The following is a 110,570-nucleotide window of genomic DNA, read 5'->3' as shown; positions in this document are numbered from 1 at the left end:
GCGAGTCCGAGGGGGGAACACAATGACCACCAAGTCCATCACGCGCCTCCTGGTCGTCGGCGCCGCGCTGGCTGCGGCGGCGGGGCTGCTCGCCGGGTGCAACGATGAGGAGCGTCCGCTCCACTTCGAGAAGGGCAAGTACGTCGGGCCGCAGGACGCGCCGCTGTCGGCCGAGCAGCTCGATTCCCTGAAGCAGCGCGTCAACAACGGGCGGTTCTGAGCGGAGGGCACGACATGACGTCCTGGTGCAAGGCGGCGCTCGCCGCGCTGATGCTGGTGCTGGGTGTGGCCGCTGCCGGGACGCCGGCGCGCGCAGCCGATACGGCGCCAGCGGGAACCCACCAGCTGAACACCGCCGCCGACGCCGACGTCTGGCGGGCGATCCGCCAAGGCGTGCAGGGCACCTCCAGCTTGCCCAACCCGCGCGCCGGCGTGCTGATCCAGTCGGAGGGCGAGAGCTGGCGGGCCTTGCGCAACGGGCCGATCGCCACATACGGCGCCTGGGCGCTGGCCGGCATCCTGGTGGTGCTGGTGCTGTTCTTCCTGTTCCGCGGCCGCATCCGGCTCGACGCGCCGGCCACCGGCCGCACGGTGCAGCGCTTCAACGCGATCGAGCGCGGCACCCACTGGCTGACCGCCGGCAGCTTCATCGTGCTGGCGCTGACCGGGCTCAACGTGCTGTACGGCCGCTGGGTGCTGCTGCCGGTGATCGGGCCGGAGGCGTTCGCCGCGCTGACCGGCTGGGGCAAGCTGGCGCACAACTACCTGGGCTTCGCCTTCATGGCCGGGGTGCTGGTGACCTTCCTGCTGTGGGTGCGCCACAACATTCCGGAACGCGCCGACCTCACGTGGTTTGCCCAGGCCGGCGGCCTGTTCAGCAAGAACGTCCACCCCGCGGCCAAGAAGTTCAACGCCGGGCAGAAGGTGATCTTCTGGGCGACGGTGCTGGGCGGCGCCGGGCTGAGCTTCACCGGGCTCGCGCTGCTGTTCCCGTTCAGCTTCGGCGGGCTGCAGGACATGCAGCTCTACCAGATGATCCACGCGGTGATCGCGCTGGCGCTGGCGGTTGTCATCATCGGCCACATCTACATCGGCTCCATCGGCATGGAAGGCGCCTTCGACGCCATGGGCTCCGGCCAGGTGGAGGAGGAGTGGGCGCGCGAGCACCACGCCCTCTGGCTGGCCGAGGTCAAGGGCGAGCGCACCGACCCGCGCCAGCGCGGCGGCGGCCACGGCCACCACGCGCCCGCCGAATGAGGAGGACACCGCACCGCATGCGCACCGCCGTCGCCTCCCTGCTGATCGCCGCCGCGGCCGCGTGGTCCGCGGCAGCCCAGACCGCCACCCCCGCCGAGCTCGCGCCGCAGGCGCAGGCCGCGCTCCAGGCCGAGCAGCCGGCGCCCGCCGCTGCTCCGGCCGCCGCCGTGCCGACCAAGCCCGCCGACGAGGTGAAGCGGCAGATCGAGAAGGAGTACGGCGTCACCGTGCTCCGCATCCGCGACCTTGTCCGCGAGGACGGCAGCCCGGCCTATGCCGTCACCGTGATGAACCCCGGCGGCGACCGCAACAGCGCCTTCGAGGTCAGCACGCTGGAGGTGGACGCCCGCACCGGCACGCTGGTCCCGCAGTTCCGCCACGCCGCCGACGGCTACACCGCGTCGTCGGCCGGCCAGCATGACCCGAACCGTTCCACCGGCAACCCGGCGGTTCTGCGCGGGCACACGTGGCGGTGACGACCGGGCGGTGACGCCTGTTTGAGGGGGTGAGGGGCTACGCCGCCGGCTTGGTCGGAGGGGAGCAGGCGATGGAAACGGGAAGCCGCGCGTTGACGGCGCTGATCCTCGGTGCCGGCCTGCTCGCGGCCCCGCTGCACGCCGCGGACCTCATCGGCCACGGCGCCATGGTCAACGCGGTCGCCGTATCGCCCGACGGGCAGCGGGCGCTGACCGGCAGCTGGGACTATTCGGCGATCTGCTGGGACCTCGCGGCGGGCAAGGAACTGCGCGCGTTTCAGGAGCACACGGGCGGCGTCAACGCCGTCGCCTTCCTGCCGGACGGCCGGCGCGCCCTGACCGGCAGCCGCGACTCCACCATCAAGCTGTGGGACTTGGAGACCGGTGCCCTGCTGCGCAGCTTCGAGGGGCACACCGGCAACATCGTCGGCCTCGCGGTCGCGCCCGACGGCCGGCGCTTCGCCTCGGCGGGCTGGGATCCGTCGGTCAAGGTGTGGGATGTGGAGAGCGGCGCCCTGTTAACCACGCTGACCGGCCACAGCGCCAACGTCAACGCGGTCGCCTTCACGCCTGATGGGGCGCGGCTGGTCAGCGCCGGCTACGACTTCCAGGTCCGTGTCTGGGACGCCGTGACGTGGCGCGAACTGGCGGTGCTGGAGGGGCACGAGGGCAGTGTCAACGGAGTCGCCGTCTCGCCCGACGGCCGCACCGCCGCCACGGTGTCCAGCGACGAGACGGTGCGGTTGTGGGACCTTGCGACCTTCAAGCAGCTGCGCGCCTGGACCGGACACACCGGCTTTATCACCTCGGTCGCCTTCGCGCCGGACGGGCGAACGCTTCTGACCGGGGGAGGCGGCGACCGCACCGTGCGCCTGTGGGATGTGGCGACCGGCCGCCAGCTGGCTGAGTTCACCGGGCACGCCAAGCCGGTGTGGGCGGTGACCTACACGCCCGACGGCCGGCACGCGCTGTCCGCTGGCTATGACGCGGTGGTCAAGGAGTGGACCCTGCCGGAGCGGCGTTGACAGGAGCCGGGCCGCCGTGGCGTGCTCGGCCGACCACCCTCGGAGTGCCTGTCCATGAACCTGCCCAACGCCGAGCTTCGCCGCGCCATCATCGACACCTGCCTCGCCATGAACCGGTTGGGCGTCAACCAGGGCGCGTCGGGCAACCTGTCGGCGCGCGCCGACGGCGGCTTCCTGATCACGCCGTCGGGCATGCCCTACGACGAGACGAAGCCGGCGGACATCGTCGAGATGGGTTTCGACGGCAGCTACGCCGGCGAGCGGCGGCCGTCGTCGGAGTGGCGCTTCCACCGCGACATCCTGGCGGCGCGGTCCGACGCGCAGGTGGTGCTGCACGCCCACCCGACCTTTGCCACCGTGCTGGCGGTGTACGGCCGGCCGATCCCGAGCTTCCACTACATGGTGGCGCTGGCCGGCGGCGACAGCATCCGCTGCGCCCCCTACGCCACCTTCGGCACGCAGGAGCTGTCCAACCACGCGCTGGCGGCTCTGGAGGGCCGGCGCGCCTGCCTGCTGGCCAACCACGGCATGATCGTGCTGGGCAACGACCTCAAGGGTGCCTTGGCACTGGCGGTGGAGGTGGAGGCGCTGGCGCGGCAGTACGTCTACGCGCTGATGCTCGGCGAGCCGACCATCCTGCCGCCCGAGGAGATCGAGCGCGTCGCGGAGAAGATGCGCAGCATGAAGTACGGGCAGGGCGGCGGCGGCGAGCCCGATCCGGACGCGCCGCGGCGGCGGTGAAGATCACTCCGCCGGCTGCGGCAGGGCGCGCGGCTCGGCGACGGTCAGCAGGGGACGGACGTCGCGCCCTTCCTTGCCGATCAGCGGGCGGTCCCCGGCGGGCGGCTCGTAGACCGCAGGCAGGGTGAGGATGATGCGGGTGCCGTGCCCGGGCTCGCTGGACAGCTCCAGGTCACCGCCGAGCATCGCCGTGTAGTGGCCGACCAGCGTCAGGCCAAGCCCGGCGCCCGGCACCTTGCCGCCGCCCGGCGCGGGGCCCTGCACGAAGGGCTGGAACAGCCTACCGGCCTGCGACGGCGGGAAACCGGCGCCGGTGTCCGACACCGTGAAGCGGATGCAGGCGCGGCCGTCGCGGTCGGCGCGCTCCACCGACAGGGCGATGCTGCCGGCGCGGGTGAACTTGCAGGCGTTGTCCAGCAGGTTCAGCAGGGCTTGCCGCACCTTGCCGAAATCCTGGTGCATGGCGCCGAGCGACGCCGCCCCGATCACCGTCAGCGTGTTGCCGTTGAGGTCGGCCACCGGCAGCAGACGCTCGCGCAGTTCGGCCAGCAGGCGGGCGACGTCGAAGTCCTGCAGCTCGACGTCCACGGTGCCGGCCTCGATCTTGGCGTAGTCGAGAATGGCGTCGACCAGACCGACCAGCTGCTCGCCCGACCATTGGATCATCTCCACGTCGGTGGCGAGCTCGCCGGCGCCGACGCGGTGCAGCTCGCTCATCAGCGACTGGCTGTGGTGGATGATGTCGTTGATCGGGCGGTGCAACTCCTGACCCATGTTGACCAGGAAGTTGGTCTTGGCGAGGTCCTTGGCCTCGGCCTGCTGCTTGGCCTCGAGCAGCGCGGCGTGCGCCTCCGCGGCCTCGCGCTGCAGTTCCTCGACCTCGGCGGCGTTGGCGCGCAGGGTCTCGACGGCGCGGGCCATGGTCGCCAGTTCGTCTCGGCCGGCGCTCAGTCCGGCCGGCGCCGGCAGCAGCACGGCGTCGGTCTTGCCGGCGGCCAGCGCGGCCATGGCGCTCGCCACCGCGTCCACCGGGCGGGCGACGCTGCGCACCACCAGCCAAGCGGCCAGCAGCCCGAGCACCAGCAACGCGCCACCGAGCCACAGGGCGGTCTCCACCCAGCGCTCCGCCCCCTCGGCAAGGCCACGGCGCAGCGTGGAGGCGAAGCCGTCGTTGCGCTTGCGCACCTCGGCGGCGCGGGCGCTGATCAGCCCGGCGTTGGGATCGAGCGCCTGGAAGCGCAGCTGGTCCTCGTCGTTCACCACCTCTTCCAGCCGGTCGAGCACGCCGGCGCTGGCGGTGAGCATGTGGCGGGTGTCGAAGATCAGCTGGCGGGTGCCCTGCACCCAGACGTAGCGGTTGATCTCCTGCAGGCGCCCGCGCACCGTCTCGACCGCGGCGCGCATCGCCTCGGCCTCCTTGGGGTCGCGTCCGGAGGCGTAGCGCGCGGCGTGGTCGGCCATCGCCTGCACCGCGGCGGCGGCGTCCGCCGCCAGCGCCGCCGAATCGACGCCGCCGGCCTCCTTGAGCTGGGCGAGCTTGCCCTGCATCTGCTCGGCCATCGGGTCGAGCACGCCGGTCAGCAGGCGGGCGCGCTCGCCGCGCAGGCTGACCAGCCGCTCGAAGCCGTCGCGGTAGGAGTCGAGCGCGGTGCGCGCCTCGGCGACGGCGGCGGAGTCGGGGGTGCCGGCGGTCGCCTCGGCCAGCACGGCGAGCCGCGCGCGCAGCGATTCGTGCTGCTGGCGCACCGTGCCGAGGCTGGCCTCGTCGTCCATGCCGAAGTGGTCGCGGACCGCGACCTCCAGGTCGCGCATGCCGATGTCGACGTCGGCGGCGATCTGCGCGGCACCCGCCGAGGCGGAGTAGGTGCCGACGTTCTGCGTCACCGCGCGCAGCGACAGCAGCCCGAGCGCCGCGAGCACGAGGACCAGCCCGAAGGCGATCCCGAAGCCGAGGGTGATCCGAGTCGCCACCTTGAGGTCGCGCAGGGCGCGGAACCGAGTCACACCAGCTCTCATACGGGCAGTCAAAAACGCGCCGCGGATTGTAGCGGTACGGGGGCGGTTAAGAAACAGACAAGTACGGGACAATCCGCGACTTGATGCGCCCTGGGCTCAGCCGGCGTGGAAGGCGTAGGCCTGCATGCCGATGCTGCCGTGTTCGAAGCCGTCGTGCAGCCGTTCGGCGCGCGGAGCCGGACCGGCGGCGCCCAGCGCCACCGGCAGCGGCAGGAAATGCTCCTCCGTCGGATGGGCCACGCGGGCTTCCGGGCAGCGCTCGGTCCAGCGGGCGATGCCCTCGACATCGCCGGCCATCAGCGTCTCGTCGAGCCAACGGGCGAACGCGTCCGCCCAAGGTGCGGCGCCGGTCGCGCCGAAGCGGAAGTCGCGCAGGTTGTGCACCGCGCCGCCGCTGGCGAGGATCAGCACGCCTTGCTCGCGCAGCGGCGCCAGCGCGCGGCCGAGCGCCACGTGGTCGGCCGCGCCGCGGCGGGGCATCACCGAGAGCTGCGCGACGGGGATGCCGGCGTCGGGGTACATGAGCTTCAGCGGCACCCAGGCGCCATGGTCCAGGCCCTGCACCGGGTCGGCGCTGCCGGCGATGTCCTGCGCCCGCAGCAGGCCGAGCACGCGCTCCGCCAGTTCCGGCGCGCCCGGGGCGGGGTAGCGCATCTCGTACAGCGCGCGCGGGAAGCCGTGGAAGTCGTGCACCGTCTCCGGCCGGGCGGCGCTGCTGACCGTGGGGGCGGCGGTGGTCCAGTGCGCGGAGACCGCCAGCACCGCCGATGGCCTGCCCAGCCGTTCACCCAAGCCGGCGAGGAAGGCGCGGCCGGGCGAATCCTCGAGGATCAGCGTCGGCGCGCCGTGCGAGACGAAGACGGTGGGGAAGGGGGCGGGCATGCGGTGGTCTCCTGTTTCTGCCCCCTCCCTAGCCCTCCCCTGCTTGCGCGGTGGAGGGAAGGGGAGGGGCAATCCTCAGAAACCAATATGGCCAAAGAAAAACCCCGGCCAAAGGCCGGGGCTTCTCGAAACAGCGTTGCCGGGGCGACAACAATCAGTGCAGGTGCCGGGGCAGGTCGGCGATCGACGCCTCGATCAGCTTGTCGGCCTGGGCGGGCTGGATGCCCTGGCTGAGCAGCTGGCGGCTGGCAGCGATGGCGATGTCCACCGTCAGGTTGCGGACCTCGGCGATCGCCTGGGCCTCGGCCTGGGCGATGCGGTCCATGGCCTGGGCCTCGCGGCGCTTGAGGGCTGCTTCCAAGTCCGCGGTGGACTGGGCGCGGATGCGCGCGGCCTCCTCGCGGGCGTGGGCGACGATGGCCTCCGACTCCTTCAGGGCGTCGGCCTGACGCTTCTGGTAGGAGGCCAGGGTGGCCTGGGCGTCCTCGCGCAGGCGCTGGGCCTCGTCGAGTTCGGCGCGGATCTTCTCGGCACGGGCGTCGAGCATCGAGCCGATGGCGGCCGACGCCTTCTTCCAGATCAGCGCCATGAAGATGACGAAGGCGACCGCAACCCAGAATTCAGGGGCTTTCAGCATCAGCGGCGCTCCTCAAGAACAGAGGCGACGGCGGCTTCGGCCTGGGCCGGGTCGGCGTCGATGCCCGCCAGCTTGGACGCGATCTCGCGGACGATGCCGACGGCCTCGCCACGGACGTTGGCCAGGGCCTGTTCCTTGGCGGCGGCGATGCGGGTTTCGGCCTCGCGCAGGCGGTCGGCGATCTGCGTGTTCAGCGCGGACTGCTTGGCCTGGTTCTCGGCCTCGAAGGCGGCCACGGTCTCGGCGATCACCGCCTGGGCCTGGGCGCGGGCATCGGCCATCGCCTTGTCCACGGTGGCCATCACGGCTTCCGCCTCTTCCTTGAGGCTGGCGGCCTTGGAGAGGTCGCGGGAGATGCGCTCCTGGCGCTCTTCCAGGACCTGTGCCACCACCGGCAGAGCCTTCTTGGACAGCAGGTAGTAGAGGGCGCCGAAGGTGAGCGCCAGCCAGAAGATCTGGGTCGGGAAGGTGGCGGGATTGAGCTGCGGCAGGCCACCGCTGCCGCCATGCTCGCCGCCGTGCTCGGCGGTCGCCGCGAGGACGGGGGCGGCCATCACGGTCAGCGTGGCGAGCGAGGTGCCCGCAACGCCCGACCAGCGGGCCAGCCGTCCCTTGGCCAACAGGTTCGACATGATCGGTCCCCCAAGGCAAAGGTACGGCGCCGAAAGCCCCCCAAAGAACCTTTGGGACCGCCCGGTTTCAACGGAAGCTTCCGTGGGCGGGTGCCCACGGAAGCCCGTCGATCCGGAACTGGAGCCGGCGCCGCTTCAGAAGCGAAAGTCGCGTCTGGACGAGCCTTAGGCGAACAGGATCAGGAACGCGATCAGCAGGGCGAACAGCGCGACGGCTTCCGTCAGCGCGAAGCCCAGAATGCCGATCGGGAACACCTTCGGCTGCACCGCCGGGTTGCGGGCGATCGAGCCGATCAGGGTCGAGAAGATGTTGCCGATGCCCAGGCCGACGCCGGCGAGGGCGATGACGGCCAGACCGGCGCCGATGAACTTTGCGGCTTCAGCTTCCATTGTACTCATTCCTCTTCTGAAGGGTGAACTGGTGATGGGTAATGCGGAACGTCCGGTCGAAACTCGGTGCCGATCTCAGTGCAGCTCGAGAGCGTCGCGGATGTACAGGCAGGTCAGGATCGAGAAGACGTACGCTTGCAGGAACGCGACCAGGAACTCGAAGCCGGTCAGCGCGATGTTGATCGCGATGGGAACCAGACCGACGAGGAAGCCGACCGAACCGAGCCCGCCGATCATCAGGACCGTGAAGCCGGCGAACACCTTCAGCATGGTGTGGCCCGCCATCATGTTGGCGAACAGTCGGATCGAGAGGCTGACCGGGCGCATCACGTAGGAGATCACCTCGATCGGGATCAGGATCGGGGCGAGCGCGATCGGAGCGCCGTGCGGCATGAAGAAGGAGAAGAAGTGCAGGCCGTGCTTGATCAGCGCCAGCACCGTCACGAACACGAACACCGTCAGCGCCATCGCGAAGGTCACGATGATGTGCGAGGTGAAGGTGAAGGTGTAGGGGATCATGCCCAGCATGTTGCCGAACAGGATGAACATGAACAGCGTGAAGACGAACGGGAAGTACGGCTTCGCGTCATGCCCGGCGTTCTCGCGCACCATGCCGGCGACGAACTCGTAGAACATCTCGGCCAGCGACTGCAGGCGGCCGGGGACCAGCGCGCGCGCCTTCATCCCGTGCACCAGCAGGCCGTACACCAGCAGCGCGGCGACGACCATGAACAGCGCCGAGTTCGAGAACGACACGTCGAACCCGGCGATGATGAGTTGCACGATGGGGTTGATCTGGAATTGGTGCAGCGGATCCAAGGTCGTCCTCGCTCAATGTCCGTCGCCGGTGGGGCGCTCTGGGTCTTCTTTTTCGTTCCGGCGGTAGCCGGGAGCCAAGCCGAGCCCGGAGACGGCCCGGTAGACGTTCATAATTCCCGCCGCAGAGCCCAGAAAGAACATGACGATCAGGCCCCACGGTGCTGTACCAAGCCAGCGATCGATCAGCCACCCGCCGCCGACGCCGACGATCATCGCGGCGACCAGCTCCACCCCGATCCGCCAGGCGACCCCGATGGGGCCCTGCGGGGCGCCGGCGAACCGGCTGGGCCCGGAGCGTAACTCCTGACCTTCCCGCGCCTTGCGCAATCGGGCGTCGAGCTCTTCAAGCGATGGAGGACGCTTTGGGTCGGTCATGCCGTTGTCATGCCCCGTTGCGTTTCCCCGTTCGCTCGCCACCACGCGAAAGCGGCGAGACCATACGGACAGGGCACTACCCTGTCAAGAAGCAAAACCCTTGCGGCAAGTGCTTGAAAAGCCGGAGATTCCGGATTATCCGGCTGGTTTCGGACGAGGATTCGGTGCGGTCGAGCCTTCGCTGGTGCGGAATCCGTCGAGCCCGGGTCAACCGCCGATGCGTTTCTTGATGTCGGTGGCCATCTTTTCGGGGCTGGTGCCGCCGGGGAACACGGCGATGAATTTCCCATCCGGCCCCATCAGGTAGACGAAGCTGGAGTGGTCCATCAGGTACCCCTCGCCGCTGCTGCCGGGTGCCTTGGCGGCGTACACACGGTACGCCTTGGCGACCGCGCGGACCTCGTCCGGCGTGCCGGTCAGGCCGACCAGCCGCGGGTGGAACAGCGGCACGTAGTCGGCCATGTGCGCCACCGTGTCGCGCTCCGGATCGATGGTGATGAACAGCGGCTGGATCCGGTCGGCGGTCGGGCCGAGCTTGTCCAGCGAGGCAGCCATGGTGCTCAACTCGGTCGGGCAGACATCGGGGCAGAACGTGTAGCCGAAGTAGATCAGCAGGTATTTGCCGCGGTAATCGGCGTCCGTGACCGTCTTGCCGGTGTGATCGGTCAGCCGGAACGGCCCGCCGACGGCGGCTGCCGAGGTCTCGACCTGCTGGGTGGCATGCCGCACCTGCCACCAGGCGATGCCGGCGGCCAGGGCGAGTCCGACGAGGGAGGCGAGCGCGATGCGCAGGATACGGGCCTTCATGCCGCCCAATGAAGGGTGTCGCACGGCCAAGGTCAAGGGGCAAGGTCAAGGGGCTGTGTCGTTCGGCGTCTCGGCGAGCAGCGCCGTCACCAGGGCGCCGAAGGCCAGGAGGAAGAGAGCGGCGTGGATGGCATGGCCGGTTTCCCACCGGTTGCGCACGCTGACCCAGTCGGCCGGCAGGGTCTCCGGCGTCCACCCGTTCAGCACGGTGTTCATCGGCGCCACCAGCAGGAACCAGACGGTCAGCCCGGCGGTCACGCACACCGCGGCCGTCAGCGTCCAGCCGAAGGCCGGCCGGCGCCTCCGGACGCGGAAGGCCAGCCACCAGGTGAGCGCGATGGCCAACAGCTCGATGCCGGCCCCCAGCGGCACGCCGAAGGCGATGTAGAGGTTGTGCTGGACCGTCAGCCAGTCCGACCCGGCCAGCCGCAGCTTCCCCGGAATCTCCATGACGTGGCAGACGGTCAGCGAGAGGGTCAGGGTGACCAGCAGCAGATCGACGAAGCGAAGGAGCTTGAGGGGCATGGGGCAGACCTCCCGCCCCACCAAGATGACCCGGCCGGAGGCGCCGTCAACGCCCCGCCGGGGAGCCCCTTACGCGGCCTTCGCCGTCCGGCGCTCCAGGTGGTCGGCGAAGCGCTTGTCGTGCTGCTGGATGTGCTCCACCAGCCAGTCGCGCACCAGTCGCAGCAGTTCGTCGCCGGCGGTGGAAGCGCCGGACTTGATGCGCTGGCCGAGGTCGGCGGCGCGGGCCTTCAACGCCTCGTGCTGGGCGTGGTGCTCGGCCAGGGCGGGGTAGGCGGAGTCCCGCATCATCTGCTCCTCGTGGCCGAAATGCAGGGCGGTGTAGGCGATCAACTGCTCCACCACCTCGCCGACCACGGCGGCCGAGCGGCCCTTGCGGACGTTGTCGTGCACGCGGTTGATGAGGCCGACCAGGATCATGTGGTCGTTGTCGATGTCGTCGTTGCCCATGACCAGCTCCTTCGACCAGGGCATGTACAGCTCGTGCCCCGACGCGGCGAACAGGTCGCCGATGCCGGCGGCGTTCACCGCCTCGACGCTGATCAGGAAGCTGTCCACCACCGACTTCAGCGAGTCCGCCTGCGTGGTCAGGCTCTGCGCCGCGGTCAGCACGGTCTTGGCGGCGTTCTCGGTCTCCAGCGCGGAGTCCGAGACGTGGCTGATGTTGGCCGAGACCTGCTCGGTGCCCATCGCCGCCTCGCTGGCGGAGCGGGCGATCTCGCCGGTGGCGGCGCCCTGCTGCTGCACCGCCGTGGCGATGGAGGTGCCGATCTGGTCGCTCTGTCCGATGATCGCGGTGATCTCGCGGATGGCGGTCACCGCGTGGTCGGTGGCCTGCTGCACGCCGGTGATCTGCTGGGCGATCTCCTCGGTGGCGTGCGCCGTCTGGTTGGCGAGGTTCTTCACCTCGCCGGCGACCACCGCGAAGCCCTTGCCCGCTTCGCCCGCGCGGGCGGCTTCGATCGTGGCGTTGAGCGCCAGCAGGTTGGTCTGGCTGGCGATCGAGGTGATGAGGTCGGCCACCTCGCCGATGCGGCGGGCGGCTTCGCCCAGGTTGGCGATCTGTGCGTTGGCGCGTTCCGACGCCTGCACCGCCTGGGCGGAGATCCGCGCGTTGACCGCGACCTGACCGCTGATCTCGGAGATCGAACTGGACAGTTCCTCGGCCGCCGCGGCCACGGTCTGCACGTTGGCGGTCGCCTGCTGCGAGGCACCGGCCACCGACGCGGCCTGCTGCATGTTGCGGTCGGCGGTGCTCGACAGGCTCCCGGCGGTGTTCTCCAGCCCCTCCACCGCCTGGGTGACGGCGGCGATCATGCTGGTGACGGTGGCGTCGAAATGGTCGGTCAGCCGTTCCAGAGCGCGGGCGCGCTGCTCGGTGACGCGGTGCTCCACCTGCTGCCGCTCCCAGTGCTCCTTCAGCGCCACCTGGTGGCCGCGGAACACCTCCACCGCGCGCGCCATGACGCCCAGCTCGTCGCCGCGGCCCTGGCCGGGCACCTCGAAGTCGGTGTCGCCATCGACGAGGCGCTGCATGATGGCGGTGGTGGCGCGCACCGGCTGCACGATGCCCCGGCTGATCAGCAGGCCGACCGACACGCCCAACGCCGTCACCAGCAGCCCCAGCCCGCCCAGGCGCAGCGCCGCCGCCCAGAAAGCCGCCTCGACGTCGTCGACGTAGATGCCCGAGCCGACCACCCAGCCCCAGGGCTGGAAGCCCTTGACGTAGGTCAGCTTGGGCACCGGGGCCGAGGAGCCCGGCTTCGGCCACAGGTAATCGACGAAGCCGGCTCCGTCGCGCCGCACGGTGTCGGCGAAGGCGATGAACAGCTTCTTGCCGTTGGGGTCGGCGTTCTGCGACTGGTCCTGGCCGTCCAGCTCCGGCTTGATGGGGTGCATGACCATGCGCGCGTTGAGGTCGCTGACGAAGAAGTACTCGTCGCCGGCGTAGCGCATGGCGCGCAGCGCGTCCTTGGCGGCCGCCTGCGCCTGTTCGACCGTGACGGCGCCTTTGCGCGCCTGCGCCTCGTGGTGGGCGATCATGGTGTGGGCCGTCTCGACGACGCTGCGCGTCTTGTCTTGGCGGTCCTTCATCATCTCGGCCTTGAGGCTGAACAGGCTCAGCGCCAGCACGAGCACCAGCCCCACCGCCGAGACGGTCAGGATGACGGAAATCTTCGCCTTGATGCTGATGCGCTCGAACATCACCGCGCTCCCCCCAAGATTGCGGATGCCGCCGATAAACGGCAATTCCATTAAAATTTTTGCAATCTTTATGGCAGAGCGCAAACAGTTGGGAAAGCGGCAACCTGTCGCAGCGGTGGAGCGACGCGGGTGGTATGACCACGTTACGGTGGCGTATGGTTCGAAAGTGTCCATGCCCCCTCTCCCTTGCCGAAGAGAGCGGGGAGAGGGGGCTGGGCTCTGCCTACAGCACGGTCAGCATGCTGGCCACCAGCGGGTGGCGGACGATGTCGGTCTCGCTCAGGCGGACCACGGCGATGCCCTCCACCGCCTCAAGGCGCCGCGCGATGTCCGCGAGGCCGGAGAGGTTGTCGAGCAGGTCGGTCTGGTCCGGGTCGCCGGTCAGCACCATGGTCGAGTGCCAGCCCAGGCGCGTCAGCAGCATCTTGATCTGCGCGTAGGTGCAGTTCTGCGCCTCGTCGATCACCACGAAGGCGTTGTTCAGGGTGCGGCCGCGCATGAAGCCGACGGGAGCGATCTCGATAGTGCCGTCCTGCATCAGTTGGCGCAGCCGCTTGCCGCCCAACCGGTCGGACAGCGCGTCGTAGAGCGGGCGCAGGAAGGGCGCCATCTTCTCGTGCATGTCGCCGGGCAGGTAGCCGATGCTCTCCCCCGCCTCGATGGCCGGGCGGGACAGCACGATGCGGTCGACCTTGCCGCCTTCCAGGGCTTCGACGGCGGAGGAGATGGCCAAGTAGGTCTTGCCGGTGCCGGCCGGGCCGAGCGCCACCACGAGGTTGTGCTCCTGGATGGCGTCCAGCAGCGCCTTCTGGTTGGGGCTCTGCGGCTTGACCTTGCGCAGGTAGCTCTGGTCGCGGCGGTCCTCCCCGGTCATCGACCCGGCCAGCGGATCCCAGGCGCCGTTGGGGAACAGCGGGTGGATCTTCGCTTCGGACACCTGCGCGGCGGCGCTGCCTTTGGTCTGTCGCTTGGCCATATCGCTCTCCTCACGTCAGGGGGATGGGCGGTTCGCGCCGGGCACAAAAAAACCTCCCGCAAGGGAGGTCACGGTAACGCGCGCGTTCGTGATGATGCGTGCCCGACGCCGGCTTGCCGCTGCGAGGTTGACGCCCGGACCGCCGAGGCCGCAAGCAGCCGCGAAGATCGGAGGGGGCGTCGAGGGCAAAGATCGCTGCAAGCCAGTTTCCTCGTCCGGAAGTGTGCCTCGCATGACGAACCATACCCCAGGGGAACGGACGTTGTCAGCCGAGGTTGCGGCCTACGTAAAAATTTCATACAAGATGTTGTGGATAGGACTCAGGTGCGGCGTGTTGCCGCTGGGGGTGCCCGGCGGCGCGGACGGCGTGCCCCGGCCGGCGATTCCCGGCCCTTTCCGCGCAAAATCGCGGCGGATCTTGCCGCAGGAAACGCTTTACCCACAATATCGGGTTAAGTTACTATACTTTGTGGTGAGGAGCATCCTCAGCCCAACACATTGGCGCCTCTGACGGATTGCCTGGCCTGGGAAGGCGGGCGGCCCGTCCGATGGGGCCTATGCCGTGTGTGCAGGGCTGATGGTTGTCACTCCTTTCCGGCACGGTGGCACTTGAACCGGGCCGGCGCGCATCGCTAGAAGGGGGCTGGCTCGCCGGCCGCCCGCACGGCGCGCGTGGTTTTGGCGGTTTTTCGGGCGACTTGGAACGGCAGGGCGGTCAGGATGGTGGCGGTGAGCAGCGCCGGTCAGGTGAGCGAACGGGACGCGCCGTTCCAGTTGCGGGGCAACTCCTTCACCATGATGGTGCTGAAGGTGCTCGACCCGGTGTCGGCGAACTTCTTCCCGGCGCTGGCCGGCAAGGTGCGCCAGGCCCCAAACTTCTTCCGCCACGCGCCGATCGTGCTGGACTTCGACGAACTGTCGGACGCGGTGGCGTTCGACGTCGCCGCCTTCATCGCCAGGGTGCGCGAGCAGTACCTGCTGCCCATCGGCTTCCACGGCGGCCCGGCCGCGGTGCAGGAGCAGTCGCTGGCCTGCGGGCTGGTGCCGATGCCGACGGGGCGCGCCGCGAAGCTGGAGCTGGCCCGCCCGGTGGACAGCTCGGGCCAGCCGGTGGCGCCGCCGCCGGAGCCGTTGTTCCGCCCCGCCATGGTGGTCACCGAGCCGGTGCGCTCCGGCACGCAGCTCTACGCGCAGGGCACCGACCTGATCATCACCGCGTCGGTCAGCCACGGCGCCGAGGTGCTGGCGGACGGCAACATCCACGTCTACGGCGCGCTGCGCGGGCGTGCGCTGGCCGGCATCTCGGGCGACAACGGCGCCCGCATCTTCTGCCAGAGCCTGGAGGCCGAGGTGGTGTCCATCGCCGGCCTCTACCGCGTCAGCGAGGACCTGGATCCGTCGCTTCTCAAGAAGGCCGTGCAGATCCGACTGGACGACGGCTTTCTGCACATCGCACTGCTGTGATTTGAAACTCTAGCTTCGTAGGAGAGGCTCGTTGGGCAAGATCATCGTCATGACTTCCGGCAAGGGCGGCGTCGGCAAGACGACGTCGTCAGCCGCTTTCGCGACCGGACTCGCCTTGCGCGGCTTCAAGACGGTCGTCATCGATTTCGACGTCGGCCTGCGCAATCTCGACCTGGTGATGGGCTGCGAACGCCGCGTGGTGTTCGACTTCATCAACGTCATCAACGGCGAGGCGAAGCTCAACCAGGCGCTCATCAAGGACAAGCGGGTCGACAACCTGTTCATCCTCCCCACCTCGCAGACGCGCGACAAGGACGCGCTGACCAAGGAGGGGGTTGAGCGCATCCTGAACGAGCTGTGCAAGGAGTTCGACTACATCGTCTGCGACAGCCCGGCCGGCATCGAGCGCGGCGCGCTGATGTCGCTGTACTTCGCCGACCACGCTGTCATCGTCACCAACCCCGAGGTCTCCTCGGTGCGCGACAGCGACCGCATCCTGGGCGTGCTGAACTCCAAGTCCCGCCGCGCCGAGCAGGGCCAGGAGCCGGTCACCCAGCAGCTCCTCCTCACCCGCTACGATCCGGAGCGCGTCGAGAAGGGCGAGATGCTGAAGGTCGACGACGTGCTGGAGATCCTGGCGATCCCGCTCCTGGGCGTGATCCCCGAGAGCCAGGCGGTGCTGCGCGCCTCCAACATCGGCATGCCGGTGATCCTCGACGAGAACTCCAACGCCGGGCAGGCCTATCTGGACGCCGTCGGCCGTTTCCTGGGCGAGGACGTGGAGCACCGTTTCACCACCGTGCAGAAGAAGGGGCTGTTCAGCCGCCTCCTGCGGAGGACTGCATGAGCATCTTCAGCTTCTTCCGGTCCGCCCCCAAGACCTCGGCCGTCCAGGCCAAGGAGCGCCTGCAGATCGTCATGGCGCACGAGCGGGTCGGGCGGTCCGGGCCGGATTACCTGCCGATGCTCCAGCAGGAGCTGCTGGCGGTGATCGCCAAGTACGTGGACATCGACACCAACAAGGTTGAGGTGAAGCTCGACCGCGGCGGCGACTGCTCGACGCTGGAGGTCAACATCGAGCTGCCGGGCCGCGACCAGATCAAGGCGCCGTCGGCAGCCAAGGACTCCGCCCCGTCCAAGCCGGCCAACGGCCTGGGCAAGGACGAGGACGACGAGAAGGCCACGCCGATCAAGTCGGCGGCCAGCGTGCTCACCAACGGCGGCGTGTCGAAGCGCCGCTGATCCGCTTTCTTCCCCCTGTACCGTCGTGGCCGGGCTCGTCCCGGCCATGACGGTATGAGGGCGTCGCACTTCACCGCTTTCCACCGCCGCCTACGCTTCCGTCCGGGTTTACGCCCGGCCCGTCCGGGGGTATTCCTCAGATAAACACGAGGAGGGGATGGGCCGATGTTCGTGGATTGCTCGGACCAGATCGCCGGCAATGAGCCGCGCCTGTCGAACGGCGTCGCAGTGGCCGACGTGGATGGCGACGGCGCGTTCGAGGTCTTCGTCGCCGGCTACGGCACCGCCAACCTCGTGCTCAAGTGGGACGGGAAGACCCTCTCCGACATCGCCGACCCGGTGCTCGCCGACCCGTCGCGCAAGGCGGTGGGCGTCGCCGCCGCCGACATGGACGGCGACGGGCGCGAGGAGATCTACGTCCTCAACGCCGACTGCGGCGGCCAGCAGGACGAGACCTGCGACCGGCTGTTCGCCTGTTTCGGCAAGCGCTGGCTCGACCTGCTGAGCCAGTCGGAGAACGCGTCCGCCGCCAACCGGTTGCCCGGCCGCTCGGTCGCCGCCATCGACCGCGAGGGGCGCGGGCGCTACGGCTTCGTCATCGCCACCGAGGGGGCGCCGTTGCGCCTCTACGAGCTGAGCCGACGCGGCCGGCTGATCGACACGGCGGAGGAGGCGGGCATCGACCTCATCGGCATCGGTCGCGGCCTGCTCGCCGCCCCGCTGCTCGGTGACCGCATGGACATCGTCGCGGTCAACGAGGCCGGTCCCAACTTCCTGTTCCGCAACCTCGGTGACGGCACCTTTGAAGAAATTGCGGGCGAGCGCGGCATCGCCGACTCGCGCAACGCGGCGCGCGGGGTGGCGGTGCTCGACGCCGGCGGCGGCGGGCTGCTCGACCTGCTGGTCGGCAACTGGGAGGGGCCGCACCGGCTCTACCAGCAACGGGCCGGCGGCGGTTTCGTCGATGCGGCGAACGGCGACCTGTCGCTCCCCTCGCGGGTGCGCACGGTGATCGCCGCCGATTTCGACAACGACGGCTACCAGGAGCTGTTCTTCAACAATTTCGGCGAGCCCAACCGGCTGTTCGCCTGGCGCGACGACGCCTGGACCGAGGTGGACCTGGGCGACGCGGCGGAGCCCAAGGGCTTCGGCACCGGCGCTGCGGTGGCCGACCTGGACGGCGACGGGCGCCTCGAACTCATCATCGCGCATGGCGAGGCGGAGGCGCAACCGCTGTCCTTCTACCGCACGCTGCCCAACGCCAACCACTGGCTGCGCGTGCAACCGCTCACCCCCTACGGCGCGCCGGCGCGCGGCGCGCTGATCACCTGCACCGCGCGCGGCCGGCGGCAGACGCGCGTGGTCTGCGCCGGGTCCGGCTATCTCTGCCAGATGGAGCCGGTGGCGCATTTCGGGCTGGGCAGCGCCGACGCGGTGGAGCGGGTGGAGGTGCGCTGGCCCAGCGGCATGGCGGCCATCATCGAGAACCCGCCGGTCGACCGCGTCCTCACCGTGCCGCACCCGCCCGAGTGATTGTGATATTTCAGTTCGGTCATAAATTTTAATCTTTTTTCGACCGCTGGCCCCACTTATTGTGCCCTAGGCCGTGCATTTCCTTTGGAAAAGGCAGCCTGGAGAGATGTTGATTTTGAAACAATGAGTCCCAGGCAACGACCGCGGGACCATCGAGGCATCGCATGGCACGACGCGACGTCCCCCTGACCGGGGTGGAGCGGTTCTTCGAGCCTGACGAGGTGATCGTCAGCAAGACGGACCTGAAGGGGCGCATCACCTACGCCAACCGCGTGTTCCAGCGCGTGGCCGGTTACGGCGAGGAGGAACTCCTCGGCCAGCCGCACTCCATCGTGCGCCATCCGGACATGCCGCGCTGCGTCTTCAAGCTGCTGTGGGACACGCTGGGCGCCGGGCAGGAGATCTTCGCCTACGTCATCAACCGGGCGCGCAACGGCGACCATTACTGGGTCTTCGCGCACGTCACCCCCAGCTACGACGAGTCCGGGCGTGTCATCGGCTATCACTCCAGCCGCCGGGTTCCGGAGCGTTCCGCCATCGAGAAGGTGGTGCCGCTCTACCGCACGCTGCTGGAGATCGAGGACAGGCAGGCCGACCGCAAGCAGGGGATGGAGGCGGCGTTCGCCGCCGTCGTGGCGCTCCTGACGGAGAAGGGGATCGGGTATGACGAATTCGTCTTCTCTCTCTAGGGCGTCGGGGCTGGCGCTGCTGGCCGGCGCGCTGCTGGCGGCGGGCGTGGCGGCCGATCTGGCCGACCTGGGTGGGGCCAACCTGGGTGGAGCGGGGCTGCGGTTGGCGCTGGGCGGCCTGGCGTTGGCGGCTCTGGCCGGTGTGGTGCTGAGCCTGAACCGCGCTGCGCGCGCGGTGCGTGAGGCCGGTGCGGTGTGCCGCTCCGTCGCCCGCGGCGACTTCGAGGCGCGCGTCGTCCACATCCGCGAGGGCGGCGACCTGGGCGAGCTGTTCCACGAGCTGAACGATCTGATCGATCGCACCGACGCCTTCGTGCGCGAGGCGGCGGCGTCGATGAGCCACGTCTCCGCCAACAAGTACTTCCGCCGCATCGTGCTGAAGGGCATGCAGGGCAGCTTCCTGCGTGCCAGCCGCACCATCAACGGCGCCACCGACGCCATGGCGCAGAAGGTCAAGGGCTTCGCCGGAGTGACCGAGCGCTTCGAGGGCCACATCCGACAGGTCTGCGCCGAGGTGGCGAGCACCGCCCACCAGCTGGAGATGTCGGCCCGCACCATGGAGACCGATGCGCAGACCGCCACCGGCAAGGCGTCCTCGGTGGCCGCGGCGGCGGCGCAGACGGGCTCCAGCGTCGGTGGCGTGGCGGCTGCCACCGAGGAGCTGTCGACCTCCATCGGCGAGATCGCCCGTCAGGTCGGGCAGGTCGCCAGCGTCGCCGCAGCAGCGGCCGGCGAAGCGGAGCGCACCAACGGCTTGGTCGGCAACCTGTCGGGCGCGGCGCGCACGGTGGGCGACGTGGTGACGCTGATCAACGACATCGCGTCGCAGACCAACCTGCTGGCGCTCAACGCCACGATCGAAGCCGCCCGCGCGGGCGAAGCGGGCAAGGGCTTCGCCGTGGTGGCGAACGAGGTCAAGCGGCTGGCCGACCAGACCGGTAAGGCGACCGGTGAGATCGCCCAGCAGATCGCCGGCATCCAGTCCTCCACGGAGCAGGCGGTGGGTGCGATCATGGGCATCGGCCGCACCATCCAGTCGATCAACAGCATCGCCGGCGGCATCGCCGACGCCATTGAGCACCAGGGCGGCGCCATCCGCGAGATCGTCCACAACATGGAGCACGCGGCCGCCGGCACCCGCGCGGTGTCCGACGACATCCGCGAGGTCACCGATGCCGCGACGCGGACCAGCGGCGCCGCGCACGAGGTGTTCTCCGCCTCGGAACAGATGACCGCCCAGGCCGACCGCCTGACCCGCGAGGTGCAGGTCTTCCTGGACGAGATCCACAAGGTGGCGTGAGGGCGCGGACGTCGGGCCGCACTTGAAAGAAAACGGGCCGCCCCCTGCGGGGCGGCCCGTCGTGCATGGTGCGAGCGGTCTTCAGCCGCGGATGCTGCCCGGAGTGGAAACGGGCGGCTTGGCGACCGTGTCGGTGGACGGCGCCTGCGGAAGGCTGACGGTCTTGTGGGACGGCCCGCAGTCGGCAACGGCGATCCCCGCCGTCAGCAGAACCGCAACGCCGAACGCCGCAGCGATGACCGGCTTGGCTCCATGAGACATTGGATCACCTCCTTTCCGTTGGTTGAACCGATGGTTCAAGGGTGGCACATCCGCGCGCCGCATGACACTGCGCTGATGGTATAGCCGCGACGGTGCATCCAGCGTCCGCTGCATGGCTACGGGTCGATGCCCATGATTTGGGCGGCCGGCGGTGTCAGCCGGTAAGTTCAGACACGAAACCACAACCGGCGCGCAATGTGATTGCGCGGTGTGGTGTTGTGGGGGCGGCCGCGGCATCGTTTTGGCTGCGCCGTGCGCCTGCGGTGCGCGACCTGCCAATGTTTATGGCAAACCTCTCCGCGATAACTATCAATTTTATTATGGTTATCTTTGTGGCGAATGTTTCAATCTGATAATTATCAAGTATTTGTGTGACAACGTCTGCCGCCCGCCCGCCCTGGCACGGGATTTGATTTGCACTGCACAAACGGTTCCGGGAGAGGGAAAACTTATGAGCGCTGCAGGCAACCCGCTGTTCGACCTGTCCCGCGACGTGCTCGACGTCGCCTCGCGCAAGGTCACGCTGATCGAGGACATCACCCGGCGCACCAAGATGCTGGCCATGAACGCACTGATCGAGGCCGCGCGGGCCGGCGAGGCGGGCCGCGGCTTCGCCGTCGTCGCCAACGAGGTGTCGGAGATCTCCAAGCAGGTCAACGTCGTCACCCGCGACCTGCGCTCGGAGATCGTGGCGCGCGTCGATCACCTGATGAACGCCGGCACCGACATGGTGCGCGAAATGAAGGGCAAGCGGCTCGCCGACCTGTCGCTCAACATGATCGAGATCATCGACCGCAACCTGTACGAACGTTCGTGCGACGTGCGCTGGTGGGCGACCGACAGCGCGGTGGTCAGCTGCGCCGCCGACCCGACCGAAGCGGCGAGGCGGCACGCCTCGCACCGGCTCGGCGTCATCCTGGAATCCTACACCGTCTATCTCGACCTCTGGATCTGCAACAAGGCGGGCGAGGTGATCGCCACCGGCCGGCCGAACATGTACCCCGGCGCCATCGGCGCGCTGGTGACCGACGAGCCGTGGTTCCGCCAGGCGCTGGCCACCCGCGACGGCGGCGAGTTCACGGTGGGCGACGTCGGCCGCAACCGCCGGCTCGACGACCGCGTGGTCGCCACCTACGCCACCGCCATCCGCCGCGGCGGCGAGGCGGGCGGCGAACCGATCGGCGTGCTGGGCATCTTCTTCGACTGGGAGCCGCAGGCCCGCGCCGTCGTCGAGGGTGTGCGGCTTGAGGAGGGCGAGCGCGAGCACAGCCGCTGCCTGCTGGTGGACGCCCGGCACCGGGTGATCGCATCGTCCGACGGACGGGGGCTGCTGTCCGAGGTGGTGCCGCTGCGCACCGAGGGGGGCACCATGGGCCACTACCTGGAGCCCGACGGCCGCCACGTCGCCTTCGCGCTCACTCCCGGCTACGAGACCTACCGCGGGCTGGGCTGGTACGGGGTGATCGTGCAGGGCAAGGGCGCCGGCCTCTCCTGACACGGCGATCTTGATCCGGGGGGTGGGGCGGGTATCTTTCGCTGAACCGTACCGCCGCGAAGGCCCGCCATGCCCCCGACCCGCCGCCTGCTCGTCCGCCGCGAGAGCTTCCCGATCCGCGGTGCCTTCCGGATCTCCCGGGGCTCGAAGACCGCCGCCGAGGTGGTGGTCGCCGAGGTCCGGGACGAGGACGGCTTCGCCGGTCGCGGCGAATGCGTGCCCTACGCCCGCTACGGCGAGAGCGTGGACGCCGTGGTCGGCGAGCTGGAGGCCATGGCCGACCGTGTCGCCGACGGGCTTGGCCGGCTGTCGCTGCGCACCGCCATGAAGCCCGGGGCGGCGCGCAACGCGCTGGACTGTGCGCTGTGGGACCTGGAGGCCAAGCGGACCCGCGTTCCCGCTTGGATCCTCGCCGAGTTGCCGGCCGAGCCCAGGGCGCTCACAACCTGCTTCACGCTGAGCCTGGAGGAGCCGGAGATCATGGCCGCCGCCGCCCGGCAGGCCGCCGCACGGCACGAGTTGCTGAAGATGAAGCTGACCGGCGACGGTGACCTGGAGCGCGTGCACGCGGTGCGCGAGGCGGCGCCCGGGGCGCGGCTGATCGTCGATGCCAACGAGGGCTGGACGCTCGACCACCTTGTCCGCTACGCGCCGGCCTTCGCGACCCTGGGCGTCGAGTTGATCGAGCAGCCGCTGCCGGCCGGCGACGACGAGGCGCTGCGCGGCTATCGCTGCCCGGTGCCGCTGGGCGCCGACGAGTCCTGCCACGGGCTGGCGTCGCTGGAGCGGCTGCGAGGGCTGTACCAGGTCGTCAACATCAAGCTGGACAAGACCGGCGGCCTGACCGAGGCGCTGCTGCTGAAGTCGGCGGCCGAGGCGGCGGGCTTCAAGGTGATGGTCGGCTGCATGGTGGCAACCTCGCTGGCGATGGCGCCGGCGGTGCTGGCCGGGCAGGGGGCGGCGTTCGTCGACCTGGATGGCCCGCTGCTGCTCGCCGAGGACCGCACGCCGGGCCTGCGCTACGACGGTGCCCTGGTCCACCCGCCGGAACCGGAGCTGTGGGGATGAGCGGCAACCTGCTCGACGCGCTGCCAGTCGATTTGCCGGAGGAGCTCTTCACCGTGCTGGCCGAGGCGGACGGCGTGCGGGTGGAGCGGATCGTCTCCAACGGGCAGGCCTCGCCCGAGGGCTTCTGGTACGATCAGGAGTGGGCGGAGCTCGTCCTGCTGGTCGCCGGGGCAGCCGGGCTGGAGATGGAGGGCGAGGCGGTGGGCGTTCTCGTCCCCGGCGACTGGCTGGTCATCCCGGCGCACGCCCGCCACCGGGTCGCCTGGACCGACCCGGACCGGCCGACCGTGTGGCTGGCGGTGCATTACCGGGGGTGACGCTCACCGCCCTTTCCTGCGATAAATCCGCATCCACCCGTTCTCCGACACGTGCAGCAGCTCGTAGCCTTCGGCCAGTTGGTCGAGCGTCAGGTTGGCGCGCTCGGCGGCGGCGCGCTCGGGCGTCAGGCCCCACACCAGCGCGTAGTCCACCTGGATGTCGCTGCGCGTGCCGGCCATCAGGAATTCGTCGGACGGTGGCGCCTCGGGAAAGGCGCCATTGCCGCGCACGTGCAGGTACGGGTCGTTCCAATAGCGGTACTTGACCGGGAAGTTGGGCGTCGACGCCTGGTAGAGGTTCAGGTCCACCACCGGCCGGTCGGCCACGAAACGCGACTGCGGATGGCCGATGAAGTTCATGCGGAAGCTCTCGTGCCGCCCGTCCGGGCTGTGGTTCCAGCCGGTGAAGTCGAGCAGCAGCATGGTGCTGCCCGGCTCCAGGTAGTTTGCCGCCGTCTCGAACTCCGCCACGTAGCGGCTGTGCAGGTGGTTGTAGACCAGGTTGATCGCCAGCAGCCCGGCCGCCGCCACCCCGGCCACAGCGACCGTCGCCCGGCGCAGCGCCGGCCAGTCGGTGGTCGCGGCCAGCCACAGCATGACCAGCAGGTACGGATAGATCTGGATGCGCTGCACCGCCAGCCCGCCGCCGGACGTGTTGTTCGGGATGACGTAGCTGAACAGCGTCACGCCCACGGCGCCCAGCAGCAGCCCGTCTGCCGCCGTCCAACCGCCGCCGCGCCGCCGCCACAACAGCAGCCCCGCCGCGACGAAGGGCAGCAGCGCCAGCGGCGTGGTGAACAGCCCCTCCCACCGCGTGTGCGACAGCAGCGGGTTGCCGTACAGCAGCATCTTGGTGCGGTACCACGGGTCGGGGCCGTAGCCGACCTCCTGCCCGGCGTTGCGCAGCACGAACGCCGCGGTCAGCGCCAGCACCGGCAACAGCGCTGCGGCGCTCGCCAGCACCGGCGGCCACGCCCGCGCCCCCTCGCGCCACAGCCGCCAGACGCCCATCGCGCCCAGCACCAGCACCAGCACGATCACCGACGTGATGTGCGCGAAGTAGGTGCCCACCGCCAGCAGCGCCAGGACGGCGGTGTGCTTCGGCGTCAGGTTGTCGCGGTGGCGCAGCGTGTAGCCCAAGGCCACGAACAGCCACGGCAGGCTGAAGACGAAGTTGTAGAGCCCCAGGTTGAGCGGCCAGGAGAACACGAAGGGCAGGGCGAACCACGACAGCGGCGCGTTCTCCGGCCGCAGCGCGGTGATCGCGTAGCGGAAGGCGAAGGGCAGACCGATGACGTAGCCGGTCAGCAGCGCCTTCTCGGCCGTGTGCGGCTCGAACACCTGAAGCAGGAGCGCCAGGATCGGGTAGATGAACCAGTTCGGCTCGGTCTGCAGGTTCAGCTCGAAATAGCGGGCCAGCACCGGGTGGGCCGTGCCGTCCATCAGCGCGGTCAGCAGGTGCGCCATGGCGATGTGCACGCCGCCGTCGGCGAAGCTGAGGCGCGGGATGCTCCACAGCGCCAGCACCAGCGCCAGGACGGAGCCGTTGAACAGCATCCGCTCACGCGAGCGTGCGATGGCAAGGCCGAGCGCCAACCCGGTCTCCGATGGCAACGAGGCTTCGTTCTGCTGCGCCAATGCCTCTCTCCTCGCTCGGGTGATCCCTGGACGCGCTGCACAACAGCGTTCGGGATCGGCGAGTCTCCTTCGCTCTCCCTCAGGAGGGCGGGAGTCCACGTTCGGAATGCGTCGGGGCGCTTTCGGGGATGCCCGGGGAAACGGTCCGTACCCCCGTCGGGGGATGGGCGCCCCGCGGAAAGGGCGCATGTTGCTGCGTCGCAGCGACGGGGAGCCTTGCCGCATGGCGCACGGGCGCGAACGGGTGTTGACGGAGATCGTGCTGATTGCGGCGTGCGGGCTTCTGCTCGGCTTGCCGGCGCTGTTGCTCAACGGGTTTCCGCTGCTGTTCGACGACAGCCCCGGCTATTTCGAGCCGGCCTTCCACCTGCTGCACCCGCACGCCTCGCCGGCGTGGCTGAGCCCGCCGGAACCGGCCGCGGGCGTGCCGTTCTCGGACAACGTCTTCTTCCTGCGGCCGTTCCCCTACGCGGTCTTCCTGCTGCCGTTCGCCGGTGACTGGGGGATCTGGCTGATCCCGGTGGCGCAGGGCACGCTGGCGGCGCTGGTGATCCGCCGGGCGCTGGAGGCCGCCGGGTTGGCGCCGCGGCCGCTCGCCTTCGCCGGGGTGATCCTGGCGCTGGCGCTGCTGACCAGCCTGCCGGTGCACGCCGGCCATGTCATGCCGGACGTGTTCACCGGCCTGCTGATCCTCGCCGCCGGAGCCACCGTGCTCGGCTGGGCGGAGCGAGGATGGCCCGGGCGGCTGTGGGACGGCGCGCTGCTGGCTTTCCTGACGGCGGTGCACCTCAGCCATGTCGCCATCCTCGCCGGGCTGATCGTGGTGCTGGGCGGGGTGGCGCTGGTGCGGCGGCGGGGTGTCGCGGCGGTGGCGCTCGGGCTTGGGGCGCCGCTGGCGCTGGCGGTGGCGGCGCTGATGACCGCCAATCTGGTGCTGGCCGGGCGGGCGGTGCTGTCGGAAAGCTCACCGGTGTTCCTGCTGGCGCGGCTGATCGGCGACGGGCCGGCGCGCGATTACCTCGCCGAAGCCTGCCCGGAGCGCGGCTACCTGCTGTGCGGCAGGCTCGACGACCTGGGACGCGCGGCGCCGGGCTACCCGGTGTCGGACTATTTCCTCTGGCACCGGCAAGGCGCCCGGCACGCCTTCGGCGATACGCCGCGCTTCCTGGCCGAGGCGTCGGAGATCGTTCGGGAGACGGTGCGGACCCGGCCGCTGGACGTCCTCGGCCATGTCGTCGCAAACGGCGCGCGGCAACTCGCCCGCGCCGGTCTCGATCCGACGCTGAACGCGCCGGTGAAGCCGTGGACGCGGCAGTTCGTCAGCCGCTTCGGTGCTCCGGTGTACCAGGCGTTCCTGGGCTCCCGGCAGTTCCGGCAGGCCCTGCCGCTGGACGCGCTGAACGCGGTGCAGGCGGCGGTGCTGGGCGTCGCCGGGGCGGCGCTGGTCGGGCTGGGGTTGGCGCGCGGCCGGCGGCTCGGCGGGCGGTTGCGCGGGCTGTTCGGCGTGGTGCTGCTGGGGCTCGTGCTGAACGCGGGCGTCGCCGGGGGGCTGTCGGCGGTGCACGACCGCTACCAGAACCGGGTGGTGTGGCTGCTGCCGCTGGCGGCGATGGCGGCGGGCATCGCGATCGCGCGGCGCCTGGACGCCGCGCCGGCCCTCACTCCGGCGGCACGCTGCGCGGAAAGCGGATGACGAAGGTGGTGCCGCGGCCCGGCTCGCTCTCCAGGGCGATGCGGCCTTTCAGGCGCTGGGTCACCAGGTTGAACACGATGTGCAGGCCGAGGCCGGTGCTGCCCCGGCCGCGGGCGGTGGTGAAGAACGGCTCGAACACGCGGTCGCGCAGCCCGGGCGGGACTCCCTTGCCGTCGTCGGCGAAGCGCAGTTCCACCCGATCACCCTCCGCCCGCACCCTCACCGACAGCCGGCCGCCCTGGCCCGGCTCGTAGGCGTGCAGGATCGAGTTCATGGCAAGGTTGGTGAGCAACTGCCCGAAGGCGCCGGGGTAGCCCTCGACCACGACGTCGTCCGGGCAATCGACGGCGACCTCCAGCCTCGCCTTGCGCAGGCTGACCGACAGGCTCTGCATCACCTCGCCGATGTAGGCGGCCAGAGGGAAGGCGCGGTGGTCCTCGCTGGTCTGGTCCACGGCGACCTGCTTGAAGCTGCTGATCAGCCGGGCGGCGCGGTCCAGGTTGGCCTGCACGCTGGCTGTCACCTCGGTGGCGGTGTGCAGGTAGTCGTCGAAATCGGCGCGGCGGATCGGGCCGGCGGCGACGCGCTCCGCCATCGCCTGCGTGCGGTCGGCGAGCAGCGACGACGCCGTCACTGCGACCCCGAGCGGAGAGTTGATCTCGTGCGCCACGCCCGCAACCAGCGAGCCCAGCGCCACCATCTTCTCGGTCTGCACCAGATGGCTCTGCGCGGTGCGCAGGTCGGTGATGGTGCGGTCCAGGCTCTCGACGGCGCGGAAGATGGTGTCCATCTCCACAGTGCCGCCGGGCGGCAGGCGCACGCCGCGCTCGCCGTCGTTGATGGCCGTCAGCGCCCGCGCGGCGCGCTGCACCGGGCGCACGATGTGCCGGCGCGCCAGCCACACCGCCAGCGCCAGCAGCGCGAACACCGCCACGAAGCCGGCCGACAGCACCGCCGACACGCCCTGAGCGGTATCGCGAATCTCGGCGAAGCGGCCGGCGGTGAGCAGCGAGACGTCCACGGACAGCCGGTCGGCGGTGACGTCCAGCACCGCGATGGTCTCCTGCCAGGTCGCCTCCGCCCGCTCGTCGAGCGCCTCCGCCTCATGTCGCAGCGCCGCGGCGGCCTCGGTGCCGATGTCGGCGTGCGCCGCCGCGGCGTCGGCGCGCAAGCGGCCGGCCTCGTCCTGCAACGCGCTGACCCGCCGCAGCACGCCGTAGGCCTCGGTCACCTGCCGGCTGAGCGCCGCATCGACCAGGAAGGACGGGTGGTAGGCCAGCGCCTGCGCCGACAGCAGCGCCTCGCGCCGTTGGCGCGGCTGCTCGGCGTTGACGGTGACGGCGCCGTAGCGCTTGAAGCGCTCCAGGTTCACCGCGGCGCGCTGGCGTTCCAGGATCATCGGGGCGACGCGGTCGTGCGCGTCCTGCGCCGCCGTCTGCATGGCGCGCTGCTGGTGCGCGATGACCAGGAACAGCGCCCCCACCACGGCCAGCATCAGAACGCTGGCCGCCAGGATCAGCGGGCCCAGGCGAATCGGGCGGCGCGTCGGGATCCGGATGGCGGGGAGGGCGTCGGTGGGCGCGTCGGCCAAGGGTCGGGTGCCTCAGTAGACGTCGAAGGGGAAGTAGCGCCGGTTGACCTCCTGGTAGGAGCCGTCGGCGCGGATGGCGGCGATGGCGTTGTCCACCGCGGTCTTCAGGTCGGGTCGGCCCTTGGTCACGACGATGTGCACCGTGCCACCGAGCCCGTCGCCCACCAGCGGCGTGCCGATGGTGGAGAAGGGCTTGCCCTCCTCCGACATCAGGAAGCCGAGGGCGGCCAGCGTCGGCACCAGGGCCAGATCGGCCCGGCGGTCGCGCAGGGCGTCCCAGACGCCGCTCAGGTTCGGCGCCTCGACCAGCGCCGCCAGCGTGCCGGCGATGCGCGCGGCGTAGGCATGCTGGCGCGAGCCGCCGTTCACCGCGACGCGGCGCCCGGCCAGCGCCTGCGGCACCGCCCGGTCAGTTTCCGCCGCCGGGCCGACGAGGCTGGAACTGGAGCGCCAGTAGGGAGCGGAGAACGCCACCCGCGCCTCGCGCTCCGGCGAGCGCAGGAAGTTGCTGAGGCCGACGTCGTACCGGCCGGACGCCACCGCCTCCAGCACGTCCTGGAACGGCACCTCGTCGAACCGGCAGGCGGCGGCCATGGCGCGGCACAGCGCCCGCATGATGTCGACGTTGAAGCCGGTGAGCGCGCCGTCCGGCCCGCGGTGGCTGAAGGGCGGCGCCCCCTCCGCGACCGCGACGCGGATCGTCGGGCCGGCCTGGACCGGCGCCGCCGCGAGCACGACGGCGAGCAGCGCGGCCCACAGGCGCCGCCCCATAGGTCCCAGGCCGATCCGCCCGAGAGTCCGCCGCATGCCCTGGTTTCCTCCAATCGAACCACCAGCTAAGGAAAGCAATCGAGCTTCGTCAATGCGGCGTTCATCGGGATGCGGCCGTTACCGATGGTTGGGGCAGGGAATGGCTTTGCTCTTCCACCGCGTCTCCGCCAAGGGAAGATCGGTACGTTCTGTAAAATCACGCGCAAGCGGATCCCGGCCCTTTGCCTGCATTGTCTTGACGGCACCAAGGACGTGTCGCTAGCACACTGTTAACACAGCTGCGGCTATACTTCGCGGGAGCCGCGCTGTTCGCGGCGAGGAACGATCGGGCGTGTCGGACATGGTGGATGCGGCGGCGGATTCGGTGGGCGACGCGGCGGGCGGGATGCCCGGCCGCAGCGTCGGCGACATCGCGTCGCGCGAGCTGCTGTCGTGCGCGCCGGACACGCCGGTCGGCGACGCCGCGCAACGCATGGCCGAGGCGCACCTCAGCTCCATCCTCGTCGTCGAGGACGGCCGCGCCGTCGGCATCTGGACCGAGCGCGACGCGCTGTCCATCGACTTCTCCAGCCCCGCCGGATTCGAGCGGCCGATCCGCGAGGCGATGGCCAGTCCGGTGCGCACCATCGCGGCGTCGGCCAGCGTGGGCGAGGCCGGCCTGAGCTTCAAGAACGAGCGGGTGCGCCACCTGCTGGTGACAGACGACGCTGGGCGGCCGCTCGGCATGCTCAGCCAGACCGACATCGTGCTGAACCACGGGGTCGAGCAGTACCTGACGCTGCGCGACGTGCGCTCGGTGATGACGCGGGAGGCGACGCTGCTGCCGCCGGGGATCCCTCTGGCCGAGGCGGCGCGGCGGATGCACGCGGCCGGCACCGACGCCGCCATCGTGCTGGAGGACGCCGACCAGGGCGCCGGCATGCTGACCGAGCGCGACCTCGTCCGCCTCGCCGCGGCACGCTGGCACGCTGGCACGGTCGGAGCCGTGGCGAGCCGGCCGTTGGTCTCGGTGAAGGCCAACGCGCCGCTGCTGACCGCGCGCAACCTGTTCGCCAAGCACGGGATCCGCCATCTGGCGGTGCGCGACGAGGGCGGCGGCTTCGTCGGCCTGCTGTCCTTCGCCGACATCCTGACGACGCTGCAATACGAGTACATCGCCCAACTCAACGCCACGCTGCGCGAGCGGGACGAGGCGCTGATGCGCTCGCATCAGGACCTGTTCCTGGCCCGGCAGGTGATCGAGGCGTCGCTGGAGGGCGTCATCATCGTCGAGGCCGGCGGCGTGATCGAGTACGTCAACCCTGCCTTCACCCGCCTGACCGGCTGGTCGGCGGAGGAGGCGCTGGGCCGGAGCCCGAGCATCCTGAAGTCCGGCCTGCACGACGAGGCCTTCTACGACCGGATGTGGCAGGAGCTGACCGACCGCGGCCACTGGCAGGGCGAGATCTGGAACCGCCGCAAGAACGGCGAGCTGTACGCCGAGTGGCTGAGCATCAACACCATCCGCGACGCCGCGGGACGCATCACCAAGTACGCCGCCATCTTCTCGGATATCACCAAGCGCAAGCGCTACGAGGAGGAGGTGAAGAACCTCGCCTACTTCGACAGCCTGACCGGGCTGCCGAACCGCCGGCTGCTGATGGACCGGCTGGGGCAGGCGATCGCCAACGCGCACCGGCACGGCACGCCGCTGGCGGTGATGTTCCTCGACCTCGACCTGTTCAAGCGCATCAACGACACGCTGGGCCACGACGCCGGCGACCGCGTGCTGGCGGAGATGGCCCGCCGCCTGTCCGCCTGCGTCCGCGAGGGCGACACGGTGGCCCGCATCGCCGGCGACGAGTTCGTGCTGGTGCTCTCCGAGCTGGCCGACCCGGCCGAGGCCGCCAAGGTGGCGGAGCGCGCGATCGAGGCCATACAGCGCCCGGTGGAGATCGGCACGCGGCGGGTCAACGTCACCACCAGCGTCGGCATCGCCGTCTACCCGGAGGACGGCGACAGCCCCGAGACGCTGCTCAAGTGCGCCGACCTCGCCATGTACCAGGCCAAGCAGGGCGGGCGGAATGGCTTCCAGGTCTACTCGCCGCAGCTCAACGCGCGCAGCCACGAACTGCTGGTCGCCGAAAGCCGGCTGCGCGCCGCGCTGGAGAACCGGGAGTTCGCGCTGGCCTATCAGGTCAAGGTGGACATGACGTCCGGCCGGATGATCGGCGCCGAGGCGCTGATCCGCTGGAACCACCCGGAGATGGGCGTGCTGCTGCCGGGGGCCTTCCTGCCGACGGCCGAGCGCATGGGCCTGATGCCGGCCATCGGAGAATGGGTGCTGAGCGAGGCGTGCCGGCAGAACCGGGGCTGGCAGGACCGCGGCCTGCCGCCGATCCGCATGTCGGTCAACGTCTCCCCGTGGCAGTTCGCCACCGCCGAGCTGGTGGACGTGGTTGGCCGCGTGCTGGCCGACACCGGGCTGGCGCCGCAGCACCTGGAGATCGAGCTGACCGAGGCGGCGCTGCTCGACCACCCGGCCGAGGTGGCGGACGACGTCGAGCGGCTGCACCGGCTGGGTGTGGCGGTGTCGATCGACGATTTCGGCACCCGCCATTCCTGCATCAGCGCGCTGCGCCGGTTGCCGATCCACGCGCTGAAGATCGACCGCAGCTTCATCGCCGGCCTGCGCGGCACCGCCCAGGACGGCGAGCTGGTGCGCGCCATCATCGGCCTGTGCCACGCGCTGGGCATGCGCGCGGTGGCCGAGGGCGTGGAGACGGTGGAGCAGGTGAAGGTGCTGCAGCAGGCCAATTGCGACGAGATCCAGGGCCATCTGGTCAGCCGCGCCGTGTCGCCCGCGGATTTGGAGACCCTGTTCAACCAGGACCTGCTGCCGGCGGAGTAATCAGTCCTCCGCCTCCCCCTCGCGCTCCGCCGCCGCGGTCTCCTTCTCCACCAGATCCAGGATCCGCCGCAGCGCCGGGCCGCTGAGCGGGCTGTCCATGCTCAGGTCATGCGCCCACTTGCGCAGGTGGCCGATGGTGCGGCGCTTGGCGATGTGGTCGGCGTCGCCGGGGGCCTCGCGCTCGACCCAGGGGCCCTTGTAGAAGCCGCCCTTGAAGTGCCACTGCCGCTTGCCGTCGGCGCGCCACAGCGAGCCGTCGGACAGCTCCATGCAGCGGCCCTCGCTCTTGAAGCCCTCGACGCGGGCGAGGCTCTGCGGGCCCTTCTCGCCGGTGTGGATGGTGACGCGGTCGCCGCGCTTGAACGGGGTTTCCAGGGGTCGGCGTTTGCTGTCGTCGTTCATGGTGTCTTCTCGGATGGAACGGGCCGCAGTGTGGCGCGAAGCGGCGCAAGAAGAAACCCTTGCGCGGACTCGTGCCCGCCGACTACCAAGCCCCGGTCCTTTACACCAGCCCTTTTCAGGAGAAGTCCATGTCGATCCAGCGCTTCCACGGCGGCCCGCGCATGAGCCAGATGGTCGTCCACAACGACACCGTCTATCTCGCCGGCCAGGTCGCCAACACCCCGAGCCCCGACGTCGAGGCGCAGACTCGCGAGATCCTGGGCCAGATCGATGCCCTCCTGGCCGAGGCCGGCACCTCCAAGAGCAAGATCCTCTCGGCCACCATCTATCTGGTCGACATCGCCACCTTCGGCGCCATGAACAAGGCTTGGGAGGCCTGGGTCGAGCCCGGCAACACCCCGGCCCGCGCGACCGTCGAGGCCCGGCTGGCGGCCCCGGAATACCTCGTCGAGATCCAGGTGATTGCCGCCAAGTGAGAGCTCCAGGCAAGCGTTCTATGACCTTGGTCTAATCTCTGCGGCGGGGCGCCGCAGGCGGATGTGCACAGGTTGCCAGGACGTTCGCTTGACTCTTCCCGCCGGCCCCGGCAACCGCGATCCTGCTGCCCTCGCGACGGGCGGCGCTAGGAAAATCAAGGTTTCCGGGGCCGAATGAGGGTGCCTAATTTGTGGGCAGGGGCGTCACGGGCCTGTCATCTCCGGGGTGCCGCGGCGTTGCCCTCAGATTCGCCCACAAGCTTATCCACATTTTCTGGGGATATCCGAAAGAACAGGGTGTCTTCTACCACCTCGGCCCTACGCCGTTGAGACGGCGCACCAGCCCCTCCAACCGCATCCGCTGGACTCCGCGCCACAGCGTGGTGCGCACCGTCCCCGGCAGGAAGTCGAGGCGGCGTCCCAGCCCGGCGCCACGCGTCCGCGCCGCGACCGCCGCCGCGTCGTAGGGGGCGCGGCCCACCTCGATGACGCGCCGCCCGGTGTCCAGCAGCAGGAAGGTGGCGCGCGTCTCCTCGTTGCGCGGCTCGCCGATGGTGCCGGGATTGACAAGGTAGCGGCAGCCGTCGCGCAACGGGAGCTCGTCGCCTTCGCCGGTCAACTCGCGCTCCGTGCCGTCCGCGCCGATCTCATAGACGCCCAGCCGGTGCGTGTGGCCGAAGGCGCAGACCCGCGCGCCGGAGGGGTGCGCCGCCAGCGCGTCGGCGCTCATCCGCCGCCGCTCGGGCGTGTTGAGGCGCAGCAACTCGCAGCCTTCGTCCACGTGCAGGGCGCCGTGCACCGCCACCAGATGGCCGCCGACCGCCGCCTTGAGCGGCAGGGCGCGCAGGAAGGCCAGCGACTCGGCCTCGATCCGCCGCCGGGTCCAGGCGATGGCGCGGATGGCGGTGTTGCTGAAGCCCTCCACCGGGATCTGCCCGGTGACCGCGCGGTCGTGGTTGCCGGCGACGCACAGCGCGCCCGCGTCGCGCAGCAGGGCGATGCACTCCGCCACGTCGGTGTTGTAGCCGACGATGTCGCCCAGGCAGACGACGCGGTCGGCGCCGCGCGCGCGGATCGCGTCCAGCGCGGCGCGCAGCGCCGGGCCGTTGGCGTGGATGTCCGACAGGATCCCGATCTTCATGGTGCCCCACTATCGTCCGGCGGCCGGCGGTCGGCACGGGTGGATCGGGGTTAGCCGCGCGCTCCGTCGGGGAGCACCGGATGGAGGTGCTCGACCGCGAAGCCGAAACGCTCGGCCAGCAGCTGCGCCACGCGCAGGCGGTGGCAGACGTGCGGGTCGGCCTCGACGCACAGCAGGCAGGCGGGCTCCTCGCGGGCGATGGCCGCGGCGCGTTGCAGGTCGGCCTCAGCCTCCGGGGTCTCCATGCGGCGCTCGACGATGGCCCAGAAGCGCTCGTGGTCGTGCATCCGCCCGGCCATGCGGCCCTCGGCCGGGGTGCCCAGGCCCTTGAGGTGGACGTAGCCGATCCCCGCCTCGGCCAGTCCCGCGCGCAGCGGGCTCTTGGAAAAGCCGGCGCGGCGGGACAGCGGCAGCTCGCGCACGTCCAGCAGGGTCCGCACGCCCGCCGCGCGCAGGGCGGCGATCACGGAGTCCTGCGACGCCTTCTCGTATCCGATGGTCCAGATGGTGGGCGTGTCGGTCATGACCCAGAGCTTGGCGCGCGACCCGGCGGTGTCAACGTGTCCCGACACCTGTCCTGCGGCGCAGACACCCTGCGCCCCGGCATCCGGGCGGCCTCGCCGGGATTCCGCGGGTTTGAGGCGAATACCCGAGTGTGGCACATGGTTTGCTCTCCCAACCAAGCAATGAAGAACGCAAAGGGAGGAAGTCACCCATGGACGGTTCGTCGAGCCTCGCCTTGGACCATGTCGGCCGCATCGCCGACGCCGCGGGCGGCGTGTCGGTGGAGATCGCCGAGATCACCGGGCGCATCGAGGACATCTCCGCGCGCATGGACCGCAGCGCCGCGACGCTGGGCGACCTGCACGCGGCGTCCATCGCCATGGCGGCGGCCGGCGGGCGCATCGCCGGCTCGGCCGGCGTGACCGTGCAGGAGGTGCGGCAGGGCCGCGCCGAGGTCGACCGCTCGCAGGGCACGCTGGCGCAGGCGCTGGGCGAGATCCAGGCGCTGGTCGGCACCGTCGGCGACATCGAGAGCGGCCTGGGCGACCTGCGCGAGGCGTTGCAGGCGGTCGGCAAAGTGGCCAAGGCGATCGCCGCCATCGCCAAGCAGACCAACCTGCTGGCGCTCAACGCCACCATCGAGGCCGCGCGGGCGGGGGAGGCCGGGCGCGGCTTCGCCGTGGTGGCCGGCGAGGTGAAGGCGCTGTCGCGCAAGACCGCCGAGGCGACCACCGAGATCGAGGGCACGCTGCGCGTCCTCGACAGCCGGGTGAACGCGCTGCTCGACCACGGGGCGGCGGGAGCGCGCCGCGCCGCCGGCGTGCGCGACGGCGCCGACCGTATCGCCGGGGTGTTCGCCGCGGTCGGCGGCGCCATGGCCCGGATCGACGGCGAGGCGGGGCGAATCGACGCGGACGCCGTGGGCATCCACGACCACTGCCGCGATATGGAAGGCCGGCTGGCGCAGATCGCCGCCGACGTCGCCTCCTCCAGCGAGGACCTCGCCCGCGCCAAGGGGCAGGCGGCGTCGCTGCTGACGCTCGGCGAGGGGTTGATCGAGGCGACCGCGGCCATGGGCATCAAGACGGCGGACACCCTTTTCGTCTGCCGCGCGCAGGACGCCGCCGCCCGCCTGTCCTCCGCGTTCGAGGCGGCGCTGGAGCGCGGCGAGCTGAGCGAGGCCGACCTGTTCGACGAGGATTACCGGCCGATCCCCGGCACCAATCCGGTGCAGTACCGCACGCGCTTCACCGACTTCACCGACCGCGTGGTGCCGCCCATCGCCGAGCCGGCCTTCGCCGCCGACCCGCGCACCGTGTCCTGCGCGCCGGTGGACCGCAACGGCTACCTGCCGACGCACAACGCCAGGTACGCGGCGCCGCAGCGTCCGGGCGACGTCGCCTGGAACACGGCGAACTGCCGCAACCGGCGCCTGTTCAACGACCGCACCGGGCTGGCCTCGGCGCGCACGACGAAGCCGTTCCTGCTGCAGACCTACCGCCGCGACATGGGCGGCGGGCAGTTCGTCACCATCAAGGAGGTCGCCGCGCCGATCCGCGTCCGCGGCCGGCATTGGGGCGCGGTAAGGTTGAACTACCGGCATGCGTGAGGAGGAGGGGGGTGCTCGCATCGGGCCCCCACCCAACCCTCCCCCACTTCGTGGGGGAGCGCCTCATCTCCTTCCCCCGCGAAGTGGGGGAAGGCCGGGATGGGAGCCCGACGCGAGCGCTTTGACGATCACTCCACCAACCGCTTGCGAGTTTTCGGCACGCCCTGGTCAGGCCCGAACAGTGGGCATGGCGTCGCCCCGCGCACTTCGAAGCCGGAGTTGCGGGGGTAGCGCGTCATCACGCGCTCCAGCGCCTCGCCTTGGCCGGACGCGGCGACGATTTGCGTCCGCTCGCCGGTCCAGGGCGCCGGGCCGCCGGGAGCGTCGGAACGGCGCACCACCGTCACCGACCACAGCGAACCAGGGCGCGGTTCCAGCCGGTCGAAGACGTGGAAACGCTCGACCGGCGCCTCGCGCGCGATCTCCAGGGCCTGCTGCGCGGCGCGTACCTCGGTCTGCGCCTGCTCCAGCCGGCCGTCGAGGCCGGCGTGGCGCTGCTCGGCGTCGTTGCGGGCGCGCAGCGCCTCCTGGAGCGCCTGGCCGGCGGTGACCAGCACCGCCTCGTCGGCGGCCAGCGCCCTGCGCGCGGTCTCGAACTGCCGGCGCGCCATCCGGCCGACCACGATGCTGATCACCAGAAGCCCCACGGCGGCGTAGGCGAGGAAGACGCTCATGCGGCCACCAGCGAGGGGTCGGCAATGAAGCCGTCCGGCGTCTTCGGGGCGGTCATGGGCTGGATAGGCGCGGCCCGTTCGGTCACCCGCTCGATGGCGCCGGCCAGCACGCCGGAGCGGGCGGGGAAGGCGCGCAGCAACTGGGCGTGTGCCTGCTCCGGCGTGTCGGCCCAGACGTGGGCGACGTTCTTGCGCTGCCAGATGTCGCGGGAAAAGACGACGTGACGCTGGTCGAGGCGGGCGAAGTCCGGCACCGTGCGCAGCACGCAACGGAACGGCGCCGGGCGGCCGTCCGGCGCGCCGAGGTCGTGCACCAACTCCACCCGGTCGGCCTCGACGGTGCGCAGCAGGGAAGCCAGGCGCTGCACCTCGGCGGCGAAATGCGCCAGTTGCGCCTGCCCGCGCTCAATGGCGGCGTCGATCTGGCCAGCGCGTTCCCGTGCCCGCTCGGTTTCCGAGCGTAGAGCCTCGATGCGTTTCTGCACCAGCGCCCGGCGGGCCGACAGCAGGCCCAGGCGCGACACCTCCATCACCACCATGCCGCCCAGCGCGCCGATTCCCAGCAGCACGAGGAGGATGGCTGGGATGGCTTCGGTGCTCATGCGGTTCCCGCCTGACAGTCCGCGTGCAGCGCGCCGCGCACCGAGGCGAGCAGGTGGTCGTGCTCGCGCTCGCGCCAGTTGGCGGCGTACCACGCCGGCATCGCCTCCAGCACCGCCAGCAGCGTGTCGAGGTCGCGCACGTCCAGCGGCCGCAGCCGCTCCGCCGGCACGCCGGCGAGGCGCGCGCGCTCGGCGTTGGCAGCGTCCAGCATCGTCTCCAGAAGTGGCGGGGTACTGCGCGCCGTGCGTAGCGCGATCACCGAACGGCGGCGCAGCGTTTCCGCCCAGCGCTCCGCCTCCTCCGACTCAAGGATGCGGTCGAGCGGGACGCGGCGGGCGCGCTCGGACACCCGCTCCTGCACGTCGGCCACCAGTTCCGCCATGTGCGGGGCCAGCACCGACCACCACGCCGCGGCGTCGGTGGCGTTCACCGTGCCGGGCAGCGGGCGGCCGCTGGCCGGGCCGAGGTGGTCGCGCACCAGCACCGGCTCCAGCCACGAGGTCCACAGCCGGCGGGCATGCTCGCGCCGGCCGCCGTTCAGCAGCTCCAGCACCACGGACATCAGACGGGAGGCCAGTTGGCCGTTGCGCGGCGGCGTGCTGGACATGCGGTCGAAGATGCGCAGGACGGTGGGGCGGTCGAGATGGCGCAGCAGTTCCCGCACCGTTTCGACCCGCATGGCCATCAGACTTTCGATGTTTTCCATGGCGTCCGGCCCCGCCCCCCTTTTCTATGGCTTAGCGTAAGGGGTGCAGTGCACCAGGCTCCACCGATCAAATGCGACCGTATGCGTCACGATGTGTCGATACCTAAGCATTCCCGAAAAATCGCCTTTGACCGGATCGGTGTGCAGTGCTTCCCTGCTGTCACGGACGTGGTGCGCGGAGCGGCGGCGGATGGCCATCGAGGATCCCCTGTTTTTCGACGACGAGGTGGCCGATCTCGCGGTGTCCGGGCGGCCGGCGGCGCCGCCGTGGCCGGTGCTGGTCGTCGATGACGATCCTCAGGTGCACCAGATGACGTCGGTCCTGCTGCGCGACTTCGAGTTCGACGGGCGGCCGTTCGAGATGGTGAAGGCGCTGTCGGCGGCCGACGCCCGCGCCGTGCTGGCCGAGCGGCCGGACATCCCGGTGGCGCTGCTCGACGTGGTGATGGAGACCGACGACGCCGGTCTGCAACTGGTGCGCCACATCCGCGAGGAGCTGGGCAACGCCCGCATGCGCATCATCCTGCGCACCGGCCAGCCCGGACAGGCGCCCGAGCGCGACGTGGTGGTCGCCTACGACGTCAACGACTACAAGGCCAAGAGCGAGCTGACGGCGCAGAAGCTGTTCACCGCGCTGGTCGGCGCGCTGCGCTCCTGGCGCGACATCGTCACCATCGAGCGGCACCGCCAGGGGCTGGAGCGCATCGTCAACGCCACGCCGCCGCTGTTCGAGACGCGTTCGATGCGCACGCTGGTCGAGCGGCTGGTCGAGCAGCTCGGCCGGGTGGTCGACAACGCCGGCGGCTCGGTGGTCGCGTGCCGGCCGGCCGAGCGCGGCGACGGACTGCGGGTGCTGACCGTGGTCGCCGGCAGCGGGCGCGGCGCCGCCGCTATCGGCCAGCCGGCCGAGGTCGCCCTGCCGCCGGACCTCGCCGCCGCGGTGGCCGAGGCCTTCGCGACGGAGCGCAGCGTTTTCGGGGCTGAGCGCTGCGTGCTGATGTTCCGCACGTTGGAGCACGGCGCCACCGCCTTCGTCCTGGAGCGGCCGGAGCCCTACGGCGAGGACGACCACCGGCTGCTGGAGCTGTTCTGCGCCCGCGTCGCCATCGGCTTCGACAACGTCTGCCTCTACGAGGACCTGCTGGCGCTGAACCGCTCGCTGGAGCAGCGCGTGACCGAGCGGACGGCCGAGCTGGCCGCCAACCAGAAGGCGCTGCTCGCCGCCAAGGAGCGGGTGGAGCGCGCGCTGGAACGCGAACTGGAGGCCAAGGCGCAGCAGCGTCAGTTCCTCACCATGGTGTCGCACGAGTTCCGCACGCCGCTGGCGGTGATCGACAGCGCCGCGCAGCTGCTGGCGTTGCGGGTCGAGAGCGGGGAGACGGCGCGGCTGGAGCGGCTGGGCGTCATCCGCACCGCCGTGCAGCGGCTGACCGGGCTGATCGACTCCTATCTGACCGACGAGCGGCTGCAGGCCGGCAACCTGACTCTGGACCGCCGGCCGGTGGACCTCGCCGCCCTCGTCCAGACCACCGCGGCGATGCACCGCGCCGCGCATCCGGAAAGCACCATCACGCTGGACGTGGCGGAGCTGCCGGGATCGGTGTCGGGGGACGCGGACCTTCTCGGCCTCGTGCTGGCCAACCTGATCGGCAACGCGGTCAAGTATTCGGACGGAACGGCGCAGGTGACCATCCGCGGCCGGCGCGACGGCCCGCTGGCGGTGCTGGAGGTCGGCGACCGCGGCTGCGGCATCCCGGCCAACGAGGTCGGGCGCGTCTTCGACCGCTTCTTCCGCGGCAGCAACACCGGCGGACATCCGGGCACCGGCATCGGACTGCACACGGTGCAGCAGATCGTGCAGCTGCATGGCGGCGCCATCACGGTGGAGAGCGCGGTGGGCGAGGGCGCCACCTTCCGCATCCTATTGCCGCTGGAACCGCCGGTGGACGGCCGCCGGTGATGGTGAGATAGTCGGGCGCACACCCGAAAGGGCTATTTGGGAAGAGGTTGTCGGGAATGGCAGCGACGCTCGGTCAGGAATACGCCGCGTTCAAGCGCGAGCTGGATTCCAAGGGCATCATCTTCTCGTTCAGCGGCTATCTGTCGGAGGGGATCCTGTTCTCCCTCGGCGAGGCGCTGCGCGAGAAGATGACGCTGGAGGATGCGGACGGGCCGACGGTGCGCCGTGTCTTCTCGGTGTTCGTCGAGCAGATGCAGAACATCATCCGCTACTCGGCGGAGAAGATCGTCGCCAACGACGGCCGCACCATCGAACTCAGCGCCGGCATGGTCACCATCGGCATGGAGGGCGGGAAGTTCTTCATCGTCTGCGGCAACACCGTGCGCAACGCCGACGTGCCGCGGCTGCGCGAGCGGCTGGACTTCCTGAAGGGCCTCGATAAGGACGGCATCAAGGCGCACTACCGCGAGCAGCTGCGCGAGGCGCCGGACGAGGGCAGCCGCGGCGCCACCATCGGCCTGATCGAGATCGCCCGACGCGCCAGCGAGCCGATCGAGTACGACTTTGCCGCCATCGACACCGACAAGACCTTCTTCTGCCTCAAGGTTCGCATCTGACATGGCCACGGAACGGCTGACCATCCCGGCGACCCCGCGGACGCCCGAGATCGACTTCGACTTTGCCTCCGGCCGGCTGGCGCTGCGCGGCGAATCCTATCCCGACGACGTGGCGACGCTTTTCGGCCCGGTGGTCGCGGCGCTGCGCGAGCATCTGGCCGAGCCGTCGGATGCGCCGCTGCACGTCGCCATCGAGCTGGTCTACTTCAACAGCTCCAGCGCCAAGGTGCTGATGACCATCTTCCAGCTGCTGGAGGAGGCGGCGCGCCAGGGCCGTCCGGTCACCGTCGATTGGTACTGCGACCCCGACGACGAGACGATGCGCGAGTTCGGCGAGGACTTCTCGGAGGACCTCGAGCACGTGACCTTCAGCCTGCGCGAGGCGGCGGACCGCCAGTGACGGGATTCGGGCCATGAGCTTCAATCTGTTCGATGCCGAGGAGCAGGTCATCGAGCGGGCCCAGGCGCTGGAGGCCCGGCTGGCCGCGCTGGCGCCGGAGGTCGGCGCCGAGCTGGCCGAGCTGGTGGACGGCTTCAAGCGCAGCTACCGCGAGCAGCGCCGGCTGGTGCGGGTGAGCGACCGCCTGCAAGGGCAGCTCGCCGCCGCCAACCAGGAGGCGGAACGCCGCCGCCGCGAGGCCGAGGACGCGCTGGCACGCCTGCGCGAGGCGCAGGATGTGCTGGTGCAGCAGGAGAAGCTCGCCTCGCTGGGTGCCCTGGTGGCCGGCGTGGCGCACGAGATCAACACGCCGGTCGGCATCGCCGTCTCCTGCGCCTCGCACCTGTCCGATGCCACGGCGCGCCTCTCCGCGATGGTGGAGAAGGGGGAGCTGGGGCGCGGCGACTTCAACCGCTACCTCGCCACCGCCACCGACACCACGGCGCTGATCCTGGCAAACTGCGAGCGCGCGGCGCAGCTCATCAACAGCTTCAAGCAGGTGGCGGTCGATCGGGCGAGCGCCGAGCGCCGCACCTTCGACCTGCGGGCCTACGTGCAGGAGACGCTGCTCAGCCTGCAGCCCAACCTGAAGCGCGGCAACCACACGGTGACGGTGGACTGCCCGCCGGACCTGATGGTCGAGGGCTATCCGGGCGCCCTGTCGCAGATCCTCACCAATCTGGTGATGAACTCGCTGACGCACGGCTACGGCGACGGGCGGGTTGGCCGGCTGCGCATCGCGGTGGCGCAGCCCGACCCGGACACGGTGTGCCTGACCTACGCCGACGACGGCACCGGCATCCCGCCCGAGAACCTGCCGCACGTCTTCGAGCCGTTCTTCACCACGCGGCGCGGCGAGGGCGGCAGCGGGCTCGGCCTGCACATCGTGCACAACCTGACGGTCGGCCCGCTGAAGGGCTCCATCACGGTGGAAAGCCCGCCGGGGCAGGGGGCGGCGTTCACGCTGACGTTCCCGAGGGTGGTGCCAGAGTAATCCCTACACCGTCCTTACCGGCGCCGAGAACACGTACCCCACGCCATGCTCGGACTTGAGCGGCGGGGTCTCGCCGATGGCCTTTTCCAGCTTGTTGCGCAGGCGGCGGACCACCGTATCGATGGTGCGGTCCTGCGGGTCCCAGCGGCGGTTGTAGAGCGCCAGCGAGATCTGGTCGCGCGACACCGGCTGGCGGGCCTGGGCGGCCAGCAGGGAGGCCAGCTTCATTTCGGTGCTGGTCAGCGACACGCGCACGCCGCCGGGGCTGGTCAGCGACCAGTCGGTGGCATGCAGCGTCCAGTGCTCCTCGTCGGCGGCGGGCGGGGCGGTGGAGACCGGAGCGTGCGCCGGCGCCGATTCCAGGCGGCGCAGCAACGACTTCACCTGGGCCTCCAACTCGCGCATCTCGATCGGTTTCACCATGTAGGCGTCGGCGCCGATCTCCAGCCCGACCACGCGGTCCACCGTCGAGCCGCGCGCCGTCACCATGATGACGCCGATGCCCGGCGTCTCGCGCAGCCGGGCCGCGATGGTGAAGCCGTCCTCACCCGGCAGGTTGACGTCGAGGATGGCGACGGAAACCGGCTTGGCGGCCAGGATGTCGTTCAGCTCGCGGCCTGTCTTGGCGCCGACGGCGTCGAAACCGCAACCGCGCAGGTACTCCACAAGGTCGCGGCGCAGCGAGGCCTCGTCCTCCACCACGGCTATCACCGCCGACGCCATGCTTTCCGTGCTCCTGCCAATACGTCACCGTTTGTAACACGATAGTAGAGGCATCCCAACGTGTGCGCTACGGGATTATGTGGTGCGGCAACTCAGGCGGGCACGGCGGCGGCTTGCTGCGTCTCGGCGGGGGCTTCCGCCGGCCCCAGCCTCGGCACGAAGCCGATGAAGGTCTGGTCGTCGCGCCGCGACTCTTCGCCGCGGTACTCGGCCAGGGCATCCAGCAATTGCTGCACCTGCGCTTGCATCGGCAGGTGCGCGCCGGCGCGCAGCAGATCCTGCACGCGGCGCCGGCCGAACAGCCGGCGCGTTGGGCCGCCGATCTGGTCGGTGATGCCGTCGGTCATCAAGTAAAAGCGCATACCGGGGGCGAGGTCGAGATCGTGGCGCTGGAACTCGAAATCCGGGCGCGACTCGCGGTAACCCAGGCTGTGCCGGTCGCCCTTGATCAGGTGCAGTTCCTGCCCGTCGTCGTAGAACAGCGGCATGTTGGCGCCGGCGAAGGACAGGCGGCGGGCGGCGGGGTCGAGGACGACGATGGCGGCGTCCAGCCCGTCGTTCGAGGTCGCCTCGGGCCGGTCCTGGCGCAGTGCGCCGCGCACCAGCGTGTTGAGCGCGGTCAGGATGACGGCCGGATCGTCGTGCCCGTGGTCATGGTCCTGCCCATGGTCCTGAAGGATGCGCGCCAGCGCCGAGGCGGCGATGGCGGTCATGAAGGCGCCGGGCACGCCGTGGCCGGTGCAGTCCATCACCGCGATGACGCAGCGTCCGCCCTGCGCGCCGATCCAGTAATAATCGCCGCCCACCGCGTCGAGCGGCTGCCACGCCACCGCCAGATCCTCCAGCAGGCCGCCGTGCGCGTCCACATCGGGCAGCAGCGACTGCTGGATGCGCTGGGCGTAGCGCATGCCTTCGCGGATCGAGGCGTTGGCCGAGGCCAGCTGGGCGTAGGCGTGCTCGGCCTCGTCCTTGGCGGCGCGCAGCGCGGTCTCGCGCCGGCCGACCTCGTCGACGAAATAGCCGAAGGCGCGGCCCATGTCGGCGATCTCGTCCTGGCCGTCGGCGGGGATCGGCACCGCCTGCCCCTCGGCGTTCGCCACCATGCAGTGCTGCAGCCCGATCAGGCGGCCGATCACCCGGCGGCGCAGGAACAGGAAGATCACCGCGGCACCGGCCACCGCCGCCGCCGCAATGGCGAACAGGCCGTTGTAGGTGGTGGCGATGAACGCGGTGAACTCGGTCCGCTCGGAGGCGATCTCGGCTTCCAGGGCGGCATACTGGCGGGAGACGCTGGCGATGAAGCGGTCCAGATCATCCTTGCTGGCGCTCAGCACGGCGGCGACCTGATCGGTCACCTCGATCTGGCGCAGGCGTAGCGTGAAGACGCTGGTCGGCCCCTCGGCCCGGCCGCTCAACTGGTCGATCAGCGACACATAGCCGTCGGCGACGGCGCCCGGCAGTTCCTGAGAGTCCTGATGGGCGCGGTCGATCAGGCGCCGCACCTCCTCCAGCATGGGGGCGAGCTGGCCGGGGTAGCGGACGCTGACGACGCGCAGCATGATGTTCACCGCGCGCGCCATATCGTCGGTCATGCGGCGGATGACGTCGCCGTTGCGCACCTGCGCCTCGAGCGCCACGGTGTCGCCCTGGCTGGCGTTGATCTCGGACAGCGCGGTGATGACCTCGGCCAGCCGGCTCTGCATCCGGCGCGAGTCCTGCGCCTGCCGGTCGAGGTCGTCCATGGCGCGGGCCAGCGCGGCGTCGGCATCCTGCCGGTCGGCGACCAGGGTCGCCAGCCGGTTCAGGCTGTCCTGCAGATGCGTGCGCATGGCGGTGAGGCCGGCCACCACGGTGGGATCGGCGCCCGATGCGATGAGGTTCGCCGCCGCGGCGTCGAGGAGGCGGAACTGGTCGCGGGTGTTGGCGACCTGCTGCGCCAGGTCGCGGCGGTCGGCGGCGGCGACCAGGCGTGGGGCGGACGAGGCGACGCTGTGGCTCTGCTGCGTCAGCTTGGCCATGGCGACCAGCTGGCCGAAGCGGTTCAGCGCGATGCGGTCGAAGCCGTCGCGGAACGCCTGCGTGCCGTACAACGCCACCGAGGCCGCCAGGATGGTGAGGACCGTCAGCCCGACCAGACCGGCGGTCAGCCGGGCGGCGACACCAAACCGCAGGCGCGGTGTTCCCGTGCGGGGCATGTCCATCCCTTCCGACAATCCAGGCTCATCAGCATCCCGATCTCTTTTACGCGATGCAAACGGAATTGCGCAGGGACAAACCGAGGAAGGATGCGCCTCAGAGCGCGCCGCAGGGGATGGAGACGGTGACCGAGGTGCCGCCGCGCCCGCCGAAGCGCACCCGCGCGCCGAGCTGCTCGGCCAGCCGGCGGACCAGCGTCAGCCCGGTGCCGCCGGCACCCCGGCGGCCGGGCGCCGGAGCGGAGCCGACGCCATCGTCCTTCACCCGCAGCAGCAGCCGGTCGGCGCGGCGCCGCAGGGTCAGGTCGACGCAGCCCTTGTTGCGCCCGGTGAAGGCGTACTTCAGGGCGTTGGTCAGCAGTTCGTTGACGATGAGGGCGAGGGTGACCGCCGCCCCGGCCTCCACCGGCACCGGCTGCGCGGCGATGCGCACTTCGATGCCACGCTCCCCCGCGCCCATGGAGAAGGCGACGGCGCCGCCAAGGCGCTGCAGCAGCGCGCCGAGGTCGAGCACCGCGTCCTCGCTGCGCCCTTGCAGGGCCTGATGCACCAGCGCCACCGCCGACAGCCGCTCCTGCGTCAGCTGCAGGACTTCGCGCGCCTGCGGGTCGCGGATGTCGGCCAGTTCGATGGCGACCAGCGAGGCGATGGTGGCGAAGGCGTTCTTGGCGCGGTGGTTGGTCTCGCGCAGCAGCAGCTCGGCGCGGCCCAGCTCGGCCTCCAGCGCGGCGACGCGGGCGCGCAGCGCGGCGGCGTCGGACCCGTCGCCGTCGCCGGTGTTCCCGGCGGCGGCGCAGGCCAGCGCCCAGGCCGACCCGGCGGTGCCCGCCGGCGCCGCGGAGGGCAGCGGGAAGGGAGCGACGGCGCGCCGGAGAAGGTCTCGCCACATGGTCGTATTCCTCTCGTGTTTTCGCCCATGGTGCACCCCTATCGAAAGGGGTAGGTGTGAGATGGCTGTGGCCGGGCGGGGGCAGAATTGGGACATCGCCCCGGAGTGGAGCCAGAGAGGCTCACCCGGGTGGACGAAACGTCTCACCCGATCGGTTCGGTTGCGCAAATGCGCGCGGTGGGGCAACGTCGCGCCCCAAACGCTGTTGGGCTAGCCGTCGGCTGGCCCTTGGCCGAACCCCAACCGACAAGAGTGAAAGGCGGAGAACGCATGAGCACGACCACGGCCCCCACCCGGAGCACGCTGAAACCCGGCGTCGTCACCGGCGAGGATTACCGCACCCTCCTGGCGGCCTGCCGCGACGGCGGCTACGCCCTGCCGGCGGTCAACGTGATCGGCACCAGCACCATCAACGCCGTGCTGGAGTCCGCGGCCCGCAACAAGTCCGACGTCATCATCCAGCTGTCCAGCGGCGGCGCGCAGTTCTACGCCGGCCAGGGCATGAAGGACTCCGCGCAGGCGCGCGTCCTGGGCGCCGTCTCGGCCGCCCGCCACGTGGATCTGCTGGCGAAGGAGTACGGCGTGTGCGTCGTCATGCACACCGACCACGCCGCCAAGAAGCTGATTCCCTGGGTCGAGGGCATGATCGCCCACTCGGAGGAGGAGTTCCGCCGCACCGGCAAGCCGCTGTTCAGCTCGCACATGCTGGACCTGTCGGAGGAGCCGCTGGAGGAGAACCTGGCGGAGTGCGCCCGCATCCTCAAGCGCCTCGCCCCGATGGGCATGAGCCTGGAGATCGAGCTGGGCGTCACCGGCGGCGAGGAGGACGGCGTCGGCTCGGAAGACCTGAGCGCCGACAATGCCCACCTCTACACCCAGCCGGAGGACGTGCTGCGCGCCTATGAGGTGCTCTCCTCCATCGGCCACTTCTCGGTGGCGGCGTCGTTCGGCAACGTGCACGGCGTCTACGCGCCGGGCAACGTCAAGCTGCGCCCGGAGATCCTGAAGAACTCGCAGGACCTCGTGGCGAAGACGCACGGCGGCGGCGAGAAGCCGCTGGCCCTGGTGTTCCACGGCGGCTCCGGCTCCGAGAAGGAGAAGATCGAGGAGGCGGTGCGCTACGGCGTGTTCAAGATGAACATCGACACCGACACGCAGTTCGCCTTCGCCTCGGCCATCGGCAACTTCGTCTTCGCCAATGAGAAGGCGTTCAAGCACCAGATCGATCCGGACACCGGCAAGCCCTACAAGAAGGTCTACGACCCGCGCGTCTGGCTGCGCGAGGGCGAGAAGGGCATCGCCACCCGCCTGGACGAGGCCTTCGCCGACCTGGGCGCCACCGGCAAGTCGCTGGCGGCCTCGTAAACGGAGGACGGGGGCCGGGTGATCCACAACACCGACATCCCCCACCGGCTGGACCGGCTCCCCTGGAGCCGGTTCCACTGGCTGGTGGTGGTGGCGCTGGGCATCACCTGGATCCTCGACGGGCTGGAGGTCACGCTCGCCGGCTCGCTGGCCGGGGCGCTGAAGGACAGCCCGACCTTGCGCTTCACCGACGCCGACATCGGCGACATGGGCAGCGCCTACATCCTGGGCGCGGTGATCGGCGCCCTGCTGTTCGGCTGGCTGACCGACCGCTGGGGGCGCAAGAAGCTCTTCTACATCACGCTGGCGGTCTACGCGGTCTCCACGCTGGCCAGCGCCTTCGCCTGGGATTACTGGAGCTTCGCGGCGTTCCGCTTTCTCACCGGGGCGGGCATCGGCGGTGAGTACGCGGCCATCAACTCGGCCATCCAGGAACTGATCCCGGCGCGCTACCGCGGCCGCACCGACCTCGCCATCAACGGCAGCTTCTGGGTTGGTGCGGCGCTGGGTGCGCTCGGCGCCGTGGTGCTGCTGGCGCCCGGGTTCCTCGGGCCCGACGTCGGCTGGCGGATGGCCTTCGGCATCGGCGGGGCGCTGGCGCTGCTCATCATCTTCCTGCGCACCTTCCTGCCGGAGAGCCCGCGCTGGCTGATGGTCAAGGGCCGCATCGGCGAAGCGGAAGCCATCGTCGAGGGCATCGAGGGCCGGGTGCGCGAGTCCACCGGCCGGCCGCTTGCCCCGGTCGAGGGGACGGGTCTCACGCTGGACCTGAGGCGTGACACCTCCATGGTGGCCGTCGCGCGGGTGCTGTTCACCCGGTACAAGCGGCGCTCCTTCCTCGGGCTGTCGCTGATGATCGCGCAGGCGTTCTTCTACAACGCCATCTTCTTCACCAACGTGCTGATCCTGACCAAATTCTACGGCGTGCCGAACAGCGACGTCGGCTGGTACGTGCTGCCCTTCGCGCTGGGCAACTTCACCGGACCGCTGCTGCTTGGGCCGCTGTTCGACACCTGGGGCCGCAAGCCGATGATCGCGGCGACCTACGCGCTGTCGGGGGTGCTGCTGTTCGGCACCGGCTGGCTGTTCCTGCACGGCATGCTGACCGCCACCACGCAGACCGTCGCCTGGAGCGTCATCTTCTTCGTGGCGTCTGCCGCCGCCAGCTCCGCCTACCTGACGGTCAGCGAGAGCTTTCCGCTGGAGGCGCGGGCGACGGCGATCTCGCTGTTCTACGCGCTGGGCACGCTGCTGGGCGGCGTGGCGGCGCCGTGGTTCTTCGGGCGGCTGATCGAGACCGGCGATCGCGGGCAGATCATGATGGGCTACAGCGTCGCCGCGGCGCTGATGGTGATCGCCGCGGGCATCGAGCTGTGGATCGGCGTGCGCGCCGAGCGCCGGCCGCTGGAGAGCGTCGCCACCCCCTTGTGCAGCGTCGCCCCAGCCGAATGAGACGGCGGGCATCGCTTGATGCGCCGTGATCGGCGCCCATATGTCTTTGACAGACCAGCGGATTTCATCCGCCTGACACCGCTCCCACCCCTGTCACCGGCGTTTTGGACCGGGCGCGCCGCCGCGCCGAGGAGGGCGACATGCGACCATCGATGACGTGGCGGTTCGAGACGCCGCGCCGGGTTTTCCTGGAAGGCCGCGGCCGTCGTGTCGAACTGCGCTTCATCGCCAGCGACACGGACGAGGGCTGGGACGTGCTGGTGAACGGCCGCCGCATGGCGCGCTGCCCGGAGCTGTCCGGCGCGCAGGAGCGGGCCATGATGCTGGTGGCCGGCTGCGCCCTCTTCCCCAACGCGGCCGAGCCCGGGACCGAGCTCTGCTACGACGCGCTGCTGCAGCCGATCCTGACCGTGCCGCCGGGTGACGAGGCGGCGCTCGACCGGGCGATCAACGCGGTGGCCGAGGAACTGGCGGTGCTCGGCGCGCTGATGGTGGACCGCGACGAGCGCCCGGCGTACGGCGTGACCGACGAGGAGGCGGTGCTCGGAACGCTCGCCGTCTTCGGCCGGACGCTGCTGCAGCAGGGCGAGTTCGACGACGCCCTGGGCGTGGCCGACCTGATGGAGCGGGTGGAGGAGCACGGGCGGACGAGGCGGGCGCGGCGGGCGGCGTGAATGCCCCCTCCCTAGCCCTCCCCCGCGTTGCGGTGGAGGGAACTCCGCCGTTCTGCCCCCTCTCCCGCGAAGCTCTCGCGCAAGCGAAGCTTGCGCTGACGCGACAGGCGGATCCTCCGGATCCGCCGAGAGCGGGGGAGGGATGGGGTGGGGGCAAGAGTCACCCTGGCAACCGCTGCCGCACCCCGAAGAACCCCTCCCAGGCGTCCCCCCGCGGCGGGTCCGCCAGGGTGCGCCGGTTCACCTGGGGATCCTCGCTCAGCTCGTCCCAGCGCAGGGGCGTCGCCACCGGCGCGCCCGGCCGTGCCCGCGTCGAGTAGGCCGCCACCGCCGTCGCGCCGCGGCTGTTGCGCAGGTGGTCGAGGAAGATCCGCCCCTTGCGCGCCTCCTTCAGCGGGTTGGTGGTGTAGCGGTCCGGTTCCCGCTCGGCCAGCCGCACCGCCACGCCGTGCGCGAAAGCCTTTGCCGTGTCCCAGTCCGCCGCCGGCTCGATGGGCAGCACCACGTGCAGGCCCTTGCCGCCGGTCGTCTTGACGAAGCTGCGCAGGCCCATGCCTTCAAGATCGGTGCGGAGCGCCCGCGCGCCCTCCACCACGCGCGTCCACGGCACGCCCTCGGCCGGGTCGAGGTCGAGGACGATGCGGTCGGGCCGGTCCAGGTCGTCGGCGGTGGCGCCCCAGGGGTGCAGCTCCAGCACGCCGACCTGGACCAGGGCGACGATCCCGGCGAGGTCGTCGACGCCCACCCATTCCTCGTCGCCGCAGCGCAGCCGGCGCACCGCCCTGGGCAGGCCGGGCCAGGGGTGCTTCTGCACGAAGCAGGCGCCCTTGCGGCCGGCCGGGCAGCGCACCAGGGTCAGCGGCCGGTTCGCCACGTGCGGCAGGATGCGGTCGGCCACCGAGACGTAGTAGGCGGCGAGGTCGCGCTTGCTGACGCCCTGCTCCGGCCACAGCACCTTGTCGGGATGGCTGAGGGTGACGCCGGCGATATCGATGGTGTCGGTCTTGGGCACGGGCGGTCTCCAGCTGCTCCAGCGGAAGAACGCCGACGCGCGGCATTCGCTCCCGGTCCGGGTTGAGGGGCGGAACGACGCAACCGCAGCATGGGGCAACGATCTGGCGAAGACGATCTGGTGACCCGGACACGAAGAAGGGCCGCCGGTCAGCCCGGCGGCCCTTCCATTGTCAAACCGCAATCCGCTCGGACCGCGATCGTGCCGAATTCAGAGGAGGTGAACCCCGCCGAAGGCGACAATCCTGGTCGCGGCGACGAACGGCCGCAGATTCGAGCAATGAGACACAGGATCACCTCCTTTCCGTTGTTGAAGCCTGACGCCCTATATGGCCGCTTCGGACGGCCATGCAAGGCGGTGTTTTGCGCGCCGCAGCATTTTTCTTGGCGCGAGCGCGGCTTTACATCGCCCGCTGCGCCGTGGCGGTGACCAGCGCGCGGTGCTGCGCCATCACCGCCTTCTGCACCTTCTCGAACGCGCGGACCTCGAGCTGGCGGACGCGCTCGCGCGACACGTGGAAGCGCTGGCTCAGCTCCTCCAGCGTCACCGGCTCCTCGCTGAGGCGGCGGGCGACGAGGATCTGCCGCTCCCGGTCGTTCAGCGCGTCGAGGCCGAGCTTGAGGAAGCGCACGCGCTGCTGGCGCTCCTCGGACTCGGCCAGCAGCGTCTCCTGGCTGGAGCGCTCGTCCACCAGCATGTCCTGCCACTCGCCGTCGCCGTCCTCGGTCAAGGCGGCGTTGAGCGAGCGGTCGCTGCCCAGGCGGCGGTTCATCTCCACCACCTCGGATTCCGGCACGTCCAGCTCGGTGGCGATGGCGGCGACCGCCTCGGGCGAGAGGTCGCCGCTCTCCAGCTCCTGCATGCGGGCGCGCAGGCGCCGCAGGCTGAAGAACAGCTTCTTCTGCGCCGCAGTGGTGCCGATCTTCACCAGCGACCAGTTGTGCAGCACGTATTCCTGGATCGCCGCGCGCACCCACCACGAGGCGTAGGTGGCGAAGCGGAAGCCCTTGTCGGGGTCGAACTTGCGGGCAGCCGTCATCAACCCCACATTGCCCTCGGCAACGAGGTCGGACAGCGGCAACCCATAGCCCTGGAAACCCTTCGCCATCTTGAACACAAGGCGAAGGTGGCTGCCCACCAGGGCATCCAGCGCCCGCGCGTCCTGATGGTCCCGCCAGCGGGTGGCAAGCTCCTGCTCACGGGCCGGGGTCAGGTACTCGTACTTGCGGGCGTCCTTGAGGTACAGGTTCAGAGGGTCGGCGGATACCAGCGTTTCGGCCAATGCACGTCTCCTGATCCAACATCCGCGGAACGCCCCGTTAAAAATCCGTCCGGGCCGCCATGGCCAGCCGCAGGCCAGAGGGACGAAGCATGGGACTGGAGGGTGGCTCGGGGCCAGCCGTCGTCAATGAAAAAGGGATGTCGGGAAGGACCCTTATGTGGTGTCCGTAGCCCTACAAATCAAGGGGGCGAAAACGCCCTCCTCCGCCTCCGGCGGGGAAGGGTGGGGTGGGGCTACGGTGTCGCCGGGTGGCGGATGGAACACCGTGGAACACTATGGAACAATGTGCGGGGCGTGTTCAGTTCACGGGGGTGCTTTTAAGGTCTCTTGGACTCTTTTCCTAGCATGGATGGCCGGGTCGGGCAAGGATTTCCGGAAGAATGCTCTTCAGCGGATCCCGCCGGCCGCTGTGCCCCCTCTCCCCGAACCCCTCTCCCGCAAGGGGAGAGGGGCTTTCGGGGATAGCCCCTTTCAAGCGATTGCCCTGGGATTTCCGCTGGCCGGGGAGGCCACTTAAACCGGCAGCCCCTTCATGCTGGCCACGGCGGTCATCACGCCGCGGATCTCCGCCAGACCCTTCAGGCGGCCGATGGCGGGGTAGCCGGGGTGGGTCTTCTTGCCGACGTCGTCCAGCAGCTCGTGGCCGTGGTCGGGGCGGAAGGGCAGGCGCCAGCGCGGGTCGCCCGCCTCCTTGCGGCGCTTCTGCTCCTCCAGCATGGTCGTGACCACGGACACCATGTCGACGTCGCCGCCCAGGTGCTCGGCCTCCTGGAAGGAGCCGTCCGGCTCCTTGGCGACGTTGCGCAGGTGGACGAAGTGCACGCGGTCGGCGAAGCGCCTGGCCATCGCCGGCACGTCGTTGTGCACGCCGGCGCCCAGCGAGCCGGTGCAGAAGGTCAGGCCGTTCGCCTCCGACTTCACGGCGTCGAGCAGGTGGGCGAGGTCGTCCTCGGTGCTCACCACGCGCGGCAGGCCGAACAGCGGGCGCGGCGGGTCGTCGGGGTGGATGCCCATGCGGATGCCGACCTCCTCGGCGGTCGGAATCACCTCGCGCAGGAAGTGGGCGAGCCGCTCGCGCAGGCCGGCCGCGTCCATGCCCTTGAAGCGCTCGATCATCCGGCGCAGGCCGGGGATGTCGTAGCGGTCGAAGGCGCCGGGCAGGCCGGCCATGATGTTGGACAGCAGCTGCTTCTTGTCGCTCTCCGACGCCTTGTCGAACCACGCCCTGGCGCGGGCGACCACCTCGGGCCGGTGATCGGCCTCGGCGCCCGGGCGCTCCAGCATGTAGACGTCGAAGGCGGCGTGCTCGAAGGCGTTGAAGCGCAGCGCCGTGCCGCCGCCGGGCAGCGGGGCGCGCAGGTCGGTGCGCGTCCAGTCCAGCACCGGCATGAAGTTGTAGCAGATCATCGTGACGCCGCACTGCGCCAGGTTGCGCATCGACTGGCGGTAGTTGTCGAACAGCGGCGTGAGGTCGCCCTCGCCGATCTTGATGTCCTCGTGGATCGGCAGGCTCTCCACCACGCTCCAGCGCAGGCCGAGGCTCTTGTCGCCCTCGATCATCGCCTTGCGCTTCTCGATCTCCTCCACCGGCCAGACGACGCCGTAGGGGATCTCGTGCAGCGCGTTGACGATGCCGGTGGCGCCCGCCTGCCGGATGTGGTTGAGCTGGATGACGTCGTTCGGGCCGAACCAGCGCCAGGTCTGTTCCATGATGGGGAGTCTCCTTGAAAGGTCAGCCGTTGCTCTCGCCGCACAGCATCACCTCTTCCACCTGGGCGAGGTGGGCGTGCATGGCGTCGCGGGCGGCAACGGGGTCGTGGCGGCGCAGGGCGTCCAGGATGCGGGAGTGGTCGGTGACCATCGAGGGCTCGTAGTCGGTCAGGCCGGTGCGGCGGCGCAGCGTGCCGAACACCGGAGCGGCCATCATGCGCGCCCACAGCTCCTCGATCACCGACACCAGCACCGGGTTGCCGGTGGCCGCGGCGATGCGCACGTGGAACAACCGGTCGGACTGCAAGGTGTCCCGCCCGTCGGCCACCGCCGCCTCGATCATCGCCATGGCCTCGGCGATGCCGGACAGGTCCTCCTCCGTCGCGTTCTCGGCGGCGGCGGCGGCAATCTCGCCCTCGACCATCCGGCGGGCGCGGATCAGGTCGAGGGGGTTCTGCGTCGGGTCGGGCGCCGCCGTGGAATCGTGCGGCGGCTGGACGTAGATGCCGGAGCCGGTGCGCACCTCGACCAGCCCGGCGATCTCCAGCGCCACCATCGCCTCGCGCAGCACCGGGCGGCTGACGCCCAGGCTGCGGGCGAGGTCGCGTTCCGGCGGCAGGCGGTCGCCGGGGGCGAACTCGCCCCGGCGGATCAGGGCGCCGATCTGCTCGGCGACCTGCTGGTAGAGACGCTGGCTCTCGATGGCCTGGAAGGGCATGGGTGGGCTCCCCTCAGGAGGTCTTCTTGACGCGGGTGACGAGCTGCGTCGGATCGACGAAGCGCAGCGCGATGAACAGCCACACCAGCGTGGTCGCCATGTAGATCATCGCCATGGCGTCCACCGACTGCCCGGCGCGCACGCCGGCGGCGAACACCGAGTAGTACAGCGCCACCACCAGCGTCTGGCTGCTGGGACCGGCGGTCAGGAAGGTCAGCTCGAACATCGCCACCGTGCGCACCAGCACCAGCAGGCCGGCCGCCAGCATGCCCGGCGCCAGCAGCGGCACCAGCACGTAGGCGAACACCTTGAAGGTGTTGGCGCCGAACACGCGGGCCGCCGATTCCAGCTTGGGGTCGATCTGCTCGATGAACGGGGTCATGACCAGGATGACGAAGGGCACGGTGGGCACGAGGTTGGCGAGGATCACGCCGGTCATGGTGCCGGCGAGGTGCACCTGGTAGAGCACGGTGGCCAGCGGGATGCCGTAGGTGATCGGCGGCACCAGCAGCGGCAGCACGAACAGCAGGGTCAGCAGCTTCTTGCCCGCGAACTCGCGGCGCGCCAGCGCGTAGGCCGCCGGCACGCCGAGCAGCAGGGAGAGGACGACCACCGCCAGCACCACCTCCATGGTGACCAGCAGCACGTCCCAGAGCTGGAACTCGTCCCACGCCGAGAAGTACCAGCGCGTGGTGTAGCCGGCCGGGAACCACGTGCCGAGCCAGCGCGTGGCGAAGGAGTTCACCCCCACCGCCGAGATCAGGCCGAAGAGGTTCAGCAGGAAGAAGCCGATGACCAGCCAGACCAGGCTGTTCCACAGCTTCGCGGGCAGACTGTCGACGCTGCGCATGGGGATCAGCCTTTCCCGCTGCCCATCGGGCCGCGGTAGAAGAGGGTGCGCGCACCCAGCACCGCGACCACGACGACCAGCTGCACCGCGGCCATGATCATGGCGATGGCGGAGGCCATGGAGTGGTCGTACTGCTCGAACGCGGCCTGGTAGGCGGCGATGGAGATGACGCGGGTCGGCCCGGCCGGGGCGCCCAGCAGCACCGCCGAGGGGAACACCGAGTACGCCTGCACGAAGGCGAGGCAGAAGGCCACCGCCAGCCCGGGGATCAGCAGCGGCAGGAAGATGTGGCGGAACCGCGCCGCCGGCCCGGCGCCCAGCGTCGCCGCCGCCTGCGGCAGCGCCGGGTCGATGCCGGTGACGTAGGACAGCGTCAGCAGGAAGACGAACGGGAAGCCGGTGATCACCAGCGACAGGAACACGCCCCAGTAGTTGTGGATGAGGCGCACCGGCGAGCCGATGATGCCCAGCTCGATCAGCGTGCGGTTCAGCCAGCCCTGCGGCCCCAGGTAGGTCAGCAGGCCTTCCGCCACCAGCACGGTGCCCAGCGTGATCGGGATCACCAGGATGGTGGTCAGGATCCGCTCCCAGCGGAAGTGCCGCACCTGGAAGGCGATGGGCAGCGCCAGCGCCATGTTGACCAGCGTCGCCGGCAGGCCCAGCCACATGGTGGTGCCGATGGTGTCGTACAGGTACGGGTCGCTGAAGAACTTGGCGTAGTTGGCGAACATTCCGCCGACCGCCGGCTCGAACGACAGCACCAGGCCGTAGGCGAACGGGTAGATGAACAGCAGCACGACGAAGGCCGCGGCCGGCAGCACCAGCAGGGTGATGCGGTCCCAGCCCGCCGCGGCGAGGCGGCGGCGCAGGCCCGGCCGGTCGGCGGCGGAGCCCGAAAGGGCGGTCTGGCTGGTCATGCGCCCTCCTCGGCCGCGAACAGCAGCACGCGCTCGGGCGCCGCGCGCAGGTGCACCGGCTCGTCGATGGAGAGGCGCTGGTGCGAGCGGAAGTGCAGCAGCAGCCCGTCGCGGGTCAGCGCGGTGGCGGCGTACTCGCGGCCGACGAACTCGACGCTCTCGACCACGCCGGGGATGGCGCCGGGGCCGTCCTCGCCGGGGATCAGCTCCTCCGGCCGGATGGCGACGGACGCCCGGCCGGAGCCGAGCGCGCCGCGCGGCGTGCCGGCCAGCCGGATGCCGTCGCGCACCACGGTGGCGCGCTCGGCGCCGCCGTCCTCGACGCGCCCCTCGAAGACGTTGCGGTAGCCCATGAAACGCGCCACGTCGAGCACGGCCGGGCGGGCGTACAGTTCCTCCGGCGTGCCGATCTGGCGCACCTTGCCGTCGCGCAGCACGACGATGCGGTCGGCCAGCGACAGCGCCTCGTCCTGGTCGTGCGTGACGTAGACGGTGGAGCGGCCCAGCTCGTTGTGGATGCGGCGGATCTCGTGCCGCATGTCGAGGCGCAGCCGGGCGTCGAGGTTGGACAGCGGCTCGTCCATCAGCACCAGCGGCGGCTGCACGACGATGGCGCGGGCGATGGCGACGCGCTGCTGCTGGCCGCCGGAGAGCTGGCCGGGCAGCTTGCCCACGTGCGCCTCCAGCTGCACCATGCGCACCGCGTCGTCGATGCGCGGGTCGGCCTCGTGCCGGGGCACGCCGCGCATGGCGAGGCCGAAGCCGATGTTGCGGCGCACCGTCATGTGCGGGAACAGCGCGTAGTTCTGGAACACCATGCCGAAGCCGCGGCGCTCCGGCGGCAGCTCGTCGATGCGGCGGTCGTCCAGCCAGATGCTGCCGCCGGTCAGCGGCAGGAGGCCGGCGAGGCAGTTGAGCGCGGTGGACTTGCCGCAGCCCGAGGGGCCGAGCAGCGCGATGAACTCGCCGCGCCGGATCGTCAGGTTGAGGTCCTGCAGCGCCATGACGCCGTCGAACCCGCGGCTGACGCGGTCGAGCCGGATCTCGCCGAAGGTGTGGTCGGCCTTTGCCATGTGAGGCGTCTCCGTCTATTGCCCCCACCCTGACCCTCCCCCGCTATCGCAGGGGAGGGAACTCCGCCGTTCTGCCCCCTCCCCTGCGAAGCGGGGGAGGGATGGGGTGGGGGCAAGGGTTGCCGCTTACTTCGTCTTCGCCGCGCCGACGCGCTCGTCCCAGAGGCGGAAGGCGTCAACCAGGCCCTTGGCGTCGAGCGGCAGCTCGATCGGGTTGTCGGCGATCAGCTGCTCGTACTCGGGCCGGCCGTACTCCTTGATGGCGGCCTGGCTGTCGGCCGGGGCCATGGCGAGCGTCACGTCCTTCACCGCCGGGCCGGGGTAGAAGTAGCCCTCGTCGTAGGCGTAGGCCTGCTGCTCGGGCTTCAGCAGGAAGGCCATGAGGTCGAGCACGACCGCCAGCCGCTCCGGCGCCAGCCCCTTCGGCACGACCATGTAGTGGGCGTCGGCCACCCAGTGGAAGCCCTTCAGCGTCCCCACCTGCGCCGACTTCGGCACGGTGCCGAGCACGCGCGGGTTGATGTCCCAGCCGGTGGTCGTGGCGATCACGTCGCGCGAGCCCTCGCCCAGCTCCTTCATGGTCGCGGTGGTGCCGGACGGGTAGTACTCGATGCAGGAGTTCAGCTCCTTCAGGTACGCCCAGGTCTTCTCCCAGCCGTTGACCGGGTCCTTCGGGTCCTTGTCGCCCAGCAGGTAGGGCAGGCCCATCAGGAAGGTGCGTCCGGGGCCGGAGTTGGCCGGGCGGGCGTACATGAACTTGCCGGGGTTGGCCTTGCAGTACGCCAGCAGCTCCTCGGCGGACTTGGGCGGGGTCTTCACCCGCTCCGGCGCGTACTCCAGCAGCGGGCCGGAGGGGTAGTAGGTGACGACGATGCCCTGGTTGGCCGCCAGCGTCTGCATCTTCGCCGCCGCCGGCAGGTAGCTGGCCTCCAGGTTCGGGAACTTCTCGGCGTAGGTCGGCAGCAGCGGCTGCCACAGACCCTGCTCGATGCCGGCCGCCAACCCGTCGGTGCCGGTCAGCACGAGGTCGATGTCGACCCGGCCGGCGTTCTGCTGCGCCTTGACCTTGCCGGCCAGCTCGGGCGCCGGGGCCTTGGTGAAGGTGAAGCGGGCGACCCGGTTCGGGTTGGCCTTGCGGTAGTTCTCGATGGCCTTCTGCGTCAGCGCCAGATTGCCGGCGACGTCGATGACGTTGATGGTCACCGGGTCCTTGGGAAAGGCGGGGACCTGCGCGCCCGCCGGCATCGCCGCCAGCACGCCCGCCGACATCAGACCCGCCAACACCATACGCCGTCCAGTGCCCGTGAGCATGGCCGCTCCTCCCCATGGTTTCGTTGCGCAGAATGTTAGCGTACCAAACAAAATACTGTCAAGGGGCCAAGTGGCCTGACCAATTCGGCCGGCCGTCCGCTCACGCCAGCCCCTTGGCGATCATGCTGATCCCGACGGCGAACAGCGTCGCCAGCACGAGGTTGCGGAACAGCGCGGGCGAGGCGCGGTGGCGGATGCGCTGCCCGATGGCGAGGCCCAGCGCCATGGTCGGCAGGCCGAGCGCCGAGACCAGCAGGTCGTCGAGCCCGAGGATGCCCAGCGTCGACAGCCCCGCCCCCAGCACCAGCGTGCCGACGAGGAACATCACGCTGGCGGCGAAGACGAAGGCGTGCGCGCTCAGCCCGATGGCCAGGAACGCCTGCAGCGCCGGGAAGCCGTAGAAGGAGGTCATGCCGCCCAGCACGCCGGTCGCCGCCCCGGCGGCCAGCAGCAGCGGCAGCCGCACGCGGCCCTCGACCCGCGGGATGCGGCCCATCAGCTGCATCAGCGCCGCCACCTCGATCAGCACCCCGACCATCAGGTAGAGCGACCGTGGGTCCATGGACGGCACCAGCCGCACGGTGGCGAGCATCACCGGGTAGAGCACCGCCAGCAGCGGCCAGATGGAGCGGACGACCGCGGCGTGCGCCCGCGTCTCGACCATCTGCACGAGGTTGGCGACGAAGGTCGGCACCAGCGCCCAGGCGATGGCCTGCGGCACCGGCATCACCTGCGCCAGCAGCGGCACCGACACCATGGGGAAACCGAAGCCCGCCGCCCCCTTGACCACGCCGGCCAGCGTGAACACCGCCAGCGCCCAGGCGATCAGCGGCCACTCGACGCCCATCATGCCGCGAGCGTCCAGAACGCCTCGGCGGCCGGGCTCATGCGGCTGCGGGGACGGAACAGGTGGACCTCCACGGCGACGGCCCAGTCCTCGCCGCCGGCCGCGGCCAGGGTGCCGCGCTCCAGGTCGTCGCGGACCAGCGTGCGCGGCAGCCACGCCACGCCGCGGCCCTCCTGCGCCATGCCGCGCAGCAGGACCGCCTGGCGGGCCATGAACACCGGGGTCAGCCATGCCGCGCGCGCCGCCAGCGCCACGTCCACGGCGCGGCCGAGCGCCGAGCCCTCGGCGTAGGCGAGATAGGGCAGCGGCGCCTCGGGCCGGCCGGGCAGCCGCAGGCCCGCGTCCGGCGCCGCCACCGGCACCAGCACGTCCTCGCCGACGCGGACCGAGCGGAACTGCCGGGCGTCCAGCCGGCCGGGCGCCGCCGGATGCTGGTGGCAGAGCATGAACTGGCTCTGCCCCGACAGCAGGAGCTGCTCGCACGCCGCCGTGGTGTCGGAATCCAGCCGGACCGCGCCGACCCGCGCCCGCGCCCGCGCCTCCAGCGCGCGCAGCCATTCCGGGAAGAAGGTCAGCGACAGCGAGTGCGTGGCGGCGAAGCGCAGAGTCGTCGCCGCGGCGTCCATGGCGTGGCGCGCCTCCTCGCGGCCCTGGTGCAGGCGGCGCAGCGTCTCGTCGGCGGCGGGGCGGAAGCGGATGCCGGCTTGCGTGAGCGTCACCGGCTGGACGGCGCGGTCGAACAGCGGGGCGCCGACCCAGTCCTCCAGCGCGCGGATGCGGCGGCTGAAGGCCGGCTGCGTCAAATGCCGCGCCTCGGCGGCGCGCGAGAAGCTGCCGCACTCGGCCAGCGCCAGGAAATCGTCGAGCCAGGTGATGTCCACGGGTGCGATGCCGTTCCCACATTGAGCGATGCCAACTTGGCATTCGCGCGCGTGCCCGTCCACCGCCACACTCCATCGCCACACTGCGCCCATCAACGGGAGGGAGCCCCCATGCGCATCGTCGAGATCCGTGAAAAGACCGTGTCCATCGCCTCGGACATCGCCAACGCCTACATCGACTTCTCCAAGATGACCTGCTCGGTGGTGGCGGTCGTGACGGACGTGATCCGCGACGGCAAGCCGGTGGTGGGCTACGGCTTCAACTCCAACGGCCGCTACGGCCAGGGCAGCCTGATGCGCGAGCGCTTCATCCCGCGCCTGATGGAGGCCAGGCCGGACAGCCTGATCGACGAGGCGAACGGCACCCTGGATCCCTTCCGGATCTGGGACCGCATGATGATCAACGAGAAGCCGGGCGGGCACGGCGAACGCTCGGTCGCCGTCGGCACCATCGACATGGCGGTGTGGGACGCGGTGGCGAAGATCGAGGGCAAGCCGCTCTACCGCCTGCTCGCCGACCGCTACCGCGGCGGGCAGGCCGACGACAAGGTGTGGGTCTACGCGGCGGGCGGCTACTACTACCCCGGCAAGGGCGTGGACAAGCTCAAGGACGAGATGAAGAGCTACCGCGACCGCGGCTACAAGGTCGTCAAGATCAAGATCGGCGGCGCCTCGCTGGCCGAGGACCTGGAGCGCATCGAGGCGGTCATCGACGTGGTCGGCGAGGGTCGCAACCTGTGCGTGGACGCCAACGGCCGCTTCGACCTCAACACCGCGCTGGACTACGCCGAGGCGCTGGAGCGCTACGACCTGTTCTGGTACGAGGAGGCCGGCGACCCCCTCGACTACGTCATCCAGAACGAGCTGGCCGAGGCCTACGGCAACCCGCTGGCCACCGGCGAGAACCTGTTCTCGCACCAGGACGCGCGCAACCTCGTGCGCTACGGCGGCATGCGGCAGGACATGGATTTCATGCAGTTCGACTGCGCGCTGAGCTACGGGTTGGTGGAGTACATGCGCACCCTGGCGGTGCTGGAGGAGAACGGCTGGTCGAGCCGGCGCGTGGTGCCGCACGGCGGCCACCAGATGTCGCTGAACATCGCTGCCGGCCTGCACCTGGGCGGCAACGAGTCCTACCCGGACGTCTTCAAGCCGTTCGGCGGCTTCGCCGACGGCATCGCGGTGGAAGACAGTTGGGTCCGCCTGCCGGACGTGCCGGGCATTGGCTTCGAGGCGAAGAGCGAGCTGTACGCGCTGCTGAAGCGCGAGCTGATGGGGTGACCGCTTGCCCCCTCCCTAGCCCTCCCCCGCTTTGCGGGAGAGGGAACTCCGCCGCTCTGCTCCCTCCACCGCAAAGCGGGGGAGGGCCGGGGAGGGGGCAGCGAACCTACCCCTCCCGAACGGGGTGGCCCCGAGTTGCCATGGACCTCGCGACCGCGGCGGGCGTTTCATGGACGGGTCACTAACGGCGCCGAGGCGGTGCGATGCAGGGTCCGGCCGGCACCCATGCGGGTCCATGGGACGACGTCCGCCACGCGGCGGCGACCAGCGGCCAGCGCCAGCTGCGCGAGCGTCTGGCGCGCCTCCAGCGCCGCAGCGCGTACCTCGGCATGGCGGCGACCTGGCTGGTCTTCCTGATGATCGGCCTCGCCGTCGCGTTCGAAGCCATCGTGCCGGTGGACTGGCTGTGGATCCCCATCGGGCTGTCGCAGGGGCTCAAGCTGTTCTGGCACGGCGCCTACCGCCTGTGGCCGCGCAGCCGCGCCAAGGCGCCGGACCGTGCGCTGGCCGCCGCGCGGCGCGAGATCGGCGGCCGGCTGCAACCCGTCGCCGACGCCATCAACGCCGACCTGCGCCGGCGCACGCAGCGGCAGGGCCGCGTCTCGGTGCGCTCGGTCGAGGCGGTGGAGTTCCTGGGCGAGTTGATGCGCGCCGCGCAGGGCTTTCCCTTCACATTGCGCCCGCGCTCCTGGCGGCCGGCGGCGCCGGCCGTCGCCGCCTTCGCGCACGGCGCCGGGGCGGACGCCATCGTCGTCGCGCTGGTGGTCGCGCTGGTCGGGGTGACGGTGCCGCTGCTGACCGGGTCGATCACCATCCTGGTGTTCTGCGCGGTGGCCGCCGACCTGCTGTCGGCGGTCTGGCTGGCCGAGCGGCGGCTGGCCGCCATCGCCGCCCTGGTGGAGTGGCGCCTCGACGAGCCCTGAGTCCGGACGGGGCCATGATCGTTCCGCGACGCAGCATCCCGATGCCGGGGGTTGTTGGGTGGGCGAAGCAACCGGTACGCTGTCCAACTGATATATCGGACGGCGCACGCCGCGGAACATCGGAACAATGGATTCCTTGGAACGAGTGATCCCCCAGGCCGTCGCGGCCGCGGAAGCGCGGCGGTCGGCGCGGGCCGGCATCGCGTGGATGGTGTTCGCCACCCTGCTGTTCGTCACGCAGGACGCGGTGGCCCGCGTGCTGGTGAAGAGCTTTCCGGTGGTCGAGGTGGCCTGGGCGCGCTTCGCCGTGCACTTCGCCATCGCGGCGGTCCTGCTCGGCCTGCGTTCGCCGCGGCTGATGGTGTCGGCGCGGCCGGGGCTGCAGCTGGTGCGCTCGGGCCTGCTGCTGTCGGTCACGATGCTGTCGACGACGGCGCTGGGCATCCTGCCCTTCGTCGATCTGGCGGCCATCGTCAACGTCACGCCGGTTCTGGTGACGCTGCTGTCCATCCCCATGCTGGGCGAGACGGTGGGCTGGCGGCGCGGGCTGGCGGTGCTCGGCGGCTTCGCCGGCGCCATGCTGATCGTCGGGCCGGCGAGCGGCACGTTCCAGTGGGCGGTGCTGCTGCCGCTGGGCTCGGCGACGGCCTACGCCTTCTACCAGATCGTCACGCGCCAGTTGCAGGCCAGCGACCCGACGCTGACGACCTTCTTCTACACCAGCTCGGTCGGCACGCTGGTGTGCACGGCCGCGCTGCCGTTCGTGTGGGTGACGCCGGACCTTTTGTCGGCGGCGCTGATGGCGCTGCTGGGCGCCCTCGGGGCGTTCAGCCACTTCTGCATGATCCGCGCCTTCACCGCCGCGCCCGCGGCGACCGTGGCGCCGTTCAACTACACGACGCTGGTGTGGGCGACGCTGTGCGCCGTTGTCCTATTCGGCGAGGTGCCCGCCGCGACCACCATCGCCGGCGCGCTGATGATCGTCGCCAGCGGGGTGTACATCGTGTACCGGGAGCAGAGAAGGGTGCGGGGCGGCTGATCGATTGCCCCCTCCCTAACCCTCCCCCTCTTCGAGGTGGAGGGAACTCCGCCGTTGCGCCGGCAGCCCCCTCCACCGCAACGCGGGGGAGGGATGGGGCGGGGGCAAACGTCCTACATCACCGCCCCAAGCTGCCAGGGCACGAACTCGTTGTCGCCGAAGCCCAGCGCCTCGCTCTTGGTCTGCTTGCCCGACGCGGTGTCGAGCATCAGCCGGAAGATGCGCCGGCCCATCTCCTCGATGTCCACCTCGCCGGTGACGATCGGGCCGCAGTCGATGTCCATGTCCTCGGACAGGCGGCGGTACATCTCGGTGTTGGTGGACAGCTTCAGGCACGGCGCCGGCTTGAAGCCGGAGACGGAGCCGCGGCCGGTGGTGAAGCACACCAGGTTCGCCCCGCCGGCGATCTGCCCGGTCGCCGACACCGGGTCGTAGCCCGGCGTGTCCATGAACACGAAGCCCTTGGCGTTGACCTGTTCCGCGTACTTGTAGACCTCGACGAGGTTGGTCGTGCCGCCCTTGGCGACGGCGCCTAGCGACTTCTCCAGGATGGTGGTCAGGCCGCCCTTCTTGTTGCCGGGGGAGGGGTTGTTGTTCATCTCGCCGCCTTGGCGCTCGGTGTACTCCTCCCACCAGCGGATGCGGTCGACCAGCTTCTCGCCGACGGCGCGGCTGGCGGCGCGGCGGGTCAGCAGGTGCTCGGCCCCGTAGACCTCGGGCGTCTCGGACAGGATGGCGGTGCCGCCGTTGCGCACCAGCAGGTCGGCGGCGGCGCCCAGCGCCGGGTTGGCGGTGACGCCGGAATAGCCGTCGGAGCCGCCGCACTGCAAGCCGACCACCAGCCCGCTGGCCGGCACCGTGGTGCGGCGCGCCTTGTCGGCGTGCGGCAGCATCTCGCGAATCATCGCCACGCCGGCCTGCGCGGTGGTGCGGGTGCCGCCGCTGTCCTGGATCTTCATCACCTGGAACAGCGGGCCGGGCGTGATGCCGTAGGCGTCCAGCAGGAAATCGATCTGGTTGACCTCGCAGCCCAGGCCCACCATCAGCACGCCGGCGAAGTTCGGGTTGCGGGCGTAGCCCCACAGCGTGCGCTGCAGGATGTCGTAGCCCTCGCCGCTGCCGGCCATGCCGCAGCCGGTGCCGTGCGTCAGCGCCACCACCCCGTCGACGTTGGGGAAGTGCGGCAGCAGCTCGCGCTCCGCCGTCTGGGCGATCATGCGGGCGACGGTGGCCGAGCAGTTCACGCTGGTCAGCACGCCGATGAAGTTGCGCGTGCCGACGCGGCCGTCGGGGCGGACGAAGCCCCGGAAGGTGGCGCGCTCCTCCTCCGGCACGAAGGCCGTGGGGTGGGCGTCGGCGCCGAAGGCGTAGTCGCGCTCGAACGCGTGCAGGCCGAGGTTCTGCACGTGCACGTGCTCGCCCGGGCCGATGTCCTCGGTGGCGAAGCCGATGATCTGGTTGTAGCGGCGCACCGGCTCGCCCGCGCGGATCGCCGCGGTGGAGACCTTGTGACCGGCCGGGATGGCGTCGCGGGTGGTGATGCCCTCGCCGGGCAGCGCGGTGCCGGCCGGCAGCTCGGCGCGGGCGATCACCACGTTGTCGGCGGGGTTGAGGCGGATGACCGGGGAGAGGGCGGCGACGGTGCTCATGGCTTTGCTCCCGATAGGGCCTCCACGGTGCGGCGGGCGCCGTCCGTCAACAGGCGGGCCAGGGCGGCGGTGACAGCGGCGCGGAAGGTTTCGTTCTGCGGCAGGTCGTCGCCGAACACCTCGCGCACCGACAGCAGGGCGGGGGCGAGCGTCGCGGCGTCCATCCCCGCCGACGCGGCGACGGCGGCGAGGCGCTCGGCCAGCGGGTCGCGGACGTCGATGGCCTGCCCCTGCTCGTCGCGGCCGGTGACGTAGCGCATCCAGGCGGCGACGCTCAGCGCCATCCGCTCGATGGGGGCGCCGATGGCCAGCCGCTCGCGGATCGGGGCGAGCAGGCGCGGCGGCAGCTTCTGCGAGCCGTCCATGGCGATCTGCCAGGTGCGGTGCTTCAGCGCCGGGTTGGCGAAGCGTTCCAGCAGCGCCGCCTTGTAGCGCCCGAGGTCGGCGCCGGGCGGCACCGTGAGGGTCGGCGTCACCTCCTCGTCCATCAGGCCGCGGATCAGGCGGGCGTAGGCCGGGTCGGCGATGGCGTCGGACACCGTCTGGTAGCCGGCGAGGTAGCCGAGGTAGGCCAGCGTCGAGTGGCTGCCGTTCAGCAGGCGCAGCTTCATCGTCTCGTAGGGGTGGACGTCGGCGACCAGCTCGGCGCCCTCCAGCTCCCAGGCCGGGCGGCCGGCGGGGAAGCGGTCCTCGATGACCCACTGCGAGAACGGCTCGGTCATCACCGGCCACGCGTCCTCGCGGCCGAGGGCGCGGGTGACGGCGGCGCGGTCGTCCTCGGTGGTGGCCGGGACGATGCGGTCAACCATGCTGTTCGGGCAGGCAACGGTGTCCGCCACCCAGCGGCCCAGCTCCGGGTCGCGCAGCGTGGCGAAGCGGCGCAGGATGCCGGCCAGGGTGTCGCCGTTGCTCGGCAGGTTGTCGCAGGACAGCACGGTGAAGGGCGCGACGCCGGCCTTGCGGCGGCGGTCCAGCGCCTCCACCAGGAAGCCCGCCGCGGTCTCCGGCCGCTGGGGATTGCCGAGGTCGTGGCGGATGCCCGGGTGGTCCTCGTTCAGCGCGCCGGTCGCCGGGTCGTGGCAGTAGCCCTTCTCGGTGACGGTCAGCGTGACGACGCGGACGGTGGGGCGGGTGAGGCGTTCCAGCACCGCCTCGGGATCCTCGGGCGCCACCAGCACCTCGGTGATGGCGCCGACGACGCGCAGGTGGGCGCCCTCGGCGTCGCGCACCGCGACGGTGTAGAGCCCGCCCTGCGGCGCCAGCGCGTCGCGGGTGTCGGGGCTGCGCAGGCTGACGCCGCAGATGCCCCAGGGGCCGACGCTCCGCTTCAGCGCGTCCTCGGTGTAGACCGCCTGGTGCGCGCGGTGGAAGGCGCCGATGCCCAGGTGGACGATGCCGGTGGTGAGCGACGCGCGGTCGTAGCCGGGGCGGGTGATGTCGGCGGGCAGGGCGGACAGCCCCTCGGGATGCAGGCGGTTCACAGCTTGTACGCCTTCTTGGCCAGGGTGTAGGCGAGGTCGACCGCGAGCTCCGCGGCCTCGTCCTCGTCCAGGCGGTGCTCGGCGACGAGGCGCGCCAGGAAGGCGCAGTCGATGCGCCGGGCCACGTCGTGGCGGGCCGGGATCGAGCAGAAGGCGCGGGTGTCGTCGTTGAAGCCGACGGTGTTGTAGAAGCCGGCGGTCTCGGTGACCATCTCGCGGAAGCGGCGCATGCCCTCCGGGCTGTCGTGGAACCACCAGGACGGGCCGAGGCGCAGCGCCGGGTAGTGCCCGGCCAGCGGCGCCAGCTCGCGGCTGTAGCTGGTCTCGTCCAGGGTGAACAGGATGATGGTCAGGTCGCGCTCGTTGCCGAACCGGTCGAGCAGCGGCTTCAGCGCCCGGACGTACTCGGTCTGGCTCGGGATGTCGGCGCCCTTGTCGCGGCCCCAGGCGGTGAAGAGTTGCGGGTTGTGGTTGCGGAAGCTGCCGGGGTGGATCTGCATGACCAGCCCGTCCTCCAGGCTCATGCGGGCCATCTCGGTCAGCATCTGGCCGCGGAACAGCTCGGCCTCCGCCGGGGTGGCGTCGCCGTGCAGCGCCTTGGCGAACAGCGCCTCGGCCTCGGCGCGCGACAGGTCGGCCGTCGTGGCGGTGGGGTGGCCGTGGTCGGTCGAGGTGGCGCCGTACTCCATGAAATACCGGCGGCGGTTGGCGAGCGCGGCGAGGTAGCCGCTCCAGGTCGCGGTGTCCTCGCCGGTGAGGGCGCCCAGCCGCTCGACGTTGGTGCGGAAGCCTTCGAACTCCGGGTCGACGACCGGGTCGGGGCGGAAGGCGGTGACGACGCGGCCGCTCCAGCCGCTCGCGCGGATCGCCTTGTGGTGCTCCAGCGGGTCGAGCGGCGACTCGGTGGTGGCGATGACCTCGATGTTGAACCGCTCGAACAGGGCGCGCGGGCGGTACTCGGGGCGGCGCAGGCGCTCGTCCACCTGGTCGTAGATGCGGTCGGCGGTGGCCGGGCTCAGGCGTTCGGTGACGCCGAAGACGGTCTCCAGCGCGTGTTCCATCCACAGCCGGGTCGGCGTGCCGCGGAACAGGTACCAGTGCGCGGCGAAGCGGCGCCAGATCGTGCGGGAATCGGTCTCCACCGCGGCGCCGTCCTTGCGCGGGATGCCGAGGTCCTCCAGCCGGACGCCCTGGCTGTAGAGCATGCGGTAGATGTAGTGGTCGGGCACCACGAACAGCGTCGCCGGATCGGGGAAGGCGTCGTTCCTCGCGAACCACGCCGGGTCGGTGTGGCCGTGCGGGCTGACGATCGGCAGCGCGCTCACCTCGCCGTACAGGCGGCGCGCGATGGCGCGCTGCGTCGGGTCGCTCGCAAAGAGCCGGTCTTCGTGGAGCATGTCCGTCCCCCTATCGCAATTTTTTGGGTGCGTCGGGTGGCCCTTCCGCCGAGCCATATGGAACCGCGCCGCCGTCGCCGCCACCGACAAATCGGGCCGCCGGTCGGGGGAACCGGCGGCCCAGGTATTCGGGAAAAACGTCAGTCAGCGCAACCATGCACCCCGCGGGACTGCACCAAAACCGCGAGGGCGCTTTTATACTAGAATATTAGTGGAAAAGCGCAAGCCGAATCTGTTGGGGGTGCGCACAAAGGAAAAGGGGGCGGGTTTGGGCCCGCCCCCTCTCATCATGTAGCGCTTGCCCCCACCCCCAACCCCTCCCCCGCCGGAGGCGGGAGAGGGGGGATGGGATCAGCCGCGCGCCTTCGCCTCGATGCGGCGGCGGTGCAGGACGGGCTCGGTGTAGCCGTTGGGCTGCTCGCGGCCCTTGAACACCAGATCGCAGGCGGCCTGGAACGCCACGCTCTTGTCGAAGTCGGGCGCCATCGGGCGGTACAGCGGGTCGCCGGCGTTCTGCTTGTCGACCACCGCGGCCATGCGCTTCATCGTCTCCATCACCTGCGCCTCGGTGGCGATGCCGTGGTGCAGCCAGTTGGCGATGTGCTGGCTGGAGATGCGCAGCGTCGCGCGGTCCTCCATCAGCCCGACGTTGTTGATGTCCGGCACCTTCGAGCAGCCGACGCCCTGGTCGATCCAGCGGACCACGTAGCCCAGGATGCCCTGGGCGTTGTTGTCCAGCTCCTGCTGGATCTCGGTCTCCGACCAGTTCGGGCGGTCGGCCAGCGGGATGGTCAGGATGGCGTCGAGGTCGGCGCGGGCGCGGCTGGCCAGCTCGGCCTGACGCTCGGCGACGTTGACCTGATGGTAGTGCAGGGCGTGCAGCGTCGCCGCGGTGGGCGAGGGGACCCACGCGGTGTTGGCGCCGGCCTGCGGGTGGACGATCTTGATCTTCAGCATGTCGGCCATGAGGTCGGGCATCGCCCACATGCCCTTGCCGATCTGCGCCCGGCCCTTCAGGCCGCACAGCAGGCCGGTGTCGACGTTCCAGTCCTCGTAGGCCTTGATCCACGCGGCGTTCTTGATGTCGCCCTTGCGGATGACCGGGCCGGCCTCCATGGCGGTGTGGATCTCGTCGCCGGTGCGGTCGAGGAAGCCGGTGTTGATGAACACCACCCGCTCGCTTGCTGCGCGGATGCACTCCTTGAGGTTCACCGTGGTGCGGCGCTCCTCGTCCATGATGCCCATCTTGAGGGTGTTGCGGGCCATGCCCAGCGCGTCCTCGACGCGGGCGAACAGCTCGGACGCGAAGGCGACCTCCTCAGGGCCGTGCATCTTCGGCTTGACGATGTACATCGAGCCGGCGCGGCTGTTGCGGTGCGTGCCCAGGCCCTTCAGGTCGTGCAGCGCGATGGCGGCGGTGCACATGGCGTCGAGGATGCCCTCCGGCGCCTCGCTGCCGTCCTTCAGCAGCACGGCGCTGTTGGTCATCAGGTGGCCGACGTTGCGCACCAGCATCAGGCTGCGGCCGTGCAGCGTCAGGGTGCCGCCGTCCGGCGTGGTGTAGGTGCGGTCGGGGTTCAGCTTGCGCTCGACCGTGCCGTTGCCCTTGGGGAAGGTGGCGGTCAGGTCGCCCTTCATCAGGCCCAGCCAGTTGCGGTAGGCGATGGCCTTGTCCTCGGCGTCCACCGCGGCGACCGAGTCCTCGCAGTCCATGATGGTGGTCAGCGCCGACTCGACGACCAGATCGGCCACGCCGGCCGGGTCGGTCTTGCCGATGGCGTGGGCGCGGTCGATGCGGATCTCCAGGTGCAGGCCGTTGTTGGCGAGCAGGATGGCGGTGGGCGCCGCGGCCTCGCCATTGTAGCCGACGAACTTGGCCGGATCCTTCAGGCCGGTGGCGGAGCCGTCGGCGAGCGCCACCTTGAGCGCGCCGCCCTCCACCGTGTAGCCGGTGGCGTCGCGGTGCGAGCCCGCGGCCAGCGGGGCGGCGCCGTCCAGGACGGTGCGGGCGAAGGCGATGACCTTCTCGCCGCGCTTCGGGTTGTAGCCCGCGCCGCGCTCGGCGCCGTCGGCGTCGGGGATCGCGTCGGTGCCGTACAGCGCGTCGTACAGGCTGCCCCAGCGCGCGTTGGCGGCGTTGAGCGCGTAGCGCGCGTTCATCACCGGCACCACCAGCTGCGGGCCGGCGGTGGTGGAGATCTCCGGATCGACGTTGGTCGTCGTGACCTGGAAGTCCGGACCCTCGGGCAGCAGGTAGCCGATCTCCTGCAGGAAGGCCTTGTAGCCGGCGAAGTCGGCCGGCTTGCCGCGGCGGTCGCGGTAGTAGGCGTCGATCTTCGCCTGCAGCTCGTCGCGCTTGGCGAGCAGCGCGCGGTTGCGCGGCGCCAGATCGTGCAGGATGGCGTCGAGCGCCGACCAGAACTGCTGCGGCGACACGCCGGTGCCCGGCAGCGCTTCGTTCTCGATGAACCGGTGAAGTTCAGCCGCGATCTGCAACCCGCCGACCTGAATGCGTTCGGTCACCATATGTCCTTTTCCTCCTAAGTCGATTTCCCTGCGGTGCTTAGGTTTTTTTGAGTGGCTGACGCGTTTCACCGCATGCCCCGGAGGGGCATCCGGCGACACCGTACACGGTCGCGTTCAAGGAATCTCCCCCGAATTAAGGGGGATGCGTCAGCCGGGGAAGAAGCGCTCGCGCCCCATTTCGATGACCGCGCGCGCCGCCCAGGCGCCCGCCGCGATTCCCACGACGTCGCCCATCAGGTCGCTCAGGCTGGCGTCGCGGCCGAACATCCCCTGCACGATTTCGATCATCCCGCCCAGCGCCGCCAGCCCGCCCAGCGCCAGCAGCAGCGACCGGCGGTCGGGGGCGGCGGCGAGCGCCAGCCCGCCCAGCACGGCGAACACCCCGGCGTGCACCAGCTTGTCGATGCCGTGGCCGGGCGGCTCCAGGCTCGGCTGCAGGGCGGCCCAGAAGGCGAAGGCGGCAGCGGCGACCAGCAGCGCCGCGGCCAGACGGCGCAGCGGGGCGGGCAGGGGTGTGTGTTCGGGCATGATCTCAAAGTGGAGGTGTCGGAAGCCCACACCTGTACCGGAAGGTGGGGCGCCGGCGCGACATCCCCGGCGGGGTAACCTGTCCTGATGGGGTACGGCGCGGGTTTCGCGCTAAATTCCATCGAGTTTTACGTGTTGTTAACCTTAACGAGGCATGAATTGCTCATCGACGCGCTGCTCCCCGCGGCGCCTTCCAAACGGTTCGACGGGCCTTCGCGCCCCGGAGGGGATCTCCCCTCCCCCCAGTAAAAAACAGTAGGAAGAGTAGAGCCATGACCGACTTTTACGTCTCGACCAACGGTTCGGACAACAACGCGGGCACCCAGGCCTCGCCGTTCCGGACCATCGAGCGCGCCGCGGATGCGGCCTCGTCGGGCACCACCGTCCACGTCGCCCCCGGCACCTACGAGGGCGGCTTCCAGACGACGACGAGCGGCGTGACCTACGTCTCCGACGTGAAGGGGGCGGCGAAGATCGTCCCGGGTGCCGGCAACGACGCCTATGAGGCGTGGGACAACCGCGGCGCCAACGTCACCATCGACGGCTTCGAGATCGACGGCAGCGTCCACCAGGGCGGCACGCCGTGGCTGTTCGGTGTGTACACCACCGGCTCCAACTCGGTGGTCAAGAACATGAAGGTGCACGACATCGTCCACACCGACGGCGCGCTGGACGCGGCCAAGAGCGGCGGCCAGGGCGGTGCGGGCATCATGGGTGACGGCTACTACGGCGGCACCAACATCAAGATCATCGACAACGACGTCTACCGCATCGGCCCGGACAGCGAGGCGAGCAGCCTGGTGCACGGCATCTACATGGCCACCAACGGCGAGGTGTCCGGCAACGAGGTGTTCTGGGTGATCGGCGACGGCGTCACCTCGTGGCACGACGCCAGCAACCTGACCATCACCGGCAACAAGATCGGCTGGGTGCACGGCGCCGGCGTGATGATCGGCTCGGGCGACAACTACAACAGCAGCGCGCCGAACGATTACTCGAAGGTGACCGGCAACCTCATCACCCACGCCGGCAAGGGCGTCGAGGAGGCGGGCAACGTCGGTTCGCACAACGTCTACAGCGGCAACACGCTGACCGCCAACGGCACCGACTGGCAGCTGAAGTCCGGCGCCAGCGCGTCGGCCGCCATGGAGCTGCTGCCCGAGCACCTGGCGCTGGTCCAGCAGACCGCCGCCCCGGTCGTCGCCGAGACGGCCGCCGTGGCCCACGTCGAGGCCCTGCCGGTGTACGACGCCGTGGCCGGCTTCGAGATGCACACGCTGCACGACGATCTGGCGTCGGCGGTGCACTGACGAAGACGGTTTCCGGACAGGAGCAAGGACCGCTCGCAGGAGCGGCTCCGGCTTACGGAAAAAAGGCAAGGGCCGCTCGCAAGAGCGGCCCTTGTCTGTTGCCGAGGCCGGTCCGCCGCACCTCCCGCCAATGAGGGTCTTGGGTTTCCGGCATTGTCCCGCGGCTGGGGAAATACTGGCAGGCCGGGACGGTTCGGGGAACGAATCTTCGGTGCATAAGGAATGGGCAAAGGGGTGGACGGGTCGGGGTACCCGGCCACCCCTTTGGTCGACATCACACCGCGCACACCTCGGCGCGTTCGAACACGTGCTCGCGATACCAGTCATACGTCTTCTGCACGCCGGTGCGCAGATCGACGCGGGAGCGGAAGCCGGTCGCCTCGACGGCCCTGGTCATGTCCGGGGCGCGGCGGGCGGGCGAGCCCGGATGCTCCGGCAGTGCCTGGATCGGGTTGGCGCGGCCGACCACGTCGAGGATCACCTGCGCCACATCGCCGATGCGCACCTCCGGCGCCTGGGTGCCGACGTTGAAGGTCTGATTGGCGCAGGTCGGCAGCATGCCCATGCGCACCAGATACTCCACCGCGTCGTCCACGTAGCAGAAGGAGCGGCTGTGCTCGACGCTCGCGACCTCCAGCGGCGTGTCGCCGGTCAGGCGGTGCGCCTTCTCCAGCAGCTGCGGCACCACGTGCGACATCCCCATGCGCGGGCCGTAGACGTTGTGGAAGCGCACGATGGTGAAGGGCAGGCCGGAGAAGCGCACCATCGCCTCGCCGTACAGCTTGGACAGCATGTAGGAGGTGCGCGGCTCGGTCAGGTCGCCGCAGGTCAGCGGCGTGTCCTCCGGGGTCGGCACGGGAATGCCGAAGGCCTGGAGCGTGCCGGCGTAGATCTCGCTGGTGGAGGCGAACAGGACGCGCCCCAGCGCCCGCTGCCGCTTGCCCAGCCGGATGATGGTGTCGAGCATCGCGGCGTTCGCCGTCAGCACCTCGTAGGGGCGCGAGCGGACGTGCTGCACGCCGATGATGGCGGCGAGGTGGAAGATGCGGTCGTAGTCGGTGTCGAGCGCCTCCGCCGTGGCGGGGTCGCGCAGGTCGGCCTCGATCATCCGCACGCCGGGCTGGGCGAGCAGGTCCTGCAGCGCGTCGTCGCGCACGCCGCGGGCGTGGTTGTCGAGGATGTCCACCGCGTAGCCGCGCTCGGCGAGCGCGCGGGCGAGATGGTAGCCGATGAAGCCGGCGCCGCCGGTCACGAGTGCCTTGAGCATGTCATCCCCGTCCGATGCTGGTGAAGCCGCAGCCCAGGTCGCGGAGCTGGCGGCGCTGGTCGTCGGTCAGAACGTTGTTGGCGTCGATCACTTCGGGCCGCGCGTCCTTCAGCCACGCCGCGAGGTCGAGGCCGCGGTAGGGCGGCGAGGCCTGGGTGAAGACGACGGCGTCGAAGCCCGCGGGGTCCGGCAGCTCGCGGCACACCGGACGGGCCAGCTCGGCCCAGTAGGCGACCAGCGGGTCGTGCGCGACCACCTTGGCCTCCTCGCGCTCCGCCGCCTCGACGAAGGTCTGGGCCGGCGAGTAGCGGGTGTCGCCGACGTCCTCGCGGTAGGACACGCCGAGCAGCAGGACGCGCTTGTCCTTCAGCGAGCCGCCGAAGCGGGCGCGCAGCTTGTCGAGCGCCACCAGCGGCATGGCGGCGTTGGTGCGCACCGCCTCGCTGGAGAACGGGAAGCCCAGGTCCTCGCGGCCGAACAGCGCGCGCGCCGCCACCGCGCCGAACAGCGGGTCCTTGGTCAGGCAGTAGCCGCCGACGCCGAAGCCGGGCTGGCGCATGTTGGCGTGGGTCGGGCGCTTGCGGACGGCGCCGACGATCTCGAACATGTCGATGCCCACCGCCTCGGCGAAGCGGCCCCACTCCTCCATGAAGGCGATGGTGACGGCGCGGTAGCTGTTCTCCAGCACCTTGGCCGTCTCCGACGCCGTGGTGTTGGCCAGCCGCGTCAGCGGGTAGTCCCTGACGTTGAGCACGGTGGACAGGAAGCGCTCGCAGGCGTCGGCCGCCTCGGGCGTGCGGCCGGAAAAGACGCGCCAGTAGTTGACGATGGAATCGTAGTACTGCGCGCCCGGCATCACCCGCTCGTAGGAATGGGCGAGGTGGATGGCGTCCGCGGGCAGGCCGCGCGCCTCCAGCGCGGCGGCGAGGCGGGGCCAGATCACCCGTTCGCAGGTGCCGGGCGGGACGGTGGTCTCGACGATCACCAGCGCGCCCTGGCGCAGGCGGGCGCCGAGGTCGTCCATGGCGCGCTCCAGCGGGCCGAAGCGGACCTCCGGCTGCGGGGCCGACCAGTCGATGTCGAGGTTGATGTCCACCAGCACCACGTCGGCGATGCCGAACACCTCCGGGTCGTCGGTGGCGGTCAGGTTGCCGGCCTCGTGGGCGCGGGCCAGCGCCGCGTCGAGCGCCGGGTCGCCGCCGGGGAACGGCATCTCGCCGCGGGCGATGCTGGAGACGCGGTGCCGGCCGGCCTCGTTGGGCAGGTCGACGCCGACCACGGAATAGAGCGGTTGCCCGTCCGGCCCGCGCGCGTTGGCAATGGCGATGGCCATGGCGGAGCCGACGAAGCCGAGGCCCTGCACGCAGACCACCGGCCGGCGCCGGTCGACCGCGAGGTCGAGACCGTCCGCCGGTGAAGCGATGTAATTCATTCCAATTCCCCCTAGACTCATTCAGCCGTGCGCGTCGGCCACCGCCGTGCGCCCGGCGAGGGCCCGCGCGGGGTCCGCGAGGACCGGCGGAGCCGTCACGGCGGCGAAGCGGGCCGCCAGGACGCGGTAATCGTGGTTCTCCAGAACGAAGCGCCGGCCGTTCCCGCCGAGGTCGGCGCGTTCCTCCGGCGTCATCTCGGACAGGCGCAGCAGCGCGTCGGCGAAGGCCTGCGCGTCCTCGGGCGGCACGGTGAAGCCGCACCGCCCCTCGGCGACCAGATCGTTGCTGGCGCCGCAGGACTGCACGATCGGCCGGCCGGCCAGCATGTAGTCGAACATCTTGTTGGGCGAGACGCCGTACTTGTAGATCGGGTTGCGTTTCCACGGCATGGTCAGCACGTCCATCTCGGCCAGGAAGCTCTGGACGAGCGCCTTGGGGATCACGCCCATGTGGTGGAAGTTCGGCAGCGCCGCCGCGGCGATGCGCTCCCTGAACGCCGCCTCGGCCGCACCGCCGCCGACGAAGATGAAGGAGATCGGCTTGTCCTTCAGGCGGATCGCCGCCTCCAGGATCGTCTCCACCGGGTTCGACGGGTTGATGCCGCCGGCGTAGCCGACCAGGAAGTGGCCGCGCGCCCGCTCCGCGGCGATGCGGGCGGCCAGCGGTTCCGGCAGCGGGCCGGGCTCGGCGTTGAGGAAGGCGGCGACCGGGATGCCGTTGGGGACGTGCACGAACTTCGCCGGGTCGAGGCCGCGCCCGACCAGGTAGTCGCGGGCGTGCGGCAGGATCGAGACCAGCGTGTCGACGTTGCGGCAGGCGTAGTCCTCGGCCGCCTGCATCGCCCGGATGAACGGGTGCTTCGGCGAATAGCCGCCCAGCATCATCGGCGTCAGCGGCCACAGGTCGTGCAGCTCGAACACCAGCCGCGCCCCGGCCCGGCGCGCGATGCGGGCGCCGGGGTAGATGTCGAGCGGGTAGGTGGAGGAGCAGATCACCACGTCCGGCCGCTCCTCCCGCGCCAAGCGGGGAGCGTAGGCCCACAGCTTGGAGACGAAGGTCGCCATGTTGGCGACCCGGCCCATGCCGTTGCCGGCGTAGGGGGCGGTGCGCAGCCAGCGGTAGCGCACCCCCTCCTCCACGTCGGTGGCGAGGTCGTGGGTGACCTCGGGCTGGCGGGCGCGCAGGTGCGAGTGGCTCGCCCCCACGATGGTCACCCGATGGCCGGCCGCCACCCACTCGCGGGCGAGGTAGAACGGCCGGTACTCCATGCCCAGCCGGTCCGACCCCGCGTAGTGGTTGATGAGGAGGATGTTCATGCGGGGCGCCCCCAGAATTTGAAAGGCGCTTTGCCCCCTCCCCATCCCTCCCCCGCTCTCGGCGGATCCAAAGGATCCGCCTGCCGCGTCAGCGCAAGCGAAGCTTGCGCGAGAGCTTCGCGGTGGAGGGGGCAGTGCGGCGGAGTTCCCTCCACCTCGAAGAGGGGGAGGGTTAGGGAGGGGGCAAGCGTCGGCATCCGCATCATTCCGCCGCTGCTTGCGTCGCCACGATGCCGGCCCCGAACGCACCGGCGATATACTGCTGGTCCTCGGCCGTCAGGTACGGGTGCATCGGCAGGCTGAACACCGTCTCCATCAGCCGGTCGGTCACCGGCAGCGCGCCGCCGGCCACCGGGTAGTGCTGGTAGGCCTTCTGCCGGTGCAGCGGCTTGGCGTAGTAGATGGCGCTGGGGACGCCGTTCTCCTTCAGCCGCTTCATCAGCGCGTCGCGCGACCCGCTGCGCAGCGTGTACTGCGCCCACGCCGACGTGCAGCCGGGCAGCAGCGCTGGGCGGGCGAGGCCGGGCGGCAGCAGCGCGTCGTAGCGGTCGGCGACCTGGGCGCGCGCCTCCAGCTCCTCGGCGAAGATCGCCAGCTTCTCGATCAGGATGGCGGCCTGCACCGTGTCGAGGCGGCCGTTCATGCCGATGCGGACGTTGTCGTACTTGTCCGAGCCCTGGCCGTGCACGCGCAGCGACTTCAGGACCGCCATGGTCTCGTCGTCGTCGGTGAACACCGCGCCGCCGTCGCCGTAGCAGCCCAGCGGCTTGGCCGGGAAGAAGCTGGTGGTGGTGAGGTCGCCCAGCGTGCCGACGGGGCGGCCGCGGTAGACCGCGCCGAACGCCTGCGCCGCGTCGCAGACCAGCCACAGGCCGTTCTCACGCACGATCGGCTCGATGGCGTCGTAGTCGCAGGGCTGGCCGAAGATATCGACGGTGATGACGCCGACCAGCGGCAGTCCCTGCTCGCGCGCCGTCAGGACCGCCGCCTTCAGGCTCTCGGCGTCCATGTTGTAGGTGTCCTCCAGCACGTCGGCGAAGACGGGCACGCCGCCGAGCATGGCGACGGCCTCCGCCGTGGCGCAGAAGGTGAAGGAGGGGACGATCACCGCCTCGCCGGGCTTCAGCCCCTTGGCCATCAGCGCCAGCACCAGCGCGTCGGTGCCGTTGGCGCAGGACAGCGTGTGCTTCGCCCCGCAGAAGGCGGAGAGCCGGCGCTCCAGCTCGCCCACCTCCGGGCCCATGATGTAGGCGCCGTGGTCGAGGACGCGGGCGACCGCCGCGTCGAGCCGGTCGCGGATGCGCCGCTGCTGCCGGCCGAGGTCGATGAACTCGATGGTGCGGCGCATGGGGATCGGATCGGTCATTGGGGCTTTCCCTTCTCTTGGGGCTTCTGTCAGGCGATCTTGGTTTCGGCGTCCTCGACGATCTCGACCAGCTGGCCGTTGTCGTCGATGCGGTAGCGCTGGCCGGTGCGCGGGCAGGTCAGGTCGTCGCCCAGCTTCTCGCCGGCGTGGCTGACCCAGCCGATCTGGCGGGCCGGGTTGCCGACCATCAGCGCGTGCGCCGGCACGTCCTTGGTGACCACCGCGCCGGCGCCGATGAAGCAGTAGGCGCCGAGGTTGTGGCCGCAGACGACCGTGGCGTTGGCGCCGATGGAGGCGCCGCGGCCGACGTGCGTGACGCGGAACTCGTCCTTGCGCTCGATCTCGGCGCGCGGGTTGTTGACGTTGGTGAAGACGCAGCTGGGGCCGCAGAACACCCCGTCCTCCAGGATTACGCCGGGGTAGACGCTGACGTTGTTCTGGATCTTGCAGCGGTCGCCGACCGTCACGTCGGGGCCGATCATGACGTTCTGGCCGATGTTGCAGCCGCGCCCGACCACCGTGTTCTTCAGCACGTGGGTGAAGTGCCAGATCCGCGTGCCCTCGCCGACCACCGCGCCGTCGTCCACGCAGGCGGTCTCGTGCACGAAGAAGGGCGGCTTCTCGACCGCCGCGGCGACCGGCTGCGCGCGCTTCAGATCGACCCACTCGCCGGTCTTCATGGAGCGCTGGGCGGCCTCCAGCACCGACAGCACGCCGATGCCCTCGTTGACGTCGGTGCGCGCCTGCCTGCCGTCGCGGATGCACTCCAGGAAGTGCAGGCACTCCAGGCGCAGCGGCTCGGCCGGCAGCACCTCGATGGGGGTGGCGTCGGCCTTGGCGGGCTCGGCCGCGCCGTCGCGCCAGGCGACGCGGTGCGGGTAGAGCACCAGCTTGTGCGTCCACGCCTGCCCGTCGTCGAAGACGGCCATGCCGGCCTCGCCGACCACGACCAGCTTCTGCTCCTTGTTCGGGTGCAGCCAGGAGACGTGGATGTGGCCGTTGATGCCGTTGGCGAACTTGAGGTGCGTCGTGGTGACGTCGGCGATGCCGTTGTAGAGGTAGCTGTGGCCGACCGCCTGCACGCTTTCCGGCGCCTCGCCGGCCAGCGCCAGGATCATCGAGATGTCGTGCGGGGCGAAGCTCCAGAACACGTTCTCGGTGCGGCGGAATTTGCCGAGGTTCAGCCGGTTCGAATAGATGTAGCGCAGCCGCCCCAGCCGCCCCTCGGCCACCAGCTGCTTCAGGCGCAGGAAGGCGGGGTGGTACTGCAGCAGGTGGCCGACCATGACGACGCGCCCGCGCGCCTCGGCGGCCGTGCGCACCTTGGCGGCGTCCTCCTCGGCCAGCGCCAGCGGCTTCTCCACGAAGACGTGCTTGCCGGCGTCGATGGCGCGCAGCGCCAGCGCGGCGTGCGTCTCCGCCGGGGTGGCGAGAACCACCGCGTCGATCTCCGGGTCGGCCAGCACCTCGTCCAGCGTGCGGTTCGGCACGCCGAACTGCGCCGACAGCTCGGCCGCGCGCGCCGGGTTGGCCTCGCAGATCGCCGCCAGCGCCTCCGTCAGGTGGAAGTTGCGCACCAGGTTGATGCCCCAGTAGCCGCACCCCACCACCGCGACGCGCGGGACGGCCGCCTCGTTCCGTTCGTTGCTCATGCCTTGGCCACCGTGTCGGGAGTTTCGGGGAGCCCCAGCGCGCCGACCGCGTTGCGCGTATCGACGACCAGCTTCGAGAAGCGCAGGAGCTTGGCGTAATCCACGTCGTCGTGGTCGGTGACGATCACCGCCGCGTCGTAGCGGGCGAGCGCGTAGTCCTCGAACGGCACGCAGGCCTTGCCGGCGAGGTCCGCATGCTGCCGGGTCGGCGGGATCGTCGCGAAGTAGGGGTCGTAGTAGTCGACCTTGGCGCCGGCGCGGTCGAACAGCTCCATGATGGTCAGCGCCGGGCTCTCGCGCATGTCCGACACGTTCTTCTTGTAGGCGATGCCGACCACCAGGATGCGCGAGTTCGACAGCCCCTTGTGGAAGCGGCGGTCCAGCTCGTCGCGGGTGCGGTTCACCACGTAGCGCGGCATGCTGTTGTTGACCTCGCCCGCCAGCTCGATGAAGCGGGTGGCGATGCCCAGCTCGCGCGCCTTCCAGGTCAGGTAGAAGGGATCGATGGGGATGCAGTGCCCGCCGAGGCCCGGCCCGGGGTAGAAGGGCATGTAGCCGAACGGCTTGGACTTCGCGGCCTCGATCACCTCCCAGATGTCGATGCCCATGCGGTCGTAGACGATCTTCAGCTCGTTCACGAGCGCGATGTTGACCGAGCGGAAGATGTTCTCCGTCAGCTTCACCGCCTCCGCCGTCTCGGGCGAGGAGACCGGCACCGTCTTGACGAACTGCTCGTACAGCGCGTTGCACAGCGCCAGCGCGGCGTCGCCGTCGCCGGAGACGACCTTGGGGATGCGCGCCGTCTCGAAGTGAGCGTTGCCGGGGTCCTCGCGCTCCGGCGAGTAGGCGAGGAAGAAGTCCTCGCCGGACTTCAGGCCGGAGGCCTCCAGGATCGGCTTCATCACCTCGGTGGTGGTGCCGGGGTAGGTGGTGGACTCCAGCACCACGAGATGGCCGGGGCGCAGGTGCTTCGCGATGGTGTGCGCCGTCGCCTCGACGAAGGACAGGTCGGGCTCGTGGTGCGGGCCCAGCGGGGTGGGCACGCAGATCAGGATGGCGTCGGCCTCCTTGAAGCGGGAGGCGTCGGTGGTGGCGCCGAACCGCTCGGCCGAGACGATCTTCCCGATGCGCTCGTCGGCGATGTGCTGCAGCGGGCTCTTGCCGCCGTTCAGGTGCTCCACCGTGCGCGCGTCGATGTCGTAGCCGATGACCTTGAAGCCCGCCTCGCAGGCCGCCAGCGACAGCGGCAGCCCGACATAGCCGAGGCCGACCACCGCCACCGTCGCCGTGCGCTCGCGGTAGCGGTCGAGCAGGCGCTCCAGGTCGGACAATTGGGCGGGGGCACGCGCGAGGTCCGGCTTGGGCCCCAGTTGCAGCAGGGGCGCGTGCTCGGTCAGCCGGCGCCGCCGCAGCAGATCCTCAAGAGCTTCGGTGGTCGTGTTGTCGAGTTGGTCCATCGTTTCCCCCTGCACGGACGCGCGCGGGGACGATCCGCGGGCGCCGTGGTGTGGCCGGTGTGTGGTCGGTTTCGCTGTGGGTCGCCGACGGCGTCCCCCGCACCCGGAGCCGCCAGTATTGTCTTTTGCGGCGCACCTTCTTATGGAAAAGAAGGAGCGGGCGGGCCGTGCGTCGGGCTAGTCCGGAAGCACAGCGCGGTTCTCCAGATTCCGGAAGCGGCGCAAGGTCTCTTCGGAGGGCAGGCCGATGCCGAAGACGGCGAGCACGCCGCGCACCAGCCACACCACGTCCAGCGGCAGGCTGCGGCGCGGGAAGTACTCCAGGTCGATGCGCGCCTTCGCGGGAAAGAGGACCGCGCGGTAGAAGTCGTGCGGATCGACGCCGTCCGGGAACAGGGCGCCCTCGTTGCGGAAATACACCTGGTTCGGGCCGAAGATGCCCGGCCGGTGGTCGAGCACGCCCCGGTAGATGCCCTCGAACCCGTCGGCGAAGTCCAGCGTCTCGGGGCGCGGGCCGACGATCGACATGTCGCCCCTCAGCACGTTCCACAGCTGCGGCACCTCGTCGATCTTGGTGCGCTCGAGGAAGCGGCCGACGCGGGTCATGCGGCGGTCGTTCTTCACCGTCACCGCCTTGCCGGTGGCGCCGTCGTGGAACTTGCGGAACTTGTACAGGCGGAAGATCCGCCCGTGCAGGCCCAGCCGGTTCTGCGCGTAGAGGATCGGGCCCGGCGAATCCAGCCGGATGGCCAGCACCACCGGGATCAGGATCGGCAGGAAGCAGACGATCCCGGCCAGCGCCACCACCACGTCGAAGACCCGCCGCAGCGTGGCGTCGGCCCGGCCGACGGCGCCGATGCGGGCCGGTGCCCGGTCGCGGACGTCGGACTCGCTGGTCATGCGGCGATCCCCTCGCGCTGGCTGGACAGGGCACGGGCCAGCGCCCGCACCACCGTATCGACGTCCGCGGCGTCCATCTTCGGGTGCAGCGGCAGCGTCAGCTCGCGGCGGGCGAACTCCTCGGTGCGGGGCAGGCTGACGCCGGGGAAGCGCTCGCGGTAGTAGGTGAAGTGGTGCAGCGGCGCGTAGTGCACGCTGGTCTGCACCCCGTCGGCGCGCAGCGAGTCCGCGACGCGCTGGCGATCCACGCCGTCCGGCAGCAGCACCGGCATGATGTGGTGGGCGGACGCCCGCGGCTCGGCGAACGGCACGGTGATGTCCGGGCAGTCGCGGGCCAGCCGGGCGCGGTACAGCCCGGTCAGCGTTGCGCGCGTGGCGTTCCACCCGGGCAGCTTGGCCAGCTGCACCAGCCCGATGGCGGCGCGCAGCTCGTCCATGCGGTAGTTGAAGCCGAGGTCCACCACGTCGTAGCCGCTGGCGTGGCCGCTCAGGCGCTGCTGCACGCTGGTGGTCATGCCGTGGCCGCGCAGGGTGCGCACGCGGTCCAGAACCGCCGGGTCGCGGGCGACGACGGCGCCGCCCTCGGCGGTGGTCATGTTCTTGTTGCCGTAGAAGCTGAAAACGCCGGCATCCCCGATGGTGCCGGCGCCCTCCACCCCCGCCGCATGGGCGGCGTCCTCGACGATCATGAGGCCGTGCGCCTGCGCGAAGGCGCGCCATCGCCCGGCGTCGGGCAGGTAGCCGGCGTAGTCCACCAGCATCGCCGCGCGGGTGCGCTCCGTCACCTTGGCCGCGGCGTCGTCCAGCGACATCAGCGGCAGGGCGGGGTCCTCGACGTCGACGAACACCGGCGTGGCGCCGACGTGCAGCACGACGTTGGCGGTCGCCACGAAGGTGGCGGACGGCACCAGCACCTCGTCCCCCGGCCCGATGCCCAGCGCGGCCAGCGCCAGGTGCAGGCCGGCGGTGGCGGAGCTGACGGCGACCGAGTCCGGCACGCCCTGGGTCTCGGCGAAGGCCTTCTCGAACGCGCGCACCCGGTCGCCCATGGTGATCCAGCCGGCGTCGATGACGGCGGCCAGGGCGGCCTTTTCCTCCTCGCCCAGCGAGGGCTCGGCTACCAGAAGCATGACGTCTTCCCCCCCAAGGGACTCACATGGATCGACTCACATGGATGGGGGACGGCGGGCCGACGCTCCACCGCCCCCGGACGGCGTCAGGCGACGGCCCTCGTCTCGAAGGTGGGCCACTGCTCGTCCCAGGCCATTTCCTGGACTTTCTGGAAGTCGTCGACGCGCCCGATGTCGAGCCACAGGCCGCCGTGCTGGAAGATGCTGACCGGCTCGCGCGCGGCCATCATGCAGGCCATCAGGTTGTCGAAGCCGAACGGCACCCCGTCGGGGATGTAGGGCAGGATCTCCGGCTCCATGCAGTACACGCCCATGCTGACCAGGTGGGTGAGCGTGGGTTTCTCCTGGAAGCGGGTGACCCGGTTGTTGTGCTCCTCGATGATGCCGAAGTCGGTCTCGATGGTGCGCCGCGCCGTGGCGATGGTCAGCTTGCCGCCCTGGCGGTGGTGGAAGTCGGCGAAGGCCCCGAGGTTCAGGTCGGTCAGCACGTCGCCGTTGATGACCAGGAAGGTCTCGTCCAGCTGCTCGCGCAGCAGGCGCAGCGCGCCGACCGTGCCCAGCGGCTCGTTCTCCTCCGTGTAATGGATGTTGACGCCCCACTGGCGCCCGTCGCCGCACACGGCGCGGATCAGGTGGCCGAGGTAGCCGGTGGTGATGTAGACGTCCTGCACGCCGTTGCGCCGCAGCCATTTCAGCAGAAGCTCGAGCACCGGCTTCGATCCCACGGGCATCAAGGGCTTCGGCAACACCGTCGTGTAGGGCCGGAGCCGCATCCCCTTGCCCCCGCACTGGATAACGCCTTTCATTCCTTTCCTCCTCTAGTGCCTCGACCAGCGACTTCTCGCACCCCCTGCCGGGAAAACCGTTCTGGCGGGGCACGGGCAAGCCGGCACCCCCACGAGGCGTCGGCGGGCATGTTATGTTATGCTTCGCAGGGGTGTAAACACGTTCCCTGGGTGTAAGCATAAGGCGCGTGGTGCGGGATTCAGCGACCTTCCGCGCCCGGATTTGCCGAAATAAAGAGGTAGCGAAAGGCTTGGCGCGCAGGCTTTCTGCCCCGATTTGCGCAGCGGGCGCGTCCGTGTATAGCCTCTTTTTACGTTTACACCGCGTTTTCAGCGGTCTTATGCTCATGGCGCTGGCAGGAGTGGAGGGCTTTCCGGGAATCGGCATCCGGAAGCGGCGCTCGGGCTGCGCGTGGCGGCCCGGGCGAATAAGAAAAAACGAAGCCGATGCGCGGCGTGCGCGGCCGCATGGCCTGCCGGCCAGTGCTGCGCCTTTCATGAATGGTGAAAGGGAATGGGTATGGATCAATATGAGATCGTGCACGCCGGCGTTCGGGAGACGGTGCCGCACGTCAAGGAAGGAAGCGCCCCCACCGGCGAGACGGACGCCGTCGCGGCCTTGAAGCGCCGCAAAGTGCTGATCGCGGTGCTGGTCGTCGTCGCCACGGTGGCGGCGCTGGCGGTGACCCGGCTGATGACCCCGCTGTACGAGGCGGAGGCCGGCATCATGTTCAACCCGCGCGAGCTGACGCTGATCGGGGCGACGACCCAGCAGGGCACCATGCTCCCGTCCGAGGAGACGGCGCGCAAGAACTACATCGCCATCGTCCGCTCGCGCGGCGTGGCCGAGGCGGTGGTCGACCGTCTCCAGCTCGACAAGCTGCCGGAGTTCAACCCGACCCTGCGCCCGCCGTCGCGCACCCAGGTGATCGTCGACGAGGTCCGCACCACGATCTCGGGCTGGCTCGGGCCGGTGCTGGACTACCTGCCGGACTCGATGCGCAAGACCGACACCAGCTGGCGCGACGGGGAGCTGACCGAGGAGCGCCTGCGCGACGAGATCATCAACCGCTTCCTGCGCCGGCTTGAGACGTCGTCCAGCGACGCCTCGCGCGTGATCGGCATCCGCTTCCTGTCCGAGGACAAGCAGCGCGCGGCGCTGGTCGCCAACACGGTGGCCGAGCAGTTCATCATCCGCAAGCGCGACCAGGAGCTGGCGGGCGCCGAGGTGCTGTCCCGCAACCTGACGCAGGAGGTCGCCGACCTCAACAAGGATATCCAGGACGCCGAGCGCAAGGTCGATGAGCGGCGCCTGGCGCTGGGCATCCATTCCGACGCCAGCATGAAGGCGCTCAACGACCGCATGGCCGAGCTGGGCCGCCAGCTCACCGCCGCCGCCGGCGAGCGCGTGCGCGCCGAGGCGGAGTTCGCCCAGGCGCAGTCGGTGCGCGGCGGCGGCGACGCCGGCTCGGCGGCGCAGGTGCTGGGCTCGCCGCTGATCCAGCGGCTGCAGGAGGCGGCGGCCGGGGCGTCCAGCCGCGTCGCCCAGCTGCAGCTGCGCTACAACGACCAGCACCCGCAGCTGATCGCCGCGCGCTCCGAGCTGCGCGACATCCGCGGCAAGATCGCCGAGGAGGTCGGCAAGATCCAGAACGCCCGCCACAACGCCGTCGCCATCGCCAAGGCCAACGAGGCGGGCCTGCGCCAGCAGATGGACCAGCTGAAGGCGCAGATGGCCCGCGCCAGCGAGTCCGAGGTGGACATCGCCGTGCTGGAGCGCGAGGTCGAGGCCAAGCGCACGCTGATGCCGCAGCTCACCCAGCGGCTCAACAACGCCAACGCGCAGATCGACTACCTGCGCAACCAGGGCGCCGACACCCAGGTGATCTCGCAGGCGGTGGTGCCGCGCTTCCCCAGCCACCCGCCGGTGCTCGCCATCATGGCGACCGCGGTGGTGCTGGCGGCCGGCGGCGGCGGCGTGCTGGCGGTGATGCTGGAGCGCGCCGACCACACCATCCAGAGCACCTCGCAGCTGCGCTCCATCACGCCGCTGCGCGTGCTGGGCACGCTGCCGGTGGCGCGCCGCCGCCGCCGCTCGCCCGCCCATTCGGTGGTGGAGGGCAGCGATTCGGCCTATCTGGAGCACCTGCGCACCATCGCGCTGAGGGCGGGGGCGGCCGGGCCGGCGCCGGTGAAGGTGCTGCTGGTCACCTCCTCGGTCTCCGGCGAGGGCAAGAGTACCGCGGCGTCCTCGCTGGCCCGCATGCTGGCGCTGTCCGGCCGGCGGGTGATGCTGATCGACGCCGACCTGCGGGCGCCGACCATGCACAAGGTGCTGGGCCTGCGCCGCAACCGCGGCCTGGCCGAGTTCATCCAGGAGGGGCTGGGGCTGGACGAGGTGGTGCAGCGCGACGAGGCGTCGGGCTGCGACGTCATCGCCGCCGGCCACTGCCGCGGCGCCTCGGCCGACGTGGTGTCGTCGCTGCGCATGCAGGAGCTGATCGGCCATCTGGCGATCACCTACGACACGGTGATCATCGACTCGCCGCCGGTACTGGCGGTGTGCGACGCGCACATCCTGGCCCGCATGGCCGACCGCACGATCATGATGGTGCGCTGGAAATCCACCCAGGTATCGACGCTGGTCAGCGCCCTGCAGCGCCTGTCCGACGACAACGTGCCGGTGGACGGCCTCGTGCTGTCGCAGGTGGACGGCAAGAAGTACAGCGTCTACGGCTACTCGGACTCGGAGATCTTCTCCTCGGGGTTCCGGAAGTACTACACGCACTGACGGCGGCACGGCCGGACGGAATGGGGAGCGGCGCCGGGCGCCGCTCCCTTTTTTCGTGGGTGTTCCTGCATTGGTTTTTCGTGGGGGGCCTGCGTCGGACCCCCCTCCTGACCTCCCCCCACTTCGCGGGGGGAGGAATATTGCTCCCTCCCCGCGAAATGGGGGAGGGATGGGGTGGGGGGGGTCGCCGCGAGCACGTCACACGCACAAAAAAAGCCCCCCTCCGCGAAGGAGGGGGGCTTTTTGGAAAGAGCGAAGCTTACGGCCGCCCGTCCATCCCGCTGCGCACCATGCCCGGCTGCAGCACGCCGTACGCCGGCGCCACGCGGTCGTAGAGCTGCATCAGCCGGGCCTCTTCATTGGCCCAGTTGAAGTGCGCCTTCACCGCCTCGCGGCCGCGGCGGCCCATGGCCTCGGCCTCCTCCGGGTGGTCGAACATCCACTGGATCGCCTGGGCGATGGCGTCGGGGTCGGTGCAGTTCACGCACAGGCCGCAGCGGTGCGTCTCGATCAGGCCGCGGTGGTAGGGGAAGTCGGCGGTGATCACCGGGATCCCGGCCGCCATGTACTCGTAGAGCTTGACCGGCTGGGTGTCGATGTAGTTCTGCGTCGGGTAGTACAGCGCCAGCCCGACCCGCGATTCGCCGAGCAGCGTCTGCACGCCCGCGCGGTCCACCCGGCCGCGGAACTCGACCCGCGGCCAGCCGGGCGAGGCCTCCATGTCCCGCTTCAGCGCCGACGTCTCGATGCCGCCGGCCAGCAGCATCTTCGCCCGCGGGTCGGCGACCCGGGCCATGGCGTCCACCATCTCCACCGCGCAACGGTCGGCGCATATGGTGCCGGCGAAGGCGACGCCGCGGCGCTCGGCGAAGGGCGGGGCGCCGTCGCCCTTGAACTCGGTGAACAGCGCGAAGTTCTGCACCAGCGCCGTCTTGTCCCTGGGGAAGCGCTTGGCGATGGTCGGCGTCGCCGCCACCACGCCGGACATGGTGCGTCCGGCCAGCCACTCCACCGCTTCCGCCAGCGCGGCGATCGGCGGGCGCAACGCCTTGGGGATCCAGGTGCGGGTCAGGATGTCGCGCGGCAGGTCCTCGTGCACGTCGTAGATCACCCGCTTGCCGAGCAGGCGCAGCACCAGCCCGCCGGGGATCAGCTCCGGGTCGTGGAAGTGGTAGACGTCGCCCCTCTGCCGCAGCCCGGCGGCGACCACCGCCGACGTCGTCTGGAGCAGGCGCCCGACGAGGCCGGAGCGGCGCTTCAGCGCCACGATGTCCACCTCCTGCCGGCGCACCGGGCGGCCGTCGTCGGTGAGATAGCGGTTGTCGGGGATCACCAGCGACACGTCGTAGCCGGCCCGCGCGAGGCCCGAACATTCCTTGGCGAAGATGCGGGCGTCGTCGGCCAGGTGCGTCGAGGTCAGGTGGACGACCTTGACGCGCTCCGGCGGCGAATGGCTGTCAGGCATGAGATCGTTTCCCCCATCATGGCGGAGCCGGGGCGCCCCCGGACACGGCTGTGTTATCTTACCGTACAACCGGGAAATCCCCGCAGGGAACCGCGCAAAAAGAGCAAACGCGCGCGCAGGCGCGCCGGATTTGCCCTCTTTGGAGGCACGGCGGCGGCGCCGCGCGGACACCCCTTCTTCTCTCTTATGGCGCGTTTACCGGCCGTCTTCGATAAGATAACATCGGCCGCTGTGCCCAACCGGCGACGAGGCGGGAGCGGATATGACGATGCACGTGCAGCTCGATCGGACCTATGGCATCCAGCGCCGCGCCGGCCCGCTGCCCGCCTTTCTCGACGACCTGCTGTCGATCGAGATGTGCTTCATGCTGTACCTGACCGCCGGGCGCTACAAGGCGCTGCCGGAGTTCGAGTTCCTGCCCGTCGATCCGACGATGTTCTTCTTCGTGCTGACGGTGGCCCTGATCATCCACAAGGTGGGCGCGCGCGAGATGCGGCTGCTGCCGCTGGACGCCCCCGACCTGCTGATGATGGGCTTCGTGGCGCTGGGCGTCGTCAGCGTCTTCTGGTCCAGCCTGGACCCGAAGAACATCGACAAGGCGTGGCGCTTCGTGCTGGCCAGCACCAGCGCCTACTTCATCGCCAGGATCCTGGTGCAGGACCCGGAGCGGCGCGACCGGCTGGTGCGGCTGCTGATCGGCTTCAGCGTGGCGCTGATGGCCTATTATTCCTTCCACCGCTGGGTCGTCGGCATCAGCATGTGGGAGCTGGAGAACACCGGCCGCATCCGCGGCAACAACTACCTGGAATACGGCGCGCACGCCGGCTGGATGTTCTTCGGCGCGCTGGCGATGGTGGTGTTCGGGCCGCGGAAATTGCTCATCCCGGCGCTGATCGGAGCGGTGGCGGGGCTGTTCCTGCTGACGCTGATCGGCGCGCGCGGCTCGCTGGTGTTCTCGGCGCTCGCCATACCGCTGGCCGGCGCCATGCTGGTGATCGGCCGGCGGCGGGAAGGCGGCGGCGTCCAGCGGCTCGTCGTGCTGCTGGTGGTGCTCGCCGTGATGGCCTGGGTCGGCTACGCCGCGCTGGTCGCCATCAAGGGCTTTAGCGAGGCGTCGGAGCAGCTCTACACGCTGGAGCGCCTGTCCGGGCAGATCTCCAACGAGGCGACCTATTCGATGGACATCCGCGCCGAAGGGCGCGACCTGGCGTTCCGGCGCTGGCTCGAGCTGCCGCTGTTCGGCTGGGGCCTCGGCGAGTTCCGTCTCCAGCTCCCCACGCTCGACTACCCGCACAACCTGATGCTCGAGACCCTGATGGAGCTGGGGCTGGCCGGGGCGGTGCCGTTCGCCGCGCTGCAGATCATCGCGCTGTTCGCCTGCCTGCGCGCGATCCGGAACCCGGACTCCTCCTGGATCGAGATGATGATCGCGTTGAAGTTCCTCACCGAGATCGTCTCGCACGCGAGCATCGAGGGTTACCTCGGCGACAACCGCATGTACTTCACGCTGATCGCCCTGGCGCTCAGCATCGGGCGGACCAAGCCCCAGGCGCCGAAATCCCAGACCCCCAAGCCCCAGCCTCCGGAGCCCCGCACTCCGAAGCCGGTGTACGTCCGATGATCGCCGAGCTGGCCTTCCACCTCTACGTCTCCGCCGCCGGGGTGGACGTCAACCCGGGCACCGCCGACCGGCCGGTGCGCAGCATCGCCCGCGCCGCCGAACTGGCCAAGCCCGGCACCGTCGTGCACGTGGCGCCCGGCACCTACGAGGGCGGCTTCCAGACCGCCGCCAGCGGCACCGCGGAGGCGCCGATCGTCTACCTCTCCGAGGTGCCCGGCGCGGCGCGCATCGTGCCGCCGGCCGACAGCCGCAAGCAGGAGGCCTGGGACAACCGCGGCGCCGACGTGGTCATCGACGGGTTCGAGATCGACGGCAGCGCGTACCGGGGCGGCAAACCCTGGCTGTTCGGCGTGTACACCACCGGCTCGCGCTCGGTGGTGCGCAACACGAAGGTGCACGACATCGCCCGCGACGCCGCGGCCATGCGCGCCGCCAACACGGGCAACCAGGGCGGCGCCGGCATCATGGGCGACAGCTACTACGGCGGCCTGGACATCACGATCTCCGGCAACACCGTCTACAACATCGGCCCGGCCGAGGTGAGCAGCAACTTGGTGCACGGCGTCTACATGGCGACGCGCGGGACGGTGCTGAACAACCTGATCTACCAGGTGGTCGGCGACGGCATCAGCACGTGGCACGACGCCACCGAGGTGAAGATCCTCAACAACACGGTGTTCCAGGCGCGCGGCGCCGGGATCCTGGTCGGCGCCGGTGATTTCTACAAGCGCAGCGGGCCGCACGACGGCTCGCGAATCGCCAACAACCTCGTCTACGACAACACCAAGGGCATCGAGGAGGGCGGCGCGGTCGGTACGCGGAACGCCTACACGCACAACCTCATCTACGGCAACCGCACCGACTGGCGGCTGCGCGTCGGCCGGGCGGAAGCGACGGTGGCCGCCGACCCGCGGTTCGTCCGCTACGACCGGCTGGGCGGCGGCGACTACCGGCTCGCCCCCGGCTCGCCGGCCATCGACGCCGGCACGCCGGCCGCGGCGCCCGCCACCGACCTGGACGGCGTGGCGCGGCCGCAGAACCGGGGCGTCGACATCGGCGCCTACGAGCGCGCCGGGCCCACCAAGACCTCCGCCGCCGTGCCCTGAGCAGCCCCCATCCACCACTGGCCCATTCACTATTGGAGGGACCATGAACGACATCCGTCCGCTCATCGAAGACTGCTGCGGCTGGAACCGGCGGACCTGGGCCGACGCCGTCTCCTTCGCGCTGTCGGCGCTGCCGAGCGACCTGAGCGGCAAGCGGGTCCTGGAGATCGGGGCCGGCAAGTACTCCTGCCTCGCCCCGGTGTTCGCCGCGCTGGGGGCGGAGGTGACCTGCTCCTATTACGGGCAGGCGCGCCACGCCATCGAGACCGGCCGCCTGCGCGAGGTGTCGCGGAAGTACGGCATCACCGGAATCACGCTGCGCGAGGTGGACATTCACGACTTCGTCGGCACCTACGACATCATCGTGCTGAAGTCGGTGCTGGGCGGCATCTGCCGCGGCGGCGACGTGGCGAAGATGCGGTCCATCGTCCGCGGCCTCGTCGGGCACCTCAGCGAGGACGGCGTGGTGCTGACCTTCGACAACGGCCATGTCGGCCCGTTCGCCAAGCTGAACAGCCTGCTGGGCGCCGGCCGCAACCGCTGGACCTACTTCCGGCGGGCGGAGCTGGACGACGTGCTGGCCGGCTACGAGCATGAGACGCGCGGCTTCGGCTTCCTGAACGTTGGTGCCGCCCGCTTCGCGCTGCGCCGCGACGTGGAGGCGCTGGAGGCGGTCAACGACGCCATCCACGCGGTGGATTCGGCGCTGCTGCGCCTGTTCGGCTTCCGCGAGCGCGCGGTGTACGGCACCGTCATCCGCAACCGCGCCGCCCGCGCGCCCGCCGCGGCGGCGGTGTCGTCAGGCAAGCCGCTCCTGTCGGGCGGGGTGTAGGGTGTTGGCGACGGGCTGCCCGTCCAGCAGCCCGGCGACCGCCCGGGCGACGGTGCGGTCGAGGTCGGGGATGAACGCTCCGTCCAGGTCGAACAGGGTGCGGAAGCGGTCGGCCTCGTAGCCGCCCGCGCGCACCGCCGCGTCGGTCGGCACGTACAGGCACGGGCCGGCGAGGTAGCCGGTGGCGATCCGCCCCGGCGGGAGGTGCGGCGCCAGGATCGGTCCCCACTCGCCGATCACCTCGCCGGTCATGGCGACGATTCCGCAGGCCGGGCCGAAGTCGAGGTCCACCAGATCGAGCGCGATCTCCGGCGTGCCGTGGAAGACCGAGGCGGAGCGGGCGTGGCGGTGCGTCAGCTCCGCATCCGCCGGGCGCGCCGCCTCGGCGCAGGCGACGGCGGTCGCGGCGAGCCGGTCGCCCCAGGCGCGGAAGGTTTCCGGCGTGAACCAGGGCACGTAGGGGTTGAAGGGCAGGGCGATGCGCAGGAACTCGTTCACCGTGCGCGGGATCGGGAACGGAATGTCGGCGATGGCCGACCCGGCGAAACCCGGCAGGTAGAGCACCGCGCAGCCGGCGCCGAACCGCCTGCGCAGATGGTCGCGCACGAGGCCGGGGAAGTCCGGCGACACCCGGTCCATGCGCGGGTAGCGGTTGGCGTGGCAGGCGAAGGACCAGACGACCGCGCGCACCGTTCCGCCGCCGTCGCGCAGCACGATGCAGCGCAGCGTCTGGTCGACGATGCCCTTTCGGTAGGGGGCCAGCGCGATCTCCCGCCCGAAGCGCAGGCGCCGCTCGCGGCGCAGCGCCGGATAGTCCAGCACCCAGGCCGGCTTGCGGCGGTTGACGTTGTAGGGGGCGTGGCGCTCGGCGGTGCCGGCGGCGACCGGCGCGGCCGGCAGCCGGCGGATGGCCTCGGCGACGCGCTGAACCACCATGTCGCGGTAGTCCGGGTCGAGCGCGCCGAGCTGCGGCACCTCCGCCGCCAGGGAAGGCGCGTTGTGGGTGTGGGTGGCGACCAGCACCAGCCGCTCCGGCGCCATGTCCGCCGCGGCGGCGATGGCGGCGTGCGTGGCGGCGCCGACGAACAGCGTGTCGAGGCTGCCCAGCACCACGCGCTGGCCGTCGTCGCCGATGAAGCCGGCGAGGTTCGCCTCCAGCGGCGCGTCGATCCCGGCGAAGGCGCGCGTGCGCGCCGCGAAGCCGGCCAGCGGGGCGGGGCGGGCCGGGGTGATATCGACGGTCAGGAAGCCGGCGCGCATCGGGCCTTGTCCTTCATCTCGTCGTGCCCGTGCTGGGCGCGCAGCCGCAGGATGGCCAGGGCGTTGAGGGCGAGCAGCGACAGGTTGGCGAGCACGCCGCCGGCGGTCAGCGCGGCGATGCAGGCGAGCGGCGACAGGTCCAGCCACCAGGACAGCGCCAGCGACCCGGCGATGAAGGTCAGCCGCGTCACCTCCCACGCCGCCATCCAGTGGTTGCGGCCGTAGATGTGCAGGCTCTCGGTGCCGTGCGCGGCGAGGCCGACGAAGCTGCCCAGCACCAGCACCCCGGCGTACTCCCCGGCCGTCGCCCAGGCCGGGCCGAAGATCCAGCCGAACAGCTCCGGCCCCCACCACACTAGCACCAGCGCCGGCGCCATGGCGGCGAGCAGCCCGGCGTTGAGGATCAGGAACAGCAGCCACAGCCGGCGCGGGTCCTCGTGCTGCAGGCGGGCGGCGTTGCCCCAGAAGACCTGGTTGACCGCCTGCCCGACGAAGGCCGTGGGCTGCCACAGCACGCGCGCCGCCAGCGATAGCTGCCCGTTCACCGCCAGACCGTACAGCGACGGCATGACGAGGCTGGGCACCTGCGCGCTGACCGCGCTGACCATGCTGGAGGGCGTGGCGACCAGCGGGAAGCGGCGGTACTCCACCGCGACGCCGCGCAGCCGGGCGGGGGCCAGGGCGCGCAGGCTGGCCGCGACGTCGGAGCGCGCGTGCCACGCGCCGCGCAGCATGCCCAGCGAGTAGCCGCCGATGTAGCCCAGGAGCAGGCTGGTGGCGTCCGTATGCCGCGCCGCCAGCAGGATCTGGCAGCCGACCACGCCGACCAGCGTGACGAAGCGCGCCTGCGCGACCACCGCGAACGCCTTGTGGCGGACCAGCCAGCTCATGGCGATCTCGTGCAGCGCGGTGACCGCCAGCGCGACCACCACCAGCACGACGTCCAGCACCGACATCGACAGCCAGCCGGCCAGCCACGGCTGCGCCAGCACGCCGATCACCGCGAACAGCGGCGCCGCGGCGAGGACGATCAGCAGGCACAGCGCCAGCAGGTCGCGGGCCTCCGCGTCCTCCTGCGGCAGCGGCAGCGCCCAGTTGAAGCGCAGCAGCGCCCAGGGCAGCAGCAGGTTGACCAGCGCGCCGAGGATGGCGAAGTGGCCGAACGCCTCCGGCCCGTACAGGCGGGTGAGCAGGGGCGCCGCCAGGAAGGCCAGCGCCTGCCCCAGGCCCACCGCGCCGGAGATCCGCATCACGTCGCCGGTGACGCGGCCGATGAACGACCCGTTGCGCCGGACGGCGCCGAACAGCCGCGCCGTCCCGTTCGCCAGCGTGTTCACCTGCGGCATCCTTTTCGTTGTCTTACCCAGAGCCAGAAGCGGTGCGCAGGATGCCACGCCGAAATCGGACGGCGGAAGGCGCCACGAGGGGCTACCCCGACCAGCCCCGTTCCCCGACGGCCATTCGTGCCTCTCCCTCCGTCGGGCCGGGGCACCCCTTCTGCGCGGTCTCTTACTCCAGCTTCTTTTGTTTCTGGCGATAAAAAACATAATAGCATCGGCCGCTATCACGCACTGGGAGGGAATGCGGATGACGGCATTTGCTTTGGTCGGCTGCGGGCGCATCGCCAAGCGGCACGCCGATCTGCTGTTGCAAGGGCAGATCAACGGGGCGACCCTGGCCGCCGTGGCGGAGATCGACGAATCCCGCCGCCAGCTCTTCGCCAAGGAATACGGCGTCCCGGCCTTCGCCGACTACCATCAGATGATGCAGGAGATGGGCGGCAAGATCGACGTGGTCAGCGTGCTCACCGAGAGCGGCAACCACGCCCGCCACACCATCGACCTCGCCCGATACGGCAAGCACATCGTGGTCGAGAAGCCGATGGCGCTGACGCTGGCCGACGCCGAGGCGATGATCCGCGCCTGCGACGCCGCCAACGTCAAGCTGTTCGTCGTCAAGCAGAACCGCTTCAACCTCCCGGTCGTCCGCCTGCGCCAGGCGCTGGAGCAGGGCCGCTTCGGCAAGATCGTCATGGGCACGGTGCGGGTGCGCTGGTGCCGGCCCCAGTCGTACTACGACCAAGCGAAGTGGCGCGGCACCTGGGCGCTCGACGGCGGCGTCTTCGCCAACCAGGCGAGCCACCACGTGGACCTGCTGGAATGGCTGCTGGGCGAGCCGGAGACGGTGTTCGCCAAGGCGCGCACCGCGCTGGTCGACATCGAGGCGGAGGACACCGGCGTCGCGCTGATCAAGTTCGCCAGCGGGGCGCTCGGCGTCGTCGAGGCGACCACGGCGACCCGGCCGAAGGACCTGGAGGGCTCCATCTCCATCCTCGGCGAGCGCGGCACGGTCGAGATCGGCGGCTTCGCGGTCAACGAGATGAAGACGTGGCAGTTCGTGGACCAGGGCCCCGAGGACGAGGCCATCGTGCGCGAGTGCCGCGAGACGCCGCCGGACGTCTACGGCTTCGGCCACAAGCACTACCTGAACAACGTGGTGGACAGCATCCACAACGGCGGCCGCGCGCTGGTGGACGGGCTGGAGGGCTACAAGTCGCTCTACCTGCTGTCGGCCATCTACGAATCCATCGCCACCAACCAGGAGGTCCGGATGCGCTTCCGGCCCCAGGTCTCTCCCCTCGGACTGATGCCCCAGCTCGGAGTGCACCCGTGAGCCTGACCACGCTCCAGAAGATCCCCTTCGTCAACCTCGCCCGCCAGATCGAACGGCTGCGCCCCGACCTCGTGGCCGCGTTCGAGGCGGTGCTGGACTCGCGCGGCTTCATCAAGGGGCCGCACGTGACCGCGTTCGAGGCGGCGTTCGCGGACGCGATCCAGGCGCCGCACGTCGTCGGCTGCGCCAACGGCACCGCCGCGGTGGCGCTGGCGCTGGAGGCGGCGGGCGTCGGGCCGGGCGACGAGGTGATCGTCCCCTCCCACACCTTCATCGCCACCGGCGAGGCGGTGTGCCACGTCGGCGCCACGCCGGTGTTCTGCGACATCGACCCGGACACCTACACCCTCGACCCCAAGGACGCCGAACGGCGCATCACGCCGCGCACGCGGGCGATCATCCCCGTGCACATCTACGGCACGCCGGCGGACATGGACGCGATCCTGGACCTTGCCAGGGCTCACGGCCTCGCGGTGATCGAGGACTGCGCGCAGGCGCACCTCGCCACCTACAAGGGGCGCATGGTGGGCAGCATCGGCACCGCCGGCAGCTTCAGCTTCTTCCCCGGCAAGAACCTGGGCGCGCTCGGCGACGCCGGGGCGGTGGCGACGAGCGACGCTCAGCTCGCCGAGCGCATCCGCAAGCTCGCCGACCACGGCCGCCTGTCGAAGTACGAGCACGACATCGTCGGCTACAACCAGCGTTTGGACGGCTTGCAGGCGGCGCTGCTGTCGGTGAAGCTGCCGCACCTGCGGGAATGGACCGAACGGCGCCGGCGCATCGCCGCCTATTACGACAGCCGCCTGAAGCCGGCCGGCGTCAAGGTGATCGAGGCGCCGGAGGGCGCGGAGTCCGTCTACCACCTCTACGTCATCGAGGTGGACGACCAGCAGAAGACCGCCGCGGCGCTGGCGGCGCTGGGCGTCGAGACCGGCGTGCACTACCCGTGCCCGCTGCACCAGCAGCCGGCCTTCCGTTACCTCGGCGGCGAGGCGCTGCCGAACGCGGAGCGGGCCGCCACGCGCATCCTCAGCCTGCCGATCTGCGGCGAGATCACCGACGAGGAGGCCGAATACGCCTGCGACCAGGTGCTGGCCGTCCTGCGGGGATAAGGCTCCATCCCGGACTGAAGCCCCTCTCCCGCGGGAGGGGGGCTTTTCTCTTCAGGTGGGGGCGTTGGAATAGATGAAGAACCGTGAGCTGCCGTAGGCGTATTCGTCGATCTTCCGCAGGAGGGCGTCCTCCGCCAGCACCGGGGCCAGCGCGTCGGGGTTGGAGACGATCAGCAGGACGACGCGGTGGTGCGCGCGCAGGGAGCGGTGCAGGTTGCCGAGCACCGCCGCCATCACCGCCGGAAGGAACGGGTTGAACAGGAAGATCATGTCCTCGTCGCCGGCGAAGCGGTACTCGGCGGCGTCGCCTTCGATGACGACGATCTCGGCCCCCGACTTGACGGAGCGGCGGTAGACGGCGACGTTGGTCCGGCAGATGGCGGCGAGTTCCGGCGCGAATTCGACGCCGACGATGCGGCGGAACGGGTAGGCGGCGGCGGCGCACAGAACGCGGCCCTTGCCGCAGCCGAAATCGACGAACACGCCGCCCACCGGCGGCTTGAGGTGTGCCATCAGCTTGTGGAACGCGCGCACCCGCGTCGGCGTGTACTCGACGCCCAGGTGCTTGTTGCGGCCGCGGACCACCAGCGCGTCGAGCGGTACGCCTTGCGCCGTCTCGGTGCCGTGGATGCGGTCGAAGCGCAGGTCATCGATCAGGGCCGCGGCGTTCTCGAACGTGCCGCGCAGCCCGTTCGCCCGCACGCTGTTGGCGTAACGGGCGAGCGCCTTCAGGGCAAATTTCATGGTGTCGCCTCCCCATCTTTTGTTATGCGCCCGGCAAACGCCGAAACCCCCACGCCGCTGGCGTGGAGGGGCTTGATGGGTCTGCCGTCACAGCCGTTTCGCTGTGTTGTGAGGCCCTCCCCGCGATGGGGAGGGCGTTGCCGTGTCAGCCCCGCGCCGGGGTCGCCGTCGTGTCGCGCGTCGCCGTCCGGCGCGCCGCGAAACGGCGCCAGGCGCCGCGCAGCAGGGGCATCGGGTCGTCCCAGGCCATCGCCGACTTGCCGTCGCAGCGCAGCGCCCACAGCGCCCAGGCGGCCAGCGGCGTGCCGGAGGCGCGGGCGGCGGCGAAGTCGTTCACCATGTGGCACCACTCCACGCCGGCCCGTGCGCGCCGCACCGCCGGGCGCGGCAGGCCGAGCAGGTCCGCGTAGACCAGCGCCGGCAGGTTGACCCCGGCCAGCGCGCCGGCCAGATGCCAGAGGTTGAAGCGCGGGTTGACCTCCAGCAGATGCAGCGAGCCGTCCGGCGCGCGCTTGAAGTCGAACTTGGCCACCCCGCGCAGGTCGAGCCGGCGCGTCAGGTCGCGGCCGAGCGCCGCCACGTCCGCCTCGTCGGTGATGATAAGCGCCGTGGTGTGCCCGTAGGCCTCGGGATAGGTGCGGATCTTGCGGCCGGTGAACTCGCCGGCGATCGCGCCCTCGTGGTCGACGAACACGTGGTAGCTCTCGATGCGGGATTCCGGGCCGGGGATCATCTCCTGCGCCAGCAGGTCCTGCCCGCCGGCGGCGAGCTGCGGCCACAGCGCGCGCAGCCCGGCCGGGCTGTCGACCTGGTGCGCCTTGCCGGCCTCGCCCATCGCCAGCCACGCCCGGGTGCGGCGGGTCGGCTTGATGATGACGGGAAAGCGCAGGTCGAGGTCCGGCGCCTCGTCCATGGCGGCGGGGCGCAGCAGGCGCGTCTTCGGCACCGGCAGGTCCAGGCGCTCGGCCAGCAGGCGGAAGCGCGACTTGTCCACCAGATCCTCGACCAGCCCGGCATCCGCGATCACGAAGCGGAACGCCCGCGCCAGATGGCTTCGGTAGCGGGAGATCATGAGGAGCTGCGAGTCCTCCTCGTAGAACAGCACCGGCGGCTGGTCCTGCTGCAGGCCGAACGCCACCAGCTTCTCGACCAGGGCCTCGGGCTCGGTGGCGGCGTCGTCCCAGGACAGCGTGGTCCGCGCGTACCGGGACGCGAGCGTCGGGTTGTCGGGGCGGCCCAGCGCCGCGCAGGGGTAGCCCGCCAGGGCGAGCGGCCGCAGGAGGTCCATGCTGCCCATGACGCACGCCAGCGGCAGACCGTTCGGTAAAGTCCCGGTGTGGTGGTTCATGCAGGTTCCCCTGGTTCGTGACGGTGCCGGCGTGTGGGCCAAAGTCCGGGCAAACCTCAGCGCCCCCGCAGGCGCCGGACGGCGGCGAGGGTGGTGAAGACGGCGCGCGTGACCCGGCTGTCCGGGTTGGCCAGCATCCACACCTTCGCCCGGCGCACCCGACCGGCGGCGGCGGTGCGGACCACCAGCGGCGCGTTCAGCGCCATGTGCGCGGCCGAGCGGTGGATGACCAGCCGGTCCATGTCCTGCCGCACGCCGAGCATCCGCGCCTTGTACTCCTCGCGCCCGCCGCCCAGGTGGAAGCGCCGCGCGCCGCGCGCGATGCTCTCGCAGATGGTGGTGTGGTAGCAGAGCTGGCCGAGGCTGTAGTCGTTGTAGGCCGGGTCGTGCGCGATCACCTCGGTCAGGAAGTCCTCGCCGATGTGATAGGTGATCATGCCGGCGCACAGCCGCCCGTCCACGCGGGTCAGGTTCATCACGCCGCAGCGACGCGCCATGCGCAGGATGCGCTGGGTCTCCGCTTCGTCGATGCCGAACAGCTTTCCCTTCGAGGTGATGCGCGCCTGGCTCAGCCGGATCAGGTCGCGGACGTCCTCCTCGCGGATGGTCTCGCGCTCGCGGAACTCGTAGCCGTAGGTGGGCAGGTCGCGGGCGACCTTCTTGGCGCACCGCTTGATCTTCTCGCGCGTCGCCTTGCCCAGGCCCGCCGTGTACTCGGCGGCGCTGGCCGGCAGCGTGATGATCCAGTTCTCCTTGGAATTGTGGACCTGGACCGGGTAGGGCAGCGCCGACGCGTCGGTCTGCACGGCCTGGAAGCGGATCGCCCGCGCCGTGGGAAAGTTGGCGAAGATGCAGTCGGCGAACCGGCGCACCTCCTGCGTGTCGATGACGATGAACTCGTTCAGCACGTCCGCCACGCCGCCCGCGAGGCGGAAGACGAGGACCGCGGAGATCTCGCCGTCGGCGCGCGCGACGTAGGTGCTGACGTTGTCCATCGGCCGCGACGTCTCGAAGAACGCCGGGGAGGAATGGATGTGGCCGTACAGGCGCGCCAGTTCCGGGCCGGCGAAGGACGGAATCTCGTTGGGGTAGCAGGACACACCCGTCCCACCGGGCTTGGCCCCCGATGCGTGCTGAGTGAGGGACACGCTGAACGACACGTCATGACCTCCTTTGGCGTCCGACCACAGTGACCCAGGCCGCGCGCTGTCGTACCGGTCCGGCGTTCGGGGCGATCCTCGCCGGCCAGCTGCGTCTGGTGTTATGCTTTCTTAATTTGGGGCGATCTTCTCAACATTTCCGCAGCGAAGGAAGGTGATGGACGTGGTACTCTGCTTTGGCAAAGCGTCATTACCCCGGTTCCGCCGACGCTGCGATGGACCGGAAGTCCAGGAAAAATCATTACATTACAAAGATGTATACGTATTCACCGGGGTTCGTGCGGGTGACCCGCCCGGCCGCGGGCGCGCCGCGTCATCCTCCTTCGCCGGCGCTGCCCTTTTTGCGGTGTGATGCTCGTCTTTTGGTATCCGTCTTTTTCTCTTCTTGTCCGAGCCTGCCGTGGGTAATAGGTTCAGCCGAACGCGCTGCCGCCATCCGTGCGGCCCGCGTTCTCGATAAGACGGGGGTGCGATGAAGGACATGAACGAGAGCCACGCGCTGTCGCCCGCCGCCGGACTGGTGGGCGGACTGGCGGATGCCGGCGAGCGTCCGCGGTTCGGGGAAGCGACCTTCCGCGCCATTCTGACCCGGGCGCAGGAGCGTGGCTATGGCTTCGCCCGCATCGACGAACCGTTCGGTGCGGCCGGCGAGCGGGCGTTCTACCTTCGGCACGACGTCGATATCTCCACGCCGATGGCGCTGCGCCTGGGCGAGATCGAGCACGAGCACGGCGTGCGCGGGAACTTCTTCTTCCAGCTCAACGCCGAGACCTATTCCTTCTTCGTCCCGGAAACGCTGGACATCGTCGCCCGGCTGCGGGCCATGGGGCACTGCGTCGGCCTGCACATCGACGAGCTGCTGATCGGCGCCGACGAGCGCGCGATCGCCGACACCTTCGACTGGGTGACCGGCCGCATCGCGCCGATGGACCGCGCCGTCAGCTTCCACCGGCCCTCGCCCGAGGTGCTGGGGCGCCGGTACGACGCCTTCGTCAACGCCTACGACGACCGCATCTTCGACGCCGATTCCTACCTGTCGGACTCGCGCCGCAGCCTCGCCTTCCACGACACCCTGACGGGATGGCTGGACGAGGGGCGGCCGCGCCTGCAGCTCCTCCTGCACCCCGAATGGTGGTGCGAGGTGGAGACCATCACCGAGTTCTGGCAGCACCTCAGCGACCGCCGCACCGACCAGCTGCGCCGCTACATGACCCGGAACTTTCCCAAGGTGTTCGCCGCTCTGCTCGGGGGGGAGGAGCGGCGATTCCGCATCTGACACAGACGATCCACAGGGGAGCATCGTCCTGCCATGAAAGTTGCTGCGCATCAGCCGAACTACATCCCGTGGCTCGGCTATTTCGCGAAGCTGGCCAGCGCGGACGTCTTCATCTTCCTCGACGATGTGCAACTGCCGCAGGGGCGCAGCTACGTCCACCGCAGCCGGGTCCACGCGCAGCCCGACGGCGTCTGGCTGTCGGCGCCGATCCGGCGTGAGGAGCGGCAGCTCATCAAGGACGTCCGCTTCGCCGACGAGGACTGGCGCCGCAAACACCAGGCGACGCTGTTCCACACCTACCGCAAGGCGCCGTTCTTCGCCGCGGTGATGGCGCTGGTGGAGGCGATCTACGGCTTTCCGACCGAGAGCCTGGCGCAGTTCAACATGAACGCGGTGACGCTGATCGCCGGCTATCTCGGGCTGGCCTGCCGGTTCGAGCTGTCCAGCGCCTACGGCGTGTCGCAGTCCAGCGACGACCGGCTGATCGAGCTGGTCAAGGCGGTGGGCGGCGACACCTACGTCTCCGGCGCCGGCGGGCAGAACTACCAGCATCCGGAGAAATTCGCCGCGGCCGGACTCGATCTCTGCGTGCGTGAGTACAAGCCGCGCCCCTACCTGCAGCACCAGGGCGGCTTCGTGTCCGGCCTGAGCATCCTCGACGCGCTGTTCAACCTCGGGCCCGACACCGTGCAGCAGCTGACCTACGAGACCCTTCCCGAAACGGCCACCGCCGGCTAAGCCGAAGCGGGGCAAAAAGACGTGGAATAATAAAAGGCTCCATGTTATTTGAGAAAAAGGGCGCGCGCGGATCCGGGGCGACCGTCGCCCCGGCGATGACTGCACCCGCGCTGGGCTCGCGAACATGGCAAACCGACGGGAAAAAGGGAAAATTCCCCACCAGGAATGGCCGGCGATCCGCGCCCGCCACGCGGGTGGGGAATCGCTGGCGAGCATCGCCCGCGACTACGGCTGCACCGGCCCGGCCATCCGCTACATCGTGAACCGCCCGGCGACCGCGGGCGACGACGACCGGCCGGTGCCCGCCGCCGCGCGACCGCGCCGCACGCCGCCGCCGGACAGCCGCCCAGCCGAGACGCCGGCCCGCGCCGAACCGCCCGCCGCGGATGCGCCCGCCAGGGAAGCGCCGGCCACGGCCGGCATCGACCCGGACCTGCGCCGGCGGGTCAGCAGCGAGATCGCGTCTTTTCTCGCGGTGTTCGATTCCTTTCTTACGGAAAGCTCGCCGGACAGCTACGACCAGCTGCTCGACGCCACCGACCGCCTGATGCGCGTCGCCGCGCGCACTCGCATCGAGCTGGAGCGCGCCCGCACCGCCGAGCACGCGCGCCTGCGCCAGGGCCGCTCCGCCGCGCGCACCCGCGTTCCCGCCACCTGACCGTCTTCTGACCGCCGCCATAGGCCTTTGGGCCAGATGAGTGTGGCGCGGCAGCAACGTGCGGCGCGATTGCGACAATTTCCCTAAAATGTCTCTCTAATTTGTCTGACTTTCGCCCCATGCCCTCGGACTATGGTGGTAACACGAATGGAGCCGCGCAAACGAACGGCGGCTTCTGTGGGACCAACACCATGGAGATGCCGGCCATGCGCACCGGACCTGAGCTCGCCTGAACATGCTGTCCCCGCCGCCCGTCGGCCGGTTGCCCTGACGCAGCCCTGACGTGCCGGCCGGGGATCCCGGAGCGAAGCAGCCGGGACCGGGGCGCATGCCCCTCCATACCCACACCGGATGCGCCCGAAAGGGCGCTCATCGGGATGCCGCCGCGCTCCCGATCGGGGGGCTTGCGTCCGACGCACGCCCCCCTTCAGCAAAGGAACACTTGAGCTATGGCTGATTTCTACGTCTCGACGACCGGTTCCGACTCCAACACCGGCACCAAGGATTCGCCCTTCCGCACCATCCTGAAGGCCTCGCAGGCGGCTTCGTCCGGCTCCACCGTGCACGTGGCGTCCGGCACCTACCAGGGTGGCTTCCAGACGACGAAGAGCGACATCACCTACGTCTCCGACGTGAAGTGGGGCGCCAAGATCGTCCCCGGCTCCAGCAACGGCCGCATCGAGGCCTGGGACAACCGCGGCTCCAACGTCACCATCGACGGCTTCGAGATCGACGGCTCCGGCCAGAGCGCCGGCACCCGCTGGCTGTTCGGCGTCTACACCACCGGCTCCAACTCGGTGGTGCAGAACATGAAGGTGCACGACATCGTGCGCGACAGCACCGCCTGGAGCGCGGCCAACACCGGCCAGGGCGGCGCCGGCATCATGGGCGACGGCTACTACGGCGGCTCGAACATCAAGATGCTGAACAACACCGTCTACAACATCGGCATGGCCAACCAGAGCAGCAGCCTGATCCACGGCGTCTACATGGCGACCAGCGGCGAGGTGAAGGGCAACCTGATCTACCAGATCGTCGGCGACGGCGTGACCACCTGGCACGACGCGACCAACCTGAAGATCGTCAACAACACGATCTTCGAGGCGAACGGCGCCGGCATCATGATCGGCGCGGGCGACCACTACAAGAGCAGCGGGCCGAACGACTACACGCAGGTGTCGAACAACATCCTGTACGCCAACTCCAAGGGCCTGGAGACCTACGGCGAGGTCGGCACGCACAACACCTATTCCAACAACCTGGTGTACGGCAACGGCACCAACTGGATCCTGAAGAACGGCACGGCGACCGGCACCATCAGCGCCGATCCGAAGTTCGTGAACTACGTCGCCACCGGCGGCGGCGACTACCACCTGGCGGCCGGCTCGCCGGCGATCAACGCCGGCACCTCGACCAGCGCGCCGACCTACGACCTGAGCGGCCTCGCCCGCGAGGGTGCGGTGGACATCGGTGCCTACGAGTACCGGACGACCACCACGACCACGCCGACGTCGCCCACTCCCACGACGCCGACCACGCCCACGTCGCCGACTCCCACGACGCCGACCGCCGGGACGTCCACCATCGTCATCAACGCGAACGGCACCACCTACGCCGGCGTGAACGCACACTTCAAGGTGCTGGTCGATGGCGTGAAGATCGGCGAGGCCATGGCCACCACCACGGCCAAGGACTACGCCTTCACCACCACCGCCGCGCTGGGCGCCGGCCACAAGGTGCAGGTGCAGTACGACAACGACGTCGGTTCCCGCGACCTGTACGTCAACAAGTTCACGGTGAACGGCCAGTCCTTCGGCCCGACCAGCAGCATGGTCACCTACGACAAGGGCGCGCTGGACGGCCGGGACGTGGTTGCCGGCCAGCAGGGCATGTGGTGGAACGGCACGCTGGTGGCCAGCCTGCCGGCCAGCTACTTCCCGACGGGCAGCGCTTCGTCCAGCTCGACCACGACCACCGCCGGCTCGACCATCACGGTGAACGCGCAGGGCAACGCGGCGGGCGGCGTCGATGCCCACTTCAACCTGCTGATCGACGGCAAGAAGGTGGGCGAGGGCACCGCCGGCAGCACGGCCAAGGACTTCACCTTCAACTCCAGCGTGACCGCCGACCAGGCGCACAAGGTGCAGGTGCAGTTCGACAACGACGCCCTGATCAACGGCCAGGACCGCAACCTGATCGTCAACAAGATCACCATCAACGGCAAGGCGGTGGCGCCGACGGCGTCGATCGTCACCTACGACAAGTACGCGCTGGACGGGCAGGACGTGATCGCCGGCCAGTCGGGCATGTGGTGGGACGGCACGCTGGTGGTGAACGCCGACAAGTCCTACTTCCCGGCGGCGACGGCCGCCGCGGCCCAGCTCGACGTCTACGACCATCTGGTCGCGCAGTCCGCCCCGACCCTCGCGGCGGCGACCACGGCGACCGCCTCGGCCGCGTCGTTCGAGCTGGCGACGGTGGACGCCACGCACACGCTGGTCATGGACCAGCCGCACGTGGACGCCGTCTACATCCACTGACGACGGGTCTCCGCCGGGGCGGCGAAAAGCGCCGTCCCGCGGGCACCGCCCCTCAGCCCCGGTGGCCTCGTGCCGCCGGGGCTTTCGGCGTCCGGGCGTCGAGGCCGTTGAGCACCAGATGGGCGGCCGCCGGATCGGAGAAGGAGAAGCGGATGGTGACGCTGCCGTCGCGGCGGAAGCCGAAGCGCAGCCGCGGCGCGTCCACGCCGTATTCCTCGACACGGCACCAGACGCTGGCGAGGGCTCGTTCCGCTTCGGGCAGGGACACTCCGCGCAGGCTCGCGTTCACCATGGGGTGGCTCCAGCGTTCGTGACGGGATGCCCAGTCATATCATGCGGGTTTTCGCCGTCGGCAGCGCTCATCGGGAGAGCGCGCCGGTCGCTTCCGTGGCAAGGCGCGGCATCGGTACAGACGGCGGCGTCGATCTGTCTAGGCTTGCCGAGTAGAGCGTCCCTAAGCCCATCGCGCCGCGAAGCAGAGGAGGGCCCCCAGCCGTAGGATGCGCGGCGCGATCTACCCCGCAATAGCGGCTCAAGGCTGGGGCCGCCGGAGTCAGCCCAGCGCCGCCGCGTGGTGGCGCAGGTGGTCGTCGATGAAGCTGGAGATGAAGAAGTAGCTGTGGTCGTAGCCCGGCTGCATCCGCAGCGTCAGCGGATGCCCGGCCGCCTCGGCGGCCCGGCGCAGGGTGTCGGGTTTCAGCTGCGTCTCCAGGAAGCTGTCGGCGTCGCCCTGGTCGATCAGCAGCGGCAGGCGTTCCTGCGCGCCGGCGATCAGGGCGCAGCTGTCCCACTCCAGCCACCGCGAACGGTCCGGCCCGAAGAAGCGGCCGAACGCCTTCTCGCCCCAGGGCACGGCCGCCGGGTTGACGATCGGCGCGAAGGCCGAGACCGAGCGGTAGCGGCCGGGGTTGCGCAGCGCGCAGACCAGCGCGCCGTGTCCGCCCATGGAGTGGCCGGAGACCGCCCGCCGGCCGGTGGTGGGCAGCATGGTCTCCACCAGCTCCGGCAGTTCCCACACCACGTAGTCGTGCATGCGGTAGTGCCGCGCCCACGGCTCCTGCACGGCGTTGACGTAGAAGCCGGCGCCCAGCCCGAAGTCCCACGCGCCGTCGGGGTCGCCGGGCACGTCGGGGCCGCGCGGGCTGGTGTCGGGGGCCACGATGGCGATGCCGAGTTCGGCGGCCGTGCGCATGGCGCCGGCCTTCTGCATGAAGTTCTCGTCGGTGCAGGTGAGGCCCGACAGCCAGTAGAGCACCGGCACCCGCTTGCCCGCCTCCACCTGCGGCGGCAGGTAGGCGGCGAACACCATGTCGCAGCCGAGCGCCGCCGAGTGGTGGCGGAACCGCTTGTGCCAGCCGCCGAAGCACTTGTTCGCCGCCAGTTGGGTGGGCCGGCCGTCGGTCGCGGAGTCCATGGGTACCTCTTCGGATGGTCGAGGATGAAGAAGGTGTCCGGTTCGCGTGCGCCCTTCAAGGGGCAGCCGACGCAATCCAGCGCTTCCCGCCGCCCGGTTGGCGAAGCGGGCGGGCCGGCCTAAGTGATGGCGGGCGCCAGCCCTGATTCCCCTGGTGGTGAGGACCCCGCATGCCGCCGATCTCCATTCTCGACCTCGCCCCGGTGCCGCTCGGCGCGACGCCGGCCGACGCCCTGCGCAACACGCTCGACCTGGCGCAGCACGCCGAGCGCTGGGGCTATCACCGCTACTGGCTGGCCGAGCACCACAACATGGTCGGCATCGCCAGCGCCGCCACGTCCGTGGTCATCGGCCACGTGGCGGCCGGCACGCGCCGCATCCGCGTGGGCGCCGGCGGCATCATGCTGCCGAACCACGCGCCGCTGGTCATCGCGGAGCAGTTCGGCACGCTGGAATCGCTGTTCCCCGGACGCATCGACCTGGGCCTGGGCCGGGCGCCGGGCACCGACCAGACGACGCTGCGGGCGCTGCGCCGGGATCCGGAGGTCGCCGAGCACTTCCCGCAGGACGTGCTGGAGCTGCAGGCCCTGCTCGGCCCCCTGCAGCCGGGCCAGCGGGTGCAGGCGGTGCCGGGGACCGGGCTGAACGTGCCCTTGTGGATCCTCGGCTCCAGCCTGTTCGGCGCCCAGCTGGCGGCGGCGCTTGGGCTGCCCTACGCGTTCGCGTCGCACTTCGCGCCCGACGCCCTGATGCAGGCGCTGCCGCTCTACCGCTCGTCCTTCACACCGTCGCAGCAGTCGCGGCGCCCCTACGCGATGGCCGGCGTGAACGTCATCGCCGCGGACACCGACGCGGAGGCGCGCCGCCTCTTCACCTCGGCGCAGCAGGCGTTCACCAACATGTTTCGCGGCACGCGCGGCCAGCTGCCGCCGCCGATCGACGACATCGAATCGTACTGGTCGCCGCTGGAGAAGGTGCGCGTGCAGGGCATGCTGGCCTGCTCGTTCGTCGGCGGGCCGGACACGGTGCGGCGCGGGCTGGAGGACTTCCTCGCGCTGACCGGAGTCGATGAGCTGATGGTGGCCGCGGCCATCCACGATCATGGCGCGCGGCTGCGCTCCTACGAGATCCTGGCGGAGATCGCCCCCGGTCTGGGCAATGGAAAGGCGCGGCCCGCGCTGGAGTGAGCGCGATAGCCGCAGAAGGAGAGTGGTGCCCCAGGCCGGACTCGAACCAGCACGCCGTTGCCGGCAACAGATTTTGAGTCTGCCGCGTCTACCATTCCGCCACTGGGGCACGGGATGAATGGTGCGGCGATCATACAGACCCGACCGCCCCGGTCAATCGCAAAGGATGCGCGGATGCTCGCGCGGCAACTGGCGCAACGCGCCGCGCCGCGCTATATCGAAGGCGCCATGCTGCATCGCCTCACCCTCATCGATCCCCGCCTGCCGGCCGCCCTGCTGGCGCTCGCCAGCGCCGGGGTGCTCGGCGCCGCGTTCGTCTTCCAGTACGGGTTCGGCTATCAGCCGTGCATCCTGTGCCTGTACCAGCGCGTGCCCTACGCCGCCGTGCTCGGCTTCGGCCTCATCACGCTGGGCTTCCCGCGCTGGCGCGGCCTGGGCGACGCGCTGCTGGTGGCCAGCGGGCTGGCGCTGCTCGCCAACGCCGGCATCGCGACCTACCACGTCGGCGTCGAGCACCACTGGTGGGCCGGCACCTCGGCCTGCGGCGCGGCGGGCGGCGCGGCGCTGACGCTGGAGGACCTGCGCGCCCAGGTCATGAAGGCGCCCGTCGTGCGCTGCGACGAGATCCAGTGGGAGCTGTTCGGCATCACCATGGCCGGCTACAACGTGGTCGTCTCGCTGGCGCTGTCCGCCTTCGCCTTCCTCGCGGCGCGGGTGGCCTACCGCGGCGCCGGCCGTTCGGAAGTCGCCGCATGACCGCTCCCGCCGCCCCCGTCCCCCGCAAGCCGGCGCGCGGCGCACTGCCCGGCGACCCGCGCCCGCAGGAGCGTCTCGCCCGCATCGTCCGCGTCGACCACGCCGGCGAGTACGGCGCCAAGCGCATCTACGAGGGCCAGCTCGCCGTCATGGGCAAGGGGCCGCACGGCCGCACGTTGCGCCACATGGCCGCCCAGGAGCGCGAGCACCTGCGCTATTTCGAGGGGCAACTGGTCGCCCGCCGCGTCCGCCCGACGGCGCTGCAGCCGCTGTGGCACGTCGGCGGCTGGCTGCTCGGCGCGGCGACGGCGCTGATGGGCGAGCGCGCGGCGATGGCCTGCACGGTGGCGGTGGAGGAGGTCATCGACGGCCACTACGCCGCCCAGCTCGACCACCTCGGCGCCGCGGAGTCGGACCTGGAGGAGAAGATCCTCAAGTTCCAGGCCGAGGAGATGGAGCACCGCGACATCGGCCTCGCCAACGGCGCGGAGCAGGCGCCCGCGTACCCGCTGCTGTCCGGGGCCATCCGGGCGTGCACCCGCGCGGCGATCTGGGTGGCCGAGCGGGTCTGAGCGCGATCACACCGGATCCAGTTCGGTGTCCCAGTAAAGGAAATCCCGCCAACTCTCGTGCAGGAAGTTTGGCGGGAAGGCGCGTCCGTTCTCTTGAAGCTCGTAGGCCGTCGGCTGGAACGGCGGACTGAGCGGGATCATGCCGCAATGGTGCGGCAGCCGGTTGCCCTTCGCCAGATTGCACACCGAACAGGATGTGACGACGTTCTCCCAGGTCGTCCGCCCGCCGCGCGAGCGCGGGACGACGTGGTCGAAGGTCAACTCCTGGGTCGGGAACGGCTTGCCGCAGTACTGGCAGCTGAAGCGGTCGCGCAGGAACACGTTGAAGCGGGTGAACGCCGGCCGGCGGGTCGCCGGGATGTACTCCTTCAGCGAGATGACGCTGGGCAGGCGCATCTCGAAGTTCGGGGAGCGGACGACCCGGTCGTACTGGGAAATGATGTTGACGCGGTCGAGGAAGACCGCCTTCACCGCCTCCTGCCACGACCAGAGCGACAGGGGGAAATAGCTGAGCGGGCGGAAGTCCGCGTTCAGCACCAGAGCCGGACAGTGATCGGGTGGTGGAGCCAATGGCCACTCCCTCGTCTCGTTCCGTCTCGCACGGCCTCTGACCCCGAGCGCACCAGATACATAAGCGATAAGGCGGATAATCTCAACATCTCGTGTCGCGGAACGCCGCCGCACCGCACAATCTTCACGCCCTTGTAACGCTTTCGCCACGCCGTTGGTGCCCGGCCGGCGCCCTAGAAAAAGGGGTGGGGGTGTGACAAATGGGGTGCCCGGAGGCAAGACGGTCAAAAGCGGCGGGCTTGGTTACTGGTCGTTAACCATGGTCGGGCACAGTCGCGGCAACGACCACGGGGGCCACCATGACTGCACAGATCATCAGCCTTGCCGCGAAGCGCCAGGAGCGCGAAGAGAAGGCGCGCCAGCAGCGCATCGAGGCCTTCGATCGCGAACTGCGCCGCCGGCTCGCCCTGTACCTCGAGGGCGAGGACATCCCGGTCGAGCCGATCCGCGACAACCCGTACATCTGAACAGGCGCTCTCTCCCGTTCGTGAGGGGCCCGTTCGTGAGGGGCCCCATTTGTGAGAGGCGGGCCGCATCGGCTATAGAAGCGGCATGACGACCGTCACCCGCTTCGCCCCCAGCCCGACCGGACACCTGCACCTGGGCCACGCGCATTCGGCGCTGTTCGGCTGGCGCGCGGCCACCGCGGTACAGGGCCGCTTCCTCCTGCGCATCGAGGACATCGACCCGGTGCGCTGCCGTCCCGAGTTCGAGCGGGACCTGATGGAGGACCTGGCGTGGCTGGGCCTCGCCTGGGACACGCCGGTGCGCCGGCAATCCGACCATCTCGACGACTACCGCGCGGCGCTCGGGCGCCTGCAGGCGCTGGGCGTCGTCTACCCGTGCTTCTGCACCCGCAAGGACGTCGCCGCGGAGATCGCCCGCGCCGGCCACGCGCCGCACGGGCCGGACGGGCCGCTCTACCCGGGCACCTGCCGCCATCTCGGCGACTCCGAACGCGCCGCCCGCAGGGCGGCGGGGGAAGCGTACGCGTGGCGGCTCGACGTCGCGGCGGCGGCGCGGCGGGTGGGGCCCTTGCGCTGGTTCGACCGCGGCCGCGGCTGGCAGGAGGCGACTCCGGAGATCCTCGGCGACGTGGTGCTGGCCCGCAAGGACACGCCGACCAGCTATCACCTCAGCGTCACCGTGGACGACGACCTGCAGGGCGTCACGCTGGTGACCCGCGGCGAGGACCTGTTCTTCGCCACCCACCTGCACCGGCTGCTGCAGGCGCTGCTCGGGCTGCGCGTGCCGGAGTGGCACCACCACGGCCTGCTGACCAACGAGCGCGGCGAGCGTCTCGCCAAGCGCGACCGGGCGCAGACGCTGCGCTCCCTGCGCGAGGCCGGCCACGCGCCGGCCGAGGTGCGCGCGCTGGCCGGCTTCCCGGATTGACGCGGAAACCCCGGCCGGATCGCTCCGGCCGGGGGGCTGGGGTTCGGGTGGGGATCAGCGCTGGCGGACGAGGGCACCCTGGCCGGCGAAGTTGCCGATGCCGGCGGAGAGGTTCTGGACGTTGGCGGCGTTGGACGGCCCGAACAGGCCCTTGGAGCGCTGCATCACCGTGG

General features: G+C 70.4%; 101 protein-coding genes and 1 tRNA gene. 44 read left to right on the top strand and 58 right to left on the bottom strand.

Annotation, left to right across the window (positions count from 1 at the left end; all coding sequences use genetic code 11):
* From ACRWK7_RS09135 to ACRWK7_RS09115, 5 genes are all read left to right on the top strand, one after another.
* The coding region (locus tag ACRWK7_RS09135) for a hypothetical protein (RefSeq protein WP_431855897.1) at nucleotides 1-220 on the top strand (220 nt) is incomplete at its 5' end.
* Nucleotides 221-234: 14 nt separating this feature from the next.
* Nucleotides 235-1,257, top strand: coding sequence for a formate dehydrogenase subunit gamma (locus ACRWK7_RS09130; protein ID WP_431855896.1), 1,023 nt, complete (start codon nucleotides 235-237; stop codon nucleotides 1,255-1,257).
* A 17-nt stretch (nucleotides 1,258-1,274) separates the two neighbouring features.
* Nucleotides 1,275-1,733 (top strand): PepSY domain-containing protein, encoded by a 459-nt coding sequence (locus tag ACRWK7_RS09125; protein WP_431855895.1) that lies wholly within the window; start codon nucleotides 1,275-1,277, stop codon nucleotides 1,731-1,733.
* A gap of 71 nt (nucleotides 1,734-1,804) precedes the next feature.
* On the top strand, nucleotides 1,805-2,758 hold the full coding sequence (locus ACRWK7_RS09120; RefSeq protein ID WP_431855894.1) for a WD40 repeat domain-containing protein: 954 nt from the start codon (nucleotides 1,805-1,807) through the stop codon (nucleotides 2,756-2,758).
* Nucleotides 2,759-2,812: 54 nt separating this feature from the next.
* On the top strand, nucleotides 2,813-3,499 hold the full coding sequence (locus tag ACRWK7_RS09115) for a class II aldolase/adducin family protein (protein WP_431855893.1): 687 nt from the start codon (nucleotides 2,813-2,815) through the stop codon (nucleotides 3,497-3,499).
* A 3-nt stretch (nucleotides 3,500-3,502) separates the two neighbouring features.
* Here ACRWK7_RS09115 and ACRWK7_RS09110 read toward each other — a convergent pair whose 3' ends face one another.
* The 11 genes from ACRWK7_RS09110 to ACRWK7_RS09060 form a co-directional block, all read right to left on the bottom strand.
* Nucleotides 3,503-5,503 carry a sensor histidine kinase gene (locus ACRWK7_RS09110; RefSeq protein ID WP_431855892.1) on the bottom strand — a complete coding sequence of 667 codons (2,001 nt, stop codon included), beginning with the start codon at nucleotides 5,501-5,503 and terminating at the stop codon, nucleotides 3,503-3,505.
* Between the two features lie 108 nt (nucleotides 5,504-5,611).
* A complete protein-coding gene (locus ACRWK7_RS09105) occupies nucleotides 5,612-6,397 on the bottom strand; it encodes a DODA-type extradiol aromatic ring-opening family dioxygenase (protein ID WP_431855891.1) in 786 nt (261 codons plus the stop codon).
* 154 nt (nucleotides 6,398-6,551) lie between these two features.
* Nucleotides 6,552-7,034, bottom strand: a complete 483-nt coding sequence (locus ACRWK7_RS09100) for a F0F1 ATP synthase subunit B (protein ID WP_431855890.1) — start codon at nucleotides 7,032-7,034, stop codon at nucleotides 6,552-6,554.
* Complete coding sequence (locus tag ACRWK7_RS09095; protein ID WP_431855889.1) at nucleotides 7,034-7,666, bottom strand: ATPase; 633 nt, start codon at nucleotides 7,664-7,666, stop codon at nucleotides 7,034-7,036. The genes ACRWK7_RS09100 and ACRWK7_RS09095 overlap by 1 nt, the downstream gene beginning before the upstream one ends.
* Nucleotides 7,667-7,831: 165 nt before the next feature.
* Nucleotides 7,832-8,056, bottom strand: a complete 225-nt coding sequence (locus tag ACRWK7_RS09090; RefSeq protein WP_045581937.1) for an ATP synthase subunit C family protein — start codon at nucleotides 8,054-8,056, stop codon at nucleotides 7,832-7,834.
* A gap of 75 nt (nucleotides 8,057-8,131) precedes the next feature.
* Nucleotides 8,132-8,875 (bottom strand): F0F1 ATP synthase subunit A, encoded by a 744-nt coding sequence (locus ACRWK7_RS09085; protein WP_431855888.1) that lies wholly within the window; start codon nucleotides 8,873-8,875, stop codon nucleotides 8,132-8,134.
* Nucleotides 8,876-8,887: 12 nt separating this feature from the next.
* Nucleotides 8,888-9,250, bottom strand: coding sequence for an AtpZ/AtpI family protein (locus ACRWK7_RS09080; protein ID WP_431855887.1), 363 nt, complete (start codon nucleotides 9,248-9,250; stop codon nucleotides 8,888-8,890).
* 207 nt (nucleotides 9,251-9,457) lie between these two features.
* The gene (locus ACRWK7_RS09075) at nucleotides 9,458-10,057 is read right to left on the bottom strand and encodes an SCO family protein (RefSeq protein WP_431855886.1); all 600 of its coding nucleotides are present in this window, start codon (nucleotides 10,055-10,057) and stop codon (nucleotides 9,458-9,460) included.
* Nucleotides 10,058-10,102: 45 nt separating this feature from the next.
* Nucleotides 10,103-10,582 carry a hypothetical protein gene (locus ACRWK7_RS09070; RefSeq protein ID WP_431855885.1) on the bottom strand — a complete coding sequence of 160 codons (480 nt, stop codon included), beginning with the start codon at nucleotides 10,580-10,582 and terminating at the stop codon, nucleotides 10,103-10,105.
* Between the two features lie 69 nt (nucleotides 10,583-10,651).
* Nucleotides 10,652-12,787 carry a bacteriohemerythrin gene (locus tag ACRWK7_RS09065; RefSeq protein WP_431855884.1) on the bottom strand — a complete coding sequence of 712 codons (2,136 nt, stop codon included), beginning with the start codon at nucleotides 12,785-12,787 and terminating at the stop codon, nucleotides 10,652-10,654.
* A 223-nt stretch (nucleotides 12,788-13,010) separates the two neighbouring features.
* Nucleotides 13,011-13,763 carry a PhoH family protein gene (locus ACRWK7_RS09060; RefSeq protein WP_431855883.1) on the bottom strand — a complete coding sequence of 251 codons (753 nt, stop codon included), beginning with the start codon at nucleotides 13,761-13,763 and terminating at the stop codon, nucleotides 13,011-13,013.
* 729 nt (nucleotides 13,764-14,492) lie between these two features.
* Here ACRWK7_RS09060 and minC point away from each other — a divergent pair.
* From minC to ACRWK7_RS09030, 6 genes are all read left to right on the top strand, one after another.
* Nucleotides 14,493-15,227, top strand: coding sequence for a septum site-determining protein MinC (gene minC / locus ACRWK7_RS09055; RefSeq protein WP_431855882.1), 735 nt, complete (start codon nucleotides 14,493-14,495; stop codon nucleotides 15,225-15,227).
* Between the two features lie 31 nt (nucleotides 15,228-15,258).
* Nucleotides 15,259-16,074 carry a septum site-determining protein MinD gene (minD, locus tag ACRWK7_RS09050; protein ID WP_431855881.1) on the top strand — a complete coding sequence of 272 codons (816 nt, stop codon included), beginning with the start codon at nucleotides 15,259-15,261 and terminating at the stop codon, nucleotides 16,072-16,074.
* Nucleotides 16,071-16,469, top strand: coding sequence for a cell division topological specificity factor MinE (gene minE / locus ACRWK7_RS09045; protein ID WP_431855880.1), 399 nt, complete (start codon nucleotides 16,071-16,073; stop codon nucleotides 16,467-16,469). Before minD ends, minE begins: the two co-directional genes overlap by 4 nt.
* A gap of 165 nt (nucleotides 16,470-16,634) precedes the next feature.
* Nucleotides 16,635-18,002 carry a CRTAC1 family protein gene (locus ACRWK7_RS09040; protein ID WP_431855879.1) on the top strand — a complete coding sequence of 456 codons (1,368 nt, stop codon included), beginning with the start codon at nucleotides 16,635-16,637 and terminating at the stop codon, nucleotides 18,000-18,002.
* Nucleotides 18,003-18,166: 164 nt separating this feature from the next.
* Nucleotides 18,167-18,691, top strand: a complete 525-nt coding sequence (locus ACRWK7_RS09035) for a PAS domain-containing protein (protein WP_431855878.1) — start codon at nucleotides 18,167-18,169, stop codon at nucleotides 18,689-18,691.
* Nucleotides 18,666-19,991: a methyl-accepting chemotaxis protein gene (locus ACRWK7_RS09030; protein WP_431855877.1), complete on the top strand. Its 1,326-nt coding sequence runs from the start codon at nucleotides 18,666-18,668 to the stop codon at nucleotides 19,989-19,991. The genes ACRWK7_RS09035 and ACRWK7_RS09030 overlap by 26 nt, the downstream gene beginning before the upstream one ends.
* An 81-nt stretch (nucleotides 19,992-20,072) precedes the next feature.
* Here the strand turns inward: ACRWK7_RS09030 and ACRWK7_RS09025 are convergent, their stop codons facing one another.
* The gene (locus ACRWK7_RS09025; RefSeq protein ID WP_431855876.1) at nucleotides 20,073-20,252 is read right to left on the bottom strand and encodes a hypothetical protein; all 180 of its coding nucleotides are present in this window, start codon (nucleotides 20,250-20,252) and stop codon (nucleotides 20,073-20,075) included.
* Between the two features lie 451 nt (nucleotides 20,253-20,703).
* On the opposite strand from ACRWK7_RS09025, the gene ACRWK7_RS09020 reads away from it, so the two are divergent.
* The 3 genes from ACRWK7_RS09020 (at nucleotide 20,704) to ACRWK7_RS09010 (ending at nucleotide 23,132) form a co-directional block, all read left to right on the top strand.
* Nucleotides 20,704-21,747 (top strand): methyl-accepting chemotaxis protein, encoded by a 1,044-nt coding sequence (locus ACRWK7_RS09020; protein ID WP_431855875.1) that lies wholly within the window; start codon nucleotides 20,704-20,706, stop codon nucleotides 21,745-21,747.
* Between the two features lie 69 nt (nucleotides 21,748-21,816).
* Nucleotides 21,817-22,815: an N-acetyl-D-Glu racemase DgcA gene (gene dgcA, locus ACRWK7_RS09015; protein ID WP_431855874.1), complete on the top strand. Its 999-nt coding sequence runs from the start codon at nucleotides 21,817-21,819 to the stop codon at nucleotides 22,813-22,815.
* Entirely contained in the window at nucleotides 22,812-23,132 is a 321-nt protein-coding gene (locus tag ACRWK7_RS09010) for a cupin (protein WP_431855873.1), read from the top strand. The genes dgcA and ACRWK7_RS09010 overlap by 4 nt, the downstream gene beginning before the upstream one ends.
* A gap of 3 nt (nucleotides 23,133-23,135) precedes the next feature.
* Here the strand turns inward: ACRWK7_RS09010 and ACRWK7_RS09005 are convergent, their stop codons facing one another.
* Nucleotides 23,136-24,770: a hypothetical protein gene (locus ACRWK7_RS09005; protein WP_431855872.1), complete on the bottom strand. Its 1,635-nt coding sequence runs from the start codon at nucleotides 24,768-24,770 to the stop codon at nucleotides 23,136-23,138.
* A 223-nt stretch (nucleotides 24,771-24,993) separates the two neighbouring features.
* Here ACRWK7_RS09005 and ACRWK7_RS09000 point away from each other — a divergent pair, with 223 nt between their 5' ends.
* On the top strand, nucleotides 24,994-26,463 hold the full coding sequence (locus tag ACRWK7_RS09000) for a hypothetical protein (protein WP_431855871.1): 1,470 nt from the start codon (nucleotides 24,994-24,996) through the stop codon (nucleotides 26,461-26,463).
* Here ACRWK7_RS09000 and ACRWK7_RS08995 read toward each other — a convergent pair.
* Together ACRWK7_RS08995 and ACRWK7_RS08990 are read right to left on the bottom strand one after the other, a co-directional pair.
* Complete coding sequence (locus tag ACRWK7_RS08995; protein WP_431855870.1) at nucleotides 26,429-28,054, bottom strand: sensor histidine kinase; 1,626 nt, start codon at nucleotides 28,052-28,054, stop codon at nucleotides 26,429-26,431. The genes ACRWK7_RS09000 and ACRWK7_RS08995 overlap by 35 nt on opposite strands.
* 12 nt (nucleotides 28,055-28,066) lie before the next feature.
* On the bottom strand, nucleotides 28,067-28,861 hold the full coding sequence (locus ACRWK7_RS08990; protein ID WP_431855869.1) for a substrate-binding periplasmic protein: 795 nt from the start codon (nucleotides 28,859-28,861) through the stop codon (nucleotides 28,067-28,069).
* Between the two features lie 304 nt (nucleotides 28,862-29,165).
* On the opposite strand from ACRWK7_RS08990, the gene ACRWK7_RS08985 reads away from it, so the two are divergent.
* Nucleotides 29,166-31,715 carry an EAL domain-containing protein gene (locus ACRWK7_RS08985; RefSeq protein ID WP_431855898.1) on the top strand — a complete coding sequence of 850 codons (2,550 nt, stop codon included), beginning with the start codon at nucleotides 29,166-29,168 and terminating at the stop codon, nucleotides 31,713-31,715.
* On the opposite strand, the gene ACRWK7_RS08980 is transcribed toward ACRWK7_RS08985, so the two are convergent.
* Nucleotides 31,716-32,117 carry a hypothetical protein gene (locus ACRWK7_RS08980; protein ID WP_431855868.1) on the bottom strand — a complete coding sequence of 134 codons (402 nt, stop codon included), beginning with the start codon at nucleotides 32,115-32,117 and terminating at the stop codon, nucleotides 31,716-31,718.
* Nucleotides 32,118-32,245: 128 nt separating this feature from the next.
* Between ACRWK7_RS08980 and ACRWK7_RS08975 the strand changes: the two genes are divergently transcribed.
* The gene (locus ACRWK7_RS08975; RefSeq protein ID WP_431855867.1) at nucleotides 32,246-32,593 is read left to right on the top strand and encodes a RidA family protein; all 348 of its coding nucleotides are present in this window, start codon (nucleotides 32,246-32,248) and stop codon (nucleotides 32,591-32,593) included.
* 304 nt (nucleotides 32,594-32,897) lie between these two features.
* On the opposite strand, the gene ACRWK7_RS08970 is transcribed toward ACRWK7_RS08975, so the two are convergent.
* On the bottom strand, nucleotides 32,898-33,734 hold the full coding sequence (locus tag ACRWK7_RS08970; RefSeq protein ID WP_431855866.1) for a metallophosphoesterase family protein: 837 nt from the start codon (nucleotides 33,732-33,734) through the stop codon (nucleotides 32,898-32,900).
* Between the two features lie 50 nt (nucleotides 33,735-33,784).
* Nucleotides 33,785-34,306, bottom strand: a complete 522-nt coding sequence (locus ACRWK7_RS08965; protein WP_431855865.1) for a DUF488 family protein — start codon at nucleotides 34,304-34,306, stop codon at nucleotides 33,785-33,787.
* Between the two features lie 143 nt (nucleotides 34,307-34,449).
* Between ACRWK7_RS08965 and ACRWK7_RS08960 the strand changes: the two genes are divergently transcribed.
* On the top strand, nucleotides 34,450-35,847 hold the full coding sequence (locus ACRWK7_RS08960; RefSeq protein WP_431855864.1) for a methyl-accepting chemotaxis protein: 1,398 nt from the start codon (nucleotides 34,450-34,452) through the stop codon (nucleotides 35,845-35,847).
* 128 nt (nucleotides 35,848-35,975) lie between these two features.
* Here the strand turns inward: ACRWK7_RS08960 and ACRWK7_RS08955 are convergent, their stop codons facing one another.
* Genes ACRWK7_RS08955 through ACRWK7_RS08945 form a run of 3 tightly spaced genes read right to left on the bottom strand, consistent with a single transcriptional unit; the run spans nucleotide 35,976 to nucleotide 37,830 of the window.
* The gene (locus tag ACRWK7_RS08955) at nucleotides 35,976-36,521 is read right to left on the bottom strand and encodes a hypothetical protein (RefSeq protein WP_431855863.1); all 546 of its coding nucleotides are present in this window, start codon (nucleotides 36,519-36,521) and stop codon (nucleotides 35,976-35,978) included.
* On the bottom strand, nucleotides 36,518-37,123 hold the full coding sequence (locus ACRWK7_RS08950) for a hypothetical protein (RefSeq protein WP_431855862.1): 606 nt from the start codon (nucleotides 37,121-37,123) through the stop codon (nucleotides 36,518-36,520). Before ACRWK7_RS08950 ends, ACRWK7_RS08955 begins: the two co-directional genes overlap by 4 nt.
* Nucleotides 37,120-37,830, bottom strand: coding sequence for a hypothetical protein (locus tag ACRWK7_RS08945; RefSeq protein WP_431855861.1), 711 nt, complete (start codon nucleotides 37,828-37,830; stop codon nucleotides 37,120-37,122). The genes ACRWK7_RS08950 and ACRWK7_RS08945 overlap by 4 nt, the downstream gene beginning before the upstream one ends.
* Nucleotides 37,831-38,020: 190 nt before the next feature.
* Here ACRWK7_RS08945 and ACRWK7_RS08940 point away from each other — a divergent pair, with 190 nt between their 5' ends.
* From ACRWK7_RS08940 to ACRWK7_RS08925, 4 genes are read left to right on the top strand one after another with little or no spacing between them, the layout of a single operon-like run.
* On the top strand, nucleotides 38,021-39,790 hold the full coding sequence (locus tag ACRWK7_RS08940) for an ATP-binding response regulator (protein ID WP_431855860.1): 1,770 nt from the start codon (nucleotides 38,021-38,023) through the stop codon (nucleotides 39,788-39,790).
* A gap of 56 nt (nucleotides 39,791-39,846) precedes the next feature.
* Nucleotides 39,847-40,407, top strand: a complete 561-nt coding sequence (locus tag ACRWK7_RS08935) for a SiaB family protein kinase (protein ID WP_431855859.1) — start codon at nucleotides 39,847-39,849, stop codon at nucleotides 40,405-40,407.
* Between the two features lies 1 nt (nucleotide 40,408).
* Nucleotides 40,409-40,807: a DUF1987 domain-containing protein gene (locus ACRWK7_RS08930; RefSeq protein ID WP_431855858.1), complete on the top strand. Its 399-nt coding sequence runs from the start codon at nucleotides 40,409-40,411 to the stop codon at nucleotides 40,805-40,807.
* Between the two features lie 13 nt (nucleotides 40,808-40,820).
* On the top strand, nucleotides 40,821-41,840 hold the full coding sequence (locus ACRWK7_RS08925; protein WP_431855857.1) for a sensor histidine kinase: 1,020 nt from the start codon (nucleotides 40,821-40,823) through the stop codon (nucleotides 41,838-41,840).
* A 3-nt stretch (nucleotides 41,841-41,843) separates the two neighbouring features.
* Here ACRWK7_RS08925 and ACRWK7_RS08920 read toward each other — a convergent pair whose 3' ends face one another.
* The 3 genes from ACRWK7_RS08920 to ACRWK7_RS08910 all read right to left on the bottom strand — a co-directional run bounded on the left by ACRWK7_RS08920 (nucleotide 41,844) and on the right by ACRWK7_RS08910 (nucleotide 45,647).
* Nucleotides 41,844-42,563 (bottom strand): response regulator transcription factor, encoded by a 720-nt coding sequence (locus ACRWK7_RS08920; RefSeq protein WP_431855856.1) that lies wholly within the window; start codon nucleotides 42,561-42,563, stop codon nucleotides 41,844-41,846.
* A 92-nt stretch (nucleotides 42,564-42,655) separates the two neighbouring features.
* Nucleotides 42,656-44,758, bottom strand: coding sequence for a SpoIIE family protein phosphatase (locus ACRWK7_RS08915; protein ID WP_431855855.1), 2,103 nt, complete (start codon nucleotides 44,756-44,758; stop codon nucleotides 42,656-42,658).
* Nucleotides 44,759-44,855: 97 nt separating this feature from the next.
* Nucleotides 44,856-45,647 carry a sensor histidine kinase gene (locus tag ACRWK7_RS08910; RefSeq protein WP_431855854.1) on the bottom strand — a complete coding sequence of 264 codons (792 nt, stop codon included), beginning with the start codon at nucleotides 45,645-45,647 and terminating at the stop codon, nucleotides 44,856-44,858.
* 270 nt (nucleotides 45,648-45,917) lie between these two features.
* On the opposite strand from ACRWK7_RS08910, the gene fbaA reads away from it, so the two are divergent.
* The 3 genes from fbaA (at nucleotide 45,918) to ACRWK7_RS08895 (ending at nucleotide 49,138) form a co-directional block, all read left to right on the top strand.
* Entirely contained in the window at nucleotides 45,918-47,012 is a 1,095-nt protein-coding gene (gene fbaA, locus ACRWK7_RS08905; protein WP_431855853.1) for a class II fructose-bisphosphate aldolase, read from the top strand.
* 18 nt (nucleotides 47,013-47,030) lie between these two features.
* Nucleotides 47,031-48,464, top strand: coding sequence for an MFS transporter (locus ACRWK7_RS08900; RefSeq protein ID WP_431855852.1), 1,434 nt, complete (start codon nucleotides 47,031-47,033; stop codon nucleotides 48,462-48,464).
* Between the two features lie 140 nt (nucleotides 48,465-48,604).
* Complete coding sequence (locus ACRWK7_RS08895) at nucleotides 48,605-49,138, top strand: hypothetical protein (RefSeq protein WP_431855851.1); 534 nt, start codon at nucleotides 48,605-48,607, stop codon at nucleotides 49,136-49,138.
* Nucleotides 49,139-49,298: 160 nt separating this feature from the next.
* Here the strand turns inward: ACRWK7_RS08895 and ligD are convergent, their stop codons facing one another.
* From ligD to ACRWK7_RS08845, 10 genes are all read right to left on the bottom strand, one after another.
* Nucleotides 49,299-50,150 carry a non-homologous end-joining DNA ligase gene (ligD, locus tag ACRWK7_RS08890; protein ID WP_431855850.1) on the bottom strand — a complete coding sequence of 284 codons (852 nt, stop codon included), beginning with the start codon at nucleotides 50,148-50,150 and terminating at the stop codon, nucleotides 49,299-49,301.
* A 400-nt stretch (nucleotides 50,151-50,550) separates the two neighbouring features.
* Nucleotides 50,551-51,432 carry an RNA polymerase sigma factor RpoH gene (gene rpoH / locus ACRWK7_RS08885; RefSeq protein ID WP_431855849.1) on the bottom strand — a complete coding sequence of 294 codons (882 nt, stop codon included), beginning with the start codon at nucleotides 51,430-51,432 and terminating at the stop codon, nucleotides 50,551-50,553.
* Nucleotides 51,433-51,945: 513 nt separating this feature from the next.
* Entirely contained in the window at nucleotides 51,946-53,142 is a 1,197-nt protein-coding gene (uxuA, locus tag ACRWK7_RS08880) for a mannonate dehydratase (protein WP_431855848.1), read from the bottom strand.
* A gap of 22 nt (nucleotides 53,143-53,164) precedes the next feature.
* Nucleotides 53,165-53,860, bottom strand: coding sequence for a FadR/GntR family transcriptional regulator (locus ACRWK7_RS08875; protein ID WP_431855847.1), 696 nt, complete (start codon nucleotides 53,858-53,860; stop codon nucleotides 53,165-53,167).
* A 13-nt stretch (nucleotides 53,861-53,873) separates the two neighbouring features.
* Nucleotides 53,874-54,710 carry an ABC transporter permease gene (locus tag ACRWK7_RS08870; RefSeq protein WP_431855846.1) on the bottom strand — a complete coding sequence of 279 codons (837 nt, stop codon included), beginning with the start codon at nucleotides 54,708-54,710 and terminating at the stop codon, nucleotides 53,874-53,876.
* A gap of 5 nt (nucleotides 54,711-54,715) precedes the next feature.
* Complete coding sequence (locus ACRWK7_RS08865; RefSeq protein WP_431855845.1) at nucleotides 54,716-55,627, bottom strand: ABC transporter permease; 912 nt, start codon at nucleotides 55,625-55,627, stop codon at nucleotides 54,716-54,718.
* On the bottom strand, nucleotides 55,624-56,700 hold the full coding sequence (locus ACRWK7_RS08860) for an ABC transporter ATP-binding protein (RefSeq protein WP_431855844.1): 1,077 nt from the start codon (nucleotides 56,698-56,700) through the stop codon (nucleotides 55,624-55,626). Before ACRWK7_RS08860 ends, ACRWK7_RS08865 begins: the two co-directional genes overlap by 4 nt.
* Before the next feature lie 126 nt (nucleotides 56,701-56,826).
* Nucleotides 56,827-58,011, bottom strand: coding sequence for an ABC transporter substrate-binding protein (locus ACRWK7_RS08855; RefSeq protein WP_431855843.1), 1,185 nt, complete (start codon nucleotides 58,009-58,011; stop codon nucleotides 56,827-56,829).
* Between the two features lie 100 nt (nucleotides 58,012-58,111).
* Nucleotides 58,112-58,861 (bottom strand): sulfite exporter TauE/SafE family protein, encoded by a 750-nt coding sequence (locus ACRWK7_RS08850; RefSeq protein WP_431855842.1) that lies wholly within the window; start codon nucleotides 58,859-58,861, stop codon nucleotides 58,112-58,114.
* Nucleotides 58,858-59,739 carry a LysR substrate-binding domain-containing protein gene (locus ACRWK7_RS08845; RefSeq protein WP_431855841.1) on the bottom strand — a complete coding sequence of 294 codons (882 nt, stop codon included), beginning with the start codon at nucleotides 59,737-59,739 and terminating at the stop codon, nucleotides 58,858-58,860. Before ACRWK7_RS08845 ends, ACRWK7_RS08850 begins: the two co-directional genes overlap by 4 nt.
* A 111-nt stretch (nucleotides 59,740-59,850) precedes the next feature.
* On the opposite strand from ACRWK7_RS08845, the gene ACRWK7_RS08840 reads away from it, so the two are divergent.
* The 3 genes from ACRWK7_RS08840 (at nucleotide 59,851) to ACRWK7_RS08830 (ending at nucleotide 62,982) form a co-directional block, all read left to right on the top strand.
* Nucleotides 59,851-61,020: a mandelate racemase/muconate lactonizing enzyme family protein gene (locus ACRWK7_RS08840; protein WP_431855840.1), complete on the top strand. Its 1,170-nt coding sequence runs from the start codon at nucleotides 59,851-59,853 to the stop codon at nucleotides 61,018-61,020.
* Nucleotides 61,021-61,223: 203 nt separating this feature from the next.
* Nucleotides 61,224-61,943, top strand: a complete 720-nt coding sequence (locus ACRWK7_RS08835) for a hypothetical protein (RefSeq protein WP_431855839.1) — start codon at nucleotides 61,224-61,226, stop codon at nucleotides 61,941-61,943.
* A gap of 145 nt (nucleotides 61,944-62,088) precedes the next feature.
* Complete coding sequence (locus ACRWK7_RS08830; RefSeq protein WP_431855838.1) at nucleotides 62,089-62,982, top strand: DMT family transporter; 894 nt, start codon at nucleotides 62,089-62,091, stop codon at nucleotides 62,980-62,982.
* Nucleotides 62,983-63,095: 113 nt separating this feature from the next.
* Here ACRWK7_RS08830 and ACRWK7_RS08825 read toward each other — a convergent pair whose 3' ends face one another.
* The 5 genes from ACRWK7_RS08825 to ACRWK7_RS08805 form a co-directional block, all read right to left on the bottom strand.
* Nucleotides 63,096-64,631: a UxaA family hydrolase gene (locus ACRWK7_RS08825; protein ID WP_431855837.1), complete on the bottom strand. Its 1,536-nt coding sequence runs from the start codon at nucleotides 64,629-64,631 to the stop codon at nucleotides 63,096-63,098.
* Nucleotides 64,628-66,112, bottom strand: coding sequence for a mannitol dehydrogenase family protein (locus tag ACRWK7_RS08820; protein WP_431855836.1), 1,485 nt, complete (start codon nucleotides 66,110-66,112; stop codon nucleotides 64,628-64,630). Before ACRWK7_RS08820 ends, ACRWK7_RS08825 begins: the two co-directional genes overlap by 4 nt.
* A complete protein-coding gene (uxaC, locus tag ACRWK7_RS08815) occupies nucleotides 66,109-67,509 on the bottom strand; it encodes a glucuronate isomerase (RefSeq protein ID WP_431855835.1) in 1,401 nt (466 codons plus the stop codon). Before uxaC ends, ACRWK7_RS08820 begins: the two co-directional genes overlap by 4 nt.
* A 351-nt stretch (nucleotides 67,510-67,860) precedes the next feature.
* The gene (locus tag ACRWK7_RS08810) at nucleotides 67,861-70,035 is read right to left on the bottom strand and encodes a malate synthase G (protein ID WP_431855834.1); all 2,175 of its coding nucleotides are present in this window, start codon (nucleotides 70,033-70,035) and stop codon (nucleotides 67,861-67,863) included.
* 147 nt (nucleotides 70,036-70,182) lie between these two features.
* Nucleotides 70,183-70,563 carry a VanZ family protein gene (locus ACRWK7_RS08805; protein WP_431855833.1) on the bottom strand — a complete coding sequence of 127 codons (381 nt, stop codon included), beginning with the start codon at nucleotides 70,561-70,563 and terminating at the stop codon, nucleotides 70,183-70,185.
* Nucleotides 70,564-70,835: 272 nt separating this feature from the next.
* Between ACRWK7_RS08805 and ACRWK7_RS08800 the strand changes: the two genes are divergently transcribed.
* On the top strand, nucleotides 70,836-71,873 hold the full coding sequence (locus tag ACRWK7_RS08800) for a DUF1565 domain-containing protein (protein ID WP_431855832.1): 1,038 nt from the start codon (nucleotides 70,836-70,838) through the stop codon (nucleotides 71,871-71,873).
* Between the two features lie 274 nt (nucleotides 71,874-72,147).
* On the opposite strand, the gene ACRWK7_RS08795 is transcribed toward ACRWK7_RS08800, so the two are convergent.
* From ACRWK7_RS08795 to ACRWK7_RS08755, 9 genes are all read right to left on the bottom strand, one after another.
* Nucleotides 72,148-73,140 (bottom strand): NAD-dependent epimerase/dehydratase family protein, encoded by a 993-nt coding sequence (locus tag ACRWK7_RS08795; RefSeq protein ID WP_431855831.1) that lies wholly within the window; start codon nucleotides 73,138-73,140, stop codon nucleotides 72,148-72,150.
* Nucleotide 73,141: 1 nt separating this feature from the next.
* Nucleotides 73,142-74,572: a nucleotide sugar dehydrogenase gene (locus ACRWK7_RS08790; RefSeq protein ID WP_431855830.1), complete on the bottom strand. Its 1,431-nt coding sequence runs from the start codon at nucleotides 74,570-74,572 to the stop codon at nucleotides 73,142-73,144.
* Nucleotides 74,573-74,593: 21 nt separating this feature from the next.
* Complete coding sequence (locus ACRWK7_RS08785) at nucleotides 74,594-75,889, bottom strand: glycosyltransferase family 4 protein (protein WP_431855829.1); 1,296 nt, start codon at nucleotides 75,887-75,889, stop codon at nucleotides 74,594-74,596.
* A gap of 202 nt (nucleotides 75,890-76,091) precedes the next feature.
* On the bottom strand, nucleotides 76,092-77,255 hold the full coding sequence (locus ACRWK7_RS08780; RefSeq protein ID WP_431855828.1) for a DegT/DnrJ/EryC1/StrS family aminotransferase: 1,164 nt from the start codon (nucleotides 77,253-77,255) through the stop codon (nucleotides 76,092-76,094).
* Between the two features lie 29 nt (nucleotides 77,256-77,284).
* Nucleotides 77,285-78,907, bottom strand: a complete 1,623-nt coding sequence (locus ACRWK7_RS08775) for a Gfo/Idh/MocA family oxidoreductase (protein WP_431855827.1) — start codon at nucleotides 78,905-78,907, stop codon at nucleotides 77,285-77,287.
* A complete protein-coding gene (locus ACRWK7_RS08770; protein ID WP_431855826.1) occupies nucleotides 78,904-80,364 on the bottom strand; it encodes a nucleotide sugar dehydrogenase in 1,461 nt (486 codons plus the stop codon). Before ACRWK7_RS08770 ends, ACRWK7_RS08775 begins: the two co-directional genes overlap by 4 nt.
* 177 nt (nucleotides 80,365-80,541) lie before the next feature.
* Complete coding sequence (locus ACRWK7_RS08765) at nucleotides 80,542-81,264, bottom strand: sugar transferase (protein WP_431855825.1); 723 nt, start codon at nucleotides 81,262-81,264, stop codon at nucleotides 80,542-80,544.
* Nucleotides 81,261-82,394, bottom strand: a complete 1,134-nt coding sequence (locus ACRWK7_RS08760) for a DegT/DnrJ/EryC1/StrS family aminotransferase (protein WP_431855824.1) — start codon at nucleotides 82,392-82,394, stop codon at nucleotides 81,261-81,263. Before ACRWK7_RS08760 ends, ACRWK7_RS08765 begins: the two co-directional genes overlap by 4 nt.
* Nucleotides 82,395-82,480: 86 nt before the next feature.
* Nucleotides 82,481-83,200 carry a nucleotidyltransferase family protein gene (locus ACRWK7_RS08755; protein WP_431855823.1) on the bottom strand — a complete coding sequence of 240 codons (720 nt, stop codon included), beginning with the start codon at nucleotides 83,198-83,200 and terminating at the stop codon, nucleotides 82,481-82,483.
* Nucleotides 83,201-83,699: 499 nt separating this feature from the next.
* Here ACRWK7_RS08755 and ACRWK7_RS08750 point away from each other — a divergent pair, with 499 nt between their 5' ends.
* Nucleotides 83,700-85,970, top strand: coding sequence for a GumC family protein (locus ACRWK7_RS08750; RefSeq protein WP_431855822.1), 2,271 nt, complete (start codon nucleotides 83,700-83,702; stop codon nucleotides 85,968-85,970).
* A 259-nt stretch (nucleotides 85,971-86,229) separates the two neighbouring features.
* Here the strand turns inward: ACRWK7_RS08750 and ACRWK7_RS08745 are convergent, their stop codons facing one another.
* The gene (locus ACRWK7_RS08745; protein ID WP_431855821.1) at nucleotides 86,230-87,435 is read right to left on the bottom strand and encodes a glycosyltransferase family 4 protein; all 1,206 of its coding nucleotides are present in this window, start codon (nucleotides 87,433-87,435) and stop codon (nucleotides 86,230-86,232) included.
* 262 nt (nucleotides 87,436-87,697) lie between these two features.
* Here ACRWK7_RS08745 and ACRWK7_RS08740 point away from each other — a divergent pair, with 262 nt between their 5' ends.
* The 3 genes from ACRWK7_RS08740 to ACRWK7_RS08730 are packed head-to-tail and all read left to right on the top strand — an operon-like array spanning nucleotide 87,698 to nucleotide 90,994.
* The gene (locus tag ACRWK7_RS08740) at nucleotides 87,698-89,056 is read left to right on the top strand and encodes an O-antigen ligase family protein (RefSeq protein ID WP_431855820.1); all 1,359 of its coding nucleotides are present in this window, start codon (nucleotides 87,698-87,700) and stop codon (nucleotides 89,054-89,056) included.
* Entirely contained in the window at nucleotides 89,053-90,162 is a 1,110-nt protein-coding gene (locus ACRWK7_RS08735; protein WP_431855819.1) for a choice-of-anchor Q domain-containing protein, read from the top strand. Before ACRWK7_RS08740 ends, ACRWK7_RS08735 begins: the two co-directional genes overlap by 4 nt.
* Before the next feature lie 43 nt (nucleotides 90,163-90,205).
* The gene (locus tag ACRWK7_RS08730) at nucleotides 90,206-90,994 is read left to right on the top strand and encodes a hypothetical protein (protein ID WP_431855818.1); all 789 of its coding nucleotides are present in this window, start codon (nucleotides 90,206-90,208) and stop codon (nucleotides 90,992-90,994) included.
* Here ACRWK7_RS08730 and ACRWK7_RS08725 read toward each other — a convergent pair.
* Together ACRWK7_RS08725 and ACRWK7_RS08720 are read right to left on the bottom strand one after the other, a co-directional pair.
* A complete protein-coding gene (locus ACRWK7_RS08725; RefSeq protein WP_431855817.1) occupies nucleotides 90,962-92,254 on the bottom strand; it encodes a hypothetical protein in 1,293 nt (430 codons plus the stop codon). The genes ACRWK7_RS08730 and ACRWK7_RS08725 overlap by 33 nt on opposite strands.
* Nucleotides 92,236-93,591 carry a lipopolysaccharide biosynthesis protein gene (locus ACRWK7_RS08720; protein ID WP_431855816.1) on the bottom strand — a complete coding sequence of 452 codons (1,356 nt, stop codon included), beginning with the start codon at nucleotides 93,589-93,591 and terminating at the stop codon, nucleotides 92,236-92,238. Before ACRWK7_RS08720 ends, ACRWK7_RS08725 begins: the two co-directional genes overlap by 19 nt.
* A gap of 250 nt (nucleotides 93,592-93,841) precedes the next feature.
* On the opposite strand from ACRWK7_RS08720, the gene ACRWK7_RS08715 reads away from it, so the two are divergent.
* Together ACRWK7_RS08715 and ACRWK7_RS08710 are read left to right on the top strand one after the other, a co-directional pair.
* Nucleotides 93,842-94,927: a Gfo/Idh/MocA family protein gene (locus ACRWK7_RS08715; RefSeq protein ID WP_431855815.1), complete on the top strand. Its 1,086-nt coding sequence runs from the start codon at nucleotides 93,842-93,844 to the stop codon at nucleotides 94,925-94,927.
* Complete coding sequence (locus tag ACRWK7_RS08710) at nucleotides 94,924-96,039, top strand: DegT/DnrJ/EryC1/StrS family aminotransferase (RefSeq protein WP_431855814.1); 1,116 nt, start codon at nucleotides 94,924-94,926, stop codon at nucleotides 96,037-96,039. Before ACRWK7_RS08715 ends, ACRWK7_RS08710 begins: the two co-directional genes overlap by 4 nt.
* A gap of 51 nt (nucleotides 96,040-96,090) precedes the next feature.
* Here ACRWK7_RS08710 and ACRWK7_RS08705 read toward each other — a convergent pair whose 3' ends face one another.
* From ACRWK7_RS08705 to ACRWK7_RS08695, 3 genes are all read right to left on the bottom strand, one after another.
* Entirely contained in the window at nucleotides 96,091-96,783 is a 693-nt protein-coding gene (locus tag ACRWK7_RS08705; RefSeq protein WP_431855813.1) for a class I SAM-dependent methyltransferase, read from the bottom strand.
* 145 nt (nucleotides 96,784-96,928) lie between these two features.
* Entirely contained in the window at nucleotides 96,929-98,131 is a 1,203-nt protein-coding gene (locus tag ACRWK7_RS08700) for an ATP-grasp domain-containing protein (RefSeq protein ID WP_431855812.1), read from the bottom strand.
* A gap of 56 nt (nucleotides 98,132-98,187) precedes the next feature.
* On the bottom strand, nucleotides 98,188-99,231 hold the full coding sequence (locus ACRWK7_RS08695; RefSeq protein WP_431855811.1) for a GNAT family N-acetyltransferase: 1,044 nt from the start codon (nucleotides 99,229-99,231) through the stop codon (nucleotides 98,188-98,190).
* A 532-nt stretch (nucleotides 99,232-99,763) separates the two neighbouring features.
* Here ACRWK7_RS08695 and ACRWK7_RS08690 point away from each other — a divergent pair.
* The 4 genes from ACRWK7_RS08690 (at nucleotide 99,764) to ACRWK7_RS08675 (ending at nucleotide 104,503) form a co-directional block, all read left to right on the top strand.
* Complete coding sequence (locus ACRWK7_RS08690; protein WP_431855810.1) at nucleotides 99,764-100,567, top strand: hypothetical protein; 804 nt, start codon at nucleotides 99,764-99,766, stop codon at nucleotides 100,565-100,567.
* Nucleotides 100,568-100,600: 33 nt separating this feature from the next.
* Entirely contained in the window at nucleotides 100,601-101,305 is a 705-nt protein-coding gene (locus ACRWK7_RS08685; protein ID WP_431855809.1) for a WbqC family protein, read from the top strand.
* A gap of 124 nt (nucleotides 101,306-101,429) precedes the next feature.
* Complete coding sequence (locus tag ACRWK7_RS08680) at nucleotides 101,430-101,963, top strand: hypothetical protein (RefSeq protein ID WP_431855808.1); 534 nt, start codon at nucleotides 101,430-101,432, stop codon at nucleotides 101,961-101,963.
* Between the two features lie 449 nt (nucleotides 101,964-102,412).
* A complete protein-coding gene (locus tag ACRWK7_RS08675; RefSeq protein WP_431855807.1) occupies nucleotides 102,413-104,503 on the top strand; it encodes a carbohydrate-binding domain-containing protein in 2,091 nt (696 codons plus the stop codon).
* Nucleotides 104,504-104,555: 52 nt separating this feature from the next.
* Here ACRWK7_RS08675 and ACRWK7_RS08670 read toward each other — a convergent pair whose 3' ends face one another.
* Together ACRWK7_RS08670 and fghA are read right to left on the bottom strand one after the other, a co-directional pair.
* Nucleotides 104,556-104,795, bottom strand: a complete 240-nt coding sequence (locus ACRWK7_RS08670) for a hypothetical protein (RefSeq protein ID WP_431855806.1) — start codon at nucleotides 104,793-104,795, stop codon at nucleotides 104,556-104,558.
* Between the two features lie 261 nt (nucleotides 104,796-105,056).
* Nucleotides 105,057-105,917 carry an S-formylglutathione hydrolase gene (fghA, locus tag ACRWK7_RS08665; RefSeq protein WP_431855805.1) on the bottom strand — a complete coding sequence of 287 codons (861 nt, stop codon included), beginning with the start codon at nucleotides 105,915-105,917 and terminating at the stop codon, nucleotides 105,057-105,059.
* Nucleotides 105,918-106,087: 170 nt separating this feature from the next.
* Between fghA and ACRWK7_RS08660 the strand changes: the two genes are divergently transcribed.
* Entirely contained in the window at nucleotides 106,088-107,104 is a 1,017-nt protein-coding gene (locus tag ACRWK7_RS08660) for an LLM class flavin-dependent oxidoreductase (RefSeq protein WP_431855804.1), read from the top strand.
* 23 nt (nucleotides 107,105-107,127) lie between these two features.
* On the opposite strand, the gene ACRWK7_RS08655 is transcribed toward ACRWK7_RS08660, so the two are convergent.
* Nucleotides 107,128-107,213 (bottom strand) — tRNA-Leu (locus ACRWK7_RS08655).
* A gap of 65 nt (nucleotides 107,214-107,278) precedes the next feature.
* Between ACRWK7_RS08655 and ACRWK7_RS08650 the strand changes: the two genes are divergently transcribed.
* Nucleotides 107,279-107,860 (top strand): disulfide bond formation protein B, encoded by a 582-nt coding sequence (locus ACRWK7_RS08650; RefSeq protein ID WP_431855803.1) that lies wholly within the window; start codon nucleotides 107,279-107,281, stop codon nucleotides 107,858-107,860.
* Entirely contained in the window at nucleotides 107,857-108,432 is a 576-nt protein-coding gene (locus tag ACRWK7_RS08645; protein WP_431855802.1) for a demethoxyubiquinone hydroxylase family protein, read from the top strand. Before ACRWK7_RS08650 ends, ACRWK7_RS08645 begins: the two co-directional genes overlap by 4 nt.
* Before the next feature lie 6 nt (nucleotides 108,433-108,438).
* Here the strand turns inward: ACRWK7_RS08645 and ACRWK7_RS08640 are convergent, their stop codons facing one another.
* Nucleotides 108,439-109,002, bottom strand: a complete 564-nt coding sequence (locus tag ACRWK7_RS08640) for an HNH endonuclease (protein ID WP_431855801.1) — start codon at nucleotides 109,000-109,002, stop codon at nucleotides 108,439-108,441.
* 299 nt (nucleotides 109,003-109,301) lie between these two features.
* On the opposite strand from ACRWK7_RS08640, the gene ACRWK7_RS08635 reads away from it, so the two are divergent.
* The gene (locus tag ACRWK7_RS08635; RefSeq protein ID WP_199229579.1) at nucleotides 109,302-109,469 is read left to right on the top strand and encodes a hypothetical protein; all 168 of its coding nucleotides are present in this window, start codon (nucleotides 109,302-109,304) and stop codon (nucleotides 109,467-109,469) included.
* An 85-nt stretch (nucleotides 109,470-109,554) separates the two neighbouring features.
* Entirely contained in the window at nucleotides 109,555-110,397 is an 843-nt protein-coding gene (gluQRS, locus tag ACRWK7_RS08630) for a tRNA glutamyl-Q(34) synthetase GluQRS (protein WP_431855800.1), read from the top strand.
* Nucleotides 110,398-110,570: the final 173 nt, after the last annotated feature.

It is taken from the genome of Azospirillum sp. (assembly GCF_050789165.1).
This window is presented reverse-complemented; position numbering and strand designations above follow the sequence as displayed.

What these genes read in the sequence shown, in the direction of transcription:
- ACRWK7_RS08935 (WP_431855859.1), top strand. Translation starts at nt 39,847, where the DNA reads ATGGCAGCGACGCTCGGTCAGGAATACGCCGCGTTCAAGCGCGAGCTG.
- ACRWK7_RS09120 (WP_431855894.1), top strand. Translation starts at nt 1,805, where the DNA reads ATGGAAACGGGAAGCCGCGCGTTGACGGCGCTGATCCTCGGTGCCGGC.
- ACRWK7_RS08645 (WP_431855802.1), top strand. Translation starts at nt 107,857, where the DNA reads ATGACCGCTCCCGCCGCCCCCGTCCCCCGCAAGCCGGCGCGCGGCGCA.
- ACRWK7_RS08955 (WP_431855863.1), bottom strand. Translation starts at nt 36,521, where the DNA reads ATGAGCGTCTTCCTCGCCTACGCCGCCGTGGGGCTTCTGGTGATCAGC.
- ACRWK7_RS08685 (WP_431855809.1), top strand. Translation starts at nt 100,601, where the DNA reads ATGAAAGTTGCTGCGCATCAGCCGAACTACATCCCGTGGCTCGGCTAT.
- ACRWK7_RS09025 (WP_431855876.1), bottom strand. Translation starts at nt 20,252, where the DNA reads ATGTCTCATGGAGCCAAGCCGGTCATCGCTGCGGCGTTCGGCGTTGCG.
- ACRWK7_RS08635 (WP_199229579.1), top strand. Translation starts at nt 109,302, where the DNA reads ATGACTGCACAGATCATCAGCCTTGCCGCGAAGCGCCAGGAGCGCGAA.
- ACRWK7_RS08800 (WP_431855832.1), top strand. Translation starts at nt 70,836, where the DNA reads ATGACCGACTTTTACGTCTCGACCAACGGTTCGGACAACAACGCGGGC.
- ACRWK7_RS08925 (WP_431855857.1), top strand. Translation starts at nt 40,821, where the DNA reads ATGAGCTTCAATCTGTTCGATGCCGAGGAGCAGGTCATCGAGCGGGCC.
- fghA (WP_431855805.1), bottom strand. Translation starts at nt 105,917, where the DNA reads ATGGACTCCGCGACCGACGGCCGGCCCACCCAACTGGCGGCGAACAAG.
- ACRWK7_RS08960 (WP_431855864.1), top strand. Translation starts at nt 34,450, where the DNA reads ATGGACGGTTCGTCGAGCCTCGCCTTGGACCATGTCGGCCGCATCGCC.
- ACRWK7_RS09040 (WP_431855879.1), top strand. Translation starts at nt 16,635, where the DNA reads ATGTTCGTGGATTGCTCGGACCAGATCGCCGGCAATGAGCCGCGCCTG.
- minE (WP_431855880.1), top strand. Translation starts at nt 16,071, where the DNA reads ATGAGCATCTTCAGCTTCTTCCGGTCCGCCCCCAAGACCTCGGCCGTC.
- ACRWK7_RS08675 (WP_431855807.1), top strand. Translation starts at nt 102,413, where the DNA reads ATGGCTGATTTCTACGTCTCGACGACCGGTTCCGACTCCAACACCGGC.
- ACRWK7_RS09010 (WP_431855873.1), top strand. Translation starts at nt 22,812, where the DNA reads ATGAGCGGCAACCTGCTCGACGCGCTGCCAGTCGATTTGCCGGAGGAG.
- ACRWK7_RS08835 (WP_431855839.1), top strand. Translation starts at nt 61,224, where the DNA reads ATGCAGGGTCCGGCCGGCACCCATGCGGGTCCATGGGACGACGTCCGC.
- ACRWK7_RS08985 (WP_431855898.1), top strand. Translation starts at nt 29,166, where the DNA reads ATGGTGGATGCGGCGGCGGATTCGGTGGGCGACGCGGCGGGCGGGATG.
- ACRWK7_RS08855 (WP_431855843.1), bottom strand. Translation starts at nt 58,011, where the DNA reads ATGCTCACGGGCACTGGACGGCGTATGGTGTTGGCGGGTCTGATGTCG.
- ACRWK7_RS08860 (WP_431855844.1), bottom strand. Translation starts at nt 56,700, where the DNA reads ATGGCAAAGGCCGACCACACCTTCGGCGAGATCCGGCTCGACCGCGTC.
- ACRWK7_RS08930 (WP_431855858.1), top strand. Translation starts at nt 40,409, where the DNA reads ATGGCCACGGAACGGCTGACCATCCCGGCGACCCCGCGGACGCCCGAG.
- ACRWK7_RS08790 (WP_431855830.1), bottom strand. Translation starts at nt 74,572, where the DNA reads ATGAATTACATCGCTTCACCGGCGGACGGTCTCGACCTCGCGGTCGAC.
- ACRWK7_RS08850 (WP_431855842.1), bottom strand. Translation starts at nt 58,861, where the DNA reads ATGATGGGCGTCGAGTGGCCGCTGATCGCCTGGGCGCTGGCGGTGTTC.
- ACRWK7_RS08690 (WP_431855810.1), top strand. Translation starts at nt 99,764, where the DNA reads ATGAAGGACATGAACGAGAGCCACGCGCTGTCGCCCGCCGCCGGACTG.
- uxaC (WP_431855835.1), bottom strand. Translation starts at nt 67,509, where the DNA reads ATGCTCCACGAAGACCGGCTCTTTGCGAGCGACCCGACGCAGCGCGCC.
- ACRWK7_RS08795 (WP_431855831.1), bottom strand. Translation starts at nt 73,140, where the DNA reads ATGCTCAAGGCACTCGTGACCGGCGGCGCCGGCTTCATCGGCTACCAT.
- ACRWK7_RS08940 (WP_431855860.1), top strand. Translation starts at nt 38,021, where the DNA reads ATGGCCATCGAGGATCCCCTGTTTTTCGACGACGAGGTGGCCGATCTC.
- ACRWK7_RS08895 (WP_431855851.1), top strand. Translation starts at nt 48,605, where the DNA reads ATGCGACCATCGATGACGTGGCGGTTCGAGACGCCGCGCCGGGTTTTC.
- ACRWK7_RS08980 (WP_431855868.1), bottom strand. Translation starts at nt 32,117, where the DNA reads ATGAACGACGACAGCAAACGCCGACCCCTGGAAACCCCGTTCAAGCGC.
- ACRWK7_RS08740 (WP_431855820.1), top strand. Translation starts at nt 87,698, where the DNA reads ATGACGATGCACGTGCAGCTCGATCGGACCTATGGCATCCAGCGCCGC.
- ACRWK7_RS08770 (WP_431855826.1), bottom strand. Translation starts at nt 80,364, where the DNA reads ATGGACCAACTCGACAACACGACCACCGAAGCTCTTGAGGATCTGCTG.
- ACRWK7_RS08970 (WP_431855866.1), bottom strand. Translation starts at nt 33,734, where the DNA reads ATGAAGATCGGGATCCTGTCGGACATCCACGCCAACGGCCCGGCGCTG.
- ACRWK7_RS09100 (WP_431855890.1), bottom strand. Translation starts at nt 7,034, where the DNA reads ATGCTGAAAGCCCCTGAATTCTGGGTTGCGGTCGCCTTCGTCATCTTC.
- ACRWK7_RS08865 (WP_431855845.1), bottom strand. Translation starts at nt 55,627, where the DNA reads ATGACCAGCCAGACCGCCCTTTCGGGCTCCGCCGCCGACCGGCCGGGC.
- ACRWK7_RS08805 (WP_431855833.1), bottom strand. Translation starts at nt 70,563, where the DNA reads ATGCCCGAACACACACCCCTGCCCGCCCCGCTGCGCCGTCTGGCCGCG.
- ACRWK7_RS09075 (WP_431855886.1), bottom strand. Translation starts at nt 10,057, where the DNA reads ATGAAGGCCCGTATCCTGCGCATCGCGCTCGCCTCCCTCGTCGGACTC.
- ACRWK7_RS09030 (WP_431855877.1), top strand. Translation starts at nt 18,666, where the DNA reads ATGACGAATTCGTCTTCTCTCTCTAGGGCGTCGGGGCTGGCGCTGCTG.
- ACRWK7_RS08705 (WP_431855813.1), bottom strand. Translation starts at nt 96,783, where the DNA reads ATGAAATTTGCCCTGAAGGCGCTCGCCCGTTACGCCAACAGCGTGCGG.
- ACRWK7_RS08945 (WP_431855861.1), bottom strand. Translation starts at nt 37,830, where the DNA reads ATGGAAAACATCGAAAGTCTGATGGCCATGCGGGTCGAAACGGTGCGG.
- ACRWK7_RS09070 (WP_431855885.1), bottom strand. Translation starts at nt 10,582, where the DNA reads ATGCCCCTCAAGCTCCTTCGCTTCGTCGATCTGCTGCTGGTCACCCTG.
- ACRWK7_RS08660 (WP_431855804.1), top strand. Translation starts at nt 106,088, where the DNA reads ATGCCGCCGATCTCCATTCTCGACCTCGCCCCGGTGCCGCTCGGCGCG.
- ACRWK7_RS09080 (WP_431855887.1), bottom strand. Translation starts at nt 9,250, where the DNA reads ATGACCGACCCAAAGCGTCCTCCATCGCTTGAAGAGCTCGACGCCCGA.
- ACRWK7_RS08990 (WP_431855869.1), bottom strand. Translation starts at nt 28,861, where the DNA reads ATGCGGCGGACTCTCGGGCGGATCGGCCTGGGACCTATGGGGCGGCGC.
- ACRWK7_RS08975 (WP_431855867.1), top strand. Translation starts at nt 32,246, where the DNA reads ATGTCGATCCAGCGCTTCCACGGCGGCCCGCGCATGAGCCAGATGGTC.
- ACRWK7_RS09130 (WP_431855896.1), top strand. Translation starts at nt 235, where the DNA reads ATGACGTCCTGGTGCAAGGCGGCGCTCGCCGCGCTGATGCTGGTGCTG.
- ACRWK7_RS08875 (WP_431855847.1), bottom strand. Translation starts at nt 53,860, where the DNA reads ATGCCCTTCCAGGCCATCGAGAGCCAGCGTCTCTACCAGCAGGTCGCC.
- ACRWK7_RS08680 (WP_431855808.1), top strand. Translation starts at nt 101,430, where the DNA reads ATGGCAAACCGACGGGAAAAAGGGAAAATTCCCCACCAGGAATGGCCG.
- ACRWK7_RS08730 (WP_431855818.1), top strand. Translation starts at nt 90,206, where the DNA reads ATGAACGACATCCGTCCGCTCATCGAAGACTGCTGCGGCTGGAACCGG.
- ACRWK7_RS08825 (WP_431855837.1), bottom strand. Translation starts at nt 64,631, where the DNA reads ATGAGCACCGTCGCCGCCCTCTCCCCGGTCATCCGCCTCAACCCCGCC.
- ACRWK7_RS08650 (WP_431855803.1), top strand. Translation starts at nt 107,279, where the DNA reads ATGCTCGCGCGGCAACTGGCGCAACGCGCCGCGCCGCGCTATATCGAA.
- ACRWK7_RS08870 (WP_431855846.1), bottom strand. Translation starts at nt 54,710, where the DNA reads ATGCGCAGCGTCGACAGTCTGCCCGCGAAGCTGTGGAACAGCCTGGTC.
- ACRWK7_RS09125 (WP_431855895.1), top strand. Translation starts at nt 1,275, where the DNA reads ATGCGCACCGCCGTCGCCTCCCTGCTGATCGCCGCCGCGGCCGCGTGG.
- fbaA (WP_431855853.1), top strand. Translation starts at nt 45,918, where the DNA reads ATGAGCACGACCACGGCCCCCACCCGGAGCACGCTGAAACCCGGCGTC.
- ACRWK7_RS08910 (WP_431855854.1), bottom strand. Translation starts at nt 45,647, where the DNA reads ATGTGGCGAGACCTTCTCCGGCGCGCCGTCGCTCCCTTCCCGCTGCCC.
- ACRWK7_RS09105 (WP_431855891.1), bottom strand. Translation starts at nt 6,397, where the DNA reads ATGCCCGCCCCCTTCCCCACCGTCTTCGTCTCGCACGGCGCGCCGACG.
- dgcA (WP_431855874.1), top strand. Translation starts at nt 21,817, where the DNA reads ATGCCCCCGACCCGCCGCCTGCTCGTCCGCCGCGAGAGCTTCCCGATC.
- ACRWK7_RS09065 (WP_431855884.1), bottom strand. Translation starts at nt 12,787, where the DNA reads ATGTTCGAGCGCATCAGCATCAAGGCGAAGATTTCCGTCATCCTGACC.
- ACRWK7_RS08745 (WP_431855821.1), bottom strand. Translation starts at nt 87,435, where the DNA reads ATGCCTGACAGCCATTCGCCGCCGGAGCGCGTCAAGGTCGTCCACCTG.
- ACRWK7_RS08785 (WP_431855829.1), bottom strand. Translation starts at nt 75,889, where the DNA reads ATGAACATCCTCCTCATCAACCACTACGCGGGGTCGGACCGGCTGGGC.
- ACRWK7_RS08750 (WP_431855822.1), top strand. Translation starts at nt 83,700, where the DNA reads ATGGATCAATATGAGATCGTGCACGCCGGCGTTCGGGAGACGGTGCCG.
- ACRWK7_RS09090 (WP_045581937.1), bottom strand. Translation starts at nt 8,056, where the DNA reads ATGGAAGCTGAAGCCGCAAAGTTCATCGGCGCCGGTCTGGCCGTCATC.
- gluQRS (WP_431855800.1), top strand. Translation starts at nt 109,555, where the DNA reads ATGACGACCGTCACCCGCTTCGCCCCCAGCCCGACCGGACACCTGCAC.
- ACRWK7_RS08670 (WP_431855806.1), bottom strand. Translation starts at nt 104,795, where the DNA reads ATGGTGAACGCGAGCCTGCGCGGAGTGTCCCTGCCCGAAGCGGAACGA.
- ACRWK7_RS08700 (WP_431855812.1), bottom strand. Translation starts at nt 98,131, where the DNA reads ATGAACCACCACACCGGGACTTTACCGAACGGTCTGCCGCTGGCGTGC.
- ACRWK7_RS08725 (WP_431855817.1), bottom strand. Translation starts at nt 92,254, where the DNA reads ATGCGCGCCGGCTTCCTGACCGTCGATATCACCCCGGCCCGCCCCGCC.
- ACRWK7_RS09115 (WP_431855893.1), top strand. Translation starts at nt 2,813, where the DNA reads ATGAACCTGCCCAACGCCGAGCTTCGCCGCGCCATCATCGACACCTGC.
- ACRWK7_RS09095 (WP_431855889.1), bottom strand. Translation starts at nt 7,666, where the DNA reads ATGTCGAACCTGTTGGCCAAGGGACGGCTGGCCCGCTGGTCGGGCGTT.
- ACRWK7_RS08755 (WP_431855823.1), bottom strand. Translation starts at nt 83,200, where the DNA reads ATGAAAGGCGTTATCCAGTGCGGGGGCAAGGGGATGCGGCTCCGGCCC.
- ACRWK7_RS09060 (WP_431855883.1), bottom strand. Translation starts at nt 13,763, where the DNA reads ATGGCCAAGCGACAGACCAAAGGCAGCGCCGCCGCGCAGGTGTCCGAA.
- ACRWK7_RS08715 (WP_431855815.1), top strand. Translation starts at nt 93,842, where the DNA reads ATGACGGCATTTGCTTTGGTCGGCTGCGGGCGCATCGCCAAGCGGCAC.
- ACRWK7_RS08950 (WP_431855862.1), bottom strand. Translation starts at nt 37,123, where the DNA reads ATGAGCACCGAAGCCATCCCAGCCATCCTCCTCGTGCTGCTGGGAATC.
- ACRWK7_RS09000 (WP_431855871.1), top strand. Translation starts at nt 24,994, where the DNA reads ATGGCGCACGGGCGCGAACGGGTGTTGACGGAGATCGTGCTGATTGCG.
- ACRWK7_RS08840 (WP_431855840.1), top strand. Translation starts at nt 59,851, where the DNA reads ATGCGCATCGTCGAGATCCGTGAAAAGACCGTGTCCATCGCCTCGGAC.
- ACRWK7_RS08765 (WP_431855825.1), bottom strand. Translation starts at nt 81,264, where the DNA reads ATGACCAGCGAGTCCGACGTCCGCGACCGGGCACCGGCCCGCATCGGC.
- ACRWK7_RS08735 (WP_431855819.1), top strand. Translation starts at nt 89,053, where the DNA reads ATGATCGCCGAGCTGGCCTTCCACCTCTACGTCTCCGCCGCCGGGGTG.
- ACRWK7_RS08760 (WP_431855824.1), bottom strand. Translation starts at nt 82,394, where the DNA reads ATGCTTCTGGTAGCCGAGCCCTCGCTGGGCGAGGAGGAAAAGGCCGCC.
- ACRWK7_RS08775 (WP_431855827.1), bottom strand. Translation starts at nt 78,907, where the DNA reads ATGAGCAACGAACGGAACGAGGCGGCCGTCCCGCGCGTCGCGGTGGTG.
- ACRWK7_RS08915 (WP_431855855.1), bottom strand. Translation starts at nt 44,758, where the DNA reads ATGCCCCGCACGGGAACACCGCGCCTGCGGTTTGGTGTCGCCGCCCGG.
- ACRWK7_RS08780 (WP_431855828.1), bottom strand. Translation starts at nt 77,255, where the DNA reads ATGACCGATCCGATCCCCATGCGCCGCACCATCGAGTTCATCGACCTC.
- uxuA (WP_431855848.1), bottom strand. Translation starts at nt 53,142, where the DNA reads ATGGAACAGACCTGGCGCTGGTTCGGCCCGAACGACGTCATCCAGCTC.
- ACRWK7_RS08810 (WP_431855834.1), bottom strand. Translation starts at nt 70,035, where the DNA reads ATGGTGACCGAACGCATTCAGGTCGGCGGGTTGCAGATCGCGGCTGAA.
- ACRWK7_RS08920 (WP_431855856.1), bottom strand. Translation starts at nt 42,563, where the DNA reads ATGGCGTCGGCGGTGATAGCCGTGGTGGAGGACGAGGCCTCGCTGCGC.
- ACRWK7_RS09020 (WP_431855875.1), top strand. Translation starts at nt 20,704, where the DNA reads ATGAGCGCTGCAGGCAACCCGCTGTTCGACCTGTCCCGCGACGTGCTC.
- ACRWK7_RS09035 (WP_431855878.1), top strand. Translation starts at nt 18,167, where the DNA reads ATGGCACGACGCGACGTCCCCCTGACCGGGGTGGAGCGGTTCTTCGAG.